The 115343-nt window shown below is 67.6% G+C and carries 77 protein-coding genes, 1 tRNA gene and 1 riboswitch (2 of these 79 cut by a window edge); of the genes, 25 read left to right on the top strand and 53 right to left on the bottom strand.

What is annotated here, in order from left to right:
* The 11 genes from FHW85_RS13555 to trpB all read right to left on the bottom strand — a co-directional run.
* Positions 1-26685 carry the 5' portion of a non-ribosomal peptide synthetase gene (locus FHW85_RS13555; protein WP_168648573.1) on the bottom strand. It extends 5112 nt beyond the left edge of the window, so 26685 of the gene's 31797 nt are visible here — the first part of the coding sequence; its start codon is at positions 26683-26685; its stop codon lies beyond the left edge, outside the window.
* Between the two features lie 30 nt (positions 26686-26715).
* A complete protein-coding gene (gene fabD, locus FHW85_RS13550; RefSeq protein WP_168648572.1) occupies positions 26716-30030 on the bottom strand; it encodes an ACP S-malonyltransferase in 3315 nt (1104 codons plus the stop codon).
* Positions 30031-30198: 168 nt separating this feature from the next.
* The gene (locus FHW85_RS13545; protein ID WP_168648571.1) at positions 30199-30408 is read right to left on the bottom strand and encodes an MbtH family NRPS accessory protein; all 210 of its coding nucleotides are present in this window, start codon (positions 30406-30408) and stop codon (positions 30199-30201) included.
* A 336-nt stretch (positions 30409-30744) separates the two neighbouring features.
* A complete protein-coding gene (locus FHW85_RS13540) occupies positions 30745-31545 on the bottom strand; it encodes a TetR/AcrR family transcriptional regulator (protein WP_343203597.1) in 801 nt (266 codons plus the stop codon).
* Positions 31546-31743: 198 nt separating this feature from the next.
* On the bottom strand, positions 31744-32664 hold the full coding sequence (locus tag FHW85_RS13535; protein WP_210427791.1) for a hypothetical protein: 921 nt from the start codon (positions 32662-32664) through the stop codon (positions 31744-31746).
* Positions 32665-32940: 276 nt separating this feature from the next.
* Positions 32941-33453 carry a hypothetical protein gene (locus FHW85_RS13530; protein ID WP_167255768.1) on the bottom strand — a complete coding sequence of 171 codons (513 nt, stop codon included), beginning with the start codon at positions 33451-33453 and terminating at the stop codon, positions 32941-32943.
* A 168-nt stretch (positions 33454-33621) separates the two neighbouring features.
* Positions 33622-36738, bottom strand: a complete 3117-nt coding sequence (locus FHW85_RS13525) for a TonB-dependent receptor (protein ID WP_210427790.1) — start codon at positions 36736-36738, stop codon at positions 33622-33624.
* Positions 36739-36820: 82 nt separating this feature from the next.
* A complete protein-coding gene (locus tag FHW85_RS13520) occupies positions 36821-37720 on the bottom strand; it encodes a TetR/AcrR family transcriptional regulator (RefSeq protein WP_167255770.1) in 900 nt (299 codons plus the stop codon).
* 1599 nt (positions 37721-39319) lie between these two features.
* Positions 39320-40189: an acetyl-CoA carboxylase, carboxyltransferase subunit beta gene (accD, locus tag FHW85_RS13515; RefSeq protein WP_167255772.1), complete on the bottom strand. Its 870-nt coding sequence runs from the start codon at positions 40187-40189 to the stop codon at positions 39320-39322.
* 46 nt (positions 40190-40235) lie between these two features.
* Positions 40236-41036, bottom strand: a complete 801-nt coding sequence (gene trpA / locus FHW85_RS13510; RefSeq protein ID WP_168648570.1) for a tryptophan synthase subunit alpha — start codon at positions 41034-41036, stop codon at positions 40236-40238.
* A complete protein-coding gene (gene trpB, locus FHW85_RS13505; RefSeq protein WP_168648569.1) occupies positions 41033-42238 on the bottom strand; it encodes a tryptophan synthase subunit beta in 1206 nt (401 codons plus the stop codon). Before trpB ends, trpA begins: the two co-directional genes overlap by 4 nt.
* Positions 42239-42365: 127 nt before the next feature.
* Here trpB and FHW85_RS13500 point away from each other — a divergent pair, with 127 nt between their 5' ends.
* On the top strand, positions 42366-43262 hold the full coding sequence (locus tag FHW85_RS13500) for a LysR family transcriptional regulator (protein WP_167255778.1): 897 nt from the start codon (positions 42366-42368) through the stop codon (positions 43260-43262).
* A 149-nt stretch (positions 43263-43411) separates the two neighbouring features.
* Here FHW85_RS13500 and FHW85_RS13495 read toward each other — a convergent pair whose 3' ends face one another.
* From FHW85_RS13495 to prmB, 9 genes are all read right to left on the bottom strand, one after another.
* The gene (locus FHW85_RS13495; protein WP_168648568.1) at positions 43412-44029 is read right to left on the bottom strand and encodes a phosphoribosylanthranilate isomerase; all 618 of its coding nucleotides are present in this window, start codon (positions 44027-44029) and stop codon (positions 43412-43414) included.
* The gene (truA, locus tag FHW85_RS13490; protein WP_168648567.1) at positions 44026-44793 is read right to left on the bottom strand and encodes a tRNA pseudouridine(38-40) synthase TruA; all 768 of its coding nucleotides are present in this window, start codon (positions 44791-44793) and stop codon (positions 44026-44028) included. The genes FHW85_RS13495 and truA overlap by 4 nt, the downstream gene beginning before the upstream one ends.
* 117 nt (positions 44794-44910) lie before the next feature.
* Positions 44911-47265, bottom strand: coding sequence for a FimV/HubP family polar landmark protein (locus FHW85_RS13485; protein WP_168648566.1), 2355 nt, complete (start codon positions 47263-47265; stop codon positions 44911-44913).
* A 183-nt stretch (positions 47266-47448) separates the two neighbouring features.
* A complete protein-coding gene (locus tag FHW85_RS13480) occupies positions 47449-47745 on the bottom strand; it encodes a hypothetical protein (RefSeq protein ID WP_168648565.1) in 297 nt (98 codons plus the stop codon).
* Positions 47745-48773, bottom strand: coding sequence for an aspartate-semialdehyde dehydrogenase (locus tag FHW85_RS13475; protein ID WP_167255788.1), 1029 nt, complete (start codon positions 48771-48773; stop codon positions 47745-47747). Before FHW85_RS13475 ends, FHW85_RS13480 begins: the two co-directional genes overlap by 1 nt.
* 144 nt (positions 48774-48917) lie before the next feature.
* Positions 48918-49922 carry a D-glycerate dehydrogenase gene (locus tag FHW85_RS13470; RefSeq protein ID WP_168648564.1) on the bottom strand — a complete coding sequence of 335 codons (1005 nt, stop codon included), beginning with the start codon at positions 49920-49922 and terminating at the stop codon, positions 48918-48920.
* 46 nt (positions 49923-49968) lie between these two features.
* Positions 49969-51057, bottom strand: a complete 1089-nt coding sequence (gene aroC / locus FHW85_RS13465; protein WP_168648563.1) for a chorismate synthase — start codon at positions 51055-51057, stop codon at positions 49969-49971.
* A 31-nt stretch (positions 51058-51088) separates the two neighbouring features.
* Positions 51089-51643, bottom strand: a complete 555-nt coding sequence (locus tag FHW85_RS13460) for a GNAT family N-acetyltransferase (protein ID WP_168648562.1) — start codon at positions 51641-51643, stop codon at positions 51089-51091.
* Positions 51644-51646: 3 nt separating this feature from the next.
* A complete protein-coding gene (gene prmB, locus FHW85_RS13455; RefSeq protein WP_167255796.1) occupies positions 51647-52570 on the bottom strand; it encodes a 50S ribosomal protein L3 N(5)-glutamine methyltransferase in 924 nt (307 codons plus the stop codon).
* A gap of 216 nt (positions 52571-52786) precedes the next feature.
* On the opposite strand from prmB, the gene asd reads away from it, so the two are divergent.
* Positions 52787-53629 (top strand): archaetidylserine decarboxylase, encoded by an 843-nt coding sequence (asd, locus tag FHW85_RS13450; protein ID WP_168648561.1) that lies wholly within the window; start codon positions 52787-52789, stop codon positions 53627-53629.
* Between the two features lie 137 nt (positions 53630-53766).
* The gene (locus FHW85_RS13445; RefSeq protein WP_167255800.1) at positions 53767-54207 is read left to right on the top strand and encodes a hypothetical protein; all 441 of its coding nucleotides are present in this window, start codon (positions 53767-53769) and stop codon (positions 54205-54207) included.
* Positions 54208-54318: 111 nt separating this feature from the next.
* Here the strand turns inward: FHW85_RS13445 and FHW85_RS13440 are convergent, their stop codons facing one another.
* A complete protein-coding gene (locus tag FHW85_RS13440) occupies positions 54319-55818 on the bottom strand; it encodes a transglycosylase SLT domain-containing protein (RefSeq protein WP_168648560.1) in 1500 nt (499 codons plus the stop codon).
* A gap of 219 nt (positions 55819-56037) precedes the next feature.
* Between FHW85_RS13440 and FHW85_RS13435 the strand changes: the two genes are divergently transcribed.
* From FHW85_RS13435 to greB, 3 genes are read left to right on the top strand one after another with little or no spacing between them, the layout of a single operon-like run.
* Positions 56038-57534 carry a helicase HerA-like domain-containing protein gene (locus tag FHW85_RS13435; protein ID WP_167255804.1) on the top strand — a complete coding sequence of 499 codons (1497 nt, stop codon included), beginning with the start codon at positions 56038-56040 and terminating at the stop codon, positions 57532-57534.
* Positions 57535-57544: 10 nt separating this feature from the next.
* Positions 57545-58807, top strand: a complete 1263-nt coding sequence (locus FHW85_RS13430) for a hypothetical protein (protein WP_168648559.1) — start codon at positions 57545-57547, stop codon at positions 58805-58807.
* Positions 58804-59301 (top strand): transcription elongation factor GreB, encoded by a 498-nt coding sequence (gene greB / locus FHW85_RS13425; RefSeq protein WP_167255808.1) that lies wholly within the window; start codon positions 58804-58806, stop codon positions 59299-59301. Before FHW85_RS13430 ends, greB begins: the two co-directional genes overlap by 4 nt.
* A gap of 199 nt (positions 59302-59500) precedes the next feature.
* Here greB and FHW85_RS13420 read toward each other — a convergent pair whose 3' ends face one another.
* From FHW85_RS13420 to FHW85_RS13395, 6 genes are all read right to left on the bottom strand, one after another.
* Positions 59501-60091, bottom strand: coding sequence for a hypothetical protein (locus tag FHW85_RS13420; RefSeq protein ID WP_168648558.1), 591 nt, complete (start codon positions 60089-60091; stop codon positions 59501-59503).
* Between the two features lie 115 nt (positions 60092-60206).
* Positions 60207-61226, bottom strand: a complete 1020-nt coding sequence (gene phnD / locus FHW85_RS13415; RefSeq protein WP_168648557.1) for a phosphate/phosphite/phosphonate ABC transporter substrate-binding protein — start codon at positions 61224-61226, stop codon at positions 60207-60209.
* A 73-nt stretch (positions 61227-61299) separates the two neighbouring features.
* Positions 61300-62124, bottom strand: a complete 825-nt coding sequence (locus FHW85_RS13410; RefSeq protein ID WP_168648556.1) for a DUF3025 domain-containing protein — start codon at positions 62122-62124, stop codon at positions 61300-61302.
* Positions 62125-62130: 6 nt separating this feature from the next.
* Positions 62131-63465, bottom strand: coding sequence for a 30S ribosomal protein S12 methylthiotransferase RimO (gene rimO, locus FHW85_RS13405; protein ID WP_168648555.1), 1335 nt, complete (start codon positions 63463-63465; stop codon positions 62131-62133).
* Positions 63466-63548: 83 nt separating this feature from the next.
* On the bottom strand, positions 63549-64535 hold the full coding sequence (locus FHW85_RS13400; protein WP_168648554.1) for a phytanoyl-CoA dioxygenase family protein: 987 nt from the start codon (positions 64533-64535) through the stop codon (positions 63549-63551).
* A 46-nt stretch (positions 64536-64581) separates the two neighbouring features.
* Positions 64582-65223 (bottom strand): DUF6348 family protein, encoded by a 642-nt coding sequence (locus tag FHW85_RS13395; protein ID WP_168648553.1) that lies wholly within the window; start codon positions 65221-65223, stop codon positions 64582-64584.
* 97 nt (positions 65224-65320) lie between these two features.
* On the opposite strand from FHW85_RS13395, the gene FHW85_RS13390 reads away from it, so the two are divergent.
* Both FHW85_RS13390 and FHW85_RS13385 read left to right on the top strand, forming a co-directional pair.
* Positions 65321-65989, top strand: coding sequence for a dienelactone hydrolase family protein (locus FHW85_RS13390; protein WP_167255823.1), 669 nt, complete (start codon positions 65321-65323; stop codon positions 65987-65989).
* A complete protein-coding gene (locus tag FHW85_RS13385) occupies positions 65986-66396 on the top strand; it encodes an HIT family protein (protein WP_168648552.1) in 411 nt (136 codons plus the stop codon). The genes FHW85_RS13390 and FHW85_RS13385 overlap by 4 nt, the downstream gene beginning before the upstream one ends.
* A 139-nt stretch (positions 66397-66535) precedes the next feature.
* Here the strand turns inward: FHW85_RS13385 and FHW85_RS13380 are convergent, their stop codons facing one another.
* Complete coding sequence (locus FHW85_RS13380; protein ID WP_167255827.1) at positions 66536-67030, bottom strand: hypothetical protein; 495 nt, start codon at positions 67028-67030, stop codon at positions 66536-66538.
* A gap of 121 nt (positions 67031-67151) precedes the next feature.
* A complete protein-coding gene (gene dcd, locus FHW85_RS13375) occupies positions 67152-67718 on the bottom strand; it encodes a dCTP deaminase (RefSeq protein ID WP_167255829.1) in 567 nt (188 codons plus the stop codon).
* A gap of 355 nt (positions 67719-68073) precedes the next feature.
* On the opposite strand from dcd, the gene FHW85_RS13370 reads away from it, so the two are divergent.
* Entirely contained in the window at positions 68074-68673 is a 600-nt protein-coding gene (locus FHW85_RS13370; protein ID WP_167255831.1) for a hypothetical protein, read from the top strand.
* Between the two features lie 45 nt (positions 68674-68718).
* Here FHW85_RS13370 and FHW85_RS13365 read toward each other — a convergent pair whose 3' ends face one another.
* Positions 68719-68985 (bottom strand): hypothetical protein, encoded by a 267-nt coding sequence (locus tag FHW85_RS13365; RefSeq protein ID WP_168648551.1) that lies wholly within the window; start codon positions 68983-68985, stop codon positions 68719-68721.
* The gene (gene apbC / locus FHW85_RS13360) at positions 68982-70076 is read right to left on the bottom strand and encodes an iron-sulfur cluster carrier protein ApbC (protein ID WP_168648550.1); all 1095 of its coding nucleotides are present in this window, start codon (positions 70074-70076) and stop codon (positions 68982-68984) included. The genes FHW85_RS13365 and apbC overlap by 4 nt, the downstream gene beginning before the upstream one ends.
* Before the next feature lie 158 nt (positions 70077-70234).
* On the opposite strand from apbC, the gene FHW85_RS13355 reads away from it, so the two are divergent.
* Entirely contained in the window at positions 70235-70681 is a 447-nt protein-coding gene (locus tag FHW85_RS13355) for a DUF2147 domain-containing protein (RefSeq protein WP_167255837.1), read from the top strand.
* A 175-nt stretch (positions 70682-70856) separates the two neighbouring features.
* Here FHW85_RS13355 and FHW85_RS13350 read toward each other — a convergent pair whose 3' ends face one another.
* Genes FHW85_RS13350 through FHW85_RS13340 form a run of 3 tightly spaced genes read right to left on the bottom strand, consistent with a single transcriptional unit; the run spans position 70857 to position 73461 of the window.
* Positions 70857-71669, bottom strand: a complete 813-nt coding sequence (locus FHW85_RS13350; protein WP_168648549.1) for a DeoR/GlpR family DNA-binding transcription regulator — start codon at positions 71667-71669, stop codon at positions 70857-70859.
* Positions 71666-72286 carry an HAD family phosphatase gene (locus tag FHW85_RS13345; protein WP_246866753.1) on the bottom strand — a complete coding sequence of 207 codons (621 nt, stop codon included), beginning with the start codon at positions 72284-72286 and terminating at the stop codon, positions 71666-71668. Before FHW85_RS13345 ends, FHW85_RS13350 begins: the two co-directional genes overlap by 4 nt.
* 14 nt (positions 72287-72300) lie before the next feature.
* The gene (locus tag FHW85_RS13340; protein ID WP_168648547.1) at positions 72301-73461 is read right to left on the bottom strand and encodes an MFS transporter; all 1161 of its coding nucleotides are present in this window, start codon (positions 73459-73461) and stop codon (positions 72301-72303) included.
* A 251-nt stretch (positions 73462-73712) separates the two neighbouring features.
* On the opposite strand from FHW85_RS13340, the gene FHW85_RS13335 reads away from it, so the two are divergent.
* From FHW85_RS13335 to nth, 4 genes are all read left to right on the top strand, one after another.
* On the top strand, positions 73713-74252 hold the full coding sequence (locus tag FHW85_RS13335; protein ID WP_168648546.1) for a metal-dependent hydrolase: 540 nt from the start codon (positions 73713-73715) through the stop codon (positions 74250-74252).
* 29 nt (positions 74253-74281) lie between these two features.
* On the top strand, positions 74282-76384 hold the full coding sequence (gene metG / locus FHW85_RS13330) for a methionine--tRNA ligase (protein ID WP_168648545.1): 2103 nt from the start codon (positions 74282-74284) through the stop codon (positions 76382-76384).
* Positions 76385-76445: 61 nt separating this feature from the next.
* Positions 76446-77054, top strand: a complete 609-nt coding sequence (locus FHW85_RS13325; protein WP_168648544.1) for an RnfABCDGE type electron transport complex subunit B — start codon at positions 76446-76448, stop codon at positions 77052-77054.
* The gene (gene nth / locus FHW85_RS13320) at positions 77051-77758 is read left to right on the top strand and encodes an endonuclease III (protein ID WP_168648543.1); all 708 of its coding nucleotides are present in this window, start codon (positions 77051-77053) and stop codon (positions 77756-77758) included. The genes FHW85_RS13325 and nth overlap by 4 nt, the downstream gene beginning before the upstream one ends.
* A gap of 100 nt (positions 77759-77858) precedes the next feature.
* Here the strand turns inward: nth and FHW85_RS13315 are convergent, their stop codons facing one another.
* The 4 genes from FHW85_RS13315 to FHW85_RS13300 all read right to left on the bottom strand — a co-directional run bounded on the left by FHW85_RS13315 (position 77859) and on the right by FHW85_RS13300 (position 81164).
* The gene (locus FHW85_RS13315) at positions 77859-78338 is read right to left on the bottom strand and encodes a hypothetical protein (protein ID WP_167255851.1); all 480 of its coding nucleotides are present in this window, start codon (positions 78336-78338) and stop codon (positions 77859-77861) included.
* Positions 78339-78422: 84 nt separating this feature from the next.
* Complete coding sequence (locus tag FHW85_RS13310) at positions 78423-79952, bottom strand: SulP family inorganic anion transporter (protein WP_168648542.1); 1530 nt, start codon at positions 79950-79952, stop codon at positions 78423-78425.
* A 13-nt stretch (positions 79953-79965) separates the two neighbouring features.
* A complete protein-coding gene (locus FHW85_RS13305; RefSeq protein ID WP_167255855.1) occupies positions 79966-80646 on the bottom strand; it encodes a carbonic anhydrase in 681 nt (226 codons plus the stop codon).
* A gap of 173 nt (positions 80647-80819) precedes the next feature.
* Entirely contained in the window at positions 80820-81164 is a 345-nt protein-coding gene (locus FHW85_RS13300) for a hypothetical protein (protein ID WP_167255857.1), read from the bottom strand.
* Between the two features lie 329 nt (positions 81165-81493).
* Between FHW85_RS13300 and FHW85_RS13295 the strand changes: the two genes are divergently transcribed.
* Positions 81494-82912, top strand: a complete 1419-nt coding sequence (locus tag FHW85_RS13295; protein WP_167255859.1) for a porin — start codon at positions 81494-81496, stop codon at positions 82910-82912.
* Positions 82913-83029: 117 nt separating this feature from the next.
* Here FHW85_RS13295 and FHW85_RS13290 read toward each other — a convergent pair whose 3' ends face one another.
* The gene (locus FHW85_RS13290) at positions 83030-84406 is read right to left on the bottom strand and encodes a porin (protein WP_168648541.1); all 1377 of its coding nucleotides are present in this window, start codon (positions 84404-84406) and stop codon (positions 83030-83032) included.
* Positions 84407-84603: 197 nt separating this feature from the next.
* Between FHW85_RS13290 and rnt the strand changes: the two genes are divergently transcribed.
* From rnt to phoU, 6 genes are all read left to right on the top strand, one after another.
* Positions 84604-85272, top strand: a complete 669-nt coding sequence (gene rnt, locus FHW85_RS13285; RefSeq protein ID WP_167255863.1) for a ribonuclease T — start codon at positions 84604-84606, stop codon at positions 85270-85272.
* Between the two features lie 232 nt (positions 85273-85504).
* The gene (gene pstS, locus FHW85_RS13280) at positions 85505-86539 is read left to right on the top strand and encodes a phosphate ABC transporter substrate-binding protein PstS (RefSeq protein ID WP_343203702.1); all 1035 of its coding nucleotides are present in this window, start codon (positions 85505-85507) and stop codon (positions 86537-86539) included.
* 173 nt (positions 86540-86712) lie between these two features.
* A complete protein-coding gene (pstC, locus tag FHW85_RS13275; protein ID WP_167255865.1) occupies positions 86713-87732 on the top strand; it encodes a phosphate ABC transporter permease subunit PstC in 1020 nt (339 codons plus the stop codon).
* Positions 87732-88604, top strand: coding sequence for a phosphate ABC transporter permease PstA (pstA, locus tag FHW85_RS13270; RefSeq protein ID WP_167255867.1), 873 nt, complete (start codon positions 87732-87734; stop codon positions 88602-88604). The genes pstC and pstA overlap by 1 nt, the downstream gene beginning before the upstream one ends.
* Complete coding sequence (gene pstB, locus FHW85_RS13265) at positions 88597-89403, top strand: phosphate ABC transporter ATP-binding protein PstB (protein WP_035322032.1); 807 nt, start codon at positions 88597-88599, stop codon at positions 89401-89403. The genes pstA and pstB overlap by 8 nt, the downstream gene beginning before the upstream one ends.
* A 123-nt stretch (positions 89404-89526) precedes the next feature.
* Positions 89527-90258: a phosphate signaling complex protein PhoU gene (gene phoU / locus FHW85_RS13260; RefSeq protein WP_167255869.1), complete on the top strand. Its 732-nt coding sequence runs from the start codon at positions 89527-89529 to the stop codon at positions 90256-90258.
* Positions 90259-90380: 122 nt separating this feature from the next.
* On the opposite strand, the gene sugE is transcribed toward phoU, so the two are convergent.
* The 4 genes from sugE to rnr form a co-directional block, all read right to left on the bottom strand.
* Positions 90381-90704 (bottom strand): quaternary ammonium compound efflux SMR transporter SugE, encoded by a 324-nt coding sequence (gene sugE, locus FHW85_RS13255; protein WP_167255871.1) that lies wholly within the window; start codon positions 90702-90704, stop codon positions 90381-90383.
* Positions 90705-90876: 172 nt separating this feature from the next.
* On the bottom strand, positions 90877-91158 hold the full coding sequence (locus tag FHW85_RS13250) for a hypothetical protein (protein WP_167255873.1): 282 nt from the start codon (positions 91156-91158) through the stop codon (positions 90877-90879).
* A complete protein-coding gene (gene rlmB / locus FHW85_RS13245; RefSeq protein ID WP_168648540.1) occupies positions 91155-91901 on the bottom strand; it encodes a 23S rRNA (guanosine(2251)-2'-O)-methyltransferase RlmB in 747 nt (248 codons plus the stop codon). Before rlmB ends, FHW85_RS13250 begins: the two co-directional genes overlap by 4 nt.
* A complete protein-coding gene (gene rnr, locus FHW85_RS13240) occupies positions 91898-94450 on the bottom strand; it encodes a ribonuclease R (RefSeq protein WP_168648539.1) in 2553 nt (850 codons plus the stop codon). The genes rlmB and rnr overlap by 4 nt, the downstream gene beginning before the upstream one ends.
* A 138-nt stretch (positions 94451-94588) precedes the next feature.
* Between rnr and FHW85_RS13235 the strand changes: the two genes are divergently transcribed.
* Positions 94589-94673 (top strand) — tRNA-Leu (locus tag FHW85_RS13235).
* Positions 94674-94837: 164 nt separating this feature from the next.
* Here the strand turns inward: FHW85_RS13235 and FHW85_RS13230 are convergent.
* From FHW85_RS13230 to FHW85_RS13200, 7 genes are all read right to left on the bottom strand, one after another.
* A complete protein-coding gene (locus FHW85_RS13230) occupies positions 94838-100477 on the bottom strand; it encodes a DUF3320 domain-containing protein (RefSeq protein WP_168648538.1) in 5640 nt (1879 codons plus the stop codon).
* Between the two features lie 234 nt (positions 100478-100711).
* Positions 100712-100933 (bottom strand): hypothetical protein, encoded by a 222-nt coding sequence (locus FHW85_RS13225; protein ID WP_168648537.1) that lies wholly within the window; start codon positions 100931-100933, stop codon positions 100712-100714.
* Positions 100934-100948: 15 nt separating this feature from the next.
* Positions 100949-101140 carry a hypothetical protein gene (locus tag FHW85_RS13220; RefSeq protein ID WP_168648536.1) on the bottom strand — a complete coding sequence of 64 codons (192 nt, stop codon included), beginning with the start codon at positions 101138-101140 and terminating at the stop codon, positions 100949-100951.
* Between the two features lie 144 nt (positions 101141-101284).
* Entirely contained in the window at positions 101285-101800 is a 516-nt protein-coding gene (locus FHW85_RS13215) for an acyltransferase (protein ID WP_168648535.1), read from the bottom strand.
* A gap of 3 nt (positions 101801-101803) precedes the next feature.
* Positions 101804-102727, bottom strand: a complete 924-nt coding sequence (locus FHW85_RS13210; protein WP_168648534.1) for a flavin reductase — start codon at positions 102725-102727, stop codon at positions 101804-101806.
* A gap of 1 nt (position 102728) precedes the next feature.
* On the bottom strand, positions 102729-103388 hold the full coding sequence (locus FHW85_RS13205) for a methyltransferase domain-containing protein (protein ID WP_210427789.1): 660 nt from the start codon (positions 103386-103388) through the stop codon (positions 102729-102731).
* Positions 103389-103443: 55 nt separating this feature from the next.
* The gene (locus FHW85_RS13200; protein WP_168648533.1) at positions 103444-104367 is read right to left on the bottom strand and encodes a LysR family transcriptional regulator; all 924 of its coding nucleotides are present in this window, start codon (positions 104365-104367) and stop codon (positions 103444-103446) included.
* 144 nt (positions 104368-104511) lie between these two features.
* Between FHW85_RS13200 and FHW85_RS13195 the strand changes: the two genes are divergently transcribed.
* Entirely contained in the window at positions 104512-105261 is a 750-nt protein-coding gene (locus tag FHW85_RS13195) for an SDR family oxidoreductase (protein WP_168648532.1), read from the top strand.
* Between the two features lie 9 nt (positions 105262-105270).
* On the opposite strand, the gene FHW85_RS13190 is transcribed toward FHW85_RS13195, so the two are convergent.
* Both FHW85_RS13190 and FHW85_RS13185 read right to left on the bottom strand, forming a co-directional pair.
* The gene (locus tag FHW85_RS13190) at positions 105271-106926 is read right to left on the bottom strand and encodes an alpha/beta fold hydrolase (protein ID WP_168648531.1); all 1656 of its coding nucleotides are present in this window, start codon (positions 106924-106926) and stop codon (positions 105271-105273) included.
* Positions 106927-106960: 34 nt separating this feature from the next.
* Positions 106961-107383, bottom strand: a complete 423-nt coding sequence (locus tag FHW85_RS13185; RefSeq protein WP_168648530.1) for a VOC family protein — start codon at positions 107381-107383, stop codon at positions 106961-106963.
* Positions 107384-107784: 401 nt separating this feature from the next.
* Positions 107785-107878: riboswitch (glycine riboswitch) on the top strand.
* A gap of 53 nt (positions 107879-107931) precedes the next feature.
* On the opposite strand from FHW85_RS13185, the gene gcvP reads away from it, so the two are divergent.
* Together gcvP and FHW85_RS13175 are read left to right on the top strand one after the other, a co-directional pair.
* Positions 107932-110802: an aminomethyl-transferring glycine dehydrogenase gene (gcvP, locus tag FHW85_RS13180; protein WP_168648529.1), complete on the top strand. Its 2871-nt coding sequence runs from the start codon at positions 107932-107934 to the stop codon at positions 110800-110802.
* A gap of 251 nt (positions 110803-111053) precedes the next feature.
* Positions 111054-113069 (top strand): amidohydrolase family protein, encoded by a 2016-nt coding sequence (locus tag FHW85_RS13175; protein ID WP_168648528.1) that lies wholly within the window; start codon positions 111054-111056, stop codon positions 113067-113069.
* Positions 113070-114018: 949 nt separating this feature from the next.
* Here FHW85_RS13175 and FHW85_RS13170 read toward each other — a convergent pair.
* A protein-coding gene (locus FHW85_RS13170) for a M1 family metallopeptidase (RefSeq protein ID WP_168648527.1) crosses the window boundary here: on the bottom strand, positions 114019-115343 show its 3' end. 1327 nt of this gene lie beyond the right edge of the window; only the last 1325 of its 2652 coding nucleotides appear in the window; its start codon lies off the right edge, out of view; it ends in the stop codon at positions 114019-114021.

Here is a 115343-nt window from a genome sequence, read left to right as displayed (position 1 = left end):
GAAGCCGCTCGCGCTTTCGCTGTGGCCCAGGTTGGACTTGGCCGAACCCAGCGCGCAGAACTGCCGGTCCTGGGTCCACTGGCGGAACGCCTTGGCCAGGCCCGCCACCTCGATGGGGTCGCCCAGGTGGCTGCCGGTGCCCTGCGCTTCCACATAGCTCACCGTGCGTGCATCGATGCCGGCGCGGCGCAATGCGTCGCCTACCAGCTGCGCCTGCATATTGGGGTTCGGCACCAGGTAGGCGTTGGTCTTGCCGCCCGAGTTGATCGCGCTGCCCTTGATCACGCCATAGATATGGTCGCCGTCGGCCACCGCGCGATGCAGGGGTTTAAGCACCAGCGCGCCTACCGCCTCAGCGTCGACGAAGCCGTCCGCGCCGGCCGCGAAGGACCTGCACTTGTCGTCGGCCGACAGCATCGCCATCGAGGCCAGGTCGATCAGCTGGGTCGGCGCCACGATCAGGTTCACGCCGCCGGCGATCGCCACCTCGCTGTCGCCGCTGCGCAGGCTTTCCAGCGCCAGATGGATGGCCGTCAACGAGGACGAGCACGCGGTATCGACCGCCAGGCTCGGCCCCTGGAAATTGCACAGGTGCGAAATGCGGTTGGCGATCGACCAGAAGCGCGCGCCGGTGGCGTAGTGCTCGTTGGTGACGCCGACGAACACGCCGACCTTGCGCGTGGCGCTGAGGCCGGCGGCCGTATAGCCCGCGTCCTCGATGCTCGCATGCACCTCCTGCATGAACAGCCGCTCCTGCGGGCTCATCAGGCGCGCCTCGCTGGGCGCGATATGGAAGAACAGGCGATCGAAGCCCTGCACGTCGTCCAGCAACCCGGCCCAGCGCGTGTAGGTCTTGCCGGCCTGGCCCTTGCGCTCGTCGAAGAAGCGGCCATGCGCCCAGCGTTCCGGCGGCACTTCGCTCACGCTGTGGCGGCCGGCGGCGAGGTTGTCCCAGAACTGGTGGACGTCGTTGGCGCCGGGGTAGCGGCCGGAGAGGCCCACGATGGCCACGTCGAACGGCGCCACTGGGGCGGGCACGGTGGGGATGGTGGCCTCCACCGGCTGCACCTCGCGTGCGGCAGTGCTGGCTGTCTGTACCACGGCGGCCGGCGCTGCAGCCGGCGCGGCGGCGGCCATGCCCGCCCAGCGCGACAGTGCCGCCGGATCGGTGCGCAGGAAGTGATCGACCAGCGCTTCGACATCGTGGTGCTCGAAGAACAGCGTCGCGCCGATCTGCTCCGCGCCGAACACCACGCGCAGCGCATCGGTCAGTTCCATCACCAGGATCGAATCGAGTCCGTACTCGTCGAAGCCCACCGTCGCCCCGATCGCCTCCAGCGGCAGCGCCAGGCGCCGGCTGATCAGCTTGCGGAACTGCAGGATGCTCTTTTCGCGCAGCACGGCGCTGGCCGGCTGCGTGTCGGTGGCGTGGCCGTGGTGCGAGGTGAAGTCCTTGGAATCGTTCATGGCAGGTGAGTTCCGTTCGTGGTTCGTGTCGCGTGACAGCGGAGGTGCCGGCTTGAGATGGACCGTGCGCAGGCTGAGTTTTTCGATGCGCACGCAGACCTGGCCGTGCGCATCGCAGAGATCGATATCGAATTGGCGGATGTCGCCGGCGGCTGCGGTGCCCGCGGCGTGGCGCACGTAAGCCCACATGCCGGCGGCGCAGGCCGCATGTGCCTGCACGCCGTCGACGGCAAACGGCAGGGCCAGCGCGATGCCCTCTTCGCCATGCGCCGCCAGATGCATGCCGAGCGACGACTGCAGGGCGGCATCGAGCAGGCTGGGATGCAGCGCGTAATCGGGCAGCGTGGCGGCGACCGGGGCTGGCAGGGAAATCTTCGCCAGCACTTCGCCTTCGCCGACGAACAGCTCGTCGATGCCGCGGAAGGCCGGGCCGTACTGCAGGCCTTTGCTTTCGAAGATGGCGTAGCAGTGCTCGTGGCCGACCTGCGCCACCGTGCAGCGGGCGCGCAGCGCGGCGAGATCGTGCCGTTCGGCGGCAGCCTGCCCCGCCAACGCGATGCCTTGGCTGTGGACGGCGCCGTCCTCGCCGCGCAGTTCGAAGCGGAACGCGCCGTCCGGCTCGGCGGTCAGCGCAAGCTGCAATGACAGTCCGCTGTCGTCCGCTACCGCCGGGCGGACCCATGCGACCTTGCCAAGCCGGACGCCGGATCCCGGCATCGCCTGCTGCGCGGCGGCGCGGGCCATTTCCAGCTGGGCCACGCCGGGCAGCACGCGGCGCCCTTGCACGCGATGGTCGGCGAGGAAGAACTCGCTGCCGTCGAAGCGGCTGCCGAAGCGGCCTGCCGCCGCATCGGCGGTCTGCAGCAGCGGATGTTTGCGGGGTGGCGGTGCGACGCGCACGTCGACTCCGGTCCAGCGCCCCATCGCTTCCGGCTCGACCGCGATGAAATGATCGGCCAGCGCATCGATGCTCGCATGCTCGAAGAACAGCGTGGAGGAAACCCGCTCTTCGATCCCCAGCTCCTCGAACGCCGCACGCAGCGCGTTGGTCAGCTCCAGCACCAGGATCGAGTCCATGCCGTAGCGGTCCAGCCCCGTCGCCGTATCGATCTCGCCGGCCGGCAGCTTCAGCGCCTTGCCGATCAGCTTCGCCAACTTCGCGCGGCAGCGCTCGCGCAGCGAAGCGGCATCCGCCGGCGCAGCCGCTTCGGCTGGACGCGAGACCGTGGCCGCTTCCACCCGTACCGGCGCGCTCGCCTTGGCCGCGGGCTTCTGCAGCACGACACCGTCGCTCTCCGCGACGATCACCTGCTGCCCCAGCCCATGCGCCGGCTCCGCCGGGAAACGCACCTGGCGATAGCCCTCCTCGCGCAGCACGGCATGCCAGCGCGCCGGCGACAGGCTCGGGCAGCCGGGAATACGCAGCGCCTCGTCCTCGTACAGCCACCAGCCATCGAGCAGGCCGAAGGTCAGATGCGACCACAGCTCGCAGCTGGCCAGCTCGTTGAGCACCAGCTGCCCGTTCGCACCCAGCAAGGCCTTGGTGTTGCGCAGGCTCTCGCGGATGTCGCGCGTGGCGTGCAGCACGTTGGTGGCGATGGCCAGGTCGTAGCCGCCGGCCTCGATCTCCTGCCCTTCGAGCGGGCTGCCGATATCCAGCAGCCGGTACGAGAGATAGGGATACGACGGCCCGTACTTGCCCTGCGCGTGCAGCAGGAAGGCGCGCGACAGGTCGGTGTAGCAGTACTCGCCGATGTGTTGCGCATACGGCGCCAGCCGCGCCATGACCCGCGCGCTGGTGCCGCCGGTGCCGGCGCCGATCTCGACGATGCGGATGCGCGCCGCCGGATCGCGCGCCACGCGGGCCGCGACGAAGGCGAGCACCGCCTCGCACAGCACGTCGTTGAAATGATCGGCGACGGCATTGCCCTGGTAGACGCCCTCGACCAGCCGCATCGACGAGTCCGGGAACATCACCGCGGTGGCTTCGACCTCGCCGCGCAGGATCGCCGGCAGCGAGCGCAGCATGGCGTCGACCAGGGTTACCTGGGCCTGCCGCACATGGCCTGCGGCCTGCCACGCCACTTTGCGCGCGTTCCATTCGGACCAGGCGCCTTCCAGCGAAGGGGACACCGTGAGGCCGGCCTGCGCGATCATGCGCAGGCTGTGCTTCAGCCAGCGTGCGTAGCGCGGGGAAGCAGCCGCCGCATCCGCCAGCCCCAAGCCCTGCAGCTCGCCGCGCAGGATCGCCAGCGCCAGCCGGTCGATCTCCCGGCCCTCGGCCGCGAGATGCGCCGCATCGCCCTGGAATGCCGGCGGCACGCTCAGGGTGTCCGCCACCGAGTCGAAGCGGGCCGGGTGCATGCGCACCTTCGCCTGCCCGACCAGATCGAACACGCCGCCGCGCACGTCCTCGCGCACTGCCTTCATAAAGCCCAGCTGCGGCAGCGGCGAACGCAGCAGCCGTTCCAGCGCCCGCATGCCTTCGGCCGGCTCGATCGAACCGATGCCCTGCCGCGCCATGCGCTCGCGGTAATCGCCGGAGGCGACCACGCCGACGCTGCCCCAGTAGCCCCAGTTCATCACCTTCACCGGATACGGCAGGCGCGCGGCCAGATGCAGTGCGTAGGCATCCTTGAAGGTGCAGCCCGCCGCATAGTTGCCCTGCCCCGCGGCGCGCACGAAGCCGGCCAGCGAGGACAGGAACAGCATGAAGTCCAGCGGTTGGGCGCCGAACACCTGGGCGATCCGCACGCTGGCCGCGACCTTGGCCGCCAGCCCCGCGCGCAGCCGCGACTCGTCCATCTGCGCCACGCTCTTGTCGAGCAGGTCGATCGCCGCATGCACCACACCGTGGATCGCGCCATGGCGCGCGAGCACTTCCGCGCAGGCCCGTTGCAGCGCCGCGCGGTCGGCCGCATCGGCGGCGATATAGAGCGGCGCCGCGCCGAGCGCGCCCAGCCGCGTCAGCGCCTGTGCGATCGCCTCGTCTTCCGCGCGGCGGCCGATCCACACGATGCGCGCACGATGCGTGCGGATCATATGCTCGCTCCAGGCCTGGCCGATGCCGCCGGCGCCGCCGATCACTACATAGACGCCGTCGTCGCGATAAGGCGAAGCCTGTTGCGCCACGCTCGCCGCATCCACGCGCGACAGCACCTGGCGGAACCACTGGCCGCCACGCCAGGCCAGGGTGGCGCCGCGGCCCTCGCCGGCCAGCCGGTACATGCGGTCGAGCGGCCAGGCATCGGCGCGCGGCATGTCGAGCAGGTGCAGGCGCCAGCTGGCGCATTCCTTCGCCACCGCGCCCATGAAGCCGTGGATCGCGGCATGGCCAGGTGCGACGGTGTCGGAGCCGTGCACGCACTGCGTCTGCACGGTCACCACGGTCCAGTCGAGCGCGCGGCGGTCGAAGCCGAGTGCGAGCAGGGCCTTGACCAGGCGGAACGCAGCGATCACGCCGTGTTCCTGAGCAGCGATCAGCGCGTCGTCGTCATCGGCCGCGCGGGCTTCGTCGACGGCCAGCCAGACGATGCGGTCGAACGAGCCGAGCGCACGCAAGTGTCGTTCGAGCACGGCGACGTCCACCGGCATCGAATCGAGCACCGCCGCATCCGGCAGCGCATCCAGCAGCATCGCCCGCCGTGCCGGCGAGCCGCCGGCGATCAGGGTGCGTCCGCCTTCCGAGCTTGCGGCAAGCTTCGGCTCGACGACTTCCCAGGTCGGCAGCAGCAGCCATTCGTGGCCGCTGGGCAGAGGTTCTACGGGCTCGCTGCGAAGCGGCGCTGTCGTCTCCGGCACCCAGTAGCGGCCACGTGCGAACGGATAGGTCGGCAGGCCGATGCGACGCGGCCTGCGCGCACCGTGCCACTGCCGCCAATCGACAGCGGCGCCCTTCACCCAGGCATCGAGCAGCTTGTCCAGGTCGCGGGCCGCGGTCCACGCGCCGATCGCCTGCGTATCGGCTGCGGCGTCACGGCGTCCGCGCGATGCGGTGCCACGATGGATGAGTGCCGACGACTCCCCGGCTGCCACGACGGAATGCAACCGCTCACGCAGTTCCTCCATCGACGCCACCGGCAACGCCAGCCGCGACTCCATCGCTTCACGCCCCACCTGCAGCGTATAGGCGAGATCGCCCAGATCCACCTCGGACCGCGTAACGAAGTCCAGCAGCAGGCGAACCTGCTCCTGCAGCTGCCGCTCGTTGCGCGCCGACAACAGCACCGGCACCGGCGCGGTCACCGGCGGCCGCGCCGCCACCGGCGCCACATATTCCTCCAGCACCACGTGCGCATTCACGCCGCCGAAGCCGAACGAACTCACGCCCGCACGGCGCGGCAACGGCCTGCCCTGCGCGTCGCGCAATGCCGCCCACTCCCGCGCCTCGCGCACCACGTAGAACGGACTGCCGTCCAGTTCCAGATACGGATTGAGCCGTTCGCTGTGCAGGCTGCGCACCAGGGTGCGGTGCTTCATCTGCAGCAGCACCTTCACCACGCCGGCCACACCCGCGGCCAGTTCCAGATGGCCGATATTCGTCTTGACCGAACCCAGCCCGCAGTACGGCGCGGCCAACGCCTCTGCGCCGAACGCCGCCTTCAGGCCCTGCACCTCCACCGGATCGCCCAGCCGCGTACCGGTGCCGTGCGCTTCGATATAGCTCACCGTGCGCGGATCGATGCCCGCCTGCCGCTGCGCCGTGCGGATCACCTCGGCCTGCGCCACGGGATTGGGCGCGGTCAGCGAGTTGGCGTGGCCGCCATGGTTCTCCGCCACGCCGCGGATCAGGCCATGGATGCAGTCGCCATCGCGCTCGGCCTCCGACAGTTTCTTCAGCACCAGCATCGCCACGCCTTCGCCGCGCACATAGCCGTCGGCTTCGGCGGCGAAGGTCTTGCAGCGGCCGTCGGCGCTGAGCATGCCGGCCTTGCTGAAGCTGATATGCGCTTCCGGCGTCACGATGGTGTTGACGCCGCCGACCACCGCGACCGCGGCCTGCCCGCCGCGGATCGCGGCGACGCCGCGCGCCAGCGCCACCAGCGAACTGGAACACGCCGTTTCCACCGGCTCGCTCGGCCCATGCCAGTCGAACATGAAGCTGATGCGGTTGGGCCCGACCGAAGGCACGCCGCCGGTCGAGGCGTACGCTTCGCCACCCAGGCCCGCGCGGTCGACCAGCCGGCCATAGCCGGTGGCGCCGGTGCCGATATAGACCGCCGTATCGCTGCCCGCCAGCGCGTCGCCCGCGTAGCCGGCGTCTTCCAGTGCCTTCCATACGTGGATCATGGCCAGCCGCTGCTGCGGATCCATCAGCTCCGCTTCCTTGGGCGAGACGCCGAAGAACAGCGGATCGAACTCGTCGACGCCATCGATAAAGCCGCCCCAGATGATCCGGGTGCGATGCGCCTCGCGGCCCTGGTCGCCATGCAGGCTGCGCCAGTCCCAGCGCGACGGCGGGATCTCGTCGATGCAGTCGCGGCCGTCGCGCAGGTTCCGCCAGAACGCTTCGATATCCGCCGCGTGGGGGAAGCGCCCGCTCATGCCGATGATGGCGATCGGTTCGTCCGCGGCGGGCACAGTAACCACCGGCACGGGTGCGCTCACAGCGGCGGCGGAAACCACCGCAGCGGCACGCTTGCGTACCGGCGGCGCAGCCACGACGCCCTGCTCGCGCACCAGGTGATCGATCAGGCGGTCCAGCGTGGGATGCTCGAAGAACACCGTCGGCGTCAGCCGCAGCTGGAAGCGCTGGTTCAAGGCGTTGCCGAACTCGGTCAGCGAGACGGAATCGAAGCCGTATTCGCTGAAAGTGGTTTCGCCGTCCAGATCGTCCGGCTTCACCTTGATCAGGGCCGAGACCAGCTCGGTCAGCGCGGTCCATACCGCCTCGCGCGACGATTCGGCCGTCTCTTCGATCGTCATCTCTTCCACCATGGCAGCCGGCGGCGCGGCGATGCCCTGCGTTGCCGTGCCCAGCACAGCCTCGCGGATACGCTCCGGCTCGCCCGCCACCACCAGCAGCTGGCTGGCGTCGCTGGCCCAGGCCTCGCGCAGGATGCGCAGGCCCTCGGCGCTGCCCAGCGGATGCATGCCCAGCTGCTGGCGCATCATCGCCTGCGTCGCGGCATCCACCTGCATGCCGCCTTCGGCCCACAGCGGCCAGTCGATCGACAGCGTGCGTCCCTGCCGTTCGCCGCGCGCCACCCGCTCCGCGCGCTCATGCGCGAAGGCATCCATAAAGGCATTCGCCGCCGCGTAATCGGCCTGCCCCACGCTGCCCAGCGCACCCGCGATGGAGGCGAAGCAGATAAAGGCATCCAGCGCCATGTCGCGGCTGGCCCGGTCGAGATTCAGCGTGCCCGCCACCTTGGCGCGCAGCACCTGGCGCAGTTCGTCGCGGGTCTTGGCCAGCAGGAAGCTGTCGCGCACCACGCCGGCGCTGTGCACGATGCCGTCGAGGCTTTCGAACTCCTCCGGAATGCCGCGCACCAGCGTGTCGATGGCCTCGGCGTCGGCGACGTCCACCGCGTGATAGCGCACCACCGCGCCGAGCGCTTCCAGCTCGCGGATGCGGCTCTTGATCGTTTCGTCCAGCGCGGAACGGCCGGTGAGTACCAGCACCGGGTTGCGCACTTCGCTGGCGATGGCGCGGGCAAAGATCAGGCCCAGGCCGCCGGCGCCGCCGGTGATCAGGTAGACGCCGTGATCCTTCCAGGGCGATGCGCCCTGCGCCGACGGGCGTAGTTCGGTCCATCCGGCGGTCTGGCGCTCGCCGCGCACATGGCGCACGCGCTGCGCGGCGCCGTCTTCCGTCAGCGCGGCGGCGACATCCTGTCCAGCCTCGACCGCGATCAGCTGGCCGAGCAGGCGCGGGCTCTCCAGCCGCGCGGTGCGCAGCATGCCGTCCAGTCCGGACAGCGCCTGCCACTCGCCTTCGCGCGGCACGACGACCTGGATCAGGTGCTGCCCCGGCTGCGCGGCCAGACCCTGCAGCGTTTCCAGCAGCAAGCTCGCCGCCGCTTCGAACGCACTGCCGAGGTCGGCACCGCTTGGCGCGACCAGGCAGGCCGCATGCGGGAACTGCTCGCGGATACGCACCGCCAGCCCGTCTTCCAGGCCGCACAGCAGCACGACTCGCGAAGCGGGAGCGGCAGCACCTTCAAACACGGGACGCACCGGCCATGCAGGCCGGAACATCAGCGTCTCGATGGGTGCGGCCGCTGCAGCGATTACCGGCTCGGCACGTGCAGGCGCCTGCGCCGTTCCTGTGGGGAACCAATGGCGTTCACGTGCGAACGGATACGTCGGCAGGCTGATGCGGCGCGGGCGCACACCATTCACATGCAGGTGCCGCCAATCGAGATTGAACCCCTTCGTCCATAGATCGAGCAGCCGCTCGTACTTGCCGCGCGCAAACCAGCTGGCCACGGTGGCGGCCATATCATCATCGCCGGCCAGCGCAGCAAGCGCGTCCGCGCCGCGCCGCGCCTGTCCCAGGTAAAGGCCTTCGATCGCCGTATCGCCGGCCAGCCATGCCGCGAGCTTGCCGCGCAGTTCGTCCAGCGAATGCACCAGCAGCGCAAGGCGTTCGTCCATCGCTTCGCGGCCGACCTGCAATGTGTAAGCCAGGTCCGCCAACTTGAGTTCCGGCTTGGCCAGGTGGGCCATCAACTCGCCTGCTCTTTCGCGCAGCCGTTCTTCGTCGCGAGCGGACAACAGCACCAACGCGGGACCGCCAGGCGGCTCTTCGGCGACGGCGGGCACGTACTCCTCGACCACCATATGGGCATTCGCCCCGCCCGCACCGAAAGACGAGATGCCGGCGATACGCGGATGTTCACGCCCATCGATCACCGGCCGCCGCCATGCGGCCAGCTCCTGCTGCACCACGAACGGCGTCGCCGCGAAATCGATATTCGGATTGAGCACCGCCGAATGCAGGCTGGGCGCCAGCTGCCGGTGCTTCAGCTGCAGCAGCACCTTGGTCAGCCCGGCGATACCGGCCGCGCTTTCGCAATGCCCGATATTCGACTTCGCCGAACCGATCGCGCAGTAGCCCGTGTCGGCCGTCCAGTGCGCAAAGGCCTTCGACAATCCGGCGATCTCGATCGGATCGCCCAGGCTGGTGCCCGTGCCGTGCGCTTCGATATAGCTGATCTGCCGCGCATCCACGCCGCCGGCACGCAGGGCGCGCTCGATCACCTTGGCCTGCGCATTCGGGTTCGGCACGGTATAGCCGTTGGTCTTGCCGCCATGGTTGACCGCGGTGGCGCGGATCACGCCGTAGATATGGTCGCCGTCGGCCTTGGCCTGCGCCAGGGATTTAAGCAGCACCGCGCCCACACCCTCGCCCGGCACATAACCTTCGCCGCCTTCGCCGAAACTCTCGCAGCGCCCCTTGCCCGAAATGAACTTGCCCTGCGCCAGCACCAGGTATTTGTTGGGGTGCACCGACACATTGACGCCGCCGGCAATGGCCACCGCGCAACCGCCGCGCGCCAGGCTCTCGCAGGCCAGGTGGATCGCCGTCAGCGACGACGAGCACATGGTGTCCAGCGCCAGGCTGGGACCGTGGAAATCGCAGAAATAGGAGATGCGATTGGCGATCGAGGCCGGGCTGCCCGGCGCCGCCACGAAGCGGCCATGCGCCTGTTCCTGCGCACCGTAGAGCTGGTACTCCTCGTACATCACGCCGGCGAACACGCCGACGTTGCCGTCCTCGGCCACGTTCTCCCGCGTGTAGCCGGCGTCTTCCAGCGTGGCATGCACGCATTCGAGGAAGAGCCGCTCCTGCGGGTCCATCAGCTCCGCTTCGCGCGGCGAGATATGGAAGAAGCGCGCGTCGAAACGGTCCACGCCGTCGATAAAGCCGCCCCACTTGCCATAGGTCTTGCCGGGGGCGTTGCGGTCCGCGTCGAAGTACAGGCTGTGATCCCAGCGGTCGGACGGGATCCCGGTGATGCTGTCGCGGCCCTGGCTGAGGTTGGCCCAGAACTCCTCGAGGTTGCGCGCCTGCGGATAGCGGCCGGCGACGCCGATGATGGCGATGCCCTCTTCCTTCACTTCGGTGCGGCTGACGAAGCGCGAGCGCAGGCGGCTGGCCGCGACGGGCGCAGAAAGCACGGCCGCCGGCGCGGCCACCGGCGCGGGCGCCGCGACGGTGCTTTCGCCCACCAGCCCGGCCAGCGCCATACGGTGGTGCTGCAGGAAGTAATCCGCCAGCGCGGCGATCGACTGGTATTCGAAGAACAGCGTCTTCGGCAGCGCGCCGAAGGCCTGCTCCAGCCGCGCGGTCAGGTCCAGCGTCATCACCGAATCGATGCCGTAGGCTTCCAGGCGGGCGTCGGCGTCGATGCGCTGCGGCGGGAGCTTCAGCGTGGCCGAGAGCATGCGCACCAGATGGCGCACGGTGCGCTCGCGCAAGTCGTCCGCCGAGGTTTCGACAGGCGCCGCCGTTTGCGCCGGCTCCGGTGCCGCGACGCGCTGCTGCGCCCTCTGGCCCAGCACATCCGCGCGCAGGCGCGCCAGGTCTCCCGCGGCAACCAGCACCTGGGGCGAACCCAGCGACCATGCCTGCGCCAGGGCGGCGCAACCTTCCACGGTCCCCAGCGGCGCCATGCCCCGCTCGCGCAGAAGACGCTGCCGCGTGGCCGCATCGACGCGCATGCCGCCGTGGTCCCACAGCGGCCAGTTGACCGACAAGCTGCGGCCACTGCGCTGGCCTTGCGCAACCAGGCCATCGCGGTGGTGCGCAAACGCATCCATGAAGGCGTTCGCCGCCGCGTAGTCGGCCTGGCCGACATTGCCGATGGCGCCTGCCAGCGACGAGAACACGATAAACGCGTCGAGCGGGAGATCGCGGCTCGCCTCATCCAGATACACGGTGCCGGCAACCTTCGCGCGCAGCACGTCGCGCAGATCCTGGTGCGACTTGCGCAGGATAAAGCCATCGCGCAGCACGCCGGCGCTGTGCAGGATACCGTCCAGCCCTTCGGCCTCGGCGATCTCGCGCACGCAGGCCAGCACCGCGGCGCGGTCGCCTACGTCGAGCTGGCGATAACGGGCCGTGGCACCCAGCGCCGCGAGTTCGTCGAGCGCGGCCTGTGTTTCGCCGCTCAGCGGTGAACGGCCGGTCAGCACCAGGGTGGCGCCTTGGGCCTGCCTGGCGATATCGCGGGCGAACACCAGCCCGAGGCCGCCTGCACCACCGGTGATGAGGTAGGTGCCGCCGGCTTTCCACGGCGAAACGGTATCCGCCGCCGGTTGCGCTTCCGTCCACCCGGCGGTCTGGCGCACGCCATCCACATAGCGAATCGAAACGGCGTCGTCAGAGCGGTTCTCTGCCAACACCCGCACCGCATCCTGGCCCGCCTCGATACGGATCAGCTGGCCGCGGATCCCCGGATTCTCCAGCCGCGCGGTGCGCAGCATGCCTTCCAGTCCGGCCATCGCCTGCGCCGCGCCCTGCGCCGGCACTACCACCTGCACCAGGCAGGGGCCAGGCTCGGTGGCCCATGCGCGCAGCGTATCCAGCAAGGCGGCGGCGGCCGCTTCGTAGGACTGCGCAAGATCGCTGCCGAGCTCCACAGTCGTGGCGTCGCCGAACGTAAGGCGCACACGATCGGCTTCCGCCGCCGCGAGGCCGGCAAGCAGCACGGCATGTTTTGCCACGGAGCCCGCCACGTCTCCCGAAGCCGCCTGCTGCGCAAGCCATGCGGGCGCCGCCAGCAGAACCGGCGCGGCATCCTGGATGGCGGGCGCCTTGCGGAGGAGCACGCCGCCGAAACGGATGCAGATCCGGCCCGCGTCATCGCACAGGTCGATATCGAAGCTCTTGCCGGTTGAGTCGCTGTCGTCGTGCCGCGTCACCACGGCCCACATGCGCTCGGCGCACGCGGCATGGATGTCCAGCGACGCGAGCGATGCGGGCAACCACAGCGTGCCGCCCTCGGGCGAAGCCAGGCCGAGCGTGGCCTGCAAGGCCGCATCGAGCAGGCTCGGATGCAGGCCGAATCCGTCCAGCTTCGTACCCGCCGGCAGAACGATGCGCGCCAGGGCCTGCCCGGTCCCGACCAGAACTTCCGTCAAACCGCGCAGCGAAGGGCCGTATGCCAACCCCATGCGCTCGAAGGCCAACTGGCACTGCGCCGCATCCAGCCGCGACGCCACGCAGATCCGGCGCAGGCTCTCGATGTCATGCGCGGCCGGCGGCTCGCCTTCCTCGACGACAGCCACCGATCCGACCGTGCAGACCGTATCGCCCCTGGATATCTCGAAGCGGATCGCCGCATCGTCCTGCGGCAGCAAGGCGACATGCACCTCCAGCCTATCCGCATCCGCCACCACCGGCCGCTGCCATGCCACGTCCACCAAGCGCAGCCGCTCGTCGCCATCCAGCGCCTCGCGCACGGCCCGGTGCACCATTTCCAGCTGCGCCACGCCGGGCAGCACGCGGTTGCCGCGCACCACGTGGTCGGCAAGGAAAAACTCCCGGCCGGTGAAGCGCGAGCTGAAACGCTGCAGCGCGAACGTCGAGGTATTCCGGTGCAGCAGCGGATGCAATGCGGCGGCTTGCGATTCGTTCGAAGGCGCAGCCTCCAGCGGCAGCCAGTAACGCTCGCGGGCGAACGGATATGTCGGCAGGCTCACGCGGCGCAACGGCCGGCCCGCGTGCAGGCTGCGCCAGTCGAACGCCAAACCCTTCGCCCACAGCGCCAGCAGCTTGCCGTGCTTGCCCTTGGCCAGCCACGCACGCACCGTGCCGTCCATATCGTCGTCATCGGTGAGCTCGGCCAGCGCCTCGCGGTTGCGCTTCGCCTGTCCCTGGTAAAGCTCGTCGATCGCCGTGTCGCCGGCCAGCCAGGCGGCGAGCTTGCCGCGCAGCTCGTCCAGCGTATGCACCAGCAGCGCGAGGCGCTCGTCCATCGCTTCGCGGCCGACCTGCAGCGTGTAGGCGAGATCGTGCAGCGACAGTTGCGGATCGGCCTCGATGGCGGCCAGCAGGCGCTGGGCCTGTTCGCGCAGGCGCGCGTCGTCGCGCGCCGACAGCGGCACGATGGCCGGGCCGTCGTCCCGATGCTCGATCGATAGGGCTTCGACGTACTCTTCGATCACCACATGGGCATTCGCGCCACCGGCGCCGAACGAGGAAATGCCGGCCAGCCGCGGCCGCTCGCGCCCATCGATCACCGGCCGCGCCCACGGCGCCAGCTCCTGCTGCACCACGAACGGCGTCGCATCGAAATCGATATTCGGATTCAACACCGCCGAATGCAGGCTCGGCGCCAGCTGGCGATGCTTCAGCTGCAGCAGCACCTTGGTGACACCGGCAATCCCCGCCGCGCTTTCGCAGTGGCCGATATTCGACTTCGCCGAACCGATCGCGCAGTAGCCGGTGTCCGCCGTCCAGTGCGCGAACGCCTTCGACAGTCCGGCGATCTCGATCGGATCGCCCAGGCTGGTGCCCGTGCCATGCGCTTCGATATAGCTGATATGGCGCGCGTCGATCCTGCCCTTGCGCAAGGCGCGTTCGATCACCTCCGCCTGCGCATTCGGGTTCGGCACCGTATAGCCGTTGGTCTTGCCGCCGTGATTGACCGCGGTGGCGCGGATCACGCCGTAGATATGGTCGCCGTCGGCATGGGCCTGTTCCAGGGGCTTGAGCAGCACCGCGCCCACGCCCTCGCCCGGCACATAGCCTTCGCCGCCCTCGCCGAAGCTCTCGCAGCGGCCCTTGCCCGAGATAAAGCGCCCCTGGGCCAGGGTGAGGTATTTATTCGGATGCACCGACACATTGACGCCACCGGCCAGCGCCACCGCGCAATCGCCGCGCTGGATCGCCTGGCAGGCCAGGTGGATCGCGGTCAGCGACGACGAGCACATGGTGTCCAGCGCCATGCTCGGGCCGTTGAAGTTGCAGAAGTACGAGACGCGGTTGGCGATCGACGCCGGATGGCCCGGCACCGCCAGCGCCTTGCCGCGCGCCTGCTCCTGCGCGCCGTAGAGCTGGTATTCCTCGTACATCACGCCGGCGAACACGCCGACGTTGCCGTCCTCGGCCACGTTCTCCCGCGTGTAGCCGGCATCTTCCAGCGTCGCATGCACGCATTCGAGGAACAGCCGTTCCTGCGGATCCATCAGTTCCGCTTCGCGCGGGGAGATATTGAAGAACAGCGGATCGAAGCGGTCGACGCCTTCGATAAAACCGCCCCACTTGCCGTAGGTCTTGCCCGGGGCGTTGCGGTCTTCGTCGAAGTAGCGCGAGTGGTCCCAGCGCTCGGCCGGGATCTCGGTGATGCTGTCGACGCCCTGGCTCAGGTTGGCCCAGAACGCATCCAGATCGATGGCCTGGGGATAGCGGCCGGCGACGCCGATGATGGCAATGGCGCCGCTCTCGTCGCCGATGGCGCGGTTGCGCAAGGCATAGCGTGCCTGGCGTGTCGGAGGCGCGGCCGCCGTCTTCGTTGCCACGGGCATGGATACCGCCGCGGCCGCGCTGCGCCGCTCGCCGAGCAGCCCGGCCAGCGCCTCGCGATGCTGCCGCGCGAAATAGCCGGACAGGTCGGCCAGCGTCTGGTACTCGAAGAACAGCGTCTTCGGCAGCGGACCGAAGGTCTTTTCCAAGGCGCGTGTGAGGTCGAGCACCATCAGCGAGTCGATGCCATAGGTCTCCATCCGCGCCTTGCGCTCGATCCGGTGCGCGGGCAGCTTCAGCGCGGCCGACAGGAAGCGCTCGAAATGGCGCGTGGCGCGTTCCAGGAAGGCAGCATCGTCTTCGGCGTGCTCTACGGCGATGGGCGCCGCCTGCACAGGGGCGATCGCCATCGGCTCCATGACGACGCCGTTTTCGGCCGACGCGGCCTCAATGGCACGGAACGCCAGCCTGTGGAAACGCAGGCGCGGCATGCCGTCGTCGCCGCACAGATCGATATCCACCACGTCCGCCGCATCGCTCCGCCGGACCACGACCCAGGTGGCATCCGCGCATGGCCCTAAGACATCCAGCGCAGCAAGCGACACGGGAAGCATCAGTGGCGGCGTGTTGCCGCCATCACCGGCGAACAGGCCAATGGAGGCTTGCAGGGCCGCATCGAGCAGGCCCGGCGGCAGCTCATAAGCCTGCCCCGCCGCGCGCCAGGCCTCGGGCAGCGCAACCCTCGCGAGCACCGTGCCCTCGCCCGCGAACACTTCGACGAGGCCGCGGAAGCCTTCGCCATAACCCAGGCCCATGGCCTCGAACATCGCATAGCACGCGGCAGCATCGAGATGCCGCGCCGCGCAGCGCGAGCGCAAGGCATCGATGTCATGCGGCGTCGGCGCAGCCGCGCTGGCCATCGTCGTGACCGTACCCCGGCCATAAAGCAGATCGCCATCCGCATGGAGTTCATAGGCGACATCGCCGCCATCCCGCGGATAAAGCGACAGATGCAGCTCCACGCCCTCGTCGCCGGCCAGCACCGGCCGCATCCACGCGACGTCCTTCAGGTGCAGGGGACCGCTGGATTCCAGCGCCAGACCCGCCGCAGCACGCGCCATCTCCAACTGCGCAACACCCGGCAACACCGCACGCCCGCCGACGCGATGATCGGCGAACACTGTCTCGTTCCCACCGAAGCGGCTGCTGAAACGCGGCCCTTCCAAGGTCGAGGTATTGCGCTGTACCAGCGGATGCAGCGCAGCCGCGCCAGCGCGCGGCGCCGCGCCCGCCGCGATCCAGTAGCGCTCCGCCGCGAACGGATAAGTCGGCAGGCTGACGCGCCGCGGCACGCGGTGGGCATGCAGCCTGCGCCAGTCGATGGCGTGGCCCTGTACCCACAGCTCGACCAGCGTATCCAGCCGCCCCTGCGCGATCCATGCCTCGATCTTGCCGTCCATGCCCTCGCGCGCCTTGTCGGCACGGCCGCGATGCACCGCGCCGGTGCCGTCCAGGAAGCGTGCCAGCTTGCCGTGCAGATCGTCCAGCGAACCGGCGATCACGCCGAGGCGTTCCTCCATCGGCTCGCGGCCGATCTGCAAGGTGTAGCCGAGATCCGCCAACGAAACGCTGGCGCGCGTCTCCGGCGAGGCGACGAAAGCCGCAAGCTCCCGCACCTGCTCGTGCAAGCGCTCGCCATCGCGCGCGGACAGCAGCACGGCGACCGGACCTTCGACAGCCGGCGCATCGGCCACCGGCGCGATGTACTCCTCCAGCACGACGTGCGCATTGACGCCGCCGAAGCCGAACGAACTCACACCTGCGCGCCGTGGCACGGCGCGGCCCTGCGCGTCGCGCAATGCCGTCCATTCGCGCGCCTCGCCGACTACGCGGAACGGACTGCCCGCCAGGTCGATATACGGATTGAGCGTCTGCGCATGCAGGCTCTTCACCAGCCTGCGGTGCTTCATCTGCAGCAGCACCTTGACCACGCCGGCCACGCCGGCGGCCAGTTCCAGATGGCCGATATTGGTCTTGACCGAACCGAGCGCGCAGTGCGCTTCGGCCACTTCGCCGCCGGTGGCGGCATAGAGATCGCGGAACGCCGCCTTCAGTCCATTCACTTCCACCGGATCGCCCAGCGGCGTGCCGGTGCCGTGCGCTTCGATATAGGTCACCGTGCGCGGATCGATGCCGGCGTCCTGGTGCGCGCGGCGGATCACCGCGGCCTGGGCCGCCGGATTCGGCGCGGTAAGCGAATTGGCGCGGCCGCCGTGGTTTTCCGCGGTGCCGCGCACCAGGCCGTAGATATGGTCGCCATCGCGCTCGGCATCGGCCAGCTTCTTCAGCACCAGCATGGCCACGCCTTCGCCGCGCACATAGCCATCGGCATCGGCGGAAAAGGTCTTGCAGCGGGCATCGGCGCTGAGCATGCCGGCGCGCTCGAAACTGATATGCAACTCCGGGTTGACGATGGTGTTGACGCCACCGGCCACCGCCATGGCGCAATCGCCGCGCCCGATCGCCAGCACCGCGCGGCGCAGCGCCACCAGGGAGCTGGAACAGGCGGTTTCCACCGGCTCGCTCGGCCCGTGCACGCCGAGGAAATAGCTCATGCGGTTGGGACCGACCGACGCCACCGTGCCGGTGGAGGAGTAACCCTCGATCGCCGCGCCGGCACGGCTGGCCAGGGTGGCATAGCCGCTGGGCATGGTGCCCACATACAGGCCCAGGTCGCTGCCGGCCAGCGCCGAGGCGGCGTAGCCGGCATCCTCCAGCGCCTTCCATATGTGGATCATCATCAGCCGCTGCTGCGGATCCATCAGCTCCGCTTCGCGCGGCGAGATGCCGAAGAAGGCCGGGTCGAATGCGTCCACGCCCTCGATAAAGCCGCCGCGCACAATCTGGCCCGCGCTGCCTTCCGGCGCGCGTTCGCCGTGCCAGGCCAGCCAGTCGGCGCGGCCGGCGGGCATCTCGCCGATGCAGTCGCGGCCTTCGTCGAGGTTGCGCCAGAACGCATCGATATCCTCGGCCATGGGGAAGCGCCCGCTGATGCCGATGATCGCTACCGGTTGTTTCGCTGCGGGTGCGGGAGCCGCGGCGGTGGCGGCGTAGCCGCGGCGCGCGCGGCGGGCCTCCTGCGCCGGCGCTTCGGCCGCGACGACCGGTGCGGGCGTCGCTGCCGCCGGCACCGGTGCAGCAAAGCGCGCCGCCAGCACGTCGCGGTATTCGCGCTCCAGATAACCGGCCAGGCCATCCAGCGTGGCGTACTCGAAGAAGATCGTCGGCATCAGGTCGAGGCCGTACTGCCGGTTCAGCGCGTTGGCGAAGCCGGTCAGCGAGATCGAATCGAAGCCGTACTCGTTGAGCGAGGTATCGCCATCGAGATCTTCCGGCTTCACCTTGATCAGCGCGGATACCTGGGCCATCAGCGCGCGCTTGAGCGGATCGCGCAGGCCTTGCGCCGGAACGGCATCGCTGGATGCAGCGGGCACGGCGCGCGCTTCCGCCGCAGGCGCGACACGGGGCGCATCGAGAAAGACTTCGCGAATGCGGGCGGCATCGCCTTCGATCACCAGCACCTGGCCGATGCCGGCGGCCAGCGCCCGGTGCAGCGCATCCACGCCATGCGCGCTGCCCATCGCGCGCATGCCCCACTGCCGCAGCAGCATGGCGCGCGTCGCCTCGTCGGCGTGCATGCCGCCCTCTTCCCACAGCGGCCAGTTCACCGACAGCGAGCGGCCGTAGCGCTCGCCACGCGCCACGCGGGCGGCGCGTTCGTGCGCGAAAGCGTCCATGAAGGCGTTCGCCGCGGCATAGTCGGCCTGACCCACATTGCCCGCGGCGCCGGCGATCGAGGAGAAGCAGACGAAGCAATCCAGCGGCATGTCGCGGGTGGCTTCGTCGAGATTCAGCGTGCCGGCCACCTTGGCCGCGAAGACGTCGCGCAGCTCCTGGCGGGTCTTGCCGGCCAGATAGCCGTCGCGCAATACGCCGGCTGCGTGGATCACGCCATCGAGGCTTTCGAACTCTTCGGGGATGCCGCGCACCAGCGCGGTCAGCGACGCAGCATCGGCGACGTCGACGGCGTGATACCGCACCACGGCGCCGAGTGCTTCCAGGCGACGGATGACCGTGTGGATGCGTTCGTCCGGCGCGGAGCGGCCAGTCAATACCAGCACCGGATTGCGCGCGCCGCGGGCGATCGCTTCGGCGAAAATCGAGCCGAGTCCGCCGGCGCCGCCGGTGATCAGGTAGACGCCGTGGTCCTTCCACGGCGAGGAAGCAGCGGGAACCTGGCGTTCGGCCCAGCCCGCCACCTGCCGCTCGCCGCCGGCGTAGCGCACATGGCGCGCGTCGTCGTCCCGGTTGTCCAGCAGCGCCCTGGCGACATCCTGTCCGGGTTCGACCGCGATCAGCTGGCCGTGGAGGCGCGGATTTTCCAGGCGCGCCGTGCGCAGCATGCCGAGCAGGCCGGCCATCGGGCTGCCGCCGCCATGGGCGGGCACCACGATCTGCACGCGATGGATGCCGCCCTGCGTGGACAAGGCCTGCAACCGCTCCAGCAAGGTAGCGGCGGCGGCTTCGTAGCACGCCGCGAGATCGCCATCCATCGAAGTCGCAACCACGGTCACGCCCGGCGGTGCAACGCCCGCGTCGACACCGCAGGCCATGACCAGATGGCTGGCGAACGGCTCGGCGCCGGCAGCGCCGGCCGGTTTCGCGGCCCATGCCGGTTCCAGCATCAGGGTGCGAGCCGCGGCGGGCTCGTTCGCCGCGGCCGCCATCGCGCGCAGCCCCACGTCGGTGAAGCGGACGCAGACCGTCCCCTGCTCGTCGCACAGATCGATATCCAGGCGCGGCACCGCCTGCCCGGCGCCGCTGCCGGCGCTGCCGGCGCTGTAGCGCACCACGGCCCAGGCGACATCCGCGCACGAGCGCAGCACCTGCAGGCCGCCGAGCGCGAACGGCACCTGCGGCACGGCAGCCGCGGGCACCGGGAACTGCAGGCCCAGCGTGGCCTGGAATGCCGCATCGAGCAGGCTGGGATGCAGTTCGTAGCCATCCGCCGGCGCCGCTGCAGGAACGGCAATGCGCGCGAGCACCTGGCCGGCGCCGGTGAAGAGTTCGCGGATGCCCTGGAACGACGGCCCGTACTGCAGACCCATCCGCGCCAAGGCGGCGTAGCAGTCCGCTGCGGTGTAAGTCGTCGTGCACGATGAGCGCAGCAGCACGAGATCGTGATTCGCCACCGCCTCGGCACCGCGCCCATCGACGGCCATGCCTTGTGCGTAAACCAGGTCGCCCCCGCCATGGATCTCGAAACCGACAGCGCCATCGGCTTCCGGATAAAGCGACAACTGCAGCGCGATGCCATCCGGACCGGCAACGATCGGCCGCAGCCACGACACGTTCTTCAGGCGCGGCTCGAAACCGGCACCGGCCACTTCGGCGACCGCGCGGCGCGCCATTTCCAGCTGGGCGACGCCGGGCAGCATGCGCGTGCCACGCACTACATGGTCCACGAAGAAGAATTCGCCGCCGCTGAAGCCGGCACTGAAACGCGGCCCGTCGAGATCCGAGGTATTGCGCTGCAGTAGCGGGTGCAGGTTCGCACCGGTCATGGGGGCAAGCGGGCGGGCCTCGCCCGTCTGCACCCAATAGCGTTCGCGCGCAAACGGGTAGCTGGGCAGGCTGATGCGCCTCAGCGGTGCATCCGTGCGCAGGCGCGCCCAATCGATCGCCAGGCCCCTGACCCACAGATCGAGCAGCTTGCCGAACTTGCCGCGCGCGATCCACGCCTCGACGATGGCTTCCGCATCGTCGTCGCCGGCGAAGACAGCCAAGGCGTCCTTGTTGCGCCGCGCCTGTCCGCGATAAAGATCCTCGATCGCGCTTTCTCCGGCCACGTAGGCCGCGAGTTTCGTGCGCAGATCCTCCAGCGAATGAGCGAGCACGCCCAGCCGCTCGTCCATCGCTTCGCGGCCCACCTGCAGGGTGTAGGCCAGATCGTGCAGCGGCAGTTGCCGGTCCGCCTCGATCGCGGCAAGCAGGCGCGCAGCCTGCTCACGCAGCCTGTCCTCATGGCGCGCCGAAAGCACGACGAGTGCCGGACCGGACGGCTGTGCCGCCGGTTGCGGCGCGATGTACTCCTCGATCACCACGTGGGCATTCGCCCCACCCGCGCCGAACGAAGAGATACCTGCCAGCCGCGGCCGCTCGCGCCCATCGATCACCGGCCGCGCCCACGGCGCCAGCTCCTGCTGCACCACGAACGGCGTGGCGTCGAAATCGATGTTCGGATTCAGCACCGCCGAATGCAGGCTCGGCGCCAGCTGCCGATGCTTCAGCTGCAGCAGCACCTTGGTGACGCCGGCAATGCCGGCCGCGCTTTCGCAGTGGCCGATATTCGATTTCGCCGAACCGATGGCGCAGTAGCGCGTGTCGCGCGTCCAGTGGCGGAACGCCTTGGCCAGGCCTGCGATCTCGATCGGGTCGCCCAGGCTGGTGCCCGTGCCGTGCGCCTCGATATAGCTGATCTCGCGCGCATCGACACCGCCCCGGCGCAGCGCGCGCTCGATCACCTTCGCCTGCGCGTTCGGATTCGGCACCGTGTAGCCGTTGGTCTTGCCGCCGTGATTGACCGCGGTGGCGCGGATCACGCCATAGATGTGGTCGCCATCGGCCTGCGCCTGCGCCAAGGGCTTCAGCAGCACCGCGCCCACGCCCTCGCCCGGCACATAGCCTTCGCCGCCCTCGCCGAAGCTCTCGCAGCGGCCCTTGCCCGAAATAAACCGGCCCTGGGCCAGCATCAGGTACTTGTTCGGGTGGATCGACACGTTCACGCCGCCGGCGATGGCCACGGCGCAATCGCCGCGCTGGATGGCCTGGCAGGCGAGATGGATCGCCGTCAGCGACGACGAGCACATGGTGTCCAGCGCCAGGCTGGGGCCGTTGAAGTTGCAGAAGTAGGAAACGCGGTTGGCAACCGAGGCGGGGCTGTTGAGCAGCGCAAGGTTGTTGCCGCGCGCCTGCTCCTGCGCGCCGTAGAGCTGGTATTCCTCGTACATCACGCCGGCGAACACGCCGACGTTGCCGTCCTCGGCCACGTTCTCGCGCGTGTAGCCGGCATCTTCCAGCGTGGCATGCACGCATTCGAGGAACAGGCGCTCCTGCGGGTCCATCAGTTCCGCTTCGCGCGGCGAGATATTGAAGAACAGCGGATCGAAGCGGTCGACGCCATCGATAAAGCCGCCCCATTTCCCGTAGGTCTTGCCCGGCGCATCGCGGTCGGCGTCGTAGTAGTCGCGGTAGTCCCAGCGTTCGGCGGGAATCTCGGTGATGCTGTCGACGCCCTGGCTGAGGTTGGCCCAGAACGCGGCGAGATCGGCCGCCTGCGGATAGCGGCCAGCCACGCCGACGATGGCGATCTCGCCGGCCGCGCTCTTGGCATCGAGCGCCGCCGCCAAGCGCTCGGGCTGGCTGACACCGAAACGCGGACGGCGCGACAGCGGCGGCGGCGCGACTGTGTCGCGCGGCCCCGCCACCGGTGCTTCCTGCGCGGTCTCACCCAGCGCCTCGACCAGCCGCTCGCGATGCTCTTCGAGGAAATGCCCCGCCAGCTCGGCAATGGTCTGGTATTCGAACAGCAAGGTCTTGGACAGCGTGCCGAACACCTGCTCCAGCGAGCGGGTCAGTTCCATCACCAGGATCGAATCGATGCCATAGGCTTCCATCCGCGCCCGTGCGTCGATGCTCTCCGGCGCGCGCTTGAGCGTGCCGGCCAGCAGGCGGACGAAGTAGCGCACCGCCTTGTCGCGCAATTCGGCGGAGACGGAACCCGCCTCGATCGGAGCTGTGGACACCGCAGCCGGGCTGTCCACGAGCGCAGCCTTGAACCGGGCGATCGCGCCTTCCGCCACCAGCACTTGCGCAACGTCCAGCGCCAGCGCCTGCTCCAGCGCGGCGAGGCCGCTGGCCGTGCGCAACGGCACCAGCCCGCTGTGCGCGAGCAGCTCCGCGCGCGTTGCGTCATCGACGCGCATGCCGCCCGCTTCCCACAGCGGCCAGTCCACGGACAGGCTGCGGCCGCGGCGCCGGCCTTGGGCGACGAGTTCGGCGCGATGGCGGGCGAAGGCGTCCATGAAAGCGTTCGCCGCCGCATAGTCGGCCTGGCCGACATTGCCGAGCGCGCCGGAGGTGGAGGCGAAGCAGAGGAAAAGATCCAGATCCAGATCGCGGCTGGCTTCGTCCAGATGCAGCGTGCCGGCGACTTTCGCGCGCAGCACCTCCTGCAGTTCGTCGCGGGTCTTGCGCACCAGCAGGCTGTCGCGCAGGACGCCGGCGGCGTGGACGATGCCGTTGAGGCTGGCAAGTTCGCTGACGCAGGACAGGACCGCTTCCCGGTCGCCCACGTCGAGCTGGCGATAGCGCACCGTGGCGCCCATGGCCGCCAGCTCGGCGAAGCCCGCATCGGGCAACGGCGAGCGGCCGGTGAGGATCAGCGTGGCGTCCTTTGCGGACGCAGCGATGTGGCGGGCGAGGATCCGGCCCAGGCCGCCTGCTCCGCCGGTGATCAGGTAGGTTCCACCCGCTTTCCAGGGCGAGCGCGCGACGGATGGCGCCGCCGTCTCCTGCCACGCACCTTCCTGGCGCACGCCATCCACATAGCGGATGCGCGATGCGAGGCTTTCGCGGCTATCGGCGATGGCCCGGGCGATGTCCTGCCCCGGCTCGACTTCGATCAGCTGGCCGACAATGCGCGGATTCTCGCGCTGCGCGGTGCGCAGCAGGCCGCCGAGGCCGCCCAGCAGCTGCGCTTCGCCGGCTTGGGGAACGACCACCTGCACCAGGTGCCGCCCGGGTTGCGGCACCAGCGCCTGGATCGCTTCGAGCAGCGAAGCCGCCGCCGACTCGTAGCGCTCCGCCAGATCGCCATGCATGTCGATATCGACAAAGGCCGCGCCGGGCACGTGCGGGCTCGCTGACGGCACGCATGACAGCACCAGATGTTGCGCGAGAGCCGCTCCGGTCGCGGCCGCCGCTGGCGTCCACGCAGGGACGAACAGCGCCGTGCGCACGGCTTCTTCGTTCGCCTGCCCCACCGCACGCAGCGAGAAGCCGCCAAGGCGCGCGCAGACCGCGCCACTGTCGTCGCAAAGATCGATATCGAAGCGGCTGACGCCATCGCCAGTGCGCTGTCCTGCTTCGCGGCGGAGCAGTGCCCACAGGTCGCCATGGCATGGCGCCATCACGTCCAGCGACGCCAGCGCAAAAGGCAGGGCGAGTCCGGCATCCGTCCACTGCCCGTCGGCGGCGACCACGATGGCCGCCTGCAGCGCGGCATCCAGCACGCTGGGATGCAGCACGTAGTCGCCCTGCGAAGGCTTGGCGGCGTCGGGCAGCACGATGCGCGCAAGCGCCTCCGTATCGCCGATCAGTACTTCGCCCAGCGCGCGATGCGCGGGTCCGTAGGCCAGGCCGATACGATCGAACAACTCGTAGCTGGCGCCCGCCTCGCGGACGGAGCGCCGGCAGCGCGCCCGCCATGCGGTCAGATCGTGCGTCGCAGGTTCGGCAGCAGCAAGCTGCCTCGTCACCGCACCCTGGCTGTAGACGCAGCCCTCGCCTTCGTCGTCGTAGATCTCGAAGCCGAAGCGCCCCTCGCCTTCCGCGAACAGCGCGACATGGCAATCCCTGGACTCGTCTTCGGCGACGAAGGGGCGCAGCCACACCACATCCTGCAGGCGGCAGGCGCCACCCGCGGCGAACGCAAGCTCCGCGGCGCAACGGACCATCTCCAGCTGCGCCGCCGCCGGCAGGGTCGGCCGCGACTGCACCACGTGGTCGGCAAGGAAAGATTCGCGGCCGCTGAACCGGCTGGTGAAGCGCAGGCCGGACACGGTCGAGGTATTGCGATGCACGAGCGGATGGATCGCCGCCTGCGCGCCGACTGCCGTTTTCAGCTCGACCCAGTGCTTGTCGCGCACGAAGGGATAGGTCGGCAAGGCAAGGCGGCGGCGCGGAACGGAGGCGTAAAGAGCGGCCCAATCGAAGGACTCGCCCGCGGCCCAGCGCCGCGCCGTTTCGAGCGCGTCCGCATCGGGCTGGACCAAAACCGCTTCCGCGGACCATGCGGTCGCCTCGGCCGAAAGCTCGCCGGCAAAGATGCCGCGCGTGTCGCCGTCAAGCCACGACTGCAGCCGCGCGCGCAGCGCCGCCACCGAATCCACCACCACCGCCAGGCGCGCCGCCATCCCCTGCCGTCCCATCTGCAGGGTGTAAGCGAGATCGGCCAACTGTCCATCGCCGATTTCACCGGAATCCAGCACGTCCAGCAGCTGCTTCGCGCGCTCGCGCAGCACCGGCACGGTCTTCGCGGAAAGCACGATCAGCGCAGGTTCGCGCGACGGGGCCACCTCGTCGGCTGCCGCCTCGCCGGCGGGATACTCCTCGACCACCACATGCGAGTTGACGCCGCCGAAGCCGAACGAGCTGATGCCCGCGCGGCGCGGAACCGGCCGCCCTTGCTCGTCCTTGCGCACCACCCACGGCTGCGCCCGGTCGACGATAAAGAACGGACTGCCTTCCAGCGCAATGCGCGGATTGAGCCTGGTGTAATGCACCAGCGGCGGAAACACGCCATGGCGCATGCACAGGATGGTCTTGATCAAACCGGCCATGCCGGCCACCGATTCCAGGTGGCCGATATTGGTCTTGACGCTGCCGATGCCGCAGGACCCGGCATCCAGTACTTCGCCGCGCTCCTCCGCCACGCGGGCGAAAGCCATCTTCAGGCCTTCGATCTCGATCGGATCGCCCTTAGGCGTGCCGGTGCCGTGCGCCTCCACATAGCTCACCGTGCCTACCGGCACGTCCGCTTCGCGCAGCGCATGCGCCACCACGTTGGACTGCGCCAGCGAACCCGGATAAGTGACCGTGCGCGCATGCCCGCCATGGTTGACGGCGCTGCCGCGCAGCACCGCCAGGATGCGGTCCTTGTCGGCCACCGCCTTGGCCAGCGGCTTGACCAGCACCATCGCCGCGCCTTCGCCGCGCACGTAACCGTTGGCGTGCTCGTCGAAGGTCTTGCAGCTGCCGTCCGGCGACAGCATGCCGGTCTTGGAGAACGAGATGAAATGGGTCGGGCTGCACAGCACGCTGACGCCGCCGACCAGGGCCTGTTCGCATTCGCCGCGGCGGATGGCGTGCGCGGCCTTGTGCAAGGCTACCAGCGAGCTGGAACAGGCCGTGTCGACCGGAATGCTGGGGCCGTGCAGGTTGAGGAAATAGGAGATGCGGTTGGGAATGAGCGCGGTATGCGTGCCGGTGGCGACGTGCGCCTCCACGGCATCGAGCGCGCGGCCCAGGTGGTCGCGGTAGTCGAAGGTGAACACGCCGACATAGACGCCGGTGCGCGTGCCGCTGAAGGCGCGCGGGTCGTAGCCGGCATCCTCCAGGCAGTTCCAGGCCTGCTCCAGCATGATGCGCTGCTGCGGATCCATCACCGCCGCTTCCCGCGCGGAGATGCCGAAGAAGTCGGCGTCGAAGAACTCCACGCCGTCCATGAAGCCGCCCCACTTGCTGGTCGACTTGTTCGGCTCGCGCACGTCGGGCGAGTAGAACGCCTCCCTGTCCCAGCGGTTCGCCGGCACCTCGCCCACGCTGGAGACCCCGGCGCCCAGGTTGCGCCAGTACTGCGCATAGTCGGCGGCGCCCGGGAAGCGGCAGGACATGCCGACGATGGCGATGTCCTCGCGTTCGGGGGATACATTGATCGGCTCGATCTGACCGGCGTTCATGCGCGTGCCTTCCTGTGCTTCGATTCGTTGTCAGCCGCGGCGCAGCCGCGCGAAGGAACGGTTGAGATGCTCGGCCGCGCCTTCCATCACGCGGACGGCGATGTCGTCCACGTGGCGCGCGGTCCACGGCTCCAGCGCCGTGCCCTTCACCCACTGGTTGAACGAGCCCAGCGCGGGGCCCGTCTGGATCTGGTAGTTCACGCGGTCCTCGCCCTTGCCTTCCATGGCGATGCGCGTGCAGTAGGCGAAGTACCAGCGGAACACCAGGGCCATCTTGTGCTTGGCATTGGCCTCGGCCTTGGCGATCTCGTGCTCCAGGCCCACCGAGCGGAAATAGGCGCGGGTCTCTTCCCAGATCTCGCCGAAGCTCTTGCGGAAGAACGTCGTCTCCAGCTGCTTGCGCGTGCGCTCGGGAATGTCCTCCAGGCTCTCGTGGTGGCGGTACAGCGACAGCAGCTTGTTGGCGCGCGCCGGGAAGAACACCGACTTCTTCAGCACCTGTACCTGCGCGCCGATCTCGAACATGTCGCCGGCCGGCGCGTACTCGGTGTCCTGGATGTCCATGGCCTGCAGCAGCGCCTTGCCGTCGGCGCTCATGCCCGACTCCACCGTGCACTGGTTGATCGAGCCGGTGACGATAAAGTCCGCGCCCAGCAGGAAGGCCGCGGCCGCGGCCTCGGGGCCGCCGATGCCGCCGGCCAGGCCCATGCAGATCGGCTCGGCATAGCCATGCGCGGCCTGCAGCTCGTCGCGCAGCTTCATCAACGGCGGCAGCATCACCGCCACGATGCCGCCGTCGGTATGGCCGCCGGAATCGGCTTCGACGCAGACGTCGTGGCTCATCGGCACCGACGGCGCCCAGGCCGCCTGCTCCGCCGTGACCAGGCCGCGTTCGAGCAGGCGCTCGACGATGGCCGGCGGCGGGGGGCTCATGAAAGCGCGCCCGACCTCCGGACGCGACACCTTGGCAATGACGCGATGCGTGCACACCAGCTCGCCTGCAGCGTTGCGCCGCAGTCCATTAAGGCGGAAACGCACCAGCGCCGGCGTCATCTGCATGAAGGCCGCCGCCTCCACGTTGCGCACGCCGTGGCGCAGGTAGAGATCCACCACCGCCTCTTCCTGCGCCGGGTACTCGTAGTTGGCGAGCAGGTTCATGCCATAGGGCTGGCCCGCATCGAGCTCCGCCTTGATGCGCAGCAGCCCCTGCTCGATCTTTGCCGGCGACAGTCCGCCGGCGCCGAAGAAGCCGAGCAGGCCGGCCTTGCCCATGCGCACCACCAGTTCGGCCGAGGCGACGCCGCGGTACATCGCGCCGCTCATATAGGCGTAGCGCACGCCGTGTCGGCGGCGGAACACCGCGCTGCCCAGCGAGGAGGCTTCGATCGCGCCGGGTTCGCCGCGCGGTGCGGTGAAGGACTCCGCCGGCGTGCCGGCGTCATCGGCACGGGGAACGATGGCAGGCGCTACCGGCGCGGCATCGTCCTCGTCGTCGAAAATCGGCGTCTGCGTGCGGCGGATCTCCGTCACCATCTTGGACAGGATCGTGGCGCCTAGCTCCTGGAACTCCACCTCGCCCTTGCCCATCACATAGCGGATCGAATCCACCCAGTGCACGGGGGTGGCGATCTGGCTGGCCAGGGTGTCGGCGATGCGGCTGCCTTCGTACGGCCGTGCGGTGGCATTGGCGATCACCGTGGCCTTCGGCGCCTCGAAGCTGAAGCCGCGCAGGAACTCGGCGAATTCCGCCTGCACCGGCCGCATATGGCGCGAATGGAACGGCGCGCTGACGTTCAGCGGCACGTAGCGCAGCTGCATCTTCTCGAACAATTGCGCCGCCGCCGCAAGCGCCTCGTGGTCGCCCGCGATGATCGTCTGCGTGGGCGTATTGAGGTTGGCGATATCGATGCCGTGCAGGCGATGCTCCTGCAGCATGCCGCGCAGGTCCTGCGCCGACGGCCCCATCACCGCGGCCATGCCGCCGCCGCTCGCGCGCCCCATCAGCTCGCCGCGCTTCTGCACCAGCCGCAGGCCGGTTTCGAAGGAGAACACGCCGGCCGCGTGCAGGGCGTTGTACTCGCCCAGGCTATGGCCGGCGAAGATGACGGGCGCATCCGTGGCCCCGCCGGCTTGCACCTGGTAGTAGTGCAGCGCGTTGACCACGTACAACGCGGGCTGCGTGTACTGGGTCTTGGAAAGCAGGCCGTCGCGGTCGTTGAGGCACAAATCTTCCAACGAATAACCCAGGATTTCCGACGCCTTGCGCACCTGCTCGGGAAAGAGCGGGAACAACTCCTTGCCCATGCCTTTGAATTGCGAACCCTGGCCTGGAAAGATGACTGCCTTCATGGGGCGTGACTCCGGTAGTTGTCCGTTACTTACCTGTCCCTTGCCTGCCGCTGCCGTTCGCGCGGGTCTGGGCAGCAGCGCATCGAGCCGCGCGAGATCGCCGCCGGAAGACGACAGGATCGGGCGGATCTGCGCGCCTCCGACCGGCAGCGCGTGTTTCAGCAGCGTCGCCATCGTCCCGGCGGGGCTGGCGTCGATATAGCGATGGCCCTCTGGCGCACCGATCGCCGCCAGTGTTTCCGGCAGGCGGATGGGATCGCGCACGACGGACCAGAAATCGGTGGGCGTCATCGCCGGCAGCACGGCGCCCGCGGTGCAGCAGGCGACGGGCAGGTGGCCGGTTTTCGGCGCGAGCGTGCGCAGGAAGGCTTCGTACGGCGCCTTCGCCGCGTCGACCCAGCGCGAGTGGAACGGAAACGCCACGGGCAGCCGCTGGAAACTCATACCGCGCTGGCGCAGCAGATATTCCACGGCCTCGCCGTTGGCTTCCGGCAGCGACAGCACCGTATGCCTGGCGAAGTTGCGCGCGCCGATTTCGCACAGCGCGAGCAACGCCGCGTCGAGATAGAGCTGCGGATCGCCGAGCACGGCGATCATGCGCCCGGGTTCGGCATGTGCTTCGACCGCCAGCGCCTGCTCGATCACCGCCAGCAGCGCGGCGTCCGCATCGATCCAGCCGGCGGCGGCCGCGGCGGCGAACGTGCCGAGGCTGGAGCCGAGCACCAGGTCGAACTGCAGGCCGCGTTCGCGCAGCGACGTCGCCAGCGCATGCTCGACCATGAAGATCGCGGCATGGCTGTGCAGCAGGCGCGTCAGCGGTTCATGGCTGCTCTGCGCGGGATACAGCAAGGCCAGTACGGACTCGCCGCAACGCTCGCGCACCACCCCGTCGGCGTGCTGCATGCTCGCGCGGAAGCATGCATCGCCTTCGAACAATTCACGCCCCATCCCCACGTGATGGGTACCCTGCCCCACGAACGAAAGTACGGTTTTCACGAGCGACGCATCCATACTGGCTCATGGCTCCGCTGCACGGCCGCGGTGACGGCCGTGCGCACACGGAAACCATGGCTGACCGTGCAGCCAACTCCCCTCCCCCAAGGGGCATCACGATGACGATCCCCAACAGATCGTCAGTAACGCAAAACGAACCGCGCCGCGGCGCTAGCGGCGCACGCTGGCGCCGAGCGACGTCGGACGCATGTCAGTCCACGTCGCTCCGATGAATTCGAGACAGGCCGCCTTCGGCCCTTGCTTGCCCGCTTTCGCCCACCCTTGCGGCAGCGCCTTGTACACGGGCCAGGTCGAGTACTGGCCGTGCTGATTGACCACGACTTCGTAAAGTGTTTCCGACGGGCGCGAACCGGTAGACATGCGTACTCCTAACGAGGGACGTCCTGGCGCGGACGCGCGCACGACGTTTCAGATCCATGGAAAACGATGCTGATGCGGCAGGAATGGCGGCAGGCACGCGCGCCTGCTGGCGCGCTGAGCGGCATGCTTGACCCTCCCCTCGTAGATTCTTCAAACAATGCGCGCGGCTTTGCAAGCCGCAAGTTTTTGCGTTGCCGTGTGCAGTTGGCGTTTTCGCCGATTCGTCGGCGTATTGCGCAGGTACGCGACCGGTGCGCGCGCACCCGGCTCACTGGTAGGCGATGCGTTCTTTGGTGAACAGGAAGGGCCGCGAACGCTAGCGTCCGCGGCGGGCGCTCAGGCGCCGTCGTTCGATTCGTTCAACATGGTCAGCACGCCGAACGATTTGTGGCTCACCTGGCCGCTGGCCGCCTGCACGGCATCGGTCGCTTTCGCCGCGGCGTCGGCCTGCCCCATCACCTGCTCGACGATCTCGATCTGTTCCGGACTGCCGAAGGGACTGGTCAGCATCGGCGACAGCAGGGAAATCAGGCGCGCCAGCACCACGGCATCGCTCAGGGTTTCGCCCATGCCGAGCGAGGCGATGAGTTCGTCCATGTCCTCGCCGGCGAGCAGGCCGGACAAGCTCTTGAGGATGAAGTGCAGGCGCATGCCCAGTTCGTTGCGCGGCAGTTCCGGCAGCGCTCGCGAGAACGCTTCGAAGAAACGCCCGAAGATCGGGCGGTAATGCTCCTGCAGATGGTCGCGGATAAACGGCGAGGCGTCGCTGTAGACGCGGCCGAGCAGGCGCATGAAGGCAGGACCGCCGGCGGGATCGCGGCTGAGCCGCAGCGCCGGCACGAACAGGATGCTCAACACGGCCGACGCATGCAGCGGCTTGCCGTCCGCCTCCTGTTCGCAGGCGGCCAGCAATTGCAGGCGCTCCTGGTTGAGGCGGTCGAGCCGCTTGGACAGCAGCTCCTGCACCAGCAGTTCCTTGCTGCCGAAGTGGTAATTCACGGCGGCCAGGTTGGCGTCGGCGAGCTGGGTGATCTGCCGCAGCGACATGGATTCGAAGCCGCGCTCGATAAACAGCGCTTCGGCTGCCTGCAACAGGCGGATACGGGTATTTCCCGACGCGGTCACTTGGCTATTCACGCGTAAATTCTCACCTTTGCCGTTCTGCCCGATCCTACCAGCACGGACGGACCATAACCGGCATGAAAACGAGTTCAATATCCAGAATTGAATAGCCGTTTCGGCGGGAGCAACCCCTCTCCCATCCCCGCGGGCAAAGGAGAGGGGTTTTATTCCGTGAAAACCGGCGGCTTATTCAAAGATAATCGTGGAACCGGCTTACTTTTCGCTGGCCTGCACGTAGATGGTCGGCCCGATCGCCGTATCCCCGCTCATGATGGCCGTGTTCTTTCCTGCCGCGGCTGGCAATCCTTCCTTGAGGTTGACCGCGGCCGTCACGATGCCCTGCAGGATCGGCGTGACGATCGGGATCGGCAGCAAGGTATTGCCGCAGCCTTCGGCCTTCGGCACGGCGAAGGAGTTGTCGACCAGGGTGCCGCCATCGGCCATCAGGATCTGCCCGACCGGGTCCGTCGTATCGAGGAAGGACAGCGCTGCCGGCACGCCGCTGATCGGCGTATTCGGCGGCGGCGGACTGGTGGTATTGGCGACCAGTTTCAACACGATCGGATGGCTGGCGGAGCCGATATAGCAGGTGTTGCCGAGGAAGGGATTCTGCAGATGGATGCGGATCGGCAGCTGGATGACCGTGGGGTCTTCCGGCGGCAACGGCGGGAAGGAAGCGTTGATCAGATTGGCCTGCGCCGGCCCCACCGGCTCCGCGGTGGCGTACACGTCATTCACCGTATTGACGATATGCCAGAACGCCTGCGCCAGCGGTCCGGGCCAGGTGGAGTCCGGTTCCATCAGGCCGAGCAGGCCGCCCGGCACTTCCAGCGGCGTGGCCGACATGGCGGGCGCGCCATCGACGGGAACATAGAGCGCACCGAGGCCGGCGATATTGTTGACGCCGCCCTGCAGCACGATCGGCTTGGTGATCGGCACCGTGGCCTTGCCGATCTTGAACGAGCCCGAGGTGATGGTGGAAACGACGCAGGCGGTGACCTGGTCGTTCGATTGATACGGGCAATGCTGGAAAACCGCATAGTCGCCCGAAGGTGTTCCGGCACTCGCCGTCTGCGCGCAGATGCCCAGCGCGCCGGCGGCGGCGATGCCGAAGAGCTTCAATGTTTTTGACATGGTGATCTCCGGTATTTCTAGTGAAAGCTTGCGCATGGCAAGCCATGGATTCCGGCACGGCCGCACCGGGCCCGCGAGCGCCAAAAGGCCCTGCAAGCGGCTCCCCACTTGAAAATCAGCTACGGCACGACGCTCGATCGCGGCGCGGATAGATCAAGGCTGCGCAAGAGGTCGCCCTCTTGCGCAGCGGTACGACGGAAAAAGCATCCCAGCTACGCCGTCCCTGGCGCGTCCCGGCCAGGCTCCTGCCAGCCGGAACGCCATGCCGCTCCTTGATTACGGATACACGATGCTCAGCGTGGCGCCGCCACCGGTGTTGACCACCGGCAGGCTGCTGCTGGTCACCGCGCAGGCGCCCGGATTGAGCTGGCCGTTGAAGGTGGCGACGCCGTTGCTCAGCGTGACCGGCACCGGGCCGGCGCCGCAGGTCACCGGGTTGCCGTTGATGCCCACCACCTTGACGTTCTGGGCCACGCCGCCGGTGGCGCTGGTGATGTTCAACGGCCAGTTGAAGTTGGTCGCCTGCAGGTTGTTGCAGTTCGCGTTGTTGCCGTTGGCCGGATCGGGGCTGAACACGGCATTGGTGACGACGCCCACGCCGCCGCTCACCACGATGGTGAAGACGGACTTGCACGGAATCCTGATCGCGCCGCCAAGCGCCGAAAGACTGGTGGAACCCGTGGCCGTGAACGTGCCGTCCGGCGTGAAATGCGAAGCGAAACTCGGCGCGGCGGCCAACATGCCAACGGCCAGCACACCACTTGCAGCGATGGATTTGACGAAGGTCATGCGATGACTCCTTTCAAGGTTAGGAGGTGCGATGAGCACCGGGCTGCACCGCGGCCGGAACGCAGGCCGCAGCGGCTTGCGCCGGCAACGCACAGGGCATTGCCAGCGGAGGTGCAGGGACATCGCAGACGCGCCTGCGCTATCCCTGCATAAGAGCGGTGGAACCTCTCAGTTGAAGCCCATGCGAACGGAGATCCCGTAGATCCTGGGATCGAGAGTGAAGACGTTCGTGGTCAATCCGCTGTCGTCGCTGTTGACGAAGGCGTCCGTAATCGGTGTGTCGTTGAACAGGTTCTTGACGTAGAGCTGCACGGTGAGATCGCTCTTCGCCGACTGCCAGGTCAGCGAGAGATTCGCGTTACCCCAGCCGCGCAGCTTGTCCGACACCGTGTTGTAGATGCGCGCATAGCTGGAGCTCTGGCGGTAGTAATCGCCGCGCAGGGTGAAGTCGCCGCTGGCGGTGAAGAAGGTGTACTGCGTACCCACGTTGCCGGTCCAATGCGGCGAGTTCGGCAGCTGCTTGCCGCCGAGATCGGCGTAGAAGCCCTTGCCGCCGTTCGGCGCCTGCGTATTGGGATTGTAGAAATCGCCGCTGGCCAGCTGGATCGAGCCATCCGGCGCGACGAAGTTGCTGGTCGGGAACGGACCGCCGCAGAACGAGGCCAGGTCGTTGAAGGCGAGCACGTAGCCCGAGGTCTGCGCCCACTGCAGCAGCTTTTCCACCTCCGCTTTCGGCGCCACGCAATTGGAAGCCTGCTGCAGCCAGGGCTTGATCACCACGTAGTCCGGATTGCCCTGCGTGCGGTTCAGCACGTCGATCGAGCGGGATCCGTTGGCAAGCCGCGTATGCAGATAGCCGAGGTTGCCGTCGAAACGCAGTGCGCGCGTGGCCTGCCAGGCGCCTTCCAGCTCGAAGCCGAAGATCTTCGCGTCGAAGTTTTCGTTCAAGGTGGCGCGATCGACGATCTGCGAGACCTGGTAGTCCTTGTAGTCGTAGTAGAACGCGTCGGCGTTGAGCATCAGCTTGCCGCCGTCCATCATGTTCTTGGTGCCGATCTCGAACGCATTGACGTATTCGGGCTTGAACGTCGACGGGCCCGGATTGAAGTAGAGGTTCTTCGGATCGGCGCCGATGCCCGGCGAGTTGGTGCCGCCGGCCTTGTAGCCGCGCGACAGCGAGGCATACACCAGGGTTTCGTCGGTGAAGGACAGCTTCGGCTTCCAGTCCAGCACCAGGCGCCCGGTCGGCTTGCGCCAGCGCTGATTGATGTCCGGCAGGTGCGGATAGCCGTAGTTGACATAGCCGCCGCCGGCGAAACCGGGCATCAGCAGCAGCTGGCTCGGCACCGGCGTGCTGATCTTCTTGTCGTCGGTATAGCGCAGGCCGGCCGTCAGCTTCACCGTGTCGGAGAGCTGGTAATACAGCTCGCCGAACAGCGCCTTGGACTTGGTCTCGCCGATATTCTGGCTGCGGAAATAGTTATGGCCCTGGCCGTTGATGCTGCCGATCGGGTTCGGGTCGATATACACGCAGGAGTTGTTGTACTGGTCCAGGTAGTTCGGCGTGCAGTCGATCGGCGTGCGGCCGAAATAACCCTGGTTGAAGAATTCCTGCGCGGTGGCGGTGAACACGTTGTTGAAGACGAAATAGTCTTCGTCGATCTTGTAGTCCAGGTAATTGGCGCCGACGCTGAAATTGAAGCGCCCGTCGAACGAGGACTGCAGGCGGAATTCCTGCGACCACTGCTTGCTGTGCGAGCGCACCAGGTCGACCGCCAGATAACCCTTGGACGGGCCGAGTTGCGGATCGGTGTACACGCCGCCCGGCGTGATCGGATAGGCGGGGCCGCCGAAATTGCCCGTGACCGGATCGGGGAACGGATTCAGCAGGCCGTTCGAATCGTTGAAGATCGGGTTGGACTGGAAGCGCCCGTAGTCCTGCGTCGAGTAATAGAAATCGCGCGAATAAGCCGTCTGCGAGATCAGCTTCAGGTCCTCGCTGGGCTTGAACTCCAGGTTGATCTGGACCACGTCGTTCTTGGCCTTGAAGCGCGGGTCGTAGCTGGTGGCGATGGTGCGCAGGTTGGTCGACTGTTGCACGCCGGCGAAGGGATCGCCCGGCTTGACCAGCGACGGCGTCTCGAGAAAGTCCGGCGTGATGCCCAGCGGCAGGCTGGTGCGCGCGAACAGCAGCTGCGACAGGCTGGCGCCGTTGGGCACGCCGAACGCGCCCTTGCCGTAGAGCGAGCCGGGCTGGCAGCCCTGGCTGAATTGCGGCTGGTTGAATTCGGGCACGGCGGTGTCGCCGATCTGGGTCGGACCCGGGTCGTTGTGGCAGAGCTGCTTGCCGGTGCGCGATCGGTCGTCGTTCTCGTTGAAGTGCTCCCATACCAGGCTGGCGCTGAACTTGTCGCTGGGCTTCCACAGCAGGCCCATGCGGCCGCTCCACAGGTCGCGGCCGTTGACGTCCTTGTTGGTCACGGTGTTGTTGTCGTAGCCGCTGCGCTTGGTCCAGGCGCCCGCCAGGCGGTAGGCCAGGGTATCGCCGATCGGCACGTTGACCATGCCGCTGAAGCGGCGGCTGTCGTAGTTGCCGGTTTCGGCCTTGAACCAGGAATCGAAGCCATCCAGCGACGGCAGGTTCGGAATCATGTTGACCACGCCGCCGGTGGCGTTGCGGCCATACAGGGTGCCCTGCGGGCCGCGCAGCACCTCGATACGGTTGACGTCGAAGTATTCCTGCTCGAACAGGCGATTGCGGATCAGCGGCGTGCTGTTGAAGCTCACCGCCACGCCGGGGTCGGTGGTGACCGACAGCGCCTTGGTGCCGACGCCGCGGATCGAGAAGTTGTAGCTGGCGAAGTTGGATTTGGAGAACGTCACGTTCGGCGTGGCGCGCAGCAGTTCGGCGCCGCCTTCGATCTTGTGGTCGTCCAGCGATTGCGCGTCGAACACCGACAGTGCGATCGGCACGTCGATCGGGCGCTCCTCGCGCTTCTGCGCGGTCACCGTCACTTCGCCGAGCTGGACGACCTTGTCGGCATCAGCCTTGCTGCCTTGCCTGGCGCGGGATTTCTTGTTGTCGGGAGCGGCCTGGGCCTGCGGGTCCGCCGGTGGCGCGGCATTGCTGGCCGCGGGCGCCGGCTTGGCGTCGTCCGGTGCCGCGGCATCGTGGCCGTTATCGGTGGCGTGCGCGCGCGCCTGGATGGCGAGACAGGACAGAATCGCCAGCATGAGCACGCGTGGCTTGACCGACGTATGCGGCCGATATGGCTTGTGTTGCATTACTCCCCTCCCAATGAAGAGTCGCTAGGCGCGACACCTGTATCCCCGGCCCGAAGGCCCTTCCCCTGGAACGACTGCAGCACTACGCAAACCACTGGACGCGGCGCGCCGGCGGATCGGCCGCCGCGTCGGCTTCGCCGAAAGCGGCAGCCGCTACAGGCGCCCTCTCGCCGCCCATCGCCGGGCCCATCACTTCGTCCGCGGCGCGAAAAGGATCGCGACCACCGGCCCGTGCGCCCCGATGCGCTGCCGCCGGTATCTCGGGCTCCACCACTTCCGCGGTGGCCACCACTTGGCCCACTACCTGCTCGACCTGGCTGTCGCGCTTGGGATCGCGGAAAGGCGTGACCAGGATCGGCGTGACGAACACCAGCAGCCGCGTGATCACCAGCGATTCGCTGACCGGCTCGCCCATGCAGATGGCGCAGGCCAGCTCGGCCAGGTTCGCCCCCGCCATGACGCCGGCCAGTGCCTTCAGGCCGAAGCGCAGGCGCGTGCCCAGTTCGCGCGGCGGCAGTCCCGGCAGCGCGCGCTTGAAAGCCTTGAAAAAGCGCGCCGAAATCGACCGGTGGCTTTCTTTCAGATAACCGCGGATGACCGGCGAGGAATCGCCATAGGCGCGCAACAGCAGCTGTATCCGCGTGCGCTCCTCGATGCTGTCCTGGCGCATGCGCAATACCGGGATAATCAAGGCGCCAAGCACGGCCTGTGCGGCAATCGCGCTATTGCCATTAGGTTGTTCGCATGCCGCGAGCAAATACAGGCGCTCCTGATTCAAGCGATTCAGACAGGAAATCATCAATTCGCGCATCAAGGCTTCCTTGCTGCCGAAGTAGTAACTGACCAGGGCCGGATTCGCCTGCGCGAGTCCCGCGATCATGCGCAGCGACGTCGCCTCATAGCCGTGCTCGACGTACAGCGTCTCGGCTGCACGCAACAGGCGATATCTGGCGCCCTGCTCATCGTTGAGCTGATTCGACATCGGTTGCCGGTCCCCGCTGATCCTCCGGCCGTTCCCTCTTGCCCCTCCGGCAAGTGGAACGTCGGATTCAAGTCTCCATTTGAACGCTTGGTTTCATACGAGCGTTCGCAAGATTGACTCGCGTAGGGGTAAAAGCAAGTTGCAACGCAAGGACTGGTATCCGGCGCATTTGAAAGGCGCATGCGTCGGGTAAAAAGCCTTTAAATCAGCGCTTGAAGCGTTTCCTACGACGTCAGCTTCACGAAGGCGAGGAAACGGCGGGAAGGGGTATTTTCTGCGGCGCAGCATTTGGTGATCCGATTAAAACTCTTGGTTAATTTCATTAGCTGATCCGGGTATAAAAGATTTTCACGTGGTTATCACGGGAATCGGGACTTGGGGGTTAATTGCTTTTGAAAAGCCCTTGGGCTTTCTCGACCCTCGGCTCATCGCTTCGACCGGCCCCTCACCCCGGCCCTCTCCCCGGAGGGGAGAGGGGGATGCAAGGCAGCGCGAAAATCGAGCGAAGAGCACGCGGCGCAGCCGCGGCGTTCCGCTTGTGCGCTTTTGCTCTTGATCCACCGGGTCCCCTTGGCGCCGGCGGTGAGGGCTGGACGAAAAGGCCCCCGCAGGGGGGCGGGGACACGATGTCCCCGCCTTTTTGATCAGGGCATGGATGCCCTGTCAAAAAGCCCGGCCAGCCCTCACGGACCCTCAGCAGCTGCGCTGCTGAGGGCGCCAAGCAGGGTGCCCTCTCTTTTTGGTTACTTTTTCTCTGGGCACGCAGAGAAAAAGTAACTCGTGCCGCGGCAGCGGCACGAAACCCTCGCCAAAGGCGAGACACCCACGCCTCAGCGCAACAACCGAGCGATACAGTCACTGGATCCCGGCCTACGCCGGGATGACGAGCAACGGGATGCGCACCCATCGTTGCGCAGAACTTCGGCAAAGCGTGCCAACCCACTGTTGCCCAAGGCCCCCCTCGCGCTTATCCACAAGCTCCCCCAACCCACATCCACAAAACCTGTGGAAAACCCCCATCACACGACGATGGCCTGACCAAAACTTTTGCAGCGCGTCCACGCACTAACCCCATCAAGCATTTGAAGGTGTTTTCCACAGGCTTGCCCGCAGAGCATCCACAACGGCTGTGGAAAACCTGCGCTCAACACGCGTGATCGCCGCCGCGGCGTTGGAGTTCGCTGCGCTCACTCCAACCTACACCGGTGGGCGGAGACGCGAAGCAAACACGCGGCAGCGTGACCAAAAACTTCGCAGCGCGTGCGCATATCAACACCATCAGACACTTGAGTGTGTTGTCCACAAGCTCACCCGCAGAACATCCACAGCCACTGTGGACAACCTCGCGACACCCCCACGCCGCCGCGCGCGAAAACGCATGTTTTCAGCCATTTCGCAAGCGATTTCTGCATGCCGCGGCGTCACGCGCATGACCAAAACTTTCGCAGCGCGTGCGCATCGCAACACCGTCAGTGACTTGCAGTGCTTTTCCACAGGCTTACCCGCAAACCATCCACACCGCCTGTGGAAAACATCCGCGCACGCGCAAAAAAAATGCCGCCTCGCGGCGGCATTTCTCTTGAATCGCGGCAGCGGCGATCACGCGGCGCGCGGCGCCCTGGTGAGGATGCCCAGCACGTCGGCGAGCTTGTCGCGCATCTCGCGGCGGTCGACGATCATGTCGATGGCGCCGTGCTCCAGCAGGAACTCCGAGCGCTGGAAGCCTTCCGGCAGCGTCTCGCGCACGGTCTGCTCGATCACGCGCGGGCCGGCGAAGCCGATCAGCGCCTTCGGCTCGGCCACGTTGATGTCGCCGAGCATGCCGAGGCTGGCGGACACGCCGCCGGTGGTGGGATGCGTGAGCACGCTGATGTAGGGCACGCCGGCATCGCGCAGGCGCGCCAGCGCGGCCGAGGTCTTGGCCATCTGCATCAGCGAGAACAGCGACTCCTGCATGCGCGCGCCGCCGGTGGCGGAGAAGCACACCAGGGCGCTGCGCTCGGCCAGCGCGCGTTCGGCGGCGCGGGCGAACTTCTCGCCCACCACCGAACCCATCGAGCCGCCCATGTAGCTGAACTCGAAGGCCACCGCCATCAGCGGGCGGCCCTTGAGTGCACCGCTCATGGCCAGCAGCGCGTCCTTCTCGCCGGTGGATTTCTGCGCAGCCACGATGCGGTCGCGGTACTTCTTGGAATCGCGGAACTTCAGCGGGTCGGTGGGCTCGAGGTTCGACCACAGCTCCTGCGTGGAGCCTTCGTCCAGCAAGGCCTGCAGGCGCACGCGCGCCTCGATCGCGTGGTGATGGCCGCACTTGGGGCAGACCATCAGGTTGCGTTCCAGCTCCGGGCGGTACAGCACGGTGCCGCAGCCGCCGCACTTCTCCCACACGCCCTCGGGGACCTTGCCCTTGCCGGCGTTGGAGCTCTGCGTGCGCGCACGCGGGGTCATGATTTTCTGCAGCCAGTTCATCGCTACACCTCAAACGTTCCTGACCGAAACGATCAGGAAGATCGTTTCAGTGTGCGTCCAGCGCCGTGCGGATCGGTTGCAGGAAAGCCCTGGCGCGGTCGGCGATGTCGTCCGCCCGCTCGGCCCCCGCCAGCCGTTCGACCAGCGCGCTGCCGATGACCACGGCATCGGCGAATCCGGCGATGGCCTTGGCGCTCTGCGCATCGCGCACGCCGAAGCCCACTGCCACCGGCGCCTTGGCGCTGGCCCGGATCCCGGCCACGCGGGCCGCGATGTCCGAGGTACTCAAGCGCCCCGCGCCGGTGATGCCGGCAAACGACACATAGTACAGGAAACCCTCTGCGGACCCGCACAGCCGCGCCATACGCGCGGGTGCGGTGGTGGGGGCCGCCAGCAGGATCTGCCTCAGCCCGGCGGCCTTCAGCGGGGCCAGCACGGCCGATTCCTCCAGCGGGCAATCGACCAGCAGCACGCCATCCACGCCGGCCTCGACGGCTTCGGCGGCGAAGCGCTCGTAGCCGTGGATCTCCACCGGATTGAGGTACCCCATCAGCACCACCGGCGTGTCGGCGTCGCGCTGGCGGAAGGCACGGACCCAGCCGAGCACGTCGGCCAGGCCCACGCCCTTGGCGATGGCGCGCTCGCTGGCGTGCTGGATCACCGGGCCGTCGGCCATCGGGTCGGAAAACGGCACGCCCAGCTCGATCACGTCGGCGCCGGCCTCGACCAGCGCGTGCATCAACGCCACCGTGTGTTCCGGCGCGGGATCGCCGGCGGTGACGAAGGGGATCAGGCCGGTGCGGCCGGCGCGCTTGAGCGCTTCGAAACGGCGGTCGATGCGGTTCATACCTGCACTCCTTCGCGGGCGGCGATGGTGTGCACGTCCTTGTCGCCGCGGCCGGACAGGTTGCACAGCACGAGCTGGTCCTTGGGCATGCCACGGGCGAGCTTGATCGCCTGCGCCACGGCATGGCTGGATTCGAGCGCGGCGAGGATGCCCTCGGTGCGCGCCAGCAGATGGAACGCTTCGAGCGCCTCGTCGTCGGTGACGCCGACGTATTCGGCGCGGCCGGCGTCCTTCAGGAAGGCATGCTCGGGGCCGACGCCGGGGTAATCGAGGCCGGCGGAGACCGAATGCGTCTCGGTGATCTGGCCGTTGTCGTCGCACAGCACGTAGGTCCGGTTGCCATGCAGCACGCCGGGACGCCCGGCCGCCAGCGAGGCGGCGTGATGTCCGGTGGCGATCCCCTCGCCCGCCGCTTCCGCACCGACGATGCGCACGCCGGCATCGTTGAGGAACGCATGGAACAGGCCGATCGCATTGGAGCCGCCGCCGACGCAGGCGGTGATCGCATCCGGCAGGCGGCCGTATTGCGCGAGCATCTGCTCGCGCGCCTCGCGCCCGACGATGGCGTTGAAGTCGCGCACCATCATCGGATACGGGTGCGGGCCGGCCACGGTGCCGATGATGTAGAAGGTGTCGGCCACATTGGTGACCCAGTCGCGCATGGCTTCGTTGAGCGCGTCCTTCAGCGTCTTCGAACCGGAAGTCACCGGCACCACTTCGGCGCCGAGCAGCTTCATGCGGTAGACGTTGATCTTCTGCCGCTCGATATCCACCGCGCCCATGTACACCACGCACTTCAGGCCGAAGCGCGCGGCCACCGTGGCCGAGGCCACGCCGTGCTGGCCGGCGCCGGTCTCGGCGATCACGCGCGGCTTGCCCATGCGCTTGGCCACCAGGGCCTGGCCGATGGTGTTGTTGATCTTGTGCGCGCCGGTGTGGTTGAGGTCCTCGCGCTTGAGCAGGATCTGCGCGCCGCCGACGTGCCGGGACAGGCCTTCGGCGTGATAGATCGGGCTGGGGCGGCCGACGTAGTACTTCAGGTCGCGATCGAGCTCGGCGAGGAATGCCGGGTCTTCGCGCAGGCGCAGGTAGGCCTCGGTCAGCTCGGCGATCGGCGCCATCAGGGTCTCGGCGACGTACTGGCCGCCGAAGTCGCCGAAGCGGCCGTGCTCGTCGGGCCAGCGGTGGAAGTCCTGGGACATGTGCGGTTTCCTCTAGCGGCAGGGGCGCCGCGAAAAACCTTTCCGCGGGCGCCAGGCCGATAAATTAACGCACGGCCCGGCTTCGCGAAAAGCGATAAGATCGCCGCAACCTGTCAGCAAAACTCACATGTCAGCCGTCCGCGACCTGCCCCCGCTGAATGCCTTGCGCGCCTTCGAGGCCACCGCCCGCCTGGGCAGCGCCAGCCGCGCCGCGGAGGAACTGCACGTCACCCATGGTGCGATCAGCCGCCACCTGCGCGCGCTGGAAGAAGCGCTGGGCCAGCCGCTGTTCGCGCGCCAGGGCCGCGGCCTGGCGCTGACCGCGGCGGGCGAGCAGTTGCGCGATGGCGCGCGCGATGCGTTCGAACAGTTGCGCGATACCTGGGCCCGCGTGGCGCGCGGCCAGGCGGACGCGCCGTTCGTGCTGGGCTGTCCCGGCAGCCTGCTGGCGCGCTGGATGATTCCGCGGCTGGAACGGCTGCGGCAGGACCTGCCGAGCTTGAAGCTGCACCTCTCCGCGCAGGAAGCGCCGCTCGATGCGTCGCTGGCCGGCATCGATGCCGCGCTGCTGCTGGCGGAGCCGCCATGGCCGGGCGACTGGCGCGTGCATGAGCTGGCGCCGGAGCGGATCGGGCCAGTGCTTAGTCCGCGCTATCCGGGAGCGTCGAAGCTGCAGCAACGGTCACCGCAGGGGCTGTTGAGCGAGGCGCTGCTGCATACCGCTTCGCGGCCGCAGGCGTGGCCGCAGTGGGCGGCGCTGGCGGGGCTGCAGCCGGCACAGCTGAGCTATGGGCAGGGCTTCGATCATCTGTATTACCTGCTCGAAGCAGCGGTCGCGGGATTGGGCGTGGCGATCGCACCGGTGCAGCTGGTGGCGGACGATCTGGCGAGCGGGCGGTTGTTGGCGCCGTGGGGGTTTGTCACCACGCCGGCGCATTGGATTCTTGCCGTGCCGCGAAGGGCTTCGGGGCCGCAGGCGGATGCGCTTGCCGGTTGGCTGCGTGGTGCGCTGAGCGACGATTGAGCGGCGCTTTTTTGCTCGTCATTCCGGCGCAGGCCGGAATCCAGTGACGACAGCGTTTGCTCAAGACGAAGCGATGGGCGCTCTGACGATGAGGCGTTCACCGAACGCTACCGTTACTGGATTCCGGCCTGCGCCGGAATGACGAGCTTTTAGCCGGCCTGGCGCACTGCCTCGATGAAGGCGTACATCTTCGCTGCATCCTTGATGCCGGGCGCGGACTCGATCCCGCTCGACACATCCACCGCCCACGGCTGCGCCACGCGAACGGCGTGCGCGACATTCTCGGCGGTCAATCCGCCAGCAAGGATCAGCGGCTGATCGAGATCGGTCGGCATCAACGACCAGTCGAAGGCCTTGCCGCCGCCGCCCGCTTCGCCCAGCCCATGCCCATCCAGCAACAACCCCGCCGCGCCGGGATACTCGCGCAGCCGCGGCAAAGCCGCGGCACCCTCGCCCATCGCGATGGCCTTCAGATAACGATGGCCGAACTGCGCGCACCAGTCGTCGCTTTCATCGCCATGGAACTGCAGCAGATCGGGCTGCACCTCGCGCAGCACTTCGCGCACATGGGCGGCGTCATCATCCATGAACAGCGCGACGGTGCTGACGAACGGCGGCAGCGCGGCGCAGATGTCCCTGGCGCGCGCGATATCCACCCGGCGCTTGCTGCGCGCGGTGAAGATCACCCCGATCGCATCGGCGCCGTATTGCGCGGCCAGCCGCGCATCTTCCACGCGCGTCATGCCGCAGCACTTGATGCGGGTCATTGGCTCACCTCCGGCGGCAGGCCCCAGTGCGCTTCGTAGCGAGGCCCGAGGAAGGTCAGGCCTGAGGACGGCGCGGTCGGCCCGGCCACTTCGCGATTGCGCCCGGCCAGCAGTTCGCCGACCCAGGCCGCCGGCTGCTCGCCGCGCCCCACCGGCAGCAGCGAGCCGACGATATTGCGCACCATGTGATGCAGGAACGCGTTCGCTTCGATCTCCACCAGCACCTGTTCCTGCTCGCGCCGCACGCTCACCGCCAGCACTTCGCGCCGCGCATGCGCCGCTTGGCAGGACACCGCGCGGAAGGCGGTGAAATCGTGCTCGCCGATCAGCGCCTGCGCCGCCTCGTGCATGCGCGCGGCATCCAGCGGCTGGCGCTCCCAGGTCACGTAGCGCCCATCCAGCGCCGCGCGCACGGGGCGGTTGAGGATGCGGTAGCGATAGCGGCGGCTGCGTGCGGAGAAGCGCGCATGGAAATCTTCCGGCACCGTTTGCGCCCACAGCACCGCCACGCTGCGCGGCAGGTTGGCGCAGGCGCCGAGCACCCAGCCGCGCGGATCGCGCTGCACCTCGGTGTCGAAGTGCACCACCTGGCAGCGGCCGTGCACGCCGGCGTCGGTGCGGCCGGCGCAGGTCACCTCGACCGGATGCGCGGCCACGAACGACAGGGCTTTCTCCAGCGCGCCCTGCACGGTGGCCCCGTGGGTCAGCCGCTGCCAGCCGAGAAAGTCGGTGCCGTCGTATTCGATGCCCAGGGCGATGCGCATGTGGAGCCAGGCGAAGCTGCAAGGCCGACGAGGTTAGCATCCCGCGCCTGTGGCAAGCCCCAAAAACATCGGGCCGGCATATAGCCGGCCCGATAAGAAAACACCTGCAGCGAGAACTCAGCGGATGCCGTCGAGCAGCTTCTGCGCCACGTCCTTCTGCATCTGGGTGCCTTCGTGCAGCACTTCTTCCAGCATGGCGCGCGCGCCGTCCGGGTCGCCCATGTCGAGGTAGGCGCGGGCCAGGTCCAGCTTGGTGTCGACCGGGTCGTCGTTGAAGCCGCCTTCGTGCGCATCGCCGGCGTGGGCGAAATCGTCTTCCACCGGGCTGTGCGCCGGCGCGGCCGGAATCTCGTCTTCCAGGTCGGCGAACTGCCAGGTGGACACCGGCTCGCGTTCCGGCGCGGCGACCGGCTCCGGCTCGGCGGCTACCGGCGCGGCGTTGGCCAGCGGGCGCGGGGTCAGGTCGAAGTCGAAGTGGTACTCGCTGACCTTGGGGTTCTTCGGGGGCAGCGGAGCGGCCGGGATCGGCGGGATGTCATCGTGCTGGGTCTCGGCGTAGCGGTCCAGGTCGAACTGGTGCAGCGCCTCGTGCTCGTCCTCGTTCTGCGGCGGCAGCGGCGGCGGGTTGCCGCCCGAGAACAGCGGATGGCCGGGGACCAGGTCCTCGCCCATCGACACCACGTCCAGCCATTCCGGCTGGTCGGGGCTGGAGATGTGCGCGTGCATCGCTTCGGCGGCGGCTTCGAAGTGCTCCACGTCGCGGCGGCTGTAGTACAGGCTGACCAGTTCCAGGTGCAGGCCGACGTCGTCCGGATGCTCGGCGAGCTGGTCGAGCAGTTCGTCCTGGTCCGGATCGGAGCCGCCGATGGTCGGTTCGGCGCCGAAGCGGTCGGCCAGCGACGAAGCGGAGCGCGGCGCCGGAGCATCGCCCGACTTCTTGCGGCGGCCCAGCAGCGCGCCCAGGAGCAGCAGCACCACGGCGCCGGCGCCGGTGGCGAGCGCCCAGGTCTGCATGTACCAGGGCTCTTCCTCGGCCGGCGCGGGCGGCGCCACCGGGGCGGGCTTCGGCGCCGGCTTGTTCTCCGGCTTGGCCGGCGTGCTGGCCACCGGGGCGGTGGCGGCGGCGCTGCCGGTGGAAGCCGGGGCGGAGCTGGTGCCGGCCGGGGTCACGGCCAGCGTGTCGGCGGGCTTGGGTGCGCTGGCGGCGGGCGCGGACTTGGGCGCCTCGGCGGCGGGCTTGGGCGCTTCGGCGACGGCGGGCTTCGCTTCGGCCGGCTTGGCCTCGGCGGCGGCCGCCGGCGCGCCCTTGCGGGCTTCGGCCAGCTTGCGCTGCAGGTCGGCGATCTCGTTGTCCTTCAGCGCCAGCAGCTTGGTGTTCTTCTGGTTGATGTCTTCCAGGTCTTTCAGGCGCGACTTCAGCTCGTTGCCCTGCTGTTCCAGGGTGGCCAGCGCCTCCTTGCTGCGCAGCAGGTCTTCGCGCAGGCCGGCCGCGGCCTTGGCGTCCTTGCCGTCGCCCTTGGCGCTGCCGCCGGCGGCGCCCTGCGCGCCGTCCTTCGCGGGCACCAGGGAGAGACGGTCGGACGGTTCGCCCTTGCCGGCGGTCGGCGCGGTGGAAGCGGCCGGGCGCGTGCCGGCATCGGCCACGCTGGTGGCGGTGCGCGCGGCGCCCGAGCTCCAGTCGCCGTTCTGGCGGCGCACTTCGGCGGCGGCCGCGGCCACCGCCATGGCCTGCGCGTCCTGCGCGGAAGGCACGCGCAGCACGGCGCCGGTCTTCAGCGCATTGATGTTGTCGCGGTAGAACGCATCCGGGTTGGCCTGCTTGAGGGCCAGCAGCATCTGGTTGATGTCCACGCCCTGCGGCGCGGTGTCCTTGGCGATGGACGACAGCGTCTGGCCGCGCTCGACCGGACCGTATTCGCCGTTCTTCAGCGCCGGCGCGGCGGCCGGCGCCGGCTTGGCGGGCGCGGGCTTGGCGGCAGCCTGCTGCTCGTCGGCGGCGGGTGCCGGCGCGGCATGGCGCGCGGGCTTGCTGGAGGACGAAGCGACGGCGGGCGCGCGGGTGGCGGGCGCGGCGCCGGGGCTGCTCGGCGGGTCGAGCAGGATGGCGAATTCGCGCACGCTCTTGCCGGTGGCGCTGCTCACTTCGACCAGCAGGTCGAGGTAGGGATCGTTCACCGGCGCGGCGCTGGTGATGCGGATCACCTTGCGGCCGTTGCCGCCGTCGATCACCGCGAACTGCAGCGGGATGTTCGGCGCGCCGCTGATGCCGGCCTTGGCGAATTCGTCGCCGGAGGCGAGCTTGGCGGACAGGTTCTGCAGCTCGGAAGGATGTTCCGGGTTCAGCGGAATCTCGGCCAGCAAGGGCTGGCCCAAGGCCGACTTGACCTGGATCTGGCCCAGTTCGAGCGCGGCGGCCTGGGTGCTGCCTAAGGCCAGCGCCAGCAGCACCGACAGTCTCAACGAACGATTCATCGCGTGTTCCCCCGAACTGCCCCGTGACGTTTCTTATATAAGGATCGCCGCACTTGGGCGGCGATTCCGTCGACAAGACGACACTTTAAGTTAGAAAAAGGCCCACAAACAATAGTTGCGGCCGATATTTACAACGCATTGCTGCGAGAGGTTCTCGCAGCGGTCCCGCTTATTGGGTCTTGCTCAATGGCCCGGGCCGGGAGCGGCCTTGGTGCTTTTCAGTGCTTCCAGCTGCTGGCGCAGCTCCGCGATGGCGCGGTCCTGCTGCTCCATCCTGCGGTCGGCCTGCTCGCTCTGGGCCTCCTGCGAGGCGACGTCGTGCTGCAGGCGCTGCACTTCGGCGTTCTTGCTGGCGACGCGGTGCTCGGCCTCGGCCTTCGGTGCGGGAGCGGGGGCCGCGGTCCCCGCCTGCTGACCGGCCCAGGCCGGCATCGCCAGGCATGCGGCGCAGAGCGCCAGGCTGGTCAGGCGGGTTTGCATCAGAGATGTTCCTCGATCAGCAGTTCGGCGATCTGCACCGCGTTCAGCGCCGCGCCCTTGCGGATGTTGTCCGAGACGATCCACAGGTCCAGGCCGCGCTCGTGAGAAATATCTTCGCGGATACGGCCGACGAAGACCGGATCCTTGCCCGCGACGTCGCCCACCGGGGTGGGATAGCCGCCGGCCTTGCGCTCGTCCTGCACCACCACGCCCTCGGCTTTTTCCAGCAGCGCGCGGGCCTGTTCGGCGGTGATCTTGTCGCGGGTCTCGATGTGCACGGCCTCGGAATGCCCGTAGAACACCGGCACGCGCACCGCGGTGGGATTCACCTGGATGGTGTCGTCTTCCAGGATCTTGCGGGTCTCCCAGACCATTTTCATTTCTTCCTTGGTGTAGCCGTTGGCCTGGAAGTCGTCGATGTGCGGGATCACGTTGAAGGCGATCTGCTTGGGAAACTTCGACTTTTCCACGTCCTGGAAATTGAGCAGCGCCGCGGTCTGCCGGCCCAGTTCCTCCATGCCCGAGCGGCCCGCGCCGGACACCGACTGGTAGGTGGCCACGTTGATGCGGGTGATGCCGGCCTGGCGGTGGATCGGCGCCAGCGCCACCAGCATGCCCATGGTCGAGCAGTTCGGATTGGCGATGATGCCGCGCTTGGTGTACTGCGCGATGGCGTGCGGATTCACTTCGCTCACCACCAGCGGGATGTCGTCCTGGTAGCGGAACTCCGAGGTGTTGTCGATCACCACCGCTCCGGCCGCCGCCGCGCGGGGCGCGTGCTCGCGGCTGACCGAACCGCCGGCGGAGAAGAAGGCGATGTCCACGCCGGCGAAGTCGTAGTCCGCAAGATTGCGCACGGTGACCGATTTGCCGGCGAAGTCCACTTTGCCGCCCGCCGAACGCTCGCTGGCCAGCGGGACCAGCTCGCCGACCGGGAATTTGCGCTCCGCCAGGATAGCCAGCAGGGCTTCGCCCACGGCGCCCGTCGCGCCGACCATCGCCACCTTGTAGCTGCTCTTCTTGCTCATGTTCCAGGTTTCAGTAGAGGGACTCGGAGATCCGTCCGAACGGGGCCGACATCCGCATCAACGGAAATCTAGCCGGGGTTGAGGGCAAAACAATACGCGATCTGCCTGGGCGTGAATGGCATCACGCTTTGAAACAGCCGCTTTTTAGGACCAACGTTTCATCACTTCAGGATTGAGCGGCGCCGGCGGACGTCCGGCGCGCGGTCCGTGGCCCAGCGCGGCCAGCACATTATCGGCGGCCAGGGCGGCCATGGCGCGGCGCGTATCCGCGCTGGCGCTGGCGATATGCGGGCTGAGCAGGACATTCTCGAGACGCAGCAGGTCCGCATGCAGCGCCGGCTCGCCCTCGAACACGTCCAGCCCCGCGGCCGCCAGCCGCCCCTCGCGCAGCGCGGCGGCCAGCGCCGCGTCGTCCACGATGCCGCCGCGGGCCACGTTCACCAGCACCGCGGTGGGTTTCATCAGCGCGAGTTCCGCCGCGCCGACGGCGTGGTGGCTTTCGCGCGAATACGGCAGCACCAGGATCAGGTGATCGGCGCGGCGCAGCAGTTCGGCCTTGTCGACCGGGCTGGCGCGGCATTCGCGCTCCACCGGCTCGGGCAGGCGCGAGCGGTTGTGATAGAGCACATGCATGTCGAAGCCGGCCGCGCGGCGCGCGATGGCCTGGCCGATGCGGCCCATGCCCAGGATGCCCAGCGTCTTGCCGTGCACGTCGACGCCCAGCCAGTCGTCGAAGCGCATGCCGCCCTGCCACTGCCCCGCGCGCAGCCAGCGTTCGGCGGCGCCGACGCGACGCGCGGCGCCCAGCATCAGCGCCCAGGCGTAGTCGGCCACGGTCTCGTTGAGCACGTCGGGGGTGTTGCAGGCGAGGATGCCGGCGCGGGTCAGCGCCGGCACGTCGAGGTTGTTGTAGCCCACCGCCAGATTGGCGATCACGCGCAGGCGCTGGTTGCCTTCCACCACCGCCGCGCCCACCGGGTCGGCCAGGCCGATGATGGCCCCATCGACGCCGGACAGGTGCTCGCGCAGCGCTTCCGGCGCATGCCGGCGCTCGATCGCCTCGGCCTGCACGTCGACGTATTCGGACAGCCGCGCCAGCACTTCCGGAAACAAGGGGCGCGACACCCACACTTTCTGTCTTGCGCTCATGTACTCACATCAGTCTTGCCGCGCCGGCGGTGCACGCAAAGCGCGCTCACGCCAGGCGCGGACTCACCTCGCCCACGTCGCCGCACTGGGCGCGATGGCGCAAGGCGTGGTCCATCAGCACCAGGGCCATCATGGCCTCGGCGATCGGCGTGGCGCGGATGCCCACGCAGGGATCGTGGCGGCCCTTGGTGACCACCTCGACCGGTTCGCCGGCCAGGTTCACGCTGTGGCCGGGAATCAGAATGCTCGACGTCGGTTTCAGCGCGATCGAAGCGGTCACCGCCTGCCCCGTGCTGATGCCGCCGAGGATGCCGCCGGCATGGTTCGAGGCGAAACCGGCGGGGCTCATTTCGTCGCGATGCTCGCTGCCGCGCTGGGCCACCGCGGCGAAGCCGTCGCCGATCTCCACGCCCTTCACCGCATTGATCGACATCATGGCGGCGGCGAGGTCGCCGTCGAGCTTGCCGTAGATCGGCTCGCCCCAGCCCGGCGGCACGCCCTCGGCCACCACGTTGACGCGCGCGCCGACGGAGTCGCCGGACTTGCGCAGCGCGTCCATGGTCTTCTCAAGTTCGGGCACCTGCGCCGCGTGCGGCCAGAAGAACGGGTTCTGCTCCACCGCGTCCCAGTCGAAACCCTGCGGCGCGATGCCGCCCAGCTGCGCGAGATAGCCGCGCACGCGCACGCCGTAGCGCTCGGCCAGCCATTTCTTGGCGATCACCGCGGCGGCCACGCGCATGGTGGTCTCGCGCGCCGAAGAGCGCCCGCCGCCGCGCGGATCGCGGATGCCGTACTTCTGCCAGTAGCTGTAGTCGGCGTGGCCGGGGCGGAAGGTGCTGACGATGTCGCCGTAGTCCTTGCTGCGCTGGTCGGTATTGCGGATCAGCAGCGCGATCGGCGTGCCGGTGGTGCGGCCTTCGTAGACGCCGGAGAGGATCTCCACCTCGTCCGCTTCGCGCCGCTGCGAGGTGTGGCGGCTCTTGCCGGTAGCGCGGCGGTCGAGGTCGGCGCGGAATTCGCTCTCTTCGATCGGCAGCCCCGGCGGGCAGCCGTCGATCACGCAGCCGATGGCCGGGCCATGGCTCTCGCCGAACGTGGTGACGGTGAAGATCTTGCCGAAGGAATTGCTGGACACGGGGCTTTTCCTGGGGGCTAACCGGCCAAGCTTAGCGTGTACGGGCCGCCGGGTCTGCGCCGGTGCGCCATTCGCGCGCCAGCAGGGCGAACACCAGGTCGTCCGCCCACTCGCCGCGCAGCCAGTAGCTTTCGCGGAAATGCGCTTCCTGGCGCATGCCCAGCGAGCACAGCAGCGCCACGCTGGCGGTGTTGCGCGGATCGACCGAAGCGGTGGCGCGGTTGGCGCCGCGGGCGAAGGCCCAGTCCAGCGCGGCGCGCAGCGCTTCGGCGGCATAGCCCCTGCCCTGATGGGGCGGTGCGATGGTGATGCCGAGTTCCACGCCGCCTTTCTCATCTGCGGCCAGGCCCAGGCCGAGGTCGCCGATCAGCTCGCCGCTGTCGCGCAGGCGGATGGCGCGCTGCCACCAGTGACCCGGCGCGGGTTCGGCGGCCAACGCCTCGATCCATTCCGCCGCCTCATCCAGCGAGGCGGGCTGCCAGCCCTGGTAGCGCGCCACCTCGGGATCGCCGCGATAGGCATACAGCGCCGCGGCGTCGCCAGAGGCCAAGGCATCCAGGCGCAGGCGCGGCGTCAGCAGGTCCACGGCTCAGCCGTGGCGGGCGCGCGCCGCGGCGCGGATGGCGTCGGCGTGCTCGACCAGGTCGCGGCGCTCCAGCGCGAACACGCCCATGGCGCCGACCTTGAACTCGATCCACACGAACGGGACTTCCGGCAGCAGCTCCACCAGCGCGTGCTCGCTCTCGCCCACTTCGACGATCAGCAGGCCGTCCTCGCTCAGGTATCCGGCCGCTTCGTCCAGCATGCGCAGGCACAGGTCCAGGCCGTCTTCGCCGGAGGTCAGGCCGAGCTTGGGCTCGTGGCTGTACTCGCCCGGCAGCGCGGCGTATTCGGCTTCGGTGACATAGGGCGGGTTGGACACGATCAGGTCGTAGACGCGGCCCTTCACGCCGTTGAACAGGTCGGACTTCACCGCCTCGACGCGCCCTTCCACGTGCTGGAACACGATGTTCTCGCGCGCCAGCGACAGCGCGTCGTCGCTGACGTCGACGATGTCGACCCGCCAGTCCGGGTTGTACTCGGCCATGGCGATGCCGATGCAGCCGGAGCCGGTGCACAGGTCGAGCGCGCGCTCGACGTGGCGGTGCTCCAGCCACGGCTGGAAGCCGGATTCGATCAGCTCGGCGATCGGCGAGCGCGGCACCAGGGCGCGGCGGTCGCTCTTGAACTTCAGCCCCGCGAACCAGGTTTCGCCGACCAGGTAGGCCACCGGCAGGCGCTCGTTGATGCGGCGCTCGATCAGCGCCAGCACGCGCTCGCGCTCTTCGCCGGTGAGCTTGCCGGCGCCGTAGGCCGGCGGGATGTCCGGCGGCAGGTGCAGGCTGGCCAGCACCAGGTGGGTGGCCTCGTCGATCGGGTTGTCGTGGCTGTGGCCGAAAGTCAGCCCGGCGGCCGAGAAGCGGCTGGCGCCGTAGCGGATGAAATCGATGATGGAGGCGAGTTCGGCGGTCACGGCGGCCAGGGTCTGCGGCTGGAGGATCGCGAAGTATAGCGGGCCGGGGAACGGGGAACGGGGAACGGGGAACGGGGAACGGGGAACGGGGAACGGGGAACGGGGAACGGGGAACGGGGAACGGGGAACGGCAAGAGCGTCGCAGCCACGGCGTTCATGTCAACCCACCTGTTCCCCATTCCCTGTTCCCCGTTCCCTACCCGATATACTGGCCGGATGACTTTCAAAGTGCTCCTGCAATACCTCCTGCCCCATCGCGCGCTGTCGCGGGTGGTCTATTGGGCCACGCGCTGGACCTTCGTGCCGTGGAAGAACTTCCTGATCGGGCAGATCGTGCGCCGCTATCAGGTGGACATGGCCCAGGCCGCCCAGCCCGATCCGTTCGCCTACCAGCACTTCAATGCCTTCTTCACCCGCAAGCTGCGGCCGGACGCGCGCCGCGCCGACGCCGACCCGCAGGCCCTGCTGAGCCCCGCCGACGGGCGCATCAGCCAGTCCGGCCGCATCGTGGACGGGCGCATCTTCCAGGCCAAGGGCCAGGAATACACCGCCGCCGAACTGCTGGGCGACGAGGCCGCCGCCGCGCCGTACCGCAACGGCCGCTTCGCCACCATCTATCTGTCGCCGCGCGACTACCACCGCGTGCACATGCCGCTGGCCGGCACGCTGAAGGAAACCGTGCACGTGCCGGGGCGCATCTTCAGCGTGGCGCCGTTCGCGGTGGAGGCGATCCCGCGCCTGTTCGCGCGCAACGAGCGCCTGGTCTGCCACTTCGAGAGCGAGCGCGGCCCGTTCGTCGCCGTGATGGTGGGAGCGATCCTGGTGTCGTCCGTGGCCACCGTGTGGGACGGCTTGGTGATTCCGCCGTACGCGCCGGCGATCCGCCGCAAGTCCTTCGCCGGGCAGAACATTTCGCTGGAGCGCTTCGCCGAGATGGCGCGCTTCAACATGGGTTCGACGGTGATCCTGCTGCTGCCCGACGGCATGGCGGAATTCGACCAGCTGCAGCCGCAGCAAGTGGTGCAAGTGGGCCAGCGTCTCGGTCGCTGTACGAACTGACGCACAGATCCGAGTGACGCTTTTCGTCGTTTTGTGACTTTTTTGGCGCAAGGCGAAGCGAGGCGTCGCTATCCTCACCCGTATTCGCCGCAGCGCGCAGCCGCGCTGCATCCCGAATCCGCGACCGGAGGAACCGCATGCGCATCGTCAGCCAGATCATCGCCCTGAGCCGCAGCCGGCAGCTGGGTCGTCAGTTCCGCGAGATCGAGCGCATCGTCGACAGCCTGCCACGCCGCACGCGCGTCCAGCTCGGCACGCTGACTCTCCGCGAGATCGGCCAGGCCTCGCGCAGCGAGTTCCCGCATCTCTATGGCACCTCGCCGGAACAGCGCTATCTGCCCTGGGGCGAGGGCACCGATGTCGGCTATGCGCGCGCGCGGTCGGACAATGCCGAAGTCGCCATCCGCGGTGTGGCGCTGTGGCTGGCGGTGGCCTACCACGAGACCAAGGACTCCCCGCACCTCAAGCTGCAGCTGCAGCACCGCCATCTGCTGAAGGTGCTGCATGGCTTGAAGGAAGCCCACCGCAACGGCACCGAGGCGGCGCCGACCCGCGGCAACAGCCTCGCCGCGGCGTAAGCAACGCTTGCGTAGGTTGGGGTGAGCCGCAGGCGAACCCCAACATCGAGCGCCACGCATCGTTGGGGTTCGCCTGCGGCTCACCCCAACCTACGTCCCATTACGTCCGGCTCAGCGGCACGCGGGCAGTTTGAGCGTCTGCCCCGGCTTGATGTGCTGCTGCCTGATGCCGTTGAGCTGGGCCACTTCCTGCACGTCCGAGCAGCCGAGCTTGCGCACGATGCCGGCCAGGGTGTCGCCGCGCTTCACCGTATAGCTGCGCGACTTCGACGGCGCGGAACGCGAAGGCGTCGGATCCGGCGTCGAGGCCACCACCGGCACCACCGCGGTATGCAGGTCGTTGGCCAGGATCGGCCAGGGGCCATCGGCGCAGCGCGCCGCATAGGACGGCTCGATCAGCTTCGGCACCACCAGCTTGGTGCCCTGCGGCAGCGCCGCCTGCGGATCGACGCGCGGATTGAGATTGCGCAAGGTGCGGAACCAGCCGCTCTCCATGCTGCCGGCCGAACCCAGGCACACCGTGAGCTCGCTCAGCGAGGCCGGCCGCTTCAGCACCACGCTGCCCGGCACGCCGTCCACCTTGGGGAAGCGCAGGTTGTAGCTGTCCGGATGCAGGAACAGCCACGCCGCCGCCAGCACCGCCGGCACGTAGTCGCGAGTCTCCTGCGACAGCTGGTTGTAGATGCGCGGGTCGTAGAAGCTCACCGAAGTGTCGTCGCCGACCAGGCGGCGCATGCGGCCCTCGCCGCCGTTGTAGGCGGCCAGCGTCACTTCCAGGTTGTTGTTGAAGATGCCGAGCTGCTCGTCCAGGTATTCGGCGTTGGCGCGCGCGGCCAGCGCCGGATCGAAGCGCTCGTCGAAGCCGCCGTCGCTGCTGAGGCCGAAGCGCAGGCCGGTGGCGTACATGAACTGCAGCGGGCCCGCCGCGCCGGAGCGCGACACCGCATGCACCTTGCCGCCGGACTCCTTGGCCATGATGCCGAACAGCACCGCCTCAGGCAGGTCGCGGCTCTGGTAGGCCGGCCACATCTGGTAGCGCATGTACTGATAGTTGACGTAGGCGTCCATCAGGTTGGAGCGCCACTGGGTCAGCCACATCTCCAGCGCCGCCTTCACCGGGCCGTTCATGGCGATCAGCTCCGACAGCTTCTGGCCGTGCAGCAGGGTCACGCTGCGCTGCGCCTGCGGCAGGCTGGCGGCGCCGGTCTTGCCGGTGCCGGCGCTGCCCTCGGGCGTCTGCTCGCCGCTGACTTCCACATCGTCGCCGAGCGAGAAGCTGCCGTCCTTCAGGCGCAGCAGGCGGTCGTACACGGCGAAGAAGCGCTGCGGATCGCAGCCGGGGCTGCTGCCGCACTGCGCCGAAGCGCGCTTGAGCTGCTCCAGCGAGGTGGACAGCGTCTGCTGCGAAGCCTGCGCGTCGCCGGCGCGCGCCTGCTGCAGCGCCGTGTCGTAGCCCTTGCTGGCCTGGTCCAGCTGCGCGTACAGCGCGTTCACCTGGGCCGAGGGTGCCGCCGCCTTGGTGCCGCCGCCGCTCGCGCAGGCGCTCAGCGCGGCCAGCGCCGCGAACAGGGGAAGCAGGCGCAGGGAGCGCGCGGAAGCGGTTGACGGCATGGGGAAAGTCGCGTGTCGAAAGCGACGACAATAGCTTGAGAGCGGGGAACGGGGAACAGGGAGCGGGGAACATGCGGGTCGATATGAAGGATGGGGATGGGGCTGCGACGCTCCTGCCGTTCCCCGTTCCCCGTTCCCCGTTCCCCGTCCCCCGTCCCCCGTTCCCCGTTCCCCGTTCCCTGCTCCTACAATCGCCGCGCCCCTACCGGACGGACCCTCATGACTGACATCCTCATCGGCCGCAACGACAGCGCCACCGTCAACCTCGACCCGCATTACGGCAACCGGCACGGCATGATCGCCGGCGCCACCGGCACCGGCAAATCGGTCTCGCTGATGGTGCTGGCCGAAGGCTTCTCGCGCCTGGGCGTGCCCTGCTTCCTGGCCGATGCCAAGGGCGACCTCGCGGGCCTGGCGATGGCCGCCGGCGAGCCGGGCGACAAGCTCAAAGCGCGCCTGGCCAAGCTCGACCTGAAGGACTGGAAGCCGCAGGCCAATCCGGTGATCTTCTGGGACATCTACGGCAAGCTCGGCCACCCCGTGCGCGCCACCATCAGCGAGATGGGCCCCACCCTGCTCGGCCGCATCCTGGAATTGAACGACACCCAGGAAGGCGTGCTCGAAGTCGTTTTCAAAGTGGCCGACGACAACGGCTGGCTGCTGCTGGACCTGGCCGACCTGCGCGCCCTGCTCGGCTTCGCCGCCGAACACGCCAAGGACATCTCCACCCAGTACGGCCTGATCAGCACGCAGAGCATCGCCGCGATCCAGCGCGCGGTGCTGAAGCTGGAACAGGACGGCGCCGACCAGTTCTTCGGCGAGCCGGCGCTGGAGCTGGCCGACCTGATGCGCCAGGACATGAGCGGCCGCGGCGTGATCAACGTGCTGGCGGCCGACCAGTTGATCCTCAAACCCCGCCTGTATTCCACCTTCCTGCTGTGGCTGCTGTCGGAGCTGTTCGAGCAGCTGCCGGAAGTGGGCGACCTGGAGCAGCCGAAGATGGTGTTCTTCTTCGACGAGGCGCACCTGCTGTTCGACGACGCCCCGGCCGCGCTGCTGCAGCGCGTGGAACAGGTGGTGCGGCTGATCCGCTCCAAGGGCGTGGGCGTGTATTTCTGCTCGCAGAATCCGGACGACGTGCCCGGCAATATCCTCGGCCAGCTCGGCAACCGCGTGCAGCACGCGCTGCGCGCGTTCACGCCGCGCGACCAGAAAGCGGTGAAGGCCGCGGCCGAAACCTTCGCGCCGAATCCGAAGCTCGACGTCACCGACGCCATCACCAAGCTCGCCGTCGGCGAGGCCCTGGCCTCCACTCTGCGCGATGGCGGCGTGCCCTCGCCGGTGGAACAGGTGCTGGTGGCCTCGCCCACCGCGCGCATCGGCGCGATCACCGAGGCCGAGCGCGCCACGGTGCGCCAGCGTTCGCCGGTGGGCGCCAAGTACGACACCGCGGTGAACCGCGAATCGGCGGCCGAGATGCTGGCGGCGCGCGCGGGCGAGAAAGTCGCTTCCGCCACCCCGGCCGGCAAGGGCGCGCCCGCCGCGGCCGAAGGCCCCGGCTGGGGCGACGCCGTGCGCGACGTGCTGCTGGGCAACGGCCGCCGCCAGGGCGTGATCGAGGCGATGGCCAAGTCGGCCACGCGCAGCATCGGCTCGCGCCTGGGCACGCAGATCGTGCGCGGCGTGCTGGGCAGCATCTTCGGCGGCAAGCGCTGAGCGCGGCACCATGCCGAAGATCCCCACGGTCGCCGCCGACAAACCCTTTGCCGAACGCCTGCCCGCGGCGTTCGCCTATCCCTTGCGCGGTGCCGCGCTGGCCAGTTGCGCGGCGATGGCGCTGGCGCACCTCGTCGTCGGTCTGCTGCCGGCGCTGCTCGGCGGCATCTGCACCCTGGCGATATGGGCGGCCACATGGCGCTACGCCGCGGACTGCATGCTGCACACCGCCAACGGTTTCGCCGACCCACCGGACGTCAGCCTGGGCGGCAATGAATCCTCCGGCTGGGCGCTGACTGCGATCCACCTGTTCCTGGCCGCGCTGTGCATACTCGCGGCGGTGTTCTTTCCGCGTGCGCTGTGGCCGATCCTGCTGGTATCGGTGCTGATTCTGCCGGCGATCGACATGACGCTGGCATTCGAGGGCAACCTCGCCGACGCGCTCAATCCGCTGCAGATGCTGCGCGTGATCGGCGGCTTCGGCCTGGCCTACCTGATTCCCGTGACGATCAACCTTATCGTGGCGGGGCTGATCGTGCTGGCCGGAGCGGCCACCGGTGTGCTGCCGCGGCTGGTCGCGCAGCCGCTGTATGCGTTCGCCTACACCTATCTGATCGTGCTCGGCTTCCATCTGATGGGCGCGATGATCCACGAGCGCCACGAGCAGTTCGGCATGGCGCCCGAGGCCGAGCGCCTGGTCGCCGCGAGCGGCCAGGACGAGGACAGCCGCCTGCTCGCCGCCGTGCAGCAGCGCGCCGCGGAACAGCCGCGCGCCGCCATCGACATGCTGGTGGGCCGCCTGCAGGACCGCAGCGCGCCGGCCTCGCTGCACCTGGCCTATCGCCAGCTGCTGCGCCAGGAAGGCCTGCGCGAGGCCTTGCTGGTGCACGGGCAGATCTGGACCGCCGCCCTGCTCGCCAACAACGAAGGCAAGCGCGCGCTGGGCCTGGTGCAGGAATGCATGGAGATCGATCCGGCCTTCCTGCCGGACGACCCGGCCACCGCCGGCCCACTGGCCGAACTGGCCGCGCGCATGGGCATGAGCCGGCTCGCGGTGAAGCTGTGCAAAGGCTATCTTTCCAAGTGGCCGCGCACGCCCGAAGCGCCGCGCATCGGCCTGCTCGCCGCGCAGCAGCTCGGCCTGCGGCTGGACCAGCCCGCCGAAGCGCTGGTGCTGCTGCGCAAGCTCGCCGCCGCATTTCCGGACCACCCGGTGCACGCGGAACTGATCGCCCTGGAACGACAACTGCTGGATACCCCTCAAGCCCGATGAGCCGCTGGCGCCCACCTTCCCCCTCCTCGACCGCGATCATCACCCGCGAAGGCTTCGAGAAGCTCAAAGCCGAACTGGACCACCTCTGGCACACGCTGCGGCCGGAAGTGGTGAAGGCGCTCGCGGCCGCCGCGGCCGAAGGCGACCGTTCGGAGAATGCCGAATACACCTATCGCAAGAAGCAGCTCGGCGAGATCGATCGCCGCGTGCGTTACCTGAGCAAGCGGATTCCCGCGCTGAAAGTGGCGGAAGGCGCACCGGCGGATCGCGCCGTGGTGTTCTTCGGCGCACGCATCGAGCTGGAGAACGTGGACAGCGGGGAGACGGTGATCTATCGCATCGTCGGCCCCGACGAGACCGACGCGAAAGCCGGCTGGATCAGCATCGATTCGCCGATGGCGCGGGCCGCGCTGAAGAAGCGCGTGGACGACGAATTCGACGCGGAGCTGCCGGGCGGGCGTACGCGGTTTGCGATCGTGTCGGTGGGGTACTGATACGCCCTACCGAGCCGGCGCGACATACATCGAAGCCGTCATCCCGGCGCAGGCCGGGATCCAGTAACGACACCGCTCGGTCGTCGGCACAACGCTGAAAGCAGCTGTTTGACGTAGCGACCACGACCCAACGTGGTCGCCACTGGATCCCGGCCTGCGCCGGGATGACGATCAAAAGCGAAACGCCGCGCTTCCGCGGTTACTTCGCCCCTTCGCTCATCTGCGCCGCAATCTGCTGCTGGTGCGACTCGAAGAACGCCACGTTGGCCGGATTCACCTTCGACTGGTCGATGGTCTTGGCCAGGTTGGGATCGCTGCGCGCCTGCACCGCCAGCGCCGCGTTCATCAGCGCGAGATTGGCAAGCAGGAATTCCTTGGGCGTGAAGCCGTGCTTCTGCACCAGCGGCGCGAGCTTGCTGTCGCCGCCGACCGCGTAATTGGCCAGATCGTCCAGGTTGCGCACCTTGGCGGGATCCGGCGCCGGCTGCGGGCGGATGTCCTGCGCACGCGCTTCCTTGGTTACCGCCATCAGGCGGCCGAGCACGTCTTCGTTGAGCGTGTAATTCCTGATCGCCAGCTGGTCGGCGGCGGGCAGTTCGGGACCGCTCGCGTTCGCCGGTGACTGGCCGGACTGGCGCTGCGGCGCCGCCTGCGGCTGCGGTGCGGCTTGCGGGCGGGGGCTGGCCTGCGCCGCGGCCGACAGCGGCGACAGCGCGGCGGCGCCCATCATCGAGAGCGCGAACAGCCAGCGCATGGAGGCGCCGCGGCGGCGGGCGTGGTGCTGAGTCATGCGAGATCTCCTGGTGGCATGAACGCCTCACCCTACGGATAAAGGATGAACCTCACCTGCCCAGGCGGGCTGAGCAAGATTGAATTTCCGACGCCGGGAAAGGGGTTCCCGGCTCTCAATGCGCCTGCAATTGCTGCAGCACCTGCTTGTGATCCGCCTCGATCTGCCGCAGCCGCGCATCGCGCGCCGCGTCGCTGACCCAGCGCCCGTGCTGGGCCTGCTGCCGCTGCAAGGTGTATTCCATGTCCGAGAACGGACGCAGCACCAGGCTGTTGGCGGGTACGAAACCGGCGAGATCGGGAATGCGTGCCAGGTTGTCGCGCTCGCGCTCGCCCGCCGTGCCGCCGCCCTTGCCGTAGCCCAGCATGAAATCGGTCAGCTGCTTGCGCAGCTTCGGCTCCATGCCGGCACGCACCACCAGCACGCCGGAGGGAATCAGGCTGGAGCGCCAGATCACCTTCAGCTGCGCGGCCTGGTCGGGGAAATTGCGGCGGAACAGGTCCAGGTCCGGATTGTTGCCGCTGCACACGTCTACTTCGCCGTTGACCACGGCCAGCGCATTGTTCTGGTGGTTGCCCACGCGCACGCGGGCGAAGAAGGTGTCGGAGTTGAGTCCGCGCGGCGCGAACACTTCGGCTTCCGGCGCGACATAGCCGGTCACCGACAAGGGCTCGCCGCGCGCATAGCGCCAGCGGCCGGGATGCGCCAGCAGGCCGCTCAGGTCGTGGATGGGGCCGTCCGCGCGCACCACCAGCAAGGCCACGTTGCCCTTGGCGCCGTCGCTGCGCTCGAACTGCGCGAACACGCTCATCTGCTGGCGCAGCACCGCTTCGATGGCCAGCCGGCCGGACAGGAAGGCGATATCCACGCGTTGCTCGCCGATCGCGCCGGAAAGACCGGCATAGCTGCTCACCGAAACGGTGGTGATCGGATGGCCCAGCCGCTTTTCCAGGTCGGCCAGCAGCGGACGCCACTGCTCGCGCGATTCCGCCGCGCTGCCGATCGGCAGGATGCCGAAGCGGATCGGCTCCGCCGGCACGGCTTCGGCCGCCGCCGCGGCGAGCGGCAGCCAGCAAACCAGTCCGAGCAGCCAGGATCCGATCCAGCGCCAACGCCCCGACGTTCCGGCTGTCATAAGAACCGCCCCCGATTTGCCCCCGGCGTTTATATAGCCGCGAAACCCATGCGCCGGCAATTGCCGCGACAGTTCATGACGGCGGCGAGGCGGCGGCCGGCACCGGCGGCGGATAGCGCCGCCCATGGCGCAGGGGCTGGTAGCACGCGGCGCCGCGGTGAAAAGCCTCGCTGCCGTTGTGCGCATGCCAGCCGGGAATGCCGGACAGCGGCAGCGGGCGCAGTTCGAGCGGATCGCGCAGCAGCGTGCCGTCCGCGATGCCGGCGGCGCAGCGCTGCGCCAGCGCGGCCTCGCCCCGGTCGCCGCAGGCGAACGCCAGGGCCTTGCCCACCAGCAGCTTGCCGTCCGTCAGCGCGTGCTCCAGCAGCGCATGGCCGAACACCTCGGCATGGATCGAACCGTCCAGCCAGGCCTCGCGGCGGCGCCAGAACAGGCCGTGCCAGTCGTGCGCGTCCCACAGCGCCAGCAGCGAAGGATCGCGCACGGCCACCAGCACGCCGGCTTCGTCGAAATGAGTGAGCGCGTATTGCGGCCGCGAGCGCGTGCGCGGCCCCATCTGCGCGATCCCGGCCACCTGCTGCGCATTCAGCGCGCGCTTGATCCCCGGATAGCGCAGCCAGGCCAGCGCATTGAACAGGTCGTGCCAGTTGGCGGCGCGCGTGGCGATGGCGCCCTGCGTGTGGATGCGCTGCTCGTAGTGCAGGCCGTCGTCCAGCACGGCGCGCGTCTGCGCCACGAAGCGCTCGCGCTGCTGCGGCGGCAGCAGCGCATCGAGCCGGGCGACGTCGGGCCAGTCAGGCCCGCACAGCAGGTCGGCGTACTCGCGCCAGGCCGCCAGCGGCGGCCGCTGGAACACGGCCGGATCGACCGAGCCGCGCGCGGGCGCCACGTAGCGCATGGGGAATCAGCCGGCGAGGCGCGCGTGCAGGTCGTGCTCGTCGGCGGCTTCGACCACCACGTCGACGAACTGGCCCGGCTTCAGCGGCTGGCCGGGTTTGGCCGGGTCGAGCGCGATGCGCACCAGGCCGTCGATCTCCGGCGCGTCGGCGGCGGAACGCGCGACCGCGCCGTGCGCGTCGGCTTCGTCCACCAGCACCCGGATGGTGCGGCCGATCTTGCGCTGCAGCTTGGCCGCCGAGATTTCCGCCTGCACCGCCATGAACTGCTCCAGGCGGTCTTCCTTCAATTCCTCGGACACCGCGCCCGGCAGCTCGTTGGCCTTGGCGCCGTCCACCGGCGAATAGGCGAAGGCGCCGACGCGGTCCAGTTCCGCCTCGCGCAGGAAATCCAGCAGCTCTTCGAATTCGGCGTCCGTCTCGCCGGGGAAGCCGACGATAAACGTGCTGCGGATGGTCAGGTCCGGCACCGCCTTGCGCCAGTTGCGCACGCGCTCCAGCGTCTTGTCGATGTTGCCCGGGCGCTTCATCAGCTTGAGGATGCGCGGGCTGGCGTGCTGGAACGGGATGTCCAGGTACGGCAGCAGCTTGCCGTCCGCCATCAGCTGCATCACTTCGTCCACGTGCGGATACGGGTAGACGTAGTGCAGGCGCGTCCACACGCCCAGCTCCGACAGGCCTTCGCACAGCTCGGTCATGCGCGTGCGCCAGCTCCTGTCGCGCCACTGGCGCTCGGCGTACTTCAGGTCCACGCCGTAGGCGCTGGTGTCCTGCGAGATCACCAGCAGTTCCTTCACGCCGCCCTTCACCAGGCGCTCGGCTTCGAGCAGCACTTCGTCGACCGGACGCGAGACCAGGTCGCCGCGCATCGAGGGGATGATGCAGAAGCTGCAGCGGTGGTTGCAGCCTTCCGAGATCTTCAGGTACGCGTAGTGCTTCGGCGTGAGCTTGATACCAGTGTCCGGAATGATATCCAGCAGCGGGTTGCGCTTCGGCGGCAAGGTCGCATGCACCGCGTTCATCACGCTGGCGTAGTCCTGCGGGCCGGTGATCGCCAGCACGTCCGGATAGGCCTCGCGGATCAGCTCCGAGCGCTTGCCCAGGCAGCCGGTGACGATGACCTTGCCGTTCTCGTGCAGCGCCTCGCCGATCGCATCCAGCGACTCCTGCACCGCCGCGTCGATAAAGCCGCAGGTGTTGACCACCACCGCATCGGCCGCGCCGTAGCTGGGCACGATCTCGTAGCCTTCGACCTTGAGCTGGGTAAGGATGCGCTCGGAATCGACCAGGGCCTTGGGGCAGCCGAGGCTGACGAAACCGATCTTCTGGGTGGCCTGGGACATGACCTGGGGACCGTCAAGAGGTTGGCAAACCGGGAATTATAGCCGAACCCGCCTGCCCCGTCCGGACCGGCTCCCCACCGCGCTCAGGACTTCCATTCCTCGGTATAGGCATAGCGCGTGGGCCGCAGCGACATGTACTGCACCACGCGCGGGCGCCGCGCCCGGTTCGGGCTGCTGCCGTGCGGCAGCAGGTGGTGCCAGATCACCATGTCGCCGCGGTGGGCGGCGATCGGCTGCATGGCCAGGGTGCGGCGCGCATGGTCGTTCGGATTCACGCCGGCCGGAACGGTCTTCAGCCACTGCTTCAGCTCGCGATGGAAGCCCGGCACGCAGCTGAAGGCGCCCTGGTCGGGCGCCACGTCGGCGAGATAGAGGATGCCCTGCAGCTCCAGATGGTGCGGTTCGGCCAGCGTGGAATCCCAGTGCAGATGCGGGCCGGGAAACATCCATTCGGGGCGCTCGGGCGGATTGAAGCCGACCTGGTCGACGGTGACCCACAGGTCCTCGCGGCCCCACAGCTGCGCATGCGCCTTGTGGATGCGCGGCGAGCGGCGGTTCGCCACCACCGCCGGATGGTGCAGCAGCGGCACCCAGATCGAGTGGCCGAGCGACGGGCGGTACCAGGACTCGGGATCGTCGCGGTCCATGCCGAGAAAATCGTAGATGGCCGCTTCGGTGGTCCGCGCCGCTTCCGGCGCAATGGCGTTGCGCAGGATGACGTAGCCGTGCTCGTCCCAATGCGCGAGGTCGTCGGCGCTCAAGCCTTCGACGTGGTCGAGAGCGCCGACTTCCGCGCCGACCGCCTCGCCCGCCAGCGCGCGCCGCAGGCGATCGACCGCCGCTTCGTCCAGCTCGCCGCCATGGCGCTCGCCGATCCACGCTTCGAACTGCGCGAAGCTCGGCTTGTGCTGATGCAGGTAACGCAGGGTTTCCAGCACGTTGAGGCGCAGGCCGGCGAGCAGGGTTTTCACGACGTCCTGCGGCAGCGGCGCCACCGAACCCGGCGCGCACTGGCAAGCCCAGTACGTGTGCAACTGCTCGATACCCAGGCCTGCCGCCGTTTCGATCATCGTGCCCCCCGACACTTCACAGATGTTTCCGCTGCGCCGCGGCGCTTCAATAATCGCGAATATCCAGCGTGATGAAGCAGCGCGCGCTGTAGCCCGGCCCGCCCGACGGCCAGGCCAGCTGGGCCAGCAGGCGGTCGCCGCCCGGCCAGGGCTGGTTGTCCAGCAGTGCTTCGGCCAGCACCGCGCCATCGTCGGCGCGGCGATAGAACAGGCGGATCCAGTGCAGCTCACCGCTCAGCGATTCGTTGCGCAGCGCCTCCTGCAAACCCTGCAGCAAGCCATCCGGAGCCGCCACGTCGTCGCGGCTCATCGCCAGCGGGCCGACGAAGATGTCCCAGCTGCGCAGGCCCAGTTCCCAGTTCTGCAGTTGAAGGCGCCGGTCGTCGGTGACGTACCAGCACGAGGCCAGCAGGACGTACAAGGCATTGCGCTCGAACGCCTTCAGCGCATCGCGCATGCCCGCGTCGCCGCGGCCCTGGCCGGCGAAGCTTTCCTCGATATGGCGCTCTTCGCTGATCACCACGTCGACGTCGAGCCGGCCCGGCGCGTCGCCCGCGCCTTCGTGCCAGGTGGCGCGGATGGCCGGGAAATCGCCGTCGGTGACCAGCCATTCCTCGTCCGGTTCGAGTTCCACCTCGTGGCGCTCGAACAGGCGCAGCAGGTCGGTTTGCACGGATTGGCCGTTCATCGAAACATCCTTGGAAATAAGCCGCGATAGCCTCTCATAAATGCAGGGCCGCTCCCATCCGCCTAAACTTGCCGCTTTGCGGCAGCGAGAAAGCGTCATGGGCCAGAACATCAACCTTCCCACCTCCGGCACCCAGTGCATCGGCGCCTATCTGGCCAAGCCCGAAGGCAAGCCCAAGGGCGGCATCGTGGTGATCCAGGAAATCTTCGGCGTCAACGCGCATATCCGCAGCGTCGCCGACCGCCTCGCCGCGGCGGGCTACGTTGCCGTGGCGCCGCATTTCTTCGATTACCTGGAGAGCGGCGTGGAGATGGACTACAACGCCGACACCATGGCGCGCGGCAAGGCGCTGGTGAACGAGCTGGGCATGGATCGCGCCGTCGAGGCCGTGGGCAGCGCGGCCGCATCGATCGCCTCCGCCGGCAACATCGGCACCGTGGGCTTCTGCTGGGGCGGCACGGTGGCGCTGCTGGCGGCGATCCGGCTGGGACTGCCCTCGGTGAGCTACTACGGTGCGCGCAACCTGCCCTATCTCGACCAGCCGCCGCAGGCGCCGGTGATGTTCCACTTCGGCGAACTCGACAGGAGCATCCCGCCGGAGATGGTGGCCAGGCACCGCGAGAAACTGCCGCAGATGGAGATCTACACCTACCCGGCCGACCACGCCTTCAACCGCGATATCGGCGCGCAATACCACGAGCCCAGCGCGACGCTGGCCTGGGACCGCAGCATGGGTTTCTTCGCGCGCGAACTGGCCGGCGCATGAGCGGGCACTTCGCGCTGGACGGCCGTCTCGCCGCCGACACCCGCCACGTCGCCAGCCTGCCGCTGTGCGAGCTGCTGCTGATGAACGATGCACGCTTCGCCTGGCTGGTGCTGGTGCCGCGCAAGGCCGGCATGGTGGAGATCGCGGACCTCACGGACGCCGAGCAGCGCACGCTGTGGAGCGAAGTGAATCAGGCGGCGGCCGCGCTGCGCGCTTGCGCGCCTTGCGACAAGCTCAACCTGGGTGCGCTGGGCAATATCGTGCGGCAGCTGCACGTGCACGTGGTGGCGCGGCGCGAAGGCGACGCGGCCTGGCCGGGGCCGGTGTGGGGCAGCGGTGCGGCGCAGGCGTATGCGCCGGAGGCGCTGGCCCAGCTCATCGCCAACCTGCGAAACGCACTGGCGTAGGTTGGGGTGAGCCGCAGGCGAACCCCAACGTTCGGGCGTGATCTCGTTGGGGTTCGCCTGTGGCTCACCCCAACCTGCGCCAGCGGAAAATAAAAAAGCCCGCGATCGCTCGCGGGCTTTTTGCTGCAACGAAGCGAACTCAGCGCTGCGACGGATCGTAGCCGCCGCCGCTCGCTTCCTTGCCCTTCAGCTCGTCGTTCATCTTGACCGGAGCGTGGTAGTCCTCCAGCGCGCGCGCCTTGGTCTCCACCGGGTTGATCTTCTTCAGCGTGCCGCCGTCGTCGTAGTACACGGCGAAGCCGTAATCCAGCTGCATGCGCGCCATGAACTCCAGATGCGCCTTGCGCACCTTGGACTCGTCGCTGGGAGTGAGCAGCACGGTCTTGGGCAGCTTGCCCTGGTCCTTCAGATAGGCGAAGTGGCTGCCGGTGTCGAGCGCCGAGAGCACCGCGCCGTCGACCACGAACTGGCCACTCTTGTAGGCCTCCACCGTGGCGTCGAACTGGCCCTGCATCTGGGCCGTCTTGATGGCCTCGTCCTTGGTGGCGCCGCGATGGCAACCGGCCAGGACCAGCATGCTGCCCAGCAGGACGGCGGCAGCGCTGCGGCTGAGTAGCGTGGATAGACGAATCATGTGCATCTCCGGCAATTCAATTCAGGTGAAGACAACGAAGCGAGTGTAGCGCCGGCCCCCTGGCCTGCACCGGCGCGGGGCGACGGCCGTTCAGCTGCCGCCCCGCGCGAATTCCTGCGAATCAGGTGCGCGGCAGCGTGACGCCGAGCTGGCCCTGGTATTTGCCGCCGCGGTCGCGGTAGCTGGTCTCGCATTCCTCGTCGGATTCGAGGAACAGCATCTGCGCCACGCCTTCATTGGCATAGATCTTGGCCGGCAGCGGCGTGGTGTTGGAGAACTCCAGCGTGACGTGGCCTTCCCACTCCGGCTCCAGCGGCGTCACGTTGACGATGATGCCGCAGCGCGCGTAGGTGCTCTTGCCCAGGCAGATGGTCAGCACGCTGCGCGGAATGCGGAAGTACTCCACCGTGCGCGCCAGCGCGAACGAGTTCGGCGGGATGATGCACACGTCCGCCTCCACGTCGACGAAGCTGGTCGGGTCGAACGCCTTCGGGTCGACGATGGTGGAGTTGATGTTGGTGAAGATCTTGAATTCGCGCGCGCAGCGCACGTCGTAGCCGTAGCTGGACGTGCCGTAGGAGACCAGCTTGTTGCCGTCGCGGAGCTTGATCTGGCCCGGCTCGTACGGCTCGATCATGCCCTTCTGCTCGGCCATGCGCCGGATCCACTTGTCGGATTTGATGCTCACTCGGACTCCCGTTGCGATCTGCTGGTCCGGCCGTGCGCGAACGCCGGGCCGAAAGCGGAAAAACATAGCGGATCGCCCTGGGTCCCGCCAGTCGCGGCGACGGGCCGGCGGATTTGCCGGCGACCGCTCCGGCGATGCGGGACGCTGCCGCGCACGAGGCCGATCATCGTCAGTCAGCCGCAAGCCAGGAAAGACAAACCACTGATTCGAAGAGATTTTCCGAACAGACCAATCGAAACCCAGGCTGAGCGCCGGCTAAATCCGCCCTGCCCGCATCCGTCAACACGCCCTCCGGCCTCCCGTTCTCCGCAGCACCCGGGCACGCAGTTCCACCATTCCAAAGAGGAGAACGTCCATGCAGCATCGCATCAGCTTCCGCCGTCTCGCGCTCGCCGGCTTCATCGCCGCCGCCTTCGGCGCCGCTGCCCACGCGCAGGAGGCACCGGTCAATCAGGACGTGCAGCGCAACGTCAACCAGCAGCAGCGCATCGAGAACGGCGTCAAGGATGGCCAGCTGACCACCCGCGAAGCCTCGCAGCTGGAACAGGGCCAGGCCCACGTCGACCGCATGGAGCAGCGCGACCTGAAGAAGGGTCCGCTGACCAGCCAGGAACAGGCGCAGATCCAGCACGCCGAGAACGTGCAGAGCCGCGACATCTACCGCGACGCGCACAACGGCCGCACGCAGAACCCCGACTCCGTTTCCTCGCGCCGCATGGCCGCCGACGTGCAGCGCAACGTCAACCAGGAGAAGCGCATCGACCAGGGCGTGCGCAGCGGCTCGCTCAACGACAACCAGGTGGCGCACCTGCAGGGCCGCGAGGCGCACGTCGACCACGAGGAGCACAACGCCGGCGCCAACGGCCATGTGAGCCGCGGCGAGCAGCGGCATATCCAGCGCACGGAGAATCGCGACAGCCGGGCGATCCATCGGCAGAAGAAGGCTGGTGGCTGATCCGGATGACGGAGACACGACGGGCGCCGCGAGGCGCCCGTTTTTTTATGCGGCGAGTATGGCGAACGGGCGGGACAACGCGGCGCGGATGCGTTCCACGTGGCCGGCATCGCCGAGCAGGGCTTCCGCCGAACAGCCTGCGCCGCGACCCGAGGCGTTCCATTGCGCGACCGGCTTGTCCGGGAATTCCAGGCTGGACACCAGCCGGCCGGCGTAGGTCGGGGTGAGCGCAGCGAACCCCAACAGCCCCGTACCGCGGTCGCCATGTTGGGGTTCGCTGCGCTCACCCCAACCTACGCCGTGGCTGGTCATGCCGTCGGCGTGCCCTGCACGATGATCTTGCCCAGCCCCAGCGACTTGTTGCGCGGCTGGCGCGACAGGCGCCCCGCCGCATTGCGCGCGATCTGGCGATAGCGCGCGGCCAGGTCGGAATCCGGAATCGCCGCCACGGTGGGCGTGCCGCTGTCGGCCTGCTCGCGGATGCGGATGTCCAGCGGCAGCGAGCCCAGATAGGCCACGTGGTACTGCTCGGCCATGCGCGCGCCGCCGCCCTCGCCGAAGATCGGTTCCTCGTGCCCGCAGTTCGTGCACACGTGGGTGGCCATGTTCTCCACCACGCCCAGCACCGGCACCTCGACCTTCTCGAACATCTTCAGCGCCTTGCGCGCATCCAGCAGGGCGATGTCCTGCGGCGTGGTGACGATCACCGCGCCGGCCACCGGCACCTTCTGCGACAGCGTGAGCTGGATGTCGCCGGTGCCGGGCGGCAGGTCGATCACCAGGTAGTCGAGCTGCTCCCAGCGCGAGTCGTTGAGCAGCTGCATCATGGCCTGGGTGACCATGGGGCCGCGCCAGATCATCGGCGTCTCTTCGTCGACCAGGAAACCGATCGACATCGCCTGCAGGCCATGCGCCTGCAGCGGGGTGATGGTCTTGCCGTCCGGCGATTCCGGCTTGCCGCTGATGCCGAGCATGCGCGGCTGGCTGGGGCCGTAGATGTCCGCATCGAGCACGCCGACCTTGGCGCCCTCGGCGGCCAGCGCCAGCGCGAGGTTGGCGGACACGGTGGACTTGCCCACGCCGCCTTTGCCCGAGGCGACCACGATGATGTTCTTCACGTTGGGCAGCGGCGCCAGCGTGCCCTGCACCTTGTGCGCGTAGATGCGGCTGCCTGCCGACACCGCGGCGGCCTCGATCGCCGGGTCCGCTTCCAGCGCCTGCTTCGCCAGCGCGGCGATCGCGTCCACGGCGCCCGCGGCGGGATAGCCCAGCTGCAGGTCGACCGAGACGCGCGCGCCGTCCACGCCCACGGCGCGCAGGCTGTCGGCGAGCGGCGCGCCGGTGTGGGGGTCGATCGTGTCGCCGAGGATGCGGCGTACCAGGGCTTCGCTTGCCTGCGTCATGGAAGGGATTTGCTGCGGGAGAGAGTGGCCATTATGCCAGCCCATGGCCCCATTACTGAGCTGCCGCGGCCTCCAGGCCGAGCTTGCGCATTGCAGCTTGACGGGCCGGCGGGGCCTCGTCAGGCTCCGTCCATACCGTTTCGTATGGGAGGGACTGCATGAAGCCTTTGATCCGCCTCGCCACCGCCGCCGGCCTGCTCTTCGCCGCAGGCGCCGCCCTGGCCGCCAGCAACTCGCCGGTGGGCACCTGGAAGACCATCGACGACAAGACCCACCAGCCCAAGTCCATCGTGGAGATCACCGAGGTCAACGGCGAGCTGCAGGGCAAGGTGCTGCACGTGCTGCAGTCCGACCATGGCCCGAACCCGAAGTGCGAGGAATGCGACGGCGCGCGCAAGGACCAGCCGATCGAAGGCATGGTGATCATGTGGGGCGTCAAGCAGGACGGCGACGAGTGGGACGGCGGCAAGATCCTCGATCCCAAGAACGGCAAGACCTACAAGGTCAAGCTGAAGGTGCTGGAGAACGGCGCCAAGCTCGACGTGCACGGCTACATCGGCTTCTCGCTGATCGGGCGCAGCCAGGTGTGGGAACGCCAGGAGTGAGGCGGCTTTCGTCGCCCCTGGGAATAGGGAATAGGGAATAGGGAATAGGGAATAGGGAATAGGGAATAGGGAATAGGGAATAGGGAATAGGGAATAGGGAATAGGGAATAGGGAATCGGAGCGCGCCCCGCAAGTATTGCGGGGCGCGCTTTTTCTATTCCCGATTCTCTATTCCCTATTCCCGATTCCCAGCCTCAGCACGATGCACCGTCACGCCGCGGGCGGTGTAGGCCGCCCGCGTCGCCTTGTCCACCTCGTGCTCCACCACCAGGTGCTGTACCTCGCCCAGCTCCGCCACGCGATGCGTGGCCACCGTGCCGAGCTTGTCGCTGGTGACCACCACCGCGGTCTCGCCGCTGCACTCGACCATGGTGCGCTTGAACAGCACTTCCTCGCTGTCGAAACCCCACAGGCCGCCGTCCAGATCCAGCGCGCAGGCGCCGGGAAAGCACAGGTCCGCGCGGATGCCCTGCAGCGACTTCACCGCCTGCGCACCCACCGCGCCGCCGATGCGCGCATCTACGCGGCCGCCGACCAGCAGGATTTCGAAACCCTCGCGGTCCATCAGCGCCAGCGCCACGTCCGGCGCATTGGTCACCACCGTCAGGCCGCTGCGTTCGGGCAGCGCCGCGGCGATGGCGGTATTGGTGGAACCGGCGTCGATCAGAAGGATCTGCCCCTGCCGCACCAGCGTCGCCGCCTTGCGCGCGAGCGCCTGCTTGCGGCCGGCGTGTTCGGCGCGGCGCTGCTTCAGCGGCTGCACGGTGACGGTGAGCGGCAGCGCGCCGCCGTAGACGCGTTTGCACAGGCCCTGCGCGGCCAGTTCGCGCAGGTCGCGGCGGATCGAGTCCTCCGACACCTGGAACTCCGCCGCCAGCTCCGCCGCCACCACGCGGCCGCGCCTGCGCAGGCGCTGCAGGATCCATTGCTGGCGTTCCTGCGGCAGCGCCTCCGCGGGGATGCTTTCGCTGGCTATGCTGCGGCTCATGCGGCGGCCCTGGCGTCGACCAGTCCCTGCGCCGCGAGCCAGTCGCGCAGGCCGTCCGCACCCTGGAACCACCACGCATGCATGCCCAGCGCGGCGGCCGCGTCGACGTTGCGCCGTGCATCGTCGATATAGATGCTGCGCGCCGGCTCGATGCCGTAGCGCTCGAACAGCCGCTGGTAGATACGCGGATCGGGCTTGATCAGGCGCTCCTCGCCCGACACCACGATGCCTTCGAACCAATGCAGGAAGTCGTACAGCTGCAGCGCGCGCGGGAAGGTTTCGTTCGACCAGTTGGTGAGCGCATACAGGCGCACGCCGCGCGCCTTCAGCTCCGCCAGCAGCTCCACGCTGCCGGCGATGGGGCCGGCCAGCATTTCTTCCCAGCGCTCGCGGAACGCATTGATCAGCAGCGCCTGTTGCGGATGCCTGGCGCAGAGTTCGGCGATCGCCTCGCTCCACGGCCGGCCCGCATCCTGCTGCTCGTTCCACGGCCCCGTGCAGACCTCGGCGAGGAAATGCTCCATCGCCGCCTCGTCGTCGAACAGCTGGCGGTACAGATGGCGCGGATTCCAGTCGACCAGCACGCCGCCGAGGTCGAACACCACGGTATCGATCATTGCATCACCTTTGTTCATCGCCGCACGATCCGCGCCGAAGCGGACACCACCACCAGCAGCCCCGCCACCACGGCCATCGCCACCGGCAGGCTGCTGATCTTCGAAAGAAAGCCGATCAGGGCCGGCCCGCTGAGCAGGCCGACATAGCCGAGCATGGTCACCGTCGCCAGCGCGACCGCCGGCGAGGTACCCGGCAGGCGGCCCGCGGCGCTGAACATCACCGGCACGATGTTGGACGCGCCGATGCCGACCAGCACGAAGCCGAGCAGCGCGGCCGGCGCCCACGGCACCATGGAAACCAGCGCAAAACCGGCCGCGGCGATGGCCGCGCCCGCGCGCACCGTCCACACCGTGCCCACCCGCTGCACCAGCCGGTCGCCGGCGAGGCGGCCCAGCGCCATGGCGATGGAGAAGCAGGCGTAGCCGACGCCGGCGGAGCTGGCCGCGAAGCCGCGGAAGTCGCGCAGGAACACCGCGCTCCAGTCCAGCATCGAACCTTCCGCCATGAAGCTGACGAAGCACAGCAGGCCCAGCAGCAGCACCAGGCCGCGCGGCATGCCGAACGCCGCATGGCCTTCCGCCTCGCCGGCGCCGGGAAGCAATCCATCGCGCAGGAAGAACACCAGGGCGGCAAGCAGTGCCGCGACCGCCGTCGCGCACCAGGCCAGCGCAAGGCCCGTGGCGAGCAAGGCGCTCATCACCGCCGCGCCGGTCAGGCCCCCGACGCTGAAGAGTCCGTGGAAACCGGACATCAGCACGCGGCCGTCGAGCCTCTCCACCTCCACCGCGTGCGCATTCATGGCGACGTCGACCACGCCCAGCATCACGCCGAAATAGGCCAGCGCCGCGGTAAGCGCGATTGCGCTCGGCGCCAGCGCCAGCGCCGGCAAGGCCAGGCACAGCAGCAGGCCGGAGGCGACGATCACCCGGCGGTTGCCGTAGCGATGGCTGAGCCAGCCCACGAACGGCATCGACGCCATCGAACCGCCGCCGAACACCAGCAGGATCAGCCCCAGCTGGGCGTCGTCCAGGCCCAGCCGCGACTTGGCGTACGGCACCATCGGCGCCCACGCCGACATGCCGATGCCGGAGACCAGGAAGATCAGGCGGGTGGACAGCGTGGCGCGGCCCAGGGATACACGGCCGCCCAGGGCGCCGTCGGTGCTTGCTTTCATGCGGTGTTGCTCGGGGTCAACAATGGGGATAAATGTATACAATCGTGCATAAACAAGCAAACGGCGAAAGTGCGCGACGCTTAAGCTCCTCTCCCCTTGGGAGAGGGGTTGGGGTGAGGGTACGGGCGGAGCGCAAGAGTGATGCGCACCGCTCCGGCCGTACCCTCATCCGGCTGCCGCCACCTTCTCCCGGAGGGAGAAGGGCTCTACCTTGGAGGACTAGGGAAATAGCGCAGCTCACAAGGAACGTCATGCCCACCATCCTCACCCACGCCGCCGTCCCCCTCCTGCTCGGCGCCGCCGCCGGCAGGCGCGCGGTATCGCCCCGCCTGCTCGCCGCCGGCGCCATCGCCGCCATGGTCCCCGACGCCGACGTGCTGGCCTTCAAATTCGGCATCGCCTACGCCGACAGCTTCGGCCACCGCGGCGCCACGCATTCCATCGGCATGGCGCTCGCGCTCGGCGCGATCGCCGCACTCGCCCATCGCCCCTTGCGGACCACCGCGTGGCGAGCATTCCTGTTCGTCGGCCTCGCCGCCCTCTCGCATCCGCTGCTGGATGCGCTGACCGACGGCGGCCTCGGCGTAGCGCTGGCCTGGCCGTTCTCCAGCGAGCGCTTCTTCTTCCCCTGGCGGCCGATCGCGGTGTCGCCGATCGGCGCGCGCTTCTTCAGCGCGCGCGGCCTGTCGGTGCTGGCTTCCGAACTGCGCTGGGTATGGCTGCCCTGCGGCCTGGCGGCGCTCGCCGTGTGGCTGGCCCGGCGGCGTGCCGGCAGCGCGCGCGTGCCATAATCCTCGATCCCTCCGCCAGCCGAGCAGCCATGTCCCGCCGACTCCTCGTCACCAACGCCCTGCCCTACGCCAACGGTCCGCTGCATCTGGGCCACATGGTGGGCTACATCCAGGCCGACATCTGGGTGCGGGCGCAGCGCATGCAGGGCGACGAGGTGTTCTACGTGTGCGCGGACGACGCGCACGGCACGCCGATCATGCTGGCGGCGGAGAAGGCCGGCGTGGCGCCGGAGACCTTCATCGAAGGCGTGCAGCTGAGCCACGAGGCGGATTTCGCCGCCTTCGGCGTGGCCTTCGACCATTACCACTCCACCCATTCGGACGAGAACCGCGAGCTGGCCTCGCTGATCTACACGCGCCTGCGCGACGGCGGCTATATCGCGCGCCGCACGATCCAGCAGCTGTTCGATCCGGAAAAGACCATGTTCCTGCCGGACCGCTACATCAAGGGCACCTGCCCCGTGTGCGGCACGCCGGACCAGTACGGCGACAACTGCGAGAACTGCGGCGCCACCTATGCGCCCACCGACCTGATCAACCCCTACTCGGTGATGTCCGGCGCCACGCCGGTGCTGCGCGATTCGGAGCATTACTTCTTCGAGCTGGCCAAGTTCGAGCCGCTGCTGCGCGACTGGTTCGGCGGCAAGCTCACCGATGGCGCGCCGGTGGCCAACAGCGGCGTGATCGCCAAGCTGCGCGAATGGCTGGATGGCGGCCTGAAGGACTGGGACATCTCGCGCGACGCGCCCTACTTCGGCTTCCCGATTCCCGACGCGCCGGGCAAGTTCTTCTATGTCTGGCTGGACGCGCCGGTCGGCTACCTGGCCAGCTTCCAGGCGCTGTGCGCGAAGACCGGCACCCGCTTCGAGGATTTCCTCGCGCCGGACAGCCGCGCCGAGATGCACCACTTCATCGGCAAGGACATCATCAACTTCCACGGCCTGTTCTGGCCGGCCATGCTCAAGGGCGCGGGCTTCCGCACGCCCACCGCGCTGCACGTCAACGGCTACCTCACCGTCAACAACGCGAAGATGTCCAAGTCGCGCGGCACCTTCATCAAGGCGCGCACCTACCTGGACGTCGGCCTGCATCCGGAATTCCTGCGCTACTACTTCGCCTCCATGCTGGGCGACACGCCGGTGGACGTGGACCTGGACCTGAAGTCGTTCGAGGAGCGCGTCAATTCGCACCTCGTCGGCAAGTGGGTGAACATCGCCAGCCGCACCGCCGGCTTCGTGCAGAAGTTCTTCGACGGCCGCCTGGCGCCCGCCTTCGGCAAGGAAGAAGCGGAGCTGTGGCGCGAACTGATGACGCACTACGACGAAGTGCCGGCGTTGTACCGCCAGGGCGAGTTCGCCGAAGTCACGCGCAAGTTCGTGCAGATCGCCGACCTGGTGAACGGCCATATCGCCGCCAAGGCGCCGTGGAACATCGCCAAGGACAGCACGCGCAAGCAGGAGCTGCACCAGGTCTGCTCGTTCGCCATCGCCGCGTTCCGCCTGCTCGCCGGCCTGCTCAAGCCGATCCTGCCGGCCACGGTGGAAAAGGCCGAGCGCTTCCTCGACGCGCCGGTCACCGGCTTCGACGACGCCCGCGCCGAACTGCACAACCACACCATCCATGCCTTCGAGCCCCTGCTCGGCCGCATCGACCCGAAGCTGATCGAAACGATGGTGGAGGCGTCGCGCGACTCGCTGGCTCCGCCCGAGCCGACCGCCAAGCCGGCCAAGGCCATCAAGAACGAGACCAAGAAGGACAACGGCAAGACCATGAGCGACACCACCAGCACCGGCACCGCAGCCACCATCGGCATCGACGACTTCGCCAAGCTCGACCTGCGCATCGGCAAGGTCACCGCCTGCGAGTTCGTCGAAGGCTCCGACAAGCTGCTGCGCTTCGAACTGGACGCCGGCCCGCTGGGCGCGCGCCAGATCTTCTCCGGCATCCGCGCCGCCTACGGCGAACCGGAGAAACTGCTCGGCCGCAACGTGGTCTTCATCGCCAACCTGGCGCCGCGCAAGATGCGCTTCGGCCTGTCGGAAGGGATGATCCTTTCCGCCGGCGACGGCGGGGACGACCTGTTCCTGCTCGATGCGGATCAGGGCGCGAAGCCGGGAGCCACGGTTCGCTGAGTTCCGCCGGAAGAACGGGATGCCTCATGCCCGTTCTTCCGCTTCGTTCAAGCCCGACGCCATGAACACCCTCGCTGACCGCATCGACACCCTGCTGCCGCAGACGCAATGCGAGAAATGCGGCTACCACGGCTGCCGTCCGTATGCGGAAGCGATCGCGCGCGGCGAAGCGCAGATCAATCAATGCCCGCCCGGCGGCGCGGCCGGCATCCGCAAGCTGGCGGATCTGCTCGGGCGCGAGCCGCTGCCGCTGAATCCCGACAACGGCGTGGAAAAGCCGCGCACGCTGGCGCGCATCGTCGAGGCGGATTGCATCGGCTGCACCAAATGCATCCAGGCCTGTCCGGTGGATGCCATCGTCGGCGCGGCGAAAGCGATGCACAGCGTGATCGCGGACGACTGCACCGGCTGCGAGCTGTGCGTGCCGGCCTGCCCGGTCGACTGCATCGTGCTGGAGCCGATGCCGCTGACGCAGGTGGAAGACCTTGAGCATGCCGAGCGGGCGCGCGCGCATTTCCAGCGCCGCGAGGCGCGCCTTGCGCGCGAACGCGACAAACAGGCGGCCGAGCTGGCCGCGCGCAAGGCGCAGCTCGGCGCGGCGGTGAGCGACAACCCGGTGCTGGCCGCGCTGGCCCGCGCCAAGGCCAGGCAACAGGAACCCAAACCGTGAAGCGAGCCGACGTCGTCGAGCTGTTCTCCCGCCTGCGCGAACTGGATCCGCACCCCACCACCGAGCTGGACTACACCACGCCGTTCGAGCTGCTGGTGGCGGTGGTGCTGTCGGCGCAGGCCACCGACGTGGGCGTGAACAAGGCCACGCGCAAGCTGTATCCGGTGGCAAACACGCCGCAGGCCATCCTTGACCTGGGCGAGGAACAGCTCAAGCGCTACATCAGCACCATCGGCCTGTTCAACGCCAAGGCCAAGAACGTGATCGCGCTGTGCCGCATCCTGGTCGAACAGTACGCCGGCGAAGTGCCGCAGACGCGCGAAGCGCTGGAAGCGCTGCCGGGGGTGGGCCGCAAGACCGCCAACGTGGTGCTCAATACCGCGTTCGGGCACGCCACCATCGCGGTGGACACGCATATCTTCCGCGTTTCCAACCGCACGGGCCTTGCGCCGGGCAAGGACGTGCGGGCGGTGGAGGACAAGCTGGAGAAAGTGGTGCCGCCGGAGTTCAAGCAGGACGCGCACCACTGGCTGATCCTGCACGGGCGCTATGTGTGCAAGGCGCGCAAGCCGGATTGCCCGCAGTGCGTGATCCGCGATCTGTGCCGGTACAAGGACAAGACGCCGGCGGAGTCCGGGAAGAAAAAAGCGCCGGCCAAGAAGGCAGCGGCGAAGAAGACCGCATCGCGGCGTAGGTTGGGGTGAGCCTGAGGCGAACCCCAACCATGCGACCGCGCTGCGGTCGTGCGGACGTTGGGGTTCGCCACAGGCTCCCCCCAACCTGCGCCAGATATTTCGCGCACATTTAAAGCGTCCACACGCAGACGCCGCCGCGCCGCGTCGCCACCGCGGCCATGCCCTTCGAGCGCAGCCTGGTCTTGCAGGTCGGGCACACCAGGTGCGAACCGTTCGGCTGCAGGATCGACTTCAGTCCGCCCTCGTAGCAATGCACGCACAAGTCGTGCGGCACCGCGCCGGACTCGCGGCTGGTCTTGAAGCGATACACCAGGCCGCCCTGCGGCAGCTGGTGCAGCACGTAGCGTTCGCGCTCCATGCGCGCCTGGCGCACTTCTTCTACCTCGCGCGCCAGCGCATCGCGCTCTTCCAGCAGTGCGCCATAAGCCAGCTGCATCGCGGCGAGTCGGTGCTGGATCTCGGCCATGGCGCCGTACAGTTCCGGCGCCTTGGCCCGCGTCTCGTCCGGCGACAGCGCGCCGGCCATGTCGCGGGCGATATCCGAACCGGTCTTGATGGCGCCCAGCGCCGCCGTGATGTCCGCGAGCATCGATGTACTCCCCTTGCGCTGGTCAAAGAAGCCCCGCGGACGCGCCTGGGCATCCGCGGGGTGTGGCAAAACCGCATGAAGCGATCAGGCCGCCTTGGCCGGACCTTCCACGCGACGCTCAAGCTCCATCCAATCCACCACCAGCTCGCAACCCCTGGACTTGGCGTTGCGGGCCCAGTCGCGCAGCAGCTCGAAGCTGGCCTGGTCGACATGGTGCAGGTCGTCCATCACCACGTGCAGGCGCGTGTTCGGCGGCACCTGTTCCAGCGTGCGCGCCATCGACGGCACCTTCAGGAAGGTGGCGATGCCGGTCAGGTGCAGCTTGGCCGCGCCGGGCTCATCGTCGTGCTCGGCCAGGTTCACCTTCAGGCGCGAAGACAGCAGGGCCAGGCGGAACAGCGACAGCGCGAAGCCCACCAGCACGCCGGCCAGCAGGTCGGTGGCGACGATGGCGAAGGTGGTCGCCAGGTAGATCGCGGCGGTGCCCTTGCCGTAGGCGGCGAAGCTCTTCACCTGCTTGAAGTTGATCATCTTCACGCCGGTAAAGACCAGGATGCCGGCCAGGCAGGACACCGGCGTCATGCGCATCAGCCACGGCAGCAGCAAGGCGAACACCAGCAGCCAGGCACCATGCATCATGGTGGCCATGCGCGTGGCCGAGCCGGCCTGCACATTGGCCGCGCTGCGCACGATCACGCCGGTCATCGGCAGCGCGCCGAACAGGCCGCACAGCGTATTGCCCACGCCCTGCGCGGTCAGTTCGCGGTCGTAGTTGGTGCGCACGCCATCGTGCATGCGGTCCACCGCCGCCGCCGACAGCAGCGTCTCCGCGCTGGCGATGAAGGCGAAGGTCAGCGCGGCCACCAGCAGCGAGGGTTCGAGCAGGCCGCCGAGATCGGCGAAGCTGGGCAGCGAGATCGCCGACAGCAGGTTGGCCGGCACGTCCACCTTGTTGACGTTCACGCCGTTGAACTGCACGAACGCGGTCACCGCCACCACGGCCAGCAAGGCGCCGGGCACGAAACGCAGCTTCTGCGGACGCAGTTTTTCCCAGCCCAGCATGATCGCGATGGTGGTCAGGCCCACGCCCAGCGCAGCCAGGCCGGTGCCTTCGCCGGAGAACGCATCGGCCAGTGCACCCGGCAACGCGGCGAAATTCTCCAGGCCGCGCGCCGCCGGCTTGGCGTCGATCAGCACGTGCGCCTGCGAGGCCACGATCAGGATGCCGATGCCCGACAGCATGCCGGCGACCACCGCCGGCGAGGTCATGCGGAACCAGATACCCACGCGGCACAGGCCCGCGGCGATCTGGATCAGGCCGGCCAGCAGCACCACCGGACCGAGCGCCGCCACGCCGTGTTCGCGCACCAGCTCGAATACCAGCACGGCCAGGCCAGCGGCGGGGCCGCTGACCTGCAAGGGCGAGCCGGCGATGGCGCCGACCACGATGCCGCCGATGATGCCGGTGATCAGGCCGGCTGCCGGCGGCATGCCGGAGGCGATGGCGATGCCCATGCACAAGGGCAGCGCCACCAGGAACACCACGATCGAGCCGAGCATGTCACGGCTGAACAGGCCACCCGAAAAGTACTTCGAGAACACATGGGAACTCATGGCAGGCTGCTCCTTAAGCCGTCGACGCGGAAGCGGCGAAACGCGCGTGCGGCGTCGCGTCCGGCACTTCGCGGGTGCTCGGATCGATCAGCACGAAGTGGCCGCTATGCGCGTCGAACGCACGCAGTTCCGCCTGCGCGATGTCGTACAGCCAGCCGTGGATGCTCACGCTGCCGTTGGCCATCGCGGCGGCGACCGCGGGCAAGGTGCGCAGGTGTTCGAGCTGGCCGACCACGTTCTCTTCGGTGACGCGGCGCAGCGCTTCCTCGCCTTGCAGGTCCGGGCTGTTTTCGGCCACGACATAGCGCGCCACGTCGGCATGCTTCAGCCACGCAGCGACCGACGGCATGTGCGCGACCTTGGCCGGCGCCAGCAGGCCCTTCATGGCGCCGCAGTCGGAATGGCCGCAGATCACGATGTGCTTCACCTGCAGCACCTTCACCGCGTACTCGATCGCGGCGACCACGCCGCTCACGTGCTGCGCGTACGGCGGCACGATGTTGCCGATATTGCGGTAGACGAAGATCTCGCCCGGCAGCGCCGAGAAGATCATTTCGGGCATCACGCGCGAATCGGCGCAGGTGATGAACAGCGTATGCGGGCTCTGGCCGGTAGCGAGCTTCTTGAACAGCTCGCGCTGTTCCGGAAAGACCGTGCGGCGGAAGTGTTCGAAGCCTTCGAGCAGACGTTCCATGGGTAAATCTCCCTAGCTGTGGGGAAACGGGCGGCAAACGGGCCGCCAAAAATTCTTCGATGGGGATGGGCCTCGCGCGGACACGGCAAGGCATCGGCAGGCAAGCTGCCGCAGGCGCGCAGGGACCCCAGCCGCGGACGCTCAGGCGCCGCGACGGAAAGCGCGCAGGGAGATCAGGCGTTGGGAGGGGGGCAGATCAGCCCGACCACGTGCTCGTGCACGTCGGGCACCGGGCCGATGGCCACGGAGGGAGCGCGGTCGTGCCACACGGACCACTCCATCGTCTCGACCATGATGTCGTCCAGACACTGGTCGTCGATGGCGCAGGCGCCGGCAAGCGCGTCGGAGCCGTCCTCGCCGTCGTCGGCGAGATCCTGGGCGAGGTCTGCGTCGACCACGGCCGCCACGGCGGCGCGTCCGTCCTTGCCCATGCTCTGCGCCGTCGACGCGAATGTCACCAGCACGCCGAACAGGCATGCCAGGAACAGGACGAGGACGCGGGAGTAGCGGGTACGCATGGCGTAGGAAGATACGGGCTCGCGCGGCGATGCTCAAGCCCTTGCAGCGCACAAATTTCGATCAAGCTGAATATGGACGTCCATTTCATTCAGCGCCGTGAAGCCAAAAACAAGGCTTTTTCTTCAAGTTCGACCCCTGGCAAATCGGCTGCGCATGGCCAGGCCGTCACAAAACCGACATCCATGGCCCCTAGGCTCGCCGCCCCGCATGCCGCAAGAAATTGCGCGCAGGCATCCGCCGAGGCGGCGCCGGGCATCCAGGGACGGGAATCCATACGGCGCCGCGCGCATTCGCCACGCGGCCTACGCCGCCCGATTCCTGGACGACCATGAAGAGAAAAAAACTCGCCTCGATGCTCTGGACCGTGGGCGCCGCCGCGCTCTCGGAAACGGCAGCCGCCGCCACGCTGGACCTGTACGTCGACCGCAAGACCCAGCAGATCTTCGCCGAACCCGGCCCGGGCCGCGTCAAGCTGGGTACCTTCATGCAGGTGGATGAAAGCAGCACCGCGGCGCCGGCAGCACCGGCAAGCACGCAGGCGGCCACGCCCTCCTCCGCCATCGCCGCCGCGCCGGCGGCGGAAGCGAAGCCCGCCAAGCCCGCCGAGAAGAAGTGGTACGACCGCATCGCGCTGCGCGGCTACACGCAGCTGCGCTACAACCAGGGCCTGGGCGGCGATGCGGCGGACCTGCGTTCGCCCGGCGACCGCTTTATCGGCGACAACCAGGGCTTCGGCATCCGCCGCGCGCGCGTGGTGATCAGCGGCGATCTCAACGATCGCGTGTCGATCTACCTGCAGCCGGATTTCGCCAGCACGCCCACCGGCTCCACCACCAGCAACTTCGCCCAGCTGCGCGATGCGTATGCGGACATCTACTTCGACAAGGACCGCGAATTCCGCGCGCGCGCCGGCCAGTCGAAAGTGCCTTACGGCTGGGAAAACCTGCAGTCCAGCCAGAACCGCATCACGCCGGACCGCGCCGATGCGCTGAACTCCGGCGTGCGCGACGAGCGCGATCTGGGCGTGTTCTTCTACTACACGCCGAAGCACGTGCAGGAACGCTACCAGTACCTGGTGAAGTCCGGCCTCAAGGGCTCGGGCGACTACGGCGTGCTGGGCCTGGGTTTCTACAACGGCCAGGGCGCCAACCGCGCCGAGCAGAACAACAGCCTGCACACCGTGCTGCACGTCAGCTATCCGTTCAAGTTCGCCAGCGGACAGTTCTTCGAAGTGGGGGCCGACGCGTACAGCGGCCGCTTCAAGATCGCCACGCCGGCAGCCATCACCGTCAACGGCCGCAGCTTCACGCCGAAGGACACCGCGCCGGTGAACGGCTCGATCGACCAGCGCGTGGCCGTGCATGCCATCTACTACCCGCAGCCGTTCGGCCTGCAGGCGGAATGGACGGTGGGCCGCGGCCCGGAACTGGATCTCGCGCGGCGCCAGATCCGCACCAGGTCGCTGCGCGGCGGCTATGTGCAGGCGATGTACAAGGTCGACGGCGGCAGCATCGGCACACTGTTCCCCTACCTGAAGTGGCAGACCTATCGCGGCGCCTCGAAATTCGACACCAACACGCCGCGCATGCTGGTCGATGAGACCGAGATCGGCGTGGAGTGGCAGCCGAACAACGCGGTGGAGCTGGCGGTGGCCTACGCCAATATGCGCCGCACCAACGTCAGCGCCGCGCCGTACCGCCGGATCGACGGCGATCTGCTCAGGGTGCAGCTGCAAGTGAACTACTGAATCCGGGCCGCTTCGCCACAAACCGGAAACTTTCTGGCTGCCGCAAAAAGCAAACGGCGGGCTTGAGGCCCGCCGTTTTCCGTCCTTGGGTCGAACTCCCTTCCGATAACCGGTGAATCAATAGGACAGCACGCCCCAGAAGCCGATTTCGTCCGTCTTGTACTCGAACGCGCGGATCGGTCCTTCCAGCTTGTCGTGCTTCCACGCGAACGCCAGGCGCAGGTTCTTCAGCGCGTCGTACGAGACGCCGGCGTTGTAGTAGGTGTCCTTCAGCTTGCTCTGCGGGCCGGACACGCCCCACCACTTGTAGTCCACGCGGTCGTAGCGGGCGAACAGGGCCCACTGCGGCGCGAAGGAGTAGTCGCCGAACAGCGAGTAACCCTCGGACTTGTCGCGCACCACGGCCGGAGCCGGCACCACGCCGTTGTACTTCAGGACGTCGTCCCAGTTCTTGGCGGTGAAGTATTCGGCGCCGACGCCGAAGGTCTTGTCGCGGTAAGCAACGAGCGCGTCGCCGCGGGTCGCGTTCTGCGTGGCCGCGCCGTTCTGCACCTTGTTGCCGCGCTTGCCGTCGTAGCCGCCGATGGCGATGACCATTTCCTGGATCGGCTGGTAGCCGAAGCGGCCTTCCACGTCCACGCTGTCGGAGCGCGACGGGTTGCGGAAACCGCGGCCGTTGACCACCGACAGCTGGTAGTTGACGGCGTTGTCGCCGGTGGTCGCGCCCAGGGCATGGATACCCCAGTCGGACGAGTTGCCGAACGAGCCCACGCCGGTCGGGGCCACGCCCACGGTGCCGCGGCCGCCGTCGATGCTGCGGTCGATCAGGGTGTTCTCGATGAAGCGGTAGCCGTACCACTTCTCGGCGAACGGAATCCACGGCATGTCGGCCGCACCGAAGCGCACCGTGAAGAGCGGGTCGAACGTGCCCTGCACGTAGGCCTTCTTCACGAACAGGCTGGTCTGGCTCAGCGTGGACTGGTAGTTGAAGTCGGTGGTCAGGTTGGCCGACCAGGTGTCGTCGAACTTGTGGTCGACGGTCAGGTAGAAGCGCTTGACGTCGAAGCCGGTGCCGTTGACCGAGCCATGGCCGTCCTTGCTGACGAAGCCGCCGGTCTTGCCCTTTTCCTTGTGGTCGGCATTGGTCAGGTCGAAGAACATGGTGCCGCCGATCTTCGTGTTGTTCACGAACTTGTCGATCGTGGACATCTTCTTGTCGGACGCGGCCTGCGCCTTCTGCACGGCCTCGAGGTTCTGGCCGGTGGACACGTTGATGTCCGACTGGGCGTCAGTACGCTCTTCCAGCGCGATGACCTTGGCCTGCAGCTCGGCGAGCTGGGCCTTCAGCGCTTCGATCTCGGCGTTCTGGGACGCCTGCGAACCCTGGCTGGAGGTCTGGGCGGCCTTGCCCTTCGCCGCCGGCTCCGCGGCCACGTGGAAACTGACTACGCCCAAACCGGCAGCAATCGCCACCGCGAGCAACTTAGAACGCATGGATGTTCTCCGGATGTTGGTAGACATTGCCTGGACCGCCCCCTCTCGATCGGCACGGCCAACCAGGTAATGGCCGGCAGCATGCGGTCGGCGTTTTACGATTCCGTGCTACTTGCGTGACAAAACGAAGACACCGGTACGGCCGACTGCAACAAACCGCCCCCCGCCCGCCCCGGGCCGGCTGATATGCTTGTTCGATGGATAAACCGGAAAACCTCAGCAACAGCATGTCCAGCCGGCTGGCCGACCGCTTCCGCGGCTTCCTGCCGGTGATCGTCGACGTGGAGACCGGCGGCTTCGACGCCGAGCGCGACGCCCTGCTGGAAATCGCCGCCGTCACCCTGGACATGGACGCCGAGGGCTACCTGCGCCCCCGCCCGGCGGTGTCGGCCCACGTGGAGCCGTTTCCCGGCGCCAACATCGACCCGCGCGCGCTGGAGATCACCGGCATCGACCCGGACAACCCGCTGCGCGGCGCGCTCAACGAGCGGGCGGCGCTGGACCACATCTTCAAGGAAGTGCGCGAACGCATGCGCGACGCGGACTGCCAGCGCGCCATCCTGGTCGGCCACAACGCCGCCTTCGACCTGGGCTTCCTCAATGCGGCCGTGCGCCGCACGGGCCACAAGCGCAATCCGTTCCACCCTTTCAGCTGCTTCGACACCGCCACGCTCGGCGGCCTGGCCTATGGGCAAACGGTGCTGAGCAAGGCCGTGCAGGCCTCCGGCCACTTCTTCGATACGCGCGAAGCGCACTCGGCCATCTACGACGCCGACCGCACCGCCGACCTGTTCTGCGCCATCGTCAACCGCTGGCGCAGGCTGGAAACCTTCGAACGCGAACACATCGGCCTGGATGTGCTCTGAGGCGCCTTCGGCGCCGGGAACGGGGAACGGGGGAACGGGGAACGGAATAGCGCCCGGACACCTTAACTATAGGCGCGGCCTGCAATTCCCCGATCCCCGCTCCCCGTTCCCCGCTCCAATATGACAAGTTGTCATATCGCTGAAACATTCAGCTCATTTCATTGCAACACGGCGCGCATGAAATAGCGGTCGGGCGGGAATCCCCCGTGACCCTTATCACTAAGGAGCAACCGTGTTGACCTCTAGCAAATCTTTCTCCCGTATCGGCACGTCCGCTGTGTTCGCCGCGGCGTCGCTGTTCGGCATGTCGGCCCGCGCCACGGACATCACCGGCGCGGGTTCGAGCTTCGTCTACCCGGTGCTCTCGAAGTGGTCCGCTGGCTACTCCGAAAAGACCGGCAACAAGCTCAACTACCAGTCGGTCGGTTCGGGCGCCGGCGTGGCGCAGATCAAGGAAGGCACCATCGATTTCGGCGCCACCGACGCCCCGCTGAAGGCCGAGGACCTCGCCAGCTTCAAGCTCGGCCAGTTCCCGGTGGTGGTGGGCGGCATCGTGCCGGTGGTGAACATCCCGGGCATCAAGGCCGACCAGGTCAAGCTCGACGGCGAGACCCTGGCCGACATCTTCCTGGGCAAGATCACCAACTGGAACGACCCCAAGATCGCCGCGCTGAACGCCGGCCTGGCTCTGCCGGCCAAGAAGATCACCGTGGTGCACCGCTCCGACGGTTCGGGCACCTCGTTCAACTTCACCAACTACCTGTCCAAGGTCAGCAAGGAGTGGGCGGACAAGGTGAAGTTCGGCACGGCCGTCGAGTGGCCGACCGGCGTGGGCGGCAAGGGCAATGAAGGCGTGTCGCAGTACGTCAAGCAGATCCCGGGTTCGATCGGCTACGTCGAATACGCCTACGCGAAGAAGAACACCATCGCCTGGGTCGACCTGAAGAACTCCTCCGGCCAGTTCATCGTGCCCAGCGCCGACAGCTTCGCCGCTGCCGCCGCCACCGCCGACTGGGCCAGCGCCAAGGACTTCAACGTGATCATGACCAACGCCCCGGGTGCGCAGGCGTGGCCGATCACTGCCACCACCTGGGTGGTGATGTACAAGAGCCCGAAGAACGCCGAGCACACCAAGGTGGCCTTCGAGTTCTTCAAGTGGGCGCTGAACAACGGCCAGTCCGACGCCGCCTCGCTCGACTACGTGGCCCTGCCGGCCACCCTGGTGCAGAAGATCGAAGCCTACTGGGCCTCCGAGTTCAAGCACTGATGAAAACCGCGGCGGGTTGTAAAGCAACCCGCCGCCACCGGCACGGAAGCCGAGCGCAGGACCGGGCCGCCCCATCGCAGGATGGGGCGGCCTGCTGCTGAACAGCGCCGACGCGGCGCCCAATCCATCGACCGGGCGGCCCAGCCGGCCGGCGTTGCCAGGAAAGCGAAACCATGCAAGCGAACGAGGCCGCGTCAGCGCCCTTTTCCACCCAGGAAGTCCGCGCTCGCCGCGATGCACGGGACGACCGCCTGTTCGGCTGGCTGCTCAAGGGCTGCGCCCTGCTCGTCCTGGCCAGCCTGCTCGGCGCCGCCGGCGCCACCTTGTGGGGCGGACGCGATGCCTTCGCGCACTTCGGCCTGGGCTTCCTCACCAGCAGCGAGTGGAATCCCAGCGACGACGTCTACGGCGCCCTGGTGCCGGTGTTCGGCACGCTGATCACCTCGTTCATCGCCCTGCTCGTGGCCGTGCCGATCAGCTTCGGCATCGCGCTGTACCTGTCGGAAGTGGCGCCTCCATGGCTGCGCACCCCGGTGTCCTCGGCCATCGAACTGCTGGCCGGCATTCCTTCGATCATCTACGGCATGTGGGGCCTGTTCGTGTTCGCGCCCTTCTTCGCCGACCACGTCAAGCCCTGGCTCACCAATTACCTGGGCAACCAGCCGGACGACGGCAAGGTGTCGTGGGTGGCCGCGCATGTTCCCTTCATCGGCCGCATGTTCGGCAACGACAACCCGTTCGGCGGCAGCGTGCTCACCGCGGGCATCGTGCTGGCGATCATGATCATCCCGTTCATCTCCTCGGTGATGCGCGAAGTGTTCCAGACCGTGCCCACGCGCCTGAAGGAGTCGGCCTATGCGCTCGGCTCCAGCACCTGGGAAGTGGTGTGGGACATCGTGCTGCCGTACACCCGCTCGGCGGTGATCGGCGGCATCTTCCTAGGTCTCGGCCGCGCGCTGGGCGAGACCATGGCGGTGACCTTCATCATCGGCAACAAGATGAAGCTGTCGCCCTCCCTGCTCGATCCGGGCGCGTCGATCGCCTCCACCATCGCCAACCAGTTCGGTGAGGCCGCCGGCCTGCAGAAGTCCGCGCTGATGGCGCTGGCCTTCCTGCTGTTCGTGGTGACCTTCATCGTGCTGATGATCGCCCGCCTGATGCTGCGCCGACTCGCCCACAAGGAGGGCCGCTGATGTTGTCCTCCTCGCTCTATCTGCGCCGCCGCGTGAAGAACGTCATCGCGCTGGGCCTCAGTTCCGTCGCCACCCTGATCGGCCTGGTGTTCCTGGCCTGGATCCTGTGGGAGACGCTGCGCCAGGGCATCGGTGCGATCAACTGGAACCTCTTCAGCAAGATCTCGGTGTACCGCGAGAACGGCGGCCTGGCCAACGCCATGGTCGGCAGCCTGATCCTGGATCTGCTGGGCATCGCCATCGCCACGCCGATCGGCGTGCTGGCCGGCACCTGGCTGGCCGAATACGCCAACCGCACGCGGCTGGGCGAATCGATCCGCTTCCTCAACGACATCCTGCTGTCGGCGCCGTCGATCGTGCTGGGCCTGTTCGTCTACACCATCGTGGTGCTGCCGACCACCGCCCTCACCCACGGCGATACCACGTTCTCCGGCCTGGCCGGCGGCATCGCGCTGGCGCTGATCGCCCTGCCGGTGATCGTGCGCACCACCGACGAAATGCTGCGCCTGGTGCCGTCCACCCTGCGCGAGGCGGCGCTGTCGCTGGGCATCCCGCAGTGGAAGCTGACCATGCAGATCCTGATGCGCGGCGCGCGCTCGGGCATCATCACCGGCGTGCTGCTGGCGCTGGCGCGCATCAGCGGCGAGACCGCGCCGCTGCTGTTCACCGCGTTCGGCAACAACTTCCTGACCTTCAACCCGATGGACAAGATGCCGAGCCTTCCCCAGGCGATCTACGAGTACACCAAGGACCCGGATCCGGCGATCAACGCGATCGCCTGGGCCGGCGCCTTCGTCATCACCATGTTCGTGCTCGCGCTGAGCCTGCTTTCCCGCCTGATCCTCTCCCGCAACAAGGTGTCCCATGACTGAGTCCGCCGCCGCCGGCATTCATCCGCAGCCCGCCGCCGCGCTGGCGCCGACCAAGCTGCGCGTGCGTGACCTGAATTTCTACTACAACGGGTTCCATGCGCTGAAAGGCATCAACATGGACATCCCGGAGAAGAAGGTCACCGCCATCATCGGCCCCTCCGGCTGCGGCAAGTCCACCCTGCTGCGCATCTTCAACCGCATCTATGCGATCTACCCGAAGCTCGAAGCCAAGGGCGAGATCATGCTCGACGAGGAGAACATCCTCGACACGCGCTATTCGATGAACAAGCTGCGCAGCAAGGTCGGCATGGTGTTCCAGAAGCCGGTGCCGTTCCCGATGACCATCTTCGAGAACGTGGCCTACGGCATCCGCCACCACGAGCGCCTGTCGCGCGCCGACATGGAGATCCGCGTGGAGCAGGCGCTGCGCAGCGCCGCGCTGTGGGACGAGGTGAAGGACAAGCTCAAGCAGAACGCGCTCGGCCTCTCCGGCGGCCAGCAGCAGCGCCTGTGCATCGCCCGCGGCATCGCCCTGAAGCCCGAAGTGCTGCTGCTGGACGAGCCCACCTCGGCGCTGGACCCGATCGCCACCGGCCGCATCGAACAGCTGGTGGAAGAGCTCAAGAGCGAGTACACCATCGTCATCGTCACCCATAACATGCAGCAGGCGGCCCGCTGTTCGGACCTCACCGCGTTCATGTACCTGGGCGAGCTGATCGAGTTCGACCGCACGGAACAGATCTTTACCAAGCCCGGCAAGAAACAGACTGAGGATTACATCACCGGACGTTTCGGTTGATGTAAGCCGGGAACAGGAAACGGGAACCGGGGAACATGCAAGTGAGCCGCAAGCTTCACTCCCGCATCAACCCATAGGTTCCTCATTCCCTGTTCCCCGTTCCCCTATAACAGGACCCGCCCCATGACCGGCACCTCGAAAGAACACATCATCAAGAGCTACGACGACGAACTCGCCCGCCTCACCGGCGAGATCGTGCGCATGGGCGAACTGGCCGTGACGCAGCTGGAATCGGCCATCGACGTGGTCGAGCGCCGCGACGAGCGCGCCGCCCAGCGCGTAGTCGCCAACGACGACGCTATCGACCAGCTCGAACAGGAAATCAGCCACGACGTGGTGCGCCTGCTGGCGCTGCGCGCGCCGATCGCCGGCGACCTGCGCAACGTGTTCGCCGCGCTGCGCATCGCCGCCGACATCGAGCGCATCGGCGACTACGCCGCCAACGTGGCCAAGCGCTCCATCCCGCTGTCGATGGTGGCGCCCATCGCTCCCACCAACGGCCTGGGCTACCTGGCCGAGCTGGCCGCCGGCGAAGTGCGCGAAGTGCTGGTGGCCTACCGCGACCGCGACGCCGAACGCGCCTACCAGGTGTGGAAGGACGACGCCCTGCTGGACGAGGCCTACACCGGCTACTTCCGCCAGCTGCTCACCTACATGATGGAAGACCCGCGCAACATCACGCCGTGCACGCACCTGCTGTTCATGGCCAAGAACATCGAGCGCATCGGCGACCACGCCACCAATATCGCCGAGAACATCTGGTTCCAGGTGCACGGCGAGCCGCTGACCACGCAGCGCAGCAAGCGCGACTTCACCTCCAGCCCCGAGATCACCAAGCTGGGCGATCGCGAGTAAGGCGGGCCGCTTTTTCGTTGCGTAGGTTGGGGTGAGCCATAGGCGAACCCCAACAATGCGATGCACCCGGCCACGTTGGGGTTCGCCTGCGGCTCACCCCAACCTACGCCGGATGACGTCGCTCAGTGTGCGCCGCCGGTGAGCTTCAGGCCGATGATCCCGACAAAGATCAACGCCACGCACAACAACCGCGCCGGCGTCGCCGGATCGCCGAACAGCACGATGCCGAGGATCACCGCGCCGACCGCGCCGATGCCGGTCCACACCGCGTAGGCCGTACCGATCGGCAAGGTCTTCACCGCCAGCGCGAGCAGGACGATGCTGACAGTCATCGCCGCCAACGTGCCCACGGTGGGCCACGGGCGGGTGAAGCCTTCGGTGTATTTCAGGCCGATTGCCCAGCCGATCTCGAACAGGCCGGCGAGCACAAGATAGATCCAGGGCATGATGGACTCCTTGGGAGCCGATCGACGCATGCCTTGCGCATGCGGACCGCATCCGACGCTGCGGGGCCGTCCCCGCGGGTGAGGATACGAGCGGGGCCGTCCCCGCAAGCCGGCGGAAGGCCGGAGCCCGCGCATTCTACCAAGCCGCGCGCTCCGCCTCCTGACCCGCCATTCAGCTGATGCGCCGCTCCACGTCCTTTAGCTCGCGCCGCACGCGCGCACTGTTGGCGATGCCATAGATGCCGATCACCATCCAGGCCAGCTGCATCACGAAGGCCGATGCATTGAAGCTGCCGAACAGCAGGGACAGCATCACGCCCAGCGCGCCCAGCACATTCATCAGCTGGTACACCAGCCCGTTGCCGTGCAGCTTGCGCGCCTGCAGCAGCAGGAAGGCCAGCAGCACCAGCACCACGCCGAGATAGCCGGCCCAGTCGTGCCACAGGATATTCATCGTTTCGCACTCCTTTGGCGCAGCGCCTCGAACAGCACCACGCCGGTGGCGACGGAGACGTTGAGGCTTTCCATCGAGCCTGGCATCGGGATGCGCGCCAGGAAGTCGCAGGTCTCGCGCGTGAGGCGGCGCATGCCCTCGCCTTCGCTGCCGAGCACCAGGGCCACCGGGCCCTTCAGGTCGATGTCGTAGATCGAGGTTTCGGTGTCGCCGGCCAGGCCGGTGATCCACACGCCGGCGTCCTTCAGCGTGCGCAGCGCGCGCGCCAGGTTGGTGGCGGCCACCAGCGGCACGCGGTCGGCGCCGCCGGCCGAGGCGCGGCGCACCACCGGCGTGAGGCCGACCGCGCGGTCCTTCGGCACCACCACCGCGGTGACCTTGGCCGCCGCCGCGCTGCGCAGGCAGGCGCCGAGGTTGTGCGGGTCGGTGACGCCGTCCAGCACCAGCACCAGCGCATCCGGCCCGGCCTGCTCCAGCAGCTCGGGCAGGTCGCCCTCGTTCGCCATCGGCGGCGCCTCGTAGCGCGCGACGACGCCCTGGTGGCGCGCCTCGCCCGCCACTTTGTCCAGCTGCTCGCGCGGACGGTGGTGCACCGGAATGCGCAGCGCCTTGGCGCGCTCGGCCAGTTCATGCACGCGCGCATTGCGCTGGCCGTTCTCGACCAGCACTTCGCGCACGCGTTCGGCGTCGTTGCTCAACGCGCCTTCGACCGGGTTGATCCCGACGATCCAACTCTCGCTCATCGCTTGCCTTTAGGTTTCGCGGACGGACGCCCGCTCTTGCGCGGTGCGCCGGCCTTGCTCTTGCCGGCCTTGGCGCCGCCCGCGGTTTTCGCCTTGGCGCCGCCCTTGGAGAAACGCGAAGGCGGCGCCGCATCGCGCGCATTATCGCGCGACGGCGCCGTCTTGCGCTCGCCGCCCGCGGGAGGCTTCGGCAGCTTGGGCAGCGAATAGCGCTCGCCGGCCTGCGCGTAGTCGTAGGCGCGCGCGGCGCGCGGCGGCACGAAGGGCTCGCTCTTGCCGACCAGGCGAAAGTCGATCTTGCGGTCCTCCAGGCTGGCGCGCAGCACCTGCACGCGCACGTGGTCGCCCAGGCGGAACTGCGCGCCGCTGCGTTCGCCCTTCAGCAGGTGGCGGATCGGGTCGAAGTGGTAGTAGTCGTTGGACAGCTGGCTGATATGCACCAGGCCGGACACCTTCGACTCCTTCAGCTCCACGAACAGGCCGAACGAGGTGACGCCGGTAACGGTGCCGTCGAACTCGCTGCCCACGTGCTTGGACATCCACGCGCACTTGTAGCGCTCGTCCACGTCGCGCTCGGCTTCCTCGGCGCGGCGCTCGCGCTGCGAGCAATGCAAGGCCATCGCCGCCATCTGCGCGGGGCTGTACACGTAGTCGGCCGGCTTGCCGCCTTCCACCGCATAGCGGATCGCGCGGTGCACCAGCAGGTCCGGATAGCGGCGGATCGGCGAGGTGAAATGCGCGTAGGCCTCCAGCGCCAGGCCGAAGTGGCCGCGGTTGTCCGGCTGGTAGGCGGCCAGGCTCTGCGCGCGCAGCAGCACCGACTGCACCAGTTCGCGCTCGGGGCGGTCCTTGACCATGCGCAGCACGTCGGCGAAATCGCCGGGCGTCACTTCGTCCAGCGGCGGCAGGCGCAGCTTGAACTCGCGCAGGAACTGCTGCACGTCCTCGTACTTCTCTTCCGGCGGCTGCTCGTGGGCGCGGAACAGCGCGGGGATTTTCTTCTTCTCCAGGAACATGGCCGCCTGCACGTTGGCGGCGATCATGCATTCCTCGATCAGCTTGTGCGCGTCGTTGCGCTCGGTGGCGCCCATCGCCACCACGTCGCCGGTGTTGTCCAGGCGGAACTTGACCTCCGGCGTCTCGAAGTCGATCGCGCCGCGGCGCTTGCGCTGCGCGGCCAGCAGCTTGTACAGGCCGTGCAGGTTCTCCAGCTGCGGCAGCACGTCGGCCAGCTCGTGGCGCGCGTCCGCATCGTTCAGGCCGATCGCCTGCCACACGCGGTCGTAGGTGCAGCGCGCATGCGAGTACATCACGGCGCTGTAGAACTTCGAGCGGATCACTTCGCCCTCGTCGTCCACCGTCATGTCGCACACCATGCACAGGCGCTCGACCTTCGGGTTGAGCGAGCAGATGCCGTTGGACAGCGTCTCCGGCAGCATCGGCACCACGAAGCCGGGGAAATAGGTGGACGTGCTGCGCTCGTAGGCCTCGCGGTCCAGCGCGCTGCCCACCGGCACGTAATGCGAGACGTCGGCGATCGCCACCACCAGGCGGTAGCCGCCGCCGCGCTTGGGTTCGGCGTAGACGGCGTCGTCGAAGTCGCGCGCGTCGGCGCCGTCGATGGTCACCAGCGGCAGCGAGCGCAGATCCACCCTGCCCTCGCGCTCGGCGGCGGTCACCTGCGGCTCGACCTGGGCGGCCTCGCGCGTCACTTCCGGCGGCCATTCGCGCGGCAGGTCGTAGCTGGCGATCGCCATCTCCACCAGCAGCGAAGGTTCCAGCCGCTCGCCCAGCACGGCCAGGATGTTGCCCATCGGGCCGCGGTGCGGCGTCGGCGGGTCGGTGATTTCCACCACCACGATCTGGCCGTTGCGCGCGCCCTGGTTCTGGCCGGGCTTGATCATGATGTCCTGGTGCACGCGGCGGTCGTCCGGCGCCACCATGGTCACGCCGTTCTCCATCACCACGCGGCCGACCAGCCGCGGCGAGCGGCGCTGCAGCACTTCGACGATGGCGCCCTGCTTGCGGCCGCGCCGGTCCAGGCCGACCACGCTGGCCAGCACGCGGTCGCCGTGCAGCACCTGGCGCATCTGCTGCGGCGACAGATAGAGGTCTTCGGTGCCGTCGTCCGGGCGCAGGAAACCGTAGCCCTCGGCATTGGCCAGCACCTGGCCGGCGATCAGGTCGAGCTTGTTGCTGGGCGCATAGCCGCCGCGGCGGCCGAGCAGCAGCTGGCCGTCGCGCACCATCGCGCCCAGGCGCTTGCGCAGCGCGTGCAGGTCGTATTCGTCGTGCAGCTGCAGTGCTTCGGCGATGCGCGCCTCGCTCAGCAGCTCGCCGCGCTCGGTGAGCAGGGCGAGGATCGCCTCGCGGCTGGGTATCGGGCGCTCGTAGCGCTGGGCCTCGCGCTCGGCGTGCGGGTCGGAAGCGCCGCGCGCTGCGTCGGCGCGCTTGCGCGGCGCGGGCGCCGCCTTGCCGGGCTGCGCCGGGCGGTTGGCGGTCTTCGGTTTGCCGGGGCTAGCCGGCTGGTCCTGTTTTTTTCGGGTCACTTATCAGCCTTGATGAAAGGCGCTGCGTCGGTCCGACGAAGCGCGATGAAGAATCGGTAAAAGAATAGTTGACAACCCACAGCTCCATCCCTAATCTACGCGGCTCACGCAGCTCGCTTAGCGCGGCGCGGGACACCTGCCCAGGTGGCGGAATTGGTAGACGCACTAGTTTCAGGTACTAGCGGGTAAAACCGTGGAGGTTCGAGTCCTCTCCTGGGCACCAATTGTAAACGAAGCCCGCCGAAAGGCGGGCTTCGTCGTTTCGGGGCTCCCGGATGGCATCGTTATCTATCAACGAGCCCGCCAGGATCGCATCCTCAAGGGATGGCCCAACGCAGTCTTGTCACAGCCAAAGTGCTCACGGCAACAGACGGGTGATAGCCACCATTACTCCCTTTGCCCCAATGACTGTCCCGGACTATCAGTCGTCGTCAACACCCCTGCGACCTCCCTCAGTTGCCGCCTACCAACCATGGAGTCGACAACCTGCTCAAGAACACCTCGAACCTGGCTACTCGTATTACGAATACCAAAACCACGCGACACCGCCTGAATAACCTGATCTCGTGTCGCACCAAAACTCCTTTCAATCAGCTGGAGGGTTGCTACTTCGATCTCCGCAGGCGGAAGCATGTCAGCACGACGAAGGGCGATGGCATTGACCCCGGAGCGATCACGCGGCACCGGCATACGATTCGGAGCAGACAAGAACTGCCCTGAGCGAGCGATTCGCCCCATCGCTATTGCGATATCTATGGACCGCACGACCGCATCTTCTATTCGACCGCCAGCCCGCTTCAGACCCCAGGCTTCCCGCATCCGAGTAATGACATGATCGCGGTGCACCGGCCCTTCCACATCGACCACTTGGATCACCAACTCCGTCAATGCTCCCGGCGGTGCCTCATGCAACTCTCCAATCAGATGACGCGGCCGTACCAAAGCCACTTCTTCATAGGGTGCAAAGCCGGCGGCATCCTCCTCATCGGTGACCGCTTCGCGCTCCACATAGGGCGCCTCTGCGTCCAATTGCTCAGTGAGTGCCACGTCCTCTCGCAACTCATCGAATTCAGCCTTAAGGGTTTCGATGCGACGAATCAACATGTCCAGCTGTTCAGTCGGCCGCTGGAACCAATCCGTACTCCAAATCCGATGAATGGCCCAACCGTGCTCTTCCAGAATGGCCTGCCGTAGCCGATCGCGATCCCGGGCCGAACGGGCACTGTGGTATGCCGCACCATCACATTCAATACCCAGCAGGAATCGCCCCGGCCGATCGGCATCAAGAACGGCCAGATCAATGAAGAAGCCGGCTAAACCTACCTGCGCCTGGACCTCGTAGCCCCTCGTTCGCAACGCGTTGGCCACCTGAGCCTCGAATACGCTGTCATGGTCGCGCCCCGTAACCTCGGCCATCGACAAGCGCCCCGTGCGGGCATATTGGAGAAATATGCGGAACGCGTTGACGCCTGCGCGCTCTGCGGCATAGGCCGGGTCGATGTCCTCGTCCGTCATGGAAGCAAACACGTCGCATCGCTGTTTGGCGCGGCTAATCAGGACATTCAGGCGCCGCTCGCCACCAGCCGTACCCAATGGGCCAAAACGCATAGGCACTCGCCCGTTAGGCACCGATCGGCCATATCCGACGGAGATAAAAATGACGTCACGCTCATCACCCTGGACATTTTCCAGATTCTTGACGAAGAACGGCTCCGAACGATGCGCCTTGAAGAATTCCTCAACCTCGGGCGGCAACCCACGGCGCAGAAGTTCGAGTTCATCGATGATGGCGCGACGTTGAGCGGCGGAGAAGGCTGCTACACCCAGGGACAGCTTCGGGTAGGTGCGTGCATGAGCGATGATCGCCTGCGCCACCGCCTTCGCTTCGATCAGGTTATTGCGCTTGTTGCCCGCATCGAACAGACCTTCATGGATATGGTGAAACCTGAGGCCCCTTCCACCCTGCGCCGTATAAGGACTCGGCACGATAAAAAGCTTGTTCTCATAGAACTGCCGATTGCTCACTGCAATCAACGACTGGTGACGGCTGCGGTAATGCCACCGCAGCATCCGGGTCGGCAGACCACGCGCGGTGAAAAGACCGAGGATGCTCTCGATATCGGCGACTGCGGTCGCCCCATCGTCATCCTCGTCCTCGTTGCTCGAGGTCATCTTGGCGAAGAATGCGGTGGGCGGTAGCTGCTTGGGATCTCCGACCACAACCACCTGCCTAGACCGCGCGATCGCCCCTAAGGCATCAACGGGCTGAATCTGACTGGCTTCATCCATCACCAGTAGGTCGAACTCCATCGCACCCGGCACGAGGAACTGCGCAACGGACAGAGGACTCATCATGAACACCGGCTTCAGCGCTCGTAGCGCAGGCCCAGCCCTCTCTACCAGTTTGCGCAGCGATATATGGCCTTTCTTTTTCTGAATCTCGCCTCGCAATACGCCGAGCGGTCCCAGCGCCCCGCCATCCCGAGGCGGAACGTTCTGATAATGTGCGCGCACCACTTCTGCGCTCGCGGCAACGATCCGCTGCCGATCCAACGCTGCAAACTCCTGCACAAGGCGCCCATGGGTCGCCCCATCGAAGCGAGCCAGATCGGGCTCCAGGCGCACCATACGTGCATAGGTCGCCTCGAAGTAGGCCATCTCGAATGCAGAAGCCAGCGCATCCGGCGCAAGTCGGCCATCATCCAGGCGCGCCACTAAATCGCCGCAGCCCTGAGCTCGAGCTCGGGCCGAACGATCTCGGTAGTTCACCCAGCGGAAGAGCTGCTCGTGTTCTTCGCCCCAGCGTCGCAGCCGCCAGACAAGCACTTCAATCCGTGCATCCAGAATCGTGCCACCAATGGAGGCTTCCAGGTCCAACTGGAGCTCGTCAGCTAATCCTTTGAGAGTGGTTTGAATAAGCGCCTGCGATGCCGCCAGCACCTTGGCGCGAGGCACTAATAGCTCTCGCTCACCCACTCGACCAGCTAAGGCTCGAATGTCAGGGTTCTGACCAATCCAGTCTGCAACAGATTGGAGCGCCACCCAATTTGAGTGCTCCGCTTGCCACTCACCGTCAAAGGCAGACCGTCCTAGCGCAAAACCTTCACGCACAGCCTGGCGATCGCGCTGACCGGCAGCCAACGCCGCCAAAACAGTACGGACATCACCTGCATTGGCGATTCCAGTGGGAATCAGTGCGTCTGCAGCCGAATGTGCACGCGTATATCGCACCGCGAGCCGGAGCAGCGAACTCACATCGGCACGCTCCACCGCGGCCACGTCGCCAAACACGGAGTTCCGCGCCACCCCAAGGTCGTCCCAAACTTCTTTCAGACCACGCTCGACCTGCAAACAGACGGCCGACAATTGCTTGGCACGCGCTGCCACTTCGGCTTTCTCCGGGCTGCGCGAAGCAATCAACCGTGGTTCGGCACCCAGCCCTTTCAGCGAGCGCATCCATTCGACCAGCGCCAAGAGCGGCGCTGACTGTGACCGCATACCGCGCCAGTCATCACCAAACGCGCTGCGCCCAAAACCGTCTTCTGCTTCGATCTGCTTCTTCGCCTCCTGCCCTTTGGCCAGGGCATCCAGCAATCCCAATACGACAGGTAGCGGCTGGTTCGGCGTTGCTAGAACAGAACCTACCAATCGATTGGCTGCACGCCATTCACCACTCAGGAAACGAAAAACGCTCGTGCCACGCGACGCCAAAGTGGCTCGCGCCGGGGCCAGGCTGAGGGACCACGCCATCTCTGTCAACTGAGCTCCGATGGTGGTCTTGGCAACCTCAAAGTCGGCTACTGCTTGAGCGACCTCTCCGGCGCGTTCTACTCCACCGTTCCACAGATCGGACGCGAATGTTTCCGGGCTGGCAGGTGGCGCCGACGCTACGCGTTCACCGATACGGACCAACGTCTGGAAATCCCCAAACGAAGATCCTGGCTCTCGTCCCAGTAGGCGAGCGAGCGCCGCGGCTTCGGCCAACAAGCGGGGCAGTTCTTCGGATATACGGGCTAGACGCTGGAACTGCTCTGTGCTGAAAGTTTCTGGAAGCTCCGTGAGGGCCTGAAGGATATCGCCGACGTCGGCATCCCACGCACTCTCGACAATTCGGCCAGCCAGGGCCTCTCGCTGTGCCGCATATCGTTGACCCAGTTCGAGCAGATGCCGAATGGATTCGGGGCTTTGCCAAGCGTCATGCCCCATGGCCTGCGCGGATAGCTTCGGCGCCACCGCGATGCGCTGGAGCAGCTCCACCAGGGGAGGAACGTCGGACAAACGCAGCGGCTGCTCGAGCTCTAGTAACTCAGCAGCCGTGGCGAACTGCTGCTGCGCCGCCAAGACCCGGTCCAGGAGTTGCTGGACACGCGCGACCAGACGCTCGGCATCCATTGGCGAGATGGCAGCCAACCCCACGCCGACCCAGGTATGATCCGCTGGCCGACCGATTTCGATCACGCGGCTCGCTAAATCAGCCAACAAATCCTGGCGCGCGACGAAGCCATCCTTACCCCATTGCTCCGGATTCTCCAGTTGAATGTCGTTCGGGCGTTCACCCTGCTCACGCAGGCGGACCAAGTGCCCAATGACTTGGAACGGAGATAGTCCTGATGTTGAATCGACGGCATGCAGATTCCGTGCGTGCGCATTGAGGCTGTCGCGCGCCTCGGTCAGGCGCGCAAACAAGCTTCCCGGATCCGCAACCTTGGGCGCACCCAATTCCCAGGTGCGCCGAAGCTCATCCAATACAGCGCGCTTGTTGGCTTTATTGCTGTGCAGCTCCAGGCAGGCGTCACCGACACCTTTGTCATCAAGACGGCGCTTCACAACGTCCAGTGCGGCCATTTTCTCGGCCACAAAGAGCACGCTTTTCCCATCTTTGACCGCTGCAGCGATGATGTTTGCGATCGTCTGGCTTTTACCTGTACCCGGCGGCCCCTGGATAACCAGGTTCTTACCCCGTCGTACTTCGTGAATCGCGAGCGCCTGTGAGCTGTCGCAATCCAGGATATGGAGCATTTCGGATGGCGGGATCAGCGCATCGATATTGGCGTCTTCATGTGCGAGGTCCTCTCCGCCAGCAAAACCATCCGCGAGCAGCGAGCGGACCAGCGGATGGTCGCCTATCGTGGCCCCCTTGGGCCAGACCGCTTGATCGAGGTCTCGATACATCAAGAATTTCGCGAAGGAGAAAAACCCCACCGACATATGGTCGGGCAATACCTCCCATGTCTCCTTCGTCTCGATGCTCTTTCGTACCTGCTCCATGTAATCGAGCGGGTCAAACGTATCGCTTGCCTCAAAGGCCGGCATGCGCAGGGCGTGCACCCGGTCGAGATAAGCCTCGAGCGACAAGTTGGACGCAAAATCCTCCTGCCTGACCTTCAGATTGAAGCGCTCACCAGCGTTGCCGCGATCGAGCTGCACTGGAATCAATAGCAGCGGCGCATAACGAACGTTCTCTGCGTTATTGGGATCGACCCACTTCAAGGCACCGATTGCCAGGAACAGCACATTGACACCCTGCTCTTCCTCTAACGTGCGCGCATCCAGGTAGAGTTCCAGGAGGCGCTTTTGGAGTCCCTTGCTGGTCAAGCGCGTTTGCAGACGCGTATCGGCGTGCCGACGCAAAACACCCCGCTCGTCCGTACTATCATCGTCAGGTTGCGCGAGTTCCTCGATCTCGTCGGGCTCGATCGGCATTTTGTCCGAAGCGGCTTCTGCGGAGATTCCGTCCGCACTTTCAGGCGCCTTGTCCTTGATTTCTGCGGCACGCCCCGCCACGAAGGTAAACGTCTTTCCTTCTCGGACTAGCAAGCGGAATATCTCGCCGGCTTTCTCATCGATGACTTCGATGGAGCGGCCACCTCGAGCACCCCGGGGCATACTAAGCAAACGGTTGCGCGCTGATAAATCAAGCAACTCGACGCGAGCTCGCTCTAGCTTCTCTGCAAGCGGCAAATTGCTCTGAAAAATGGACTGCTCTTCACCGACCGCGGACGCGGCCTGCCCATGCACTGGTTCCATGAATCCCCCGTCCTTTTGCCTTCCCATTACTCGAAGGCCTCCTTTCGACGAAGAAGACTATAACGCTCTGCGGACAAAACGGCAGCGGCTAGTGAAATCGTGATAGGGGTCGCTTGAACCATTCGAATGAAGCGGGTAGCACTGCAAAGTACGCAACAAAATTCACATAAATTTCACTTTCTATCGAATGGCGATCGGAGTACTCGATTGATTTGGCCGGAGCCATATCTGCGCCTAGGATGAGCCGATCGGCAAGCTCGCCGCGCTGCCTCTTTCCACCAGGCAGAGCCGCGGCAATCGCTTATGCCCCCATATGGAAAGTGGTGTTTCCACCAAGCGGAACAGCACCCCAGCGCAGATCATCGCAATTACCTGACGCATAGCGAACAACACAATTTCAAATGCCAGATGATCCAATGGCATCGCGGCAGCCACACGCTGCAGCAGCTCGAACACATACACATACACCAGCTAGAGCGAGTACGAGATACCACCCATCCATACGCTCCAGCGCGGAACCCGAATCGGGTCGGTCCCGGCCAGCAGCGCGATGCCGGCGAACTCGATCGCCAGCGGCGCGCCCCAGCCTTGCGGACCGAAGAAATTCACAATGTGCAGCGGCTGCCAGGCGATCCACAGCATCGCCAAGCCGACTGCCGTCATCGCGGATGATCTTCGCTACGGAACGGATATCGATGCGCGAACCATAAAGCAACGCCACCACCGGCTGCTCTCCCATATGCAGTGTGTAGCCGCTGCGGTACAGCGAGATCGCCAGCAAGGTCAAGGCGAACCATGCGGCCATGGTCAGGTAGCGCCACCGCCCGAACAACATCGCCGCCCCGAACACCAGATAGAAATACCACTCGAAGCACAGCGTCCAGGCCACGCCCACGGCCATGCTGAAATAGATGCCGGATGCGGCGGGATCGTGCGGCACAAAGGCGAGTCCTTCCAGATACGAAAGCACCAGCGTGCGATCGAGCAGTCTGCCGTAGCGTGTTCCACCACCAGAGCCACGGGCGTCATCACAGCCAGCAAGGGCCAGATCATGGCAAAGCACTTGACCAGGAATTGCCAGGCGTAAGCCTTACTTCCATCGAAATCGCGCGTGGCCCATACCATCAGGAAGCGGCTGATGATGAAGAACAGATCCACGCCCATCGCCATCGGCAGAAGCACCTGATGGGCGACCGCCCTGCCTATCGCCGTGCCCGTCCACATGCTGCAGCTGTGAACCATCACCACCATGAACGCGGCGACACCGCGCAACGCCTGGATCCAAGCTGGCTTCTGGGTGCCCGTCCGCGCGATGCCATCCACACGCTATGCCTCCGGCAAGGCTTGGTGCCGCCGGCGCCGGTAGGCCTGGTGAAAACCCGCGGTGTGATGCAGCTGGGCGGCTTCTTCGCGGTCCTCGCTGCTGATGGTGCGCGCAAGGAAGAAGGTGTGCGAACCGATGATCTGGCTGTGCACGAGCGCCAGCTCCTGGATGCGCAGCGCCCCGGCCACCACAGGAATGCCGAATTCCCTGGACGGCCGCATGGGCAGCGGCAAGCCGTTCCAATCCTGCGGCGGCTGCCGGTGATGCACGGCGAGCTTGTAGACCATGCCCTTCATGGCGGCCGGAACATGCGACAGCGCCACCTTGCGCACGTCGCGCAGCACCGGTTCCGACACATTGGTGCTGCGCAGCGCCAGCGAGTACAAGCCGCTGCGCTCCAGCGGCCCGATCAGGTCCATGGGAAAGATATTGCGGTGCTCCTCCGCCGCCACCGAAACCAGCACCACCGGCCTCGGACACAGATACGCGATCATCAACTGCTGCGCGGCGGCCGGCGGCATGTTCAGGTGATTCGACGCCGCATGCTTTGCCATGCCGCGGTTCTGCAGCCACGCATTCCACGGACGCAGCGGCCAGGCGAGGCAACGATGCTCACCGGCTTCGACGCGATAGAACGCCAACGGCGCCACCCCGGCGGCCAGCGAACTGTCGCGGACCAGCTGCAGCCTGCCGAGCAGGCGCCCGCTCGCGCCGTCGCGGTATTCGAGAACAGGACGCGCGCCGCCGTCGACGCTGCTGGCGATGGTCAGCGGATGCAGCGACGCCACGGTGTGATCCGCCGTCACGTCCACCGCCTGTCCATCCCAGCGCAGCGCCGCCGTCACCAGCGGCGCTGCCGGCACCACGCCCACCGCCGACCACTGCGGCAAGGGGCGTACGAACGGCCTGACCCAGTCCTTCCACATCTCAGACGCGCCGGAACAGCAAAAACATATACAGCTTCACCAGCATCCCCGGACCGCGCGGCGCGAGCCGTTCCAGCCGGAAATACGGCGCCGCCGCGCGCGCCACCACGCCCGGCGCAAACCGGTGCACGCCGCTGGCGGTATCGAAGGTATAGCGGCCATGGCGCAACAGCTTCGGCAGATTCCGGCGCCACCAGCCGTAGCGCGCGTCGCCCAGGTAATAAGGATTGAGCATGTTCGCCAGCACGAAGCCGCCTTCGCCCAGCACGCCCGACAACTGCGCGAACAGCGCCGTGTGATCGGCGAAATGATTGAACACGGCAAAGTTGGCGGTGACCGCCCGCACCTTGCAGCCCAGCGATGAGCCGAGTTCGATCACGCTTCCGCCGGCGAGCTCGTCGCGGCAATGGATGTGCAGATACTCACGCATCGGCTCCGCGGGTTCGTAGACGAAGGTCCGGTGCCCGTGCGCGGCGTAGGCTTTCGCGTCGATACCGGTACCGGCGCCGAAATCCAGGATGTCGTCACCGGTGGCCAGCAGGCCCAGCGCCATCCGCTGAAACCTCTCGCGCACCGCCAGGTCGCGCGGGGAAGACATGAACCGCTGGTGGTACTGCGCCCCGGTATGCACGTGATCGATGGCCTCGCGGCGGCGACCCATGGACGTCGGCTGGCTGTGGGTACCGTGGCGGCCGGGAAAGGTTGCCTGGGTGGCATCAGCCTTCGGCGAACGCGTCCACCCCGTCGACCAGCCGCTTTGCCAGCCGCGGCTGCGCGAACTGCTCCAGCCACCAGGCCACGGCGCGGCCTTCGTGGTCGCCGCGCCAGGCGACGTAGAGCGTGTTCGGCTCGCGCGGATCGGCGGTGCGCCGGGCCACCAGCTCGCCGCGCCGGAGCAGCGAAGCCACGCGCTGCTTCGGCAGCCAGCCCACGCCCAGCCCGTCGCGCTGGGCCAGGATCTTGGCCTGCATGCTGGGCACGGCCAGCACCGGCTGGCCGCCCTGCAGGCCGTAGGCACGCCCGGCCGACTGGCGCGAGGTGTCGGCCACCACCACGGCGCGGTGGGCCTGGATCGCTTCGCGTGCCAAGGGTTCCTTGGCCTTCGCCAGCGGGTGCCGCGGCGACACGGCGAACACCCATTCCAGCGCACCGAGTTCGCGCCATTGCAGGTTCGGCATCGACGGCGGCTCGTTGGTGGCGCCGACCACCACGTCGGCGCGGCCGTCGCGCAGGGCTTCCCAGGTGCCGCCCAGCACTTCGTGGGTGACACGCAGGCTCACGCCCGAGGCCAGTGCATCGAAGGCGCGGATCACCGGCAGCAGGGTGGCGAATTCCAGCAGCTCGTCGGTGACGATCCACAGCCGGTCTTCCCAGCCGCTGGCCACCTGCTTCACGCGCCGGCCCAGGCGCGCGCTTTCCAGCGCCAGCCGAGCCGCTTCCTGCGCCAGCAACTGGCCGGCAACCGTCAGCTGCAGGCGGTAGCGGCGGCGGTCGAACAGCAGCGCGTCGAAGCGCGCTTCCAGCTGGCGTGCCGCATGCGACACGGTGGAAGGCGCCTTGCCCAGCCGCGCCGCCGCACGCGACAGGCTGCCGCTTTCGCGGATGGCTTCCAGCAGGGCCAGTTCGTCGTCCGACAGCATGGCGTCTCCCCTTGCGGTGCGCAGCGATGCTACGGCAACACGTTCGATGCCGTCGAACGTTTCCGTCGAAGCGCCGGCACGGCACCGGCGGGCCGCAGGCGCAGCATCTGTTCCAGTTGAACACCCACTCACTGGAGACACGCCATGAATCGTTTCGCCCACCAGACCGTTCTCGTCACCGGCGGCAGCAGCGGCATCGGCCTCGCCGCCGCGAAAGCCTTCGCCGCCGAAGGCGCGCGCGTGGTCATTACCGGCCGCGACGCGGCCGCGCTGGAACGGGCCGCCGCCGAGATCGGCGATGGCACCTTGGCCGTACGCAACGACGCGGGCAACGTCGCCGCCGCGCGCCAGCTCGCCGCTACGCTGGCCGGGCAAGCCGTCCGCCTGGATGCGGTCTTCATCAACGCCGGCATCGCGCGCTTCGCTGCGTTTGCCGAGGTGCAGGAAAGCTTCTGGGACGAGATGTTCGACATCAACGTCAAGGGCGCGTATTTCCAGATCCAGGCGCTGCTGCCGCTGCTGAACCGCGGCGCGTCCATCGTGCTGAACGGCTCGATCAATGCGCATATCGGCATGCCGGCCTCGTCGGTGTATGCCGCCAGCAAGGCCGCGCTGATCTCGCTGGCGAAGACGCTGTCGGGCGAACTGCTGGCGCAGGGCATCCGCGTCAATGTGATCAGCCCCGGCCCGATCGGCACGCCGCTGTACGGCAAGCTGGGCCTGGATGCCGCCACGCTGGAGAGCACCGCCGCGCAGATCCAGAACCAGGTGCCGCTGGGCCGCTTCGGCACCTCGGAGGAACTGGCTTCGACCGTGCTGCATCTGGCCGCGCCGGAATCGGCCTTTATCGTCGGCACCGAGATCGTGGTCGACGGCGGCATGAGCCAGCTGTAAAGCGCAGCGTTACGGCGATTCGCCCAGCGTCTTCACGATCAGGTTGATCGCCTCGTCGTTGCGGTATACGCGATGCCCCGAGGTCACCGTGGTGGTGGACACCGCACCGGGCAGGAAGCTGCTTTCCAGCGGCACCACGCCGTCGCCCGGCACCGCCTCGCCGGGCAGGCTGCCGGCGATGGTGTAGTAGCGCACGCCCGCCACCGGCAGCAGCGACCAGGCGGCGCGGCTCACGGGTTGATCCGGCCGCAGCGAGCTGATGCTGCTGAGGCCGCGTTCGCGATAGGCGCGCAGCAGGTCGGGCTGGATCCCGTCGGGGTTGGCCTTGACCAGCCGCGCGATCGCATCCAGCTCGGGCCCGCCCGGCTTCACCAGATGCTGGGCGAGACGGCCGAAGAAATCCTCGGTGGCCGGACTGCCGTGATGCGGCGTGGCGAGAAAGAACGCCGTATCGACGCCCGGATACGGCGTGAAGCGCAGCACGCGCCGCATGGTGTCGATGTCGTCCGCATTGCCGTGCAGCTGCTGCTCCGGCACCAGGAAGGCGGCGCGCCACAGCACGTCGCCGCTGTCGGCGCTGAGCAGGCGCGCGATGATGCCGCCCATGCTGTGGCCGACCAGCACCATGTGCGCGCGCGCCGCGTCGTGCGCGGCCGGGTCCACCGCGGCCCAGGCGCGGTCGAGAAAACCCTGCACGCGCAGGCGCGACAGCAGCACCGGCGCATTGGTCTGGTACACCACGTGCCACACCTGGTAGCGCGAGCGCAGCGCCGGCGTGCCCTGGATGCGGTTGGTCAGGCGCGCCCACACCAGCGGGCTGCCGCCCAGGCCGTGCAGCATCACCACCGGGATCTTGCCGGGGTCGTAGTCCTCCAGCAGGTACACGCCCTCGCGCACGCCGATGTCGCGGCCGTTGACCAGCAGGTTGCGGATCGCCAGCTGCTTGAGCTGGGAAGCATCGGCCAGCATCGCGTAGGGCGCGGTGGTGTCCATCGACAGCACGTATTCGCGCGGGCCGATCGCCAGGCTGCCCCGCTTCAGCGGATCGGCAAAGACCAGGCGCGGCGTGCCGCCCTGCGCATCCGCCTCGACCCAGGCCACTGCCGTGCGGGTCACGCCTTCCGGCGGGAACAGGCGGCAGCGCGGCGTGCCCTCGCAGCGCCGGGTGGCCGCGACCAGGGCCACGCCGAAGCCGTTGGTGGCGAAGCGCTGGCCGAACATCAGGCTGGAGACCTGGATGCGCTCGGCGCGCACGAACATGGGGGCGCCGGCCAGATCCGTCGACAGCCCGTCCAGCTGCACCGCCAGCGGATCGCCGCCGACGTCCAGCGTGCGCGCCTTCCAGCGTTCGTCTTCGGTGGCCAGCAGGAAGTCGAGCAGATGGCCGGTGCATTGCGTATCGAGCGCCGCGGCTTCGTCCGCCACCGCGCCGCCGGCCAGCGCCGCGCGATACGCACCCGCGGCGCAGCGCAGCCAGCCGCGCGCCGCGCGTTCCGGCGAGGCCTGGCGCATGGCGTCCATGGCCGCGGCCTTGGCCACGCTCAGGGCGGCGTCGGGCGCGGGCGGCGCCAGCCGGCGTACCGATGGCGCGCAGGCGGCCAGGATGCCGGCCAGCGCCAGCAGTCCGCACACCCGTCCGCACCACCGATGCACCACGCCACGCATGAAGCCCCCTTCGATGCGCCGCCTCTCGCCCCGCTCAAGCCTGCGCCGGCGGCCCTTTCAGCTCGATCATGTTGCCCTGCGGATCGTACAGATACAGCGAGAGGCCCTCGCCCTCCGCGCCGTAGCGCAAGCCGCTCTCGCCGACGCGCACGCCGTGCGCTTCGAGATGGGCGCGGATGGCCGCCTCGTCGTAGCCCTCCACCGCCAGGCAGATATGGTCCACGTTGTGGCCTTCCGCGCCGGGCGCCGCGCCGCCGAGGCGGCCCAGCTTGCCGTCGATGCCGACCAGGTCGATCAGCGAGGCGCCGGCGCGCAGCTGCACCAGGCCGATCGCCTCCTGCCGCCGCTCCACCGTGCAGCCGAGCACGCGGCAGTAGAAGTCTTCAAGCGCCGCGGGGTCGATGGCGCGCAGCACGATGTGGTCGAGCTGGCGCAGGCGGAACGGGGGATGGGGCATGGATGCACCTGAATGAGGGGATCCGGCAAACGCTACTCCGTCGCGCCGGGGGAACGCGCAAGTTTTCGTTAAAACCACCACGGCGCCAAGCTTCTGCCCCCCCTGCGGGGAGAGGGCTGGGGTGAGGGGGGCCTACGGAGCGGTGAAGCGAGAGCACAAAAGCAAGCGACGCTTCGTCGATCTTCTTCCGCGAGCACCCGCCCCTCATCCGGCTGCCGCCACCTTCCTCGCTCCTCAGAGCCGCGCACATCCATGTGCGCTCCCCGCGTGCTCCCCGGAGGGGAGAAGGGACCACAGGTTGGGTATAATCGCCCCCTTAAGGCGCGGTGGGAGAAGCGGACATATCCGCTGCCGAAGGCGCAACGCCCGTAATCGCTCAGGCTCCCATACCACCGCCGCCGCGGAACAACTCTGGAGAGACCGGTTAGATCCGGCGCCGAAGGGGCACGAAGCGCGAGCTTCCAAACTCTCAGGCAAAAGGACAGAGGGGCGCCTGACGTGCGGCACGCACGTCCTGCCTGTATTCAGGCACTCCGGACGCCCCTGTCATGACCAAGCCCGCTTCCCCCTCCCTGCGCGACCTCGAGCACCACGAGGCTTTCATCGAGCGCCATATCGGCCCCAACGACGCCGAGATCGCGCACATGCTGCGCGCGATCGGCCACGACTCGCTGGAGTCGATGACCGACGCCATCGTGCCGGGCCAGATCAAGTCCGCCGCGCCGCTGGCCCTGCCGCCGGCCATGACCGAAGTGGAAGCGCTGGCGAAGATCCGCGCCATCGCCGGCAAGAACAAGGTGTTCCGCAGCTTCATCGGCCAGGGCTACTACGGCACGCACACGCCGAACGTCATCCTGCGCAACATCCTGGAGAACCCGGCGTGGTACACGGCGTATACGCCGTACCAGGCGGAGATCTCGCAGGGCCGCATGGAAGCGCTCATCAACTTCCAGACCATGGTGGCCGACCTCACCGGGATGGACATCTCCAACGCCTCGCTGCTGGACGAAGCCACTGCGGCGGGCGAGGCGATGACGCTGGCCAAGCGCTCGGCCAAATCCAAGAGCAACGTGTTCTTCGTCGCCGACGACGTGCACCCGCAGACGCTGGAAGTGCTGCGCACCCGCGCCGACGGCGTGGACATCGCGCTGCACGTCGGCCCGGCCGCGGACGCGGCCACCGTCGACAGCTTCGGCGTGCTGCTGCAGTACCCCAATACCTACGGCACCATCAACGACTACCGCGCCGCCGCCGAGGCCGTGCACGCGCGCGGCGCGCTGGTGGCGGTAGCCACCGACCTGCTCGCGCTCACCCTCATTGCCTCGCCCGGCAGCTGGGGCGCGGACATCGTCATCGGCAACAGCCAGCGCTTCGGCGTGCCGTTCGGCTTCGGCGGCCCGCACGCCGCGTACCTGGCCTGCCGCGACGCCTACAAGCGCTCCATGCCGGGCCGCCTGATCGGCGTGTCGGTGGACGCCGAAGGCAAGCCGGCCTACCGCCTGACCCTGCAGACCCGCGAGCAGCACATCCGCCGCGAGAAGGCCACTTCCAACATCTGTACCGCGCAGGTGCTGCTGGCGGTGATGGCCAGCATGTACGCCGTGTACCACGGCCCTGACGGCCTGCGGCGCATCGCGCGCCGCACGCATCGCCTGGCGGCCATCCTGGCGGCGACGCTGCGCAAGGCCGGCCTCGACGTGGGCGGCGATTTCTTCGACACGCTGCGCATCACCGGCGTCGACGCCGACGCCATCCACGCCAAGGCCGCCAGCAAGGGCCTCAACCTGCGCCAGATCCACGGCCAGTGCGTGGGCATCAGCCTGGACGAGACCACCACCCGCGCCGACGTGCAGGCGCTGGCCGCGCTGTTCGGTGCGGAGCTTGGCGACATCGACGAAGCCGACACCGCCACCGGCGACGCGCTGCCCGCCGCCCTGCTGCGCCAGAACGCCTTCCTGCAGCACCCGGTGTTCAACACCCACCACAGCGAGCACGAACTGCTGCGCTACATGCGCTCGCTGGCCGACAAGGACCTGGCGATGGATCGCACCATGATCCCGCTCGGCTCCTGCACCATGAAGCTCAACGCCACCGCCGAGATGATCCCGGTGACCTGGCCGGAATTCGGCAATATCCACCCGCTGGCGCCGGCCGAGCAGACCCAGGGCTACAAGCAGCTGATCGACGAGCTGGAAGCCATGCTGGTGGAGTGCACCGGCTACGACGCGGTAAGCCTGCAGCCGAACTCCGGCGCGCAGGGCGAATACGCCGGCCTGCTGGCGATCCGCGCCTATCACCGCTCGCGCGGCGACGACCACCGCGACGTGTGCCTGATCCCCGAATCCGCGCATGGCACCAACCCGGCTTCCGCGCAGATGTGCGGCATGACCGTGGTGGTCACCAAGTGCGACGCCAACGGCAACGTGGACCTGGAAGACATCCGCGCCAAGGCCGAGAAGTACAGCGAGCGCCTGGCCGCGCTGATGATCACCTACCCGTCCACGCACGGCGTGTTCGAGGAAGACGTGGTCGCCATCTGCGAGATCGTGCACAAGCACGGCGGCCAGGTGTACACCGACGGCGCCAACATGAATGCGCTGGTCGGCCTGGCCAAGCCGGGCAAGTGGGGTTCGGACGTCTCGCACCTCAACCTGCACAAGACCTTCTGCATCCCGCACGGCGGCGGCGGCCCGGGCGTGGGGCCCTGCGCGGTGAAGTCGCACCTGGCGCCGTTCCTGCCGCGCACGCTCGGCGGCGAAGGCACGGTGGGCATGGTCTCGGCGGCCAGCTTCGGCTCGGCCTCGATCCTGCCGATCAGCTGGATGTACATCGCCATGATGGGCCAGCAGGGCCTGCGCAAGGCGACCCAGGTGGCCCTGCTCAATGCCAACTACATCGCCAAGCGCCTGGCCGCGCACTACGAGACGCTGTACACCGGCCGCAACGGGCTGGTGGCGCACGAGTGCATCCTGGACCTGCGCCCGCTCAAGGACGCCACCGGCATCAGCGCCGAGGACGTGGCCAAGCGCCTGATCGACTTCGGCTTCCACGCGCCGACGCTGAGCTTCCCGGTGGCCGGCACGCTGATGGTGGAGCCGACCGAGAGCGAATCGCAGCACGAGCTGGACCGCTTCATCGACGCCATGATCCAGATCCGCGAAGAGATCCGCGCGATCGAGGACGGCCGCCTGGACCGCGAGGACAACCCGCTCAAGCACGCCCCGCACACCGCCGACGCGGTGGCCGGCAGCGAGTGGGCCCACGCCTACCCGCGCGAGCTGGCGGTGTTCCCGCTGCCCAGCCTGCGCCTGCAGAAGTACTGGCCGCCGGTGGCGCGCGTGGACAACGTCTACGGCGACAAGAACGTGATGTGCGCGTGCATCCCGGTGGACGCGTACAAGGAAGAAGCCGAGGCGTAAGCCGCCGGTTTCACCCCCGCATGCCGCGACAGGCCCCGCCATGGCGGGGCCTGTTTCGTTCCGGGGGAATGACTTTCGGGCTCTTGCCATCGGCGGGGGCGGCTGCTCTGATCGCCCACGTCCTTCGCAGGTCGGGATGAGCGCCAGCGAGCCCCGACATCGCGAACCGGATACGCCAGCGTCGGGGTTCGCTCACGCTCACCCCGACCTACGCCGATCGTATCGACCGCGCCGTAGCCAAGGGAGCCGACATGCCGCATCCATTCGCTCGTTCGCTCGCCCTCGCCGCCCTTTTCTCTCTCTTGTCAGCGCACGCCGCGGCGCAGACCCCGCCCACCGCCGAGCAGGGCAGCTTCGTGCTGCACAAGTTCGCGCAGGCGATCGGCAAGGAGAGCTACACGATCTCCAACGATCAGGGCCGCCTGCTGCTGCGTTCGGATTTCAGCTTCAAGGACCGCGGCACCGAGGTGCCGCTGAAGACCGAGTTCACCGCGGCCGACGCCACGCATCCGTTGACGCTGAAGAGCGACGGACAGTCTTCGCGCGAATCGCCGATGCACGACAGCTTCACCCTGGACGCCAAGAGCGGCAAGGTGACCCTGCTGCGCGCCGGCAAGACCACGCAGCATCCGGTCACCGACAACACCTTCCTGGTGGACGGCTATTCACCGGTGGCGATGCAGCAGATGCTGCTGCGCTACTGGCTGGCGAAGGGCAAGCCCGCGCGTATCGCCGTACCGCCGGACGGACAGGTCAGCATCCAGCCGGCCGGCTCGCTGGAGATCCAGGCCGGCGGCAAGCCGGTGAGGCTGCAGGGCTATGTGATCAGCGGCCTCGTCTGGGGCAACGAGACCGCCTGGCTGGACGAGCAGCAGAAGCTCGCCGCGGTGGTCACCACCGACAGCGAGTTCGATCACTTCGAGGCCGTGCGCGAAGGCTACGAGGACTCCCTGCCCGCCTTCATTCAGCACGCCGCCGGCAACAACCTGCAGGCGCTGGCCGGACTCACCGAGAAGGCAAAGCGCCCCGCCTCGAAGAAACTGGTCGTCACCCACGTCACCCTGATCGACGGCACCGGCGCGGCGGCGCGGCGCAACGCCTCCGTCTATGTGGAAGACGGGCGCATCGTGCGCATCGACACCAGCGGCGCCGCGCCACCGGCGGAGCCTGGCCTGGACGTGCTCGATGGCAGCGGCAAGTTCCTGATCCCCGGCCTGTGGGACATGCACGCGCACTACGAACAGGTGGAATGGGGTCCGATCTACCTGGCCGCCGGCGTCACCACCGTGCGCGACTGCGGCAACGAATTCGACTTCATCACTACCGTGCGCGACGCGATCCAGTCCGGCCGCGGCATCGGCCCGCGCCTGCTGATCGCCGGCATCGTCGACGGCAGCGGCCCGATCGCATTGGGGGCGATCACCGCCGACACGCCCGAGCAGGCGCGCGCGGTGGTGCGGCGCTACAAGGAGGCCGGCGCGATCCAAATCAAGATCTACAGCAGCATGAAACCCGAACTGGTGCCGGTGATCGCCGCCGAAGCGCACAAGCTCGGCCTTACCGTGACCGGCCACGTGCCCCAGGGCATGACCAGCGCGCAGGCCGTGGAAGCCGGCTACGACAGCATCAACCACATTCATTTCGTGATGCGCGATCTGCTCGGCGTCCAGCGCGGGCAGCCGCTGCCGCCGCTGGATTTCAAGACGCCCGGCGCACGCCGGCAGCTGGCGCTGTTCAAGCAGCACCACACCGTGTTCGACGACACCATCGCCCTGTTCGAACTGTTCGACCGCCCCAGCACCACGCCGCTGCGCTCGATCGAGCCCGGCATCGACCACGTCGCCGCGCCGCTGGCCGCCGCCTTGAATGCGACGGGTGCGGCGCCGGACCACACCGAGGATTCGATCAAGCGGTATCAGTACATGCTCGCCACCTTGCGCGAACTGCACCGCCAGGGCCTGACCATCGTGGCCGGCACCGACCAGGGCATCCCCGGCTATTCGCTGCACCGCGAGCTGGAGATCTACGTGCAGGCCGGCTTCACTCCGATGGAAGCGCTGCAGGCGGCGACCAGCGTGCCGGCGAAGGTGCTTGGCCTGGATAAGGAGGTCGGCACCCTGCAGGTCGGCAAACGCGCCGACATGCTGCTGCTCGACGCCGACCCGCTGGCGGACATCCACAATACGCGGCGCATTGCCAAGACTATCGCCAATGGCAGCGTGTATGACCCCGCGCCGCTGTGGGAGTCGGTGGGCTTCAAGCCCTGAACTTGGGTTCCGGCGTAGGCCGGGGTTCTTTTTGCGGTGTCGCTCGGTTTTTGCGTTATCGCGATTTGGCCGCTTATGCAGCGGGCATTTCGGACGCCTGCCGGCGCCCGAGTCACTTTCTCTTTGCTGGCTCAAAGAGAAAGTAACCAAAGAGAAATAGCCTTAGAGCAACGGCTCGCGACGCGACTAGAAGGAGCAGTGGGCGTCTGCGGTAACCTGATTAACCTGGGTCTACACGAAACATCAGTGCGTTTACGTAACGCGTGCTTCAACGTGCCGTGGCCGAGAGGATGTTCAGTGACTGAGGCCAGCTTTTAGGCTTAGCCCTGTTCGTCGCGTAAGCGCACGGCGTAGGTTGGGGTGAGCCGCAGGCGAACCCCAACACCCGCACCTTCCCCCGCCTCGCCACGTTGGGGTTCGCCTGCGGCTCACCCCAACCTACGCCGGCAAGATTTGACGTTGCGCTCCGCCCGCCCCCTCACCCTGCCCTCTCCCCGGAGGGGAGAGGGGGAAAGCGTGAGGTAGGCAGGGACGAAGAGCCAAAGCTGGCCCCGGTTCTTGAATGTCCTCTCGGCCACGGCACGTTGAAGGACGCGTTACGAAACCGCACTGCCGTTTCGTGTAGACCCAGGTTAATCAGGCTACCGCAGCCGCCCACCGCTCCTTCTAGTCGCGTCGCGAGCCTTTGACTTGAGGCCATTCTCTCTTTGGTTACTTTCTCTTTGGGCCAGCAAAGAGAAAGTAACTCGGGCGCCGGCAGGCGTCCGAAATGCCCGCTGCATAAGCGGCCAAGTCGCGACAACCGCACCTAGTCGCTACTGGATCCCGGCCTACGCCGGGATGACGAGTAGGAGTGGCCACGCCAGGATCACGAGCGCCCCACATCTCGCCAACACAAAAAAGAGGCCCGCTTACGCGGGCCCCAAAACCAAAACCATCCAAATAACCGTTACGCCCCGTGCGCCTTCAGCCACGCATCGATCGCGGGCAACCGCTCACCCTTCACCTTGACGCGATACTCAATATTCGCCACCGCCGTATCCGCATCCCGACGCGACCCCGCCGCCACATACTTCTCCGCGTAAGCCTTCACCTTGGCGATCATCGAAGGATCCAGCGACCGCGAAGCCAGCTGCGGGTAATAGCGGCTGCTTGCGCTGGAATCCACCTTCTTGTCCACCTCGGCCTTGTGCGCCACGGCGAAATCGAACGCCAGCTCCGGATGCTGCCCGGACACCACGCTGATCATGCTGGCGCTGTTGGTGGCGCCGGGCTCGTCGGTCAGCGCCAGGTCCAGCGCCTTCTGCGCCAGCGCCTTGTCGCGGCTGATCGACAGCAGCGTGTACAGCTGGTCCTTCACCAGCGGGGTCTTCTCGGCCTTGGCCATGGCGTGCAGGCGGTCCCAGGTGGCGGCGTCCGCGTTGCGGGCGACCACGCCCAGGATGGTGCGGCGCAGGGCGGCCGGCATCGCCTTGGGATCCTTGTCCTGCGCATCGAAGCGGCGCTGCGCTTCCTTGAGCACGGCCGGATCGCCGAGGTTGCCGAGCGTGCCGATCAGTTCCATGCGCTGGATCTTGACCGGATCGGCCTCGCCTTCCTTCGGCTCCCAGCCGACCTTGGCGAACACCGGCGCCAGCTTGGCCACGGCGAACTTGCGGAACGCGGCCTGGCGCGCGGCATCGCCCTGGTAATAGCCGTCCAGACCGCTGAGGTCACCGGCGATATCGCCCCAGATCTGCGGATCGGCATCGGCCGGCGTCGCCTGCACCAGGTCGAGGAAGTCCGAGGACGGACGCTTGCCGGCCATGCCCAGCGCCCAGGTGTCGCCCAGCGTACCGAGCTGGTCGATCGGCTGCAGTTTGGCGAAGTTGTCCTTCAGCGCGGCGAACTGCTCGGCGCCGTACAGCGTGCGGTAGTAGCCGCTCTGGCCGGCGTTGACCACCACCGGGCCGCAGCCGGGCACTTCCAGCGTGGCCTTGCCGCCGGTCACCAGCGTGCGTGCGGGGGCCCCGCCGACGGTCTGCGCGATCACCGGCACGCGCCAGGACAGCGGCTTCTTGTCGGGGCGGTCGCGGGTGAATTCGCCCTGGCTCAGCTTCAGCGTGGTCTGGCCGCCGGCGCAGCTGGCGGAGTCGACGGTAATGAGCGGAATGCCCGGCTGCAGGGTGAAGTCGTGCGCGACGTCGGAGATCGGCTTCTTCGAAGCCTGCTCCACCGCGCGCCACAGATCGTCGGACACCGTGTTGCCGTAGGCGTGCTGCTTCATGTACAGGC

This window comes from Dyella sp. SG609, assembly GCF_012275375.1.
Taxonomy (GTDB): Bacteria; Pseudomonadota; Gammaproteobacteria; order Xanthomonadales; family Rhodanobacteraceae; genus Dyella_D; species Dyella_D marensis.
Note: the sequence above shows the minus strand (reverse complement) of the source record. Positions and strands in the feature narration are given on the sequence as shown.

Excerpts from the sequence above, each read along its gene's own strand:
- FHW85_RS13545 (WP_168648571.1), bottom strand. The coding sequence starts at position 30,408 with ATGTCTACCGGTTCGCGCCCGTCGGAAACACTTTACGAAGTCGTGGTC.
- FHW85_RS13535 (WP_210427791.1), bottom strand. The coding sequence starts at position 32,664 with ATGTCAAAAACATTGAAGCTCTTCGGCATCGCCGCCGCCGGCGCGCTG.
- FHW85_RS13530 (WP_167255768.1), bottom strand. The coding sequence starts at position 33,453 with ATGACCTTCGTCAAATCCATCGCTGCAAGTGGTGTGCTGGCCGTTGGC.
- FHW85_RS13525 (WP_210427790.1), bottom strand. The coding sequence starts at position 36,738 with ATGCAACACAAGCCATATCGGCCGCATACGTCGGTCAAGCCACGCGTG.
- FHW85_RS13520 (WP_167255770.1), bottom strand. The coding sequence starts at position 37,720 with ATGTCGAATCAGCTCAACGATGAGCAGGGCGCCAGATATCGCCTGTTG.
- accD (WP_167255772.1), bottom strand. The coding sequence starts at position 40,189 with ATGAACTGGCTGCAGAAAATCATGACCCCGCGTGCGCGCACGCAGAGC.
- trpA (WP_168648570.1), bottom strand. The coding sequence starts at position 41,036 with ATGAACCGCATCGACCGCCGTTTCGAAGCGCTCAAGCGCGCCGGCCGC.
- trpB (WP_168648569.1), bottom strand. The coding sequence starts at position 42,238 with ATGTCCCAGGACTTCCACCGCTGGCCCGACGAGCACGGCCGCTTCGGC.
- FHW85_RS13500 (WP_167255778.1), top strand. The coding sequence starts at position 42,366 with ATGTCAGCCGTCCGCGACCTGCCCCCGCTGAATGCCTTGCGCGCCTTC.
- FHW85_RS13495 (WP_168648568.1), bottom strand. The coding sequence starts at position 44,029 with ATGACCCGCATCAAGTGCTGCGGCATGACGCGCGTGGAAGATGCGCGG.
- truA (WP_168648567.1), bottom strand. The coding sequence starts at position 44,793 with ATGCGCATCGCCCTGGGCATCGAATACGACGGCACCGACTTTCTCGGC.
- FHW85_RS13485 (WP_168648566.1), bottom strand. The coding sequence starts at position 47,265 with ATGAATCGTTCGTTGAGACTGTCGGTGCTGCTGGCGCTGGCCTTAGGC.
- FHW85_RS13480 (WP_168648565.1), bottom strand. The coding sequence starts at position 47,745 with ATGCAAACCCGCCTGACCAGCCTGGCGCTCTGCGCCGCATGCCTGGCG.
- FHW85_RS13475 (WP_167255788.1), bottom strand. The coding sequence starts at position 48,773 with ATGAGCAAGAAGAGCAGCTACAAGGTGGCGATGGTCGGCGCGACGGGC.
- FHW85_RS13470 (WP_168648564.1), bottom strand. The coding sequence starts at position 49,922 with ATGAGCGCAAGACAGAAAGTGTGGGTGTCGCGCCCCTTGTTTCCGGAA.
- asd (WP_168648561.1), top strand. The coding sequence starts at position 52,787 with ATGACTTTCAAAGTGCTCCTGCAATACCTCCTGCCCCATCGCGCGCTG.
- FHW85_RS13445 (WP_167255800.1), top strand. The coding sequence starts at position 53,767 with ATGCGCATCGTCAGCCAGATCATCGCCCTGAGCCGCAGCCGGCAGCTG.
- FHW85_RS13440 (WP_168648560.1), bottom strand. The coding sequence starts at position 55,818 with ATGCCGTCAACCGCTTCCGCGCGCTCCCTGCGCCTGCTTCCCCTGTTC.
- FHW85_RS13435 (WP_167255804.1), top strand. The coding sequence starts at position 56,038 with ATGACTGACATCCTCATCGGCCGCAACGACAGCGCCACCGTCAACCTC.
- FHW85_RS13430 (WP_168648559.1), top strand. The coding sequence starts at position 57,545 with ATGCCGAAGATCCCCACGGTCGCCGCCGACAAACCCTTTGCCGAACGC.
- greB (WP_167255808.1), top strand. The coding sequence starts at position 58,804 with ATGAGCCGCTGGCGCCCACCTTCCCCCTCCTCGACCGCGATCATCACC.
- FHW85_RS13420 (WP_168648558.1), bottom strand. The coding sequence starts at position 60,091 with ATGACTCAGCACCACGCCCGCCGCCGCGGCGCCTCCATGCGCTGGCTG.
- phnD (WP_168648557.1), bottom strand. The coding sequence starts at position 61,226 with ATGACAGCCGGAACGTCGGGGCGTTGGCGCTGGATCGGATCCTGGCTG.
- FHW85_RS13410 (WP_168648556.1), bottom strand. The coding sequence starts at position 62,124 with ATGCGCTACGTGGCGCCCGCGCGCGGCTCGGTCGATCCGGCCGTGTTC.
- rimO (WP_168648555.1), bottom strand. The coding sequence starts at position 63,465 with ATGTCCCAGGCCACCCAGAAGATCGGTTTCGTCAGCCTCGGCTGCCCC.
- FHW85_RS13400 (WP_168648554.1), bottom strand. The coding sequence starts at position 64,535 with ATGATCGAAACGGCGGCAGGCCTGGGTATCGAGCAGTTGCACACGTAC.
- FHW85_RS13395 (WP_168648553.1), bottom strand. The coding sequence starts at position 65,223 with ATGAACGGCCAATCCGTGCAAACCGACCTGCTGCGCCTGTTCGAGCGC.
- FHW85_RS13390 (WP_167255823.1), top strand. The coding sequence starts at position 65,321 with ATGGGCCAGAACATCAACCTTCCCACCTCCGGCACCCAGTGCATCGGC.
- FHW85_RS13385 (WP_168648552.1), top strand. The coding sequence starts at position 65,986 with ATGAGCGGGCACTTCGCGCTGGACGGCCGTCTCGCCGCCGACACCCGC.
- FHW85_RS13380 (WP_167255827.1), bottom strand. The coding sequence starts at position 67,030 with ATGATTCGTCTATCCACGCTACTCAGCCGCAGCGCTGCCGCCGTCCTG.
- FHW85_RS13370 (WP_167255831.1), top strand. The coding sequence starts at position 68,074 with ATGCAGCATCGCATCAGCTTCCGCCGTCTCGCGCTCGCCGGCTTCATC.
- FHW85_RS13365 (WP_168648551.1), bottom strand. The coding sequence starts at position 68,985 with ATGACCAGCCACGGCGTAGGTTGGGGTGAGCGCAGCGAACCCCAACAT.
- apbC (WP_168648550.1), bottom strand. The coding sequence starts at position 70,076 with ATGACGCAGGCAAGCGAAGCCCTGGTACGCCGCATCCTCGGCGACACG.
- FHW85_RS13355 (WP_167255837.1), top strand. The coding sequence starts at position 70,235 with ATGAAGCCTTTGATCCGCCTCGCCACCGCCGCCGGCCTGCTCTTCGCC.
- FHW85_RS13350 (WP_168648549.1), bottom strand. The coding sequence starts at position 71,669 with ATGAGCCGCAGCATAGCCAGCGAAAGCATCCCCGCGGAGGCGCTGCCG.
- FHW85_RS13345 (WP_246866753.1), bottom strand. The coding sequence starts at position 72,286 with ATGATCGATACCGTGGTGTTCGACCTCGGCGGCGTGCTGGTCGACTGG.
- FHW85_RS13340 (WP_168648547.1), bottom strand. The coding sequence starts at position 73,461 with ATGAAAGCAAGCACCGACGGCGCCCTGGGCGGCCGTGTATCCCTGGGC.
- FHW85_RS13335 (WP_168648546.1), top strand. The coding sequence starts at position 73,713 with ATGCCCACCATCCTCACCCACGCCGCCGTCCCCCTCCTGCTCGGCGCC.
- metG (WP_168648545.1), top strand. The coding sequence starts at position 74,282 with ATGTCCCGCCGACTCCTCGTCACCAACGCCCTGCCCTACGCCAACGGT.
- FHW85_RS13325 (WP_168648544.1), top strand. The coding sequence starts at position 76,446 with ATGAACACCCTCGCTGACCGCATCGACACCCTGCTGCCGCAGACGCAA.
- FHW85_RS13315 (WP_167255851.1), bottom strand. The coding sequence starts at position 78,338 with ATGCTCGCGGACATCACGGCGGCGCTGGGCGCCATCAAGACCGGTTCG.
- FHW85_RS13310 (WP_168648542.1), bottom strand. The coding sequence starts at position 79,952 with ATGAGTTCCCATGTGTTCTCGAAGTACTTTTCGGGTGGCCTGTTCAGC.
- FHW85_RS13305 (WP_167255855.1), bottom strand. The coding sequence starts at position 80,646 with ATGGAACGTCTGCTCGAAGGCTTCGAACACTTCCGCCGCACGGTCTTT.
- FHW85_RS13300 (WP_167255857.1), bottom strand. The coding sequence starts at position 81,164 with ATGCGTACCCGCTACTCCCGCGTCCTCGTCCTGTTCCTGGCATGCCTG.
- FHW85_RS13295 (WP_167255859.1), top strand. The coding sequence starts at position 81,494 with ATGAAGAGAAAAAAACTCGCCTCGATGCTCTGGACCGTGGGCGCCGCC.
- FHW85_RS13290 (WP_168648541.1), bottom strand. The coding sequence starts at position 84,406 with ATGCGTTCTAAGTTGCTCGCGGTGGCGATTGCTGCCGGTTTGGGCGTA.
- rnt (WP_167255863.1), top strand. The coding sequence starts at position 84,604 with ATGGATAAACCGGAAAACCTCAGCAACAGCATGTCCAGCCGGCTGGCC.
- pstC (WP_167255865.1), top strand. The coding sequence starts at position 86,713 with ATGCAAGCGAACGAGGCCGCGTCAGCGCCCTTTTCCACCCAGGAAGTC.
- pstA (WP_167255867.1), top strand. The coding sequence starts at position 87,732 with ATGTTGTCCTCCTCGCTCTATCTGCGCCGCCGCGTGAAGAACGTCATC.
- pstB (WP_035322032.1), top strand. The coding sequence starts at position 88,597 with ATGACTGAGTCCGCCGCCGCCGGCATTCATCCGCAGCCCGCCGCCGCG.
- phoU (WP_167255869.1), top strand. The coding sequence starts at position 89,527 with ATGACCGGCACCTCGAAAGAACACATCATCAAGAGCTACGACGACGAA.
- sugE (WP_167255871.1), bottom strand. The coding sequence starts at position 90,704 with ATGCCCTGGATCTATCTTGTGCTCGCCGGCCTGTTCGAGATCGGCTGG.
- FHW85_RS13250 (WP_167255873.1), bottom strand. The coding sequence starts at position 91,158 with ATGAATATCCTGTGGCACGACTGGGCCGGCTATCTCGGCGTGGTGCTG.
- rlmB (WP_168648540.1), bottom strand. The coding sequence starts at position 91,901 with ATGAGCGAGAGTTGGATCGTCGGGATCAACCCGGTCGAAGGCGCGTTG.
- FHW85_RS13230 (WP_168648538.1), bottom strand. The coding sequence starts at position 100,477 with ATGGAACCAGTGCATGGGCAGGCCGCGTCCGCGGTCGGTGAAGAGCAG.
- FHW85_RS13220 (WP_168648536.1), bottom strand. The coding sequence starts at position 101,140 with ATGACGGCAGTCGGCTTGGCGATGCTGTGGATCGCCTGGCAGCCGCTG.
- FHW85_RS13210 (WP_168648534.1), bottom strand. The coding sequence starts at position 102,727 with ATGTGGAAGGACTGGGTCAGGCCGTTCGTACGCCCCTTGCCGCAGTGG.
- FHW85_RS13205 (WP_210427789.1), bottom strand. The coding sequence starts at position 103,388 with ATGGGTCGCCGCCGCGAGGCCATCGATCACGTGCATACCGGGGCGCAG.
- FHW85_RS13200 (WP_168648533.1), bottom strand. The coding sequence starts at position 104,367 with ATGCTGTCGGACGACGAACTGGCCCTGCTGGAAGCCATCCGCGAAAGC.
- FHW85_RS13195 (WP_168648532.1), top strand. The coding sequence starts at position 104,512 with ATGAATCGTTTCGCCCACCAGACCGTTCTCGTCACCGGCGGCAGCAGC.
- FHW85_RS13190 (WP_168648531.1), bottom strand. The coding sequence starts at position 106,926 with ATGCGTGGCGTGGTGCATCGGTGGTGCGGACGGGTGTGCGGACTGCTG.
- FHW85_RS13185 (WP_168648530.1), bottom strand. The coding sequence starts at position 107,383 with ATGCCCCATCCCCCGTTCCGCCTGCGCCAGCTCGACCACATCGTGCTG.
- gcvP (WP_168648529.1), top strand. The coding sequence starts at position 107,932 with ATGACCAAGCCCGCTTCCCCCTCCCTGCGCGACCTCGAGCACCACGAG.
- FHW85_RS13175 (WP_168648528.1), top strand. The coding sequence starts at position 111,054 with ATGCCGCATCCATTCGCTCGTTCGCTCGCCCTCGCCGCCCTTTTCTCT.